The organism is Georgenia ruanii (genome assembly GCF_009193175.1).
GTDB classification, from domain to species: Bacteria; Actinomycetota; Actinomycetes; order Actinomycetales; family Actinomycetaceae; genus Georgenia; species Georgenia ruanii.
Genome location: NZ_VUKE01000009.1, coordinates 1 through 112,810, shown reverse-complemented (window position 1 = coordinate 112,810; position 112,810 = coordinate 1). Strand labels below are relative to the sequence as shown.

Here is a 112,810-nt window from a genome sequence, read left to right as displayed (position 1 = left end):
GGACCGTGAGACCACGCAGCGCCGTGAAGCTGGCCCGCGCCGGCAGCCTGCCCGAGCGGCTGCGCAGCCTGCGCGACGGGCAGGCCGCGATCCGCGTCGCCACCGTCGGCGCCGCCCTGGAGTCCGGGGTGCTCGATGCCCTCATCGAGCCGCGCACGACGGCGTCGCTGGCCGACACCCTCGCGGTCACCGACGTCCGGCTGCTCGAGGCGTTCCTCGAGGTCCTCGAGGCGGCCCGGCTCGTGCGCACCGGGCCCCGCGGGCACCGGCTGACCCGCCGGGGCCGGGCGGTGCTCGCCGACGACGTCGTCCGGGCCGCCTACGAGGGGTTCAGCGGCTACCACACCGGCCTCTACCACGACCTCCCGGTCCAGCTGCGCGGCGGCCCGGCCCGCTCGGACATCGCCCGGCACGGGGACGTCATCGCCCGCCTCTCGCGGGCCTTCGAGCCCCTCGTCCACGACGCGCTCGCGGCCGAGGTCGAGCGCCTGCGACCGGCCCGGGTGCTCGACGTCGGCTGCGGGGACGGCACCAACCTCGAGCACATGCTGCGCGCGGCCCCGGAGGCCGAGGGCACCGGCGTCGAGATCGACGCCGTGGCCGCCCGGCTGGCCCAGGAGCGCCTCGCCCGCGCCGACCTCGCCGACCGGGGGCGGGTGCTCGCCATGGACGTGCGCGGCCTGCTGGCCGACCCCGCCCGGCTCGGCGGGCCGGTGGACCTCGCCCTGCTCGCCAACGTCATCTACTACCTGCCGGCGGCCGAGCGGGCCGACTTCCTCCACGACGTCGCGGCCCTGGTGCGCCCGGGCGGGACGGTCATGGTGGTCTCCACCGTCGCCGACCCGAGCGCGTTCAGCCGCCACTTCGACCTGCTGCTGCGCGCCCAGGAGGGCGAGATGTCCCTGCCCACCACCGGGGACCTGGCCGGCTACCTCACCGCGGCGGGGCTGGAGGTGACCGGCGCCCGCCGGCTGACCCCCGGCGACCCGCTGCACGCGGTGACCGCGCGCCGCCGGGGGTGAGCCGGATGTCCGCGTGGCGGCGCTGGGGCCGGCGTCAGCCCAGCCGCCGGACGAGCGTCCAGACGTTCACGCCGTCGACCCGCTCGTAGCGCAGCTCGTCGAGCTGTTGCATGGGACGCACCTTGCCCGAAGCGACGCCCGTGCCGCAAGAGATCCCGACGCCCGTGGTCCGTCTCAAGGACGGGCCATAACCCCGGGGTGCGCCCGCAGAAATCGCGGCAGGCAGGTGTCCGCCCTACGGGACGAGAGCGCATTGTTCAGCCCCCGTTCCGACATTGTTCACGCGCGCGGCGCTGCGCCCCGATTGCTCGCCGGCGCTGCCCCATTCGCGCACCGATCCGGCGTAAGGCTGCGGCGACGTTTCTCCAGGAATGGACAAAACCCCCGTCTCCCAGCGGGAGACGGGGGCTTTTCACTGTCCTCTATGGACACAAGCGAGGGAATCATATCCCAATTCCCTCCCCCGTAATCGCGCGCACCAGTTCGGCCCGGTCGACGGTGATCGACAGGAACTTCTTGGGCGACCGGATCGTCAGGGTCACCTCGTCGTCACGCACGGTCACCCGCACGTCTCTGTCGGCTCGGTGGACATCGGTGATGTCCGTGAAGGCTGGGTCCACCTAGCCAATATTAGGGGCAAATCGTCTCACTATTTGACCCTCAAAACCGTCCGATAAGGTCTGGCCTGCGAGTTCGGCCCCTTTGAGCGGATCCTCCGGGTGCCGAGCGAGCTGGCCGGCGTCGGAGGTGGTGCCGCGCCGCGCCGGCGCCGGGACGCGGCGGTGGAGCGTTCGCGCGCGGGTGCGGGAGCGCTCGTGCACCGGTGCGGTACCCGGCCGGGCCGACGGCGAGGGGCGGGGACCGCAGGCCCCGCCCCTCGCCGTCGTGCCGGCTACTCGGTGATCTCGAAGGTGATCGTCTCGGTGAAGGTGCGGCCGTGGACGTCGGTCGCGGTCACCTCGGCGGTGTGCTCACCGGCCGCGAGGTCGGCGGGCAGCTCGAGGCGCCACAGGTGCATGGAGCGGTCGGCGATGCTGCCGCCGTGGACCAGCTGCTCCTGGACCGCGGCCGGGTCGGACCACTCGGCCCCGACCAGCTGGCCCTCGCCCTGCATCTGCTGGGTGCGAACGGCCTCGACGGCCTGCCCGCCGTCGAGCGCGACCTTCACGGTGGAGCCGGTCGACCCCAGCCAGAAGTTGGTCGTCAGCCAGGTGCCGCCGGCGAGGTCCTCCCGGGAGACCGCGAGCGGGTTCTCGAAGGCCGGCGCGGACCCGCGGTTGGCCAGGTTCGCGGCGTACCACTCGCGGTAGCGCGGGGTGTTCAGGCCGAGGGCCATCTGGTGGGCGTCGTCCTCGCCGCGCACGGTGAAGCGCTCCTGGAACGTGGCGTTCTTGACGTCGAGCGTCAGGACGCCGGGCACGCCGCCGTCGCGCTGGAGGGCGGTGGGGTAGCCGCCGTCGAGCTGGCGGCCGGAGAACCAGTCGCCGGAGATGGCGCCGGAGGTGATGTGGGTGAAGGGCAGGCCCTCCACGCCGAACAGCTGCGACCACCCCGCGAGGCTGTCGCCCTCGCGCAGGTTCTCGAGGCTGTGGGTGTGCCCGCCGACGGCGACGGCCTCGCGGCCCTGGAGGATGTCGTAGATCTCCCGCACCTGCGCGACCTGGTGGCGGCCCTCACCCTGGTCGGCGTAGTCGAGCAGCGGGATGTGGGCCGCCAGGACGATCAGCCGGTCCTCCGGCACCTGGGCGATGTCGTTGCGCAGCCACTCCAGCTGCTGGTCGTCCAGCGCCCCGGTGTAGGCGGTGCCGGCGCGGTACTCCACCGTGTTCAGGGCGACGACGTGGACCTTGCCGGCGTCGTAGGAGTAGTACTCCGGGCCCAGGTTGGCGCGGAAGGTGTCGAAGGTGTGCTCGCTGGTGGTGGCGTCGAGGTCGAGGTCGTGGTTGCCCGGCAGGAAGCGGGCCGGCCCGTTGAGCATCCCGGCCAGCTCGCGGGTCTGCGGGTACAGCGAGAGGTCGTCGCCGACGACGTCGCCGATGAAGGTCACGCCGCAGCCGGCGTAGTCGGTGCGCGCGGCGAGGTCGGCGAAGGCGCCGGCGCGGGCGTACTCGACCTCGTCGAGGTTGTACGTCTGGATGTCGCCGCCGATGACGCAGTGCTGCTCGGGGGACTGGGTGAGCTGGCTCTTGGCGAGCGGGAAGTTCACCTCGTCCGGCAGCGCCCCGGTCGGCGCGATCCCGCCGTAGCGCAGCTCGGGGGAGCCCTCGGGGAGGTGGTGGTAGAAGAACTGGGCGACGTTGTCCTCGTCGACCGGCACCTGGTAGCCCCGGGGCTGGGTGACGAAGACGGTCATGTTGTCGAAGGCGGGCAGCTCGTAGCGGCCGTGGCTGTCGGTGGTGGTGACGTCGCGCCCGTTGGAGACGGTCACCCCGGCGAGGCCCTGCTCGTTGCGGTCCTGGACGGAGTTCTGGTTCTTGTCGGCGAAGACGGTGCCGTCGAGGACGTCCTGGTTCTCGCCGGTGCCCTCGACGACGTGGACGCCGCCGCGGTAGGCCGTCTCGGCCCACGGCGCCGCCTTCGGGCCGCCCGGGGCGGCCGTGGCGGCCGCCGGCACCAGCGCCGCGCCGGAGACGGCGATCGCGACGGCGGTCGCGGCCAGGCCGGTGCGGCGGTGCAGCAGGGATCTGGATGGGTTCGTGTTCACGGTCACATGACTCCTGTCGAATGTCGGCCGGCCCCTCCCGACCGATCGGAGCCGACGCTTCCAGCCGCCGGTGAACCCGATCCGGCCGCGGGGCGACCCCGGCATGGAGCCCCTGCGACGGCTCGCCGACGGCTCGGCAAACCGCACCCAAACCGTCCGTATATAGCTCGAGGTCAGGGTTGCCGGACCGCCCGGGGCGCTCCCCTGCGTCGAGCTGCCGGACGATCCGGGGCCGCTGTCACGGCTCGACGGCGCCGTCGCTCCGGGGCTCCTTCCCCGAGAGCTCCAGGACGACCACGCCGACGACGACCGCGAGCAGGCCGAGGACCTTCGTGGGCGTGAGGGTCTCGCCGAGGAAGAGCACGCCCATGCTGGCGACGACGGCGGTGCCGATGCCGGACCACAGCGCGTAGGCCACGCTCAGCGACACCGTGCGCAGCGCCCGGGTCAGCAGGGAGAAGGCCAGCGCGTACCCGGCCAGCGCGAGCATGCCGACGACCGGCCGGCCGAATCCCTCGCTGCGGTCCAGCAGGGTGGTCGCGACGATCTCCGCCGCGATCGCGCCGGCGAGGGACCACCAGCCGGCCATCAGCGGCCCCCGCCGGAGAGGTTCAGCAGGACCGCGCCGGCGATGACCAGCGCCAGGCCGGTGAGCTTGCCGGCCGACCGGCGCTCGCCGAGAACGAGCATCCCGATGACCGCGACCGCCGCGGTGCCCAGGCCGGCCCACAGCGCGTAGGCGACGCCGACCTCGAGCTCGAGGAGCACCCGGGACAGCAGCACGAAGGCCGCCGCGTACAGCGCCAGCACGACGGCGGTGGGGCGAAGGGCGCGGAACTCCTGGGTCCGGGGCAGGAGGCTGGTGGCCACCACCTCGGCGGCGATCGCCCCGACGAGCAGGACCCAGATCATCCGACCTCCGCTTCTCGCAACCCGTGACGGGTGTCCCGGCCCGGTGGTGTCCGGAACGCCCGCCGCCAACCTAACCGGCCCCGCGCCGGCGCGGCGGACACGTGCCTGCCTGCCGGTTGGCGCGGGGTCGCGGGTGTGCCGCCGCCCGGTGCTCCCGGTTCACCGGATGCGCCTCCGTCCGGTGGTGCGGTTCGCCGGGTGTGCTCCCAGCCGGTGCGGGAGGATGCGCCCATGTCCCAGGTGTTCGTCTTCCGCGACTACGGCGGCCCCGAGACCCAGGCCTTCCTCGACCGCCCCGTGCCCGAGCCCGGCCCTGGCGAGGTGCGCGTCGCCGTCCGGGCGGCGGGGGTCAACCCCGCGGACTGGAAGCGGCGCTCGGGCCAGTTCGGCACGCGGATCGCGCTGCCGGCGCCCATGGGCCTGGAGTTCGCGGGCGTCGTCGACGCCGTCGGGGCCGACGTCGACGGCCTGGCGGTGGGCGACGCCGTCCTCGGCGTGCCGGCCCGCGGCTGGGGTGCCCTGGCCGAGCACACGATCGCCCGGGTGGGCGACGTCGTGCCCAAGCCCTCGCAGGTCTCCTTCGTCGACGCCGCCGCACTGCCGGTGGCCGGGGCGACCGCCTACGACGCCGTCCACCAGGTCCCCCTCGAGCCCGGCCGGACCCTGCTCGTCAACGGCGCGGGGGGCGGCGTGGGGGTCATCGCCGTCCAGCTCGGGGCCGCGGTCATGGGGCTGCGGGTCGTCGGCACGGCCAGCGAGGGCAAGCGGACCCTCGTCGAGGAGCTCGGCGCGGTGTTCGTCCCCGCCGGCGCCAGCGTCACCGGGCGGGTGCGGGCCGTGGCGCCCGACGGCGTCGACGCCGTCGTCGACCTGGTCGGCGGTCAGCCGCTGCGCGACGTCGCGCCGCTGGCGACGGATCCCGCCACGATCGTCTCGACGGCGGACCCCGCCACCGCCCGGGAGGTCGGCGGCTCCGGGGTCGAGCGCCACCCGACCCGGGAGTCGCTCGGCGCCCTGCTCGGGCACGTCGCGGCCGGGCTGGTGCGCCCGCGCGTGAGCGAGGTGCTCCCGCTGGACCGGGCCGCCGAGGCCATGGCGGCGGTCGAGTCCGGGCACGCGACCGGGAAGGTCGTGGTCCAGGTCCGCTGACGGCGCCCGGGGCCGGGCGGGCTCGGGTGCTGGGGGCCGGGCGTGGCCGACCCTGGTCGGCCGGTGCGTCGTCCCGGCCGGTGGGACGGCGCGGCGAACCACCCCGACCGGCCCAGGCCGCTGCCATGCTCGACGGTGGAGGGCGCCGCGGGGGCGGTGTTCCGGACGGGCTTGGAGGCGTGATCTGCGTCGTGGCGCGACCTAGCCTGCTGTGTGTGAGCGTCGCGACGCACCCGACGGTCTCCTTCGAGCTCTTCCCGCCGCGGCGCCCCGAGCTCGACGAGACGGTCTGGCAGCGCGTGCTGCGCATGGCGGAGGCCGGCCCGGACTTCTTCTCCGTCACCTACAGCGTCTCCGAGGCGGCCCGGGCCGCCTCCGCCGAGCTCCTGCGCCGTCTCCTGGTCCAGACCCGCATCCCGCCCATCGCCCACCTCACCTGCGTCGCGGCCACCCGCGAGCAGATCGCCGCCCGGGTGCGCCGCCTGCTCGACGCCGGGGTGCGCGACTTCCTCGCCCTGCGCGGCGACCCGCCGCCGGGCGAGACGACGTGGCACCCCCCGCCCGACGGGCTGAGCCGGTCCAGCGAGCTGGTCGCGCTCATCCGCGAGGTCGAGGCCGAGCGCCGCGAGGACGGCTGCCTGCGCGCCGCCGCGCCCAGCGTCGTCGCGCTCGACCTCGGCGTCGCGCCGGCCGACGTCGTGTCCGTCGCCGTCGCCGCCTACCCCTCCGGGCAGAGCCACACCCGGACCGCCGAGCTGGCCGCCCTGCGCGAGAAGCAGGACGCCGGCGCCGACTTCGCCATCACCCAGGTCTTCTACGACGCCGAGGCCTACGCCTCGCTGTGCGCCGACGCGGGCACCGCCGGGGTGCACATCCCGATCCTGCCCGGCATCCTGCCCCTGACCGACCGGCGGCGGCTGCACCGCCTCGACGAGCTCAGCGGGGTGCCCGTGCCCGTCACCCTCGACGCGCTGCTGGACACCCCTGACGACACCGAGCGGCTGCGGCGGGGCATCGATGCCACCCTGGCGCTCATCGACCGGGTGCTCGCCGTCGGCGCGCCGGGGCTGCACCTGTACACGTTCAACCAGGACCGTCCCGCGCTGGACGTCCTCGAGCACCTGCGGGCCCGGGGCGTCCGCAACCCCGCCCTCGAGACCCGCCCGGCCGTCCCGCCCGCCCGCACCTGAGGAGCCGTCATGACCACCACCGCCAGGCCCGGGGGCGACGGCGACGCCGGCCGGGACCGCACCGTCCCGTGGTTCCCGGACGCCACCGTGCTGGGCTACCCGCGCATCGGCGCCAACCGGGAGCTGAAGAAGGCGGTGGAGGCCTTCTGGGCCGGACGCAGCGAGCTCGACGACCTGCTCGCCGCCCTGGAGAGCCTGCGCCGCGAGACCCGGGGACGCCTCGCCCGGCTGGGCCTGCCGCCCGGCGACGGGTCCATCCCGGGGGACTTCTCCGCCTACGACCACGTCCTCGACGCCGCCACCACCCTCGGGGCGGTGCCCGAGCGGTTCGCGGACCTCGTCGCGGAGGACGGCACGGTGGACCTGCCGGGGTACTTCACCCTCGCCCGCGGCGACGGGGAGCGCGCCCCCCTGGAGCTGACCAAGTGGTTCGACTCCAACTACCACTACCTCGTGCCCGAGATCGGCCCGGACACCCCGCTGCGCTACGGCGACGACCGGCTGATATTCAAGTTCCTCGAGGCCGCCGCCGACGGCGTGACCACCCGCCCGGTCATCGTCGGCCCGGTGACCTTCCTCCTGCTGAGCAAGCCCGCCGCCGGCGCGCCGGCCGGCTTCCACCCCCTCGACCGCCTCGACGACGCCGTCGCCGCCTACGCCGACCAGCTCCGCGCGCTGGGCGTCGCGGGCGCGCCCTGGCTCCAGCTGGACGAGCCGGCCCTCGTCTCCGACGCCTGGGACGTCCCGCGCGCCCGGGTGCTCGCGGCGGCCGAGCGTGCCTACGGCGCCCTGGCGGGCGAGCTGGGCCGGCCCGAGCGCCCGGCGCTGTTCGTGTCCGCCGGGTACGGCCCGCTCGGCGACGCCCTGCCGGTGCTCGCCCGCTCCGCGGTCGAGGCCGTGGGCCTGGACCTGGTGCGCGGGCCGCTGCCGCCCGCCGCCGAGCTGGCCACCCTGGCCCGCAAGGTCGTCGTGGCCGGCGTCGTCGACGGGCGCAACGTCTGGCGCACCGACCTCGACGCCGCCCTCGGGGTGCTGGAGCGGCTGCGCGCGGGCATCGGGGAGGGCGCCCGGGTCGCCGTCGCGACCTCCACCTCGCTGCTGCACGTGCCGCACGACGCCGCCCGGGAGAAGCACCTGAGCCGGGAGCTGCGCGGCTGGCTGGCCTTCGCCGACCAGAAGGTCGAGGAGGTCCTGCTCCTCGCCGACGCGGTGGCCGGCGGGCGCGAGGCGGTCGCCACCCGGCTCGCCGAGGCCGCCGCGGCGCGCCGCGCCCGGCGGGCCCACCCGGGCGTGCGCCGGGCGGGCGTGCGCGAGCGGCTGGCCGCGCTGACCGACGCCGCCTTCGCGCGGGCGCCCTACCCCGAACGCCGCGCCGCCCAGGAGGCCCGGCTAGGGCTGCCGGCGCTGCCGACGACGACCATCGGCTCGTTCCCGCAGACGGCGGAGATCCGCCGGGCCCGCGCGGCGCTGCGCCGGGGGACGATGAGCGAGGCCGAGTACCGCCAGGCGATGCGCGCCGAGATCGAGCAGGTGGTGCGCCTGCAGGAGCGCCTCGGCCTGGACGTGCTCGTGCACGGCGAGGCGGAGCGCAACGACATGGTGCAGTACTTCGCCGAGCTGCTCGACGGGTTCGCCGCCACCGAGCACGGGTGGGTGCAGTCCTACGGCTCGCGGTGCACCCGCCCGGCCATCCTGTGGGGCGACGTGGCCCGGCGGGGCCCGATGACGGTGGAGTGGACCGGCCACGCGGCCTCGCTGACCGACCGGCCGGTCAAGGGCATGCTCACCGGCCCGGTGACCATCCTCGCGTGGAGCTTCGTGCGTGACGACCAGCCGCCGGGGGAGACGGCGCTGCAGGTGGCGCTGGCGCTGCGCGACGAGATCGCGGACCTGGAGGCGGCCGGGATCGGCATCGTCCAGGTCGACGAGCCCGCCCTGCGCGAGCTGCTGCCGCTGCGCGCCGCGGAGCGGCAGGATTACCTCGACTGGTCGGTGCGCGCCTTCCGGCTGGCCACCTCGGGCGCGCCGGCGCACACCCAGATCCACACGCACCTGTGCTACTCCGAGTTCGGCGCGATCCTCGGGGCGATCGACCGGCTCGACGCGGATGTGACGAGCATCGAGGCGGCGCGCTCGCGGATGGAGGTGCTCGCGGACATCCGGCGCGCCGGGTTCGGCCGGCAGATCGGGCCGGGGGTGTACGACATCCACTCCCCGCGGGTGCCGTCGGTGGACGAGCTGAAGGAGCTGCTCGCCACGGCCGTCGCCGCCGTGCCGCCGGGGCAGCTGTGGGTCAACCCCGACTGCGGCCTGAAGACCCGCGGCTACGAGGAGGTCACCGCCGCGCTGGAACATCTCGTGGCCGCCGCCCACGCCGTGCGCGCCACCCTGCCCGCCCCCGAGCGCGGCGAGATATCGACCCTGTCGTGAGCCGTCACCTTGGCACACTGGCGGCGTGACGCTCCCCTGCGACCTCGCCGACGGCGTCGTCCTGCGCCGTGCGCGCGCGGCGGACCTGCCGGCCCTCGTCCGCCTGCTCGCCGACGACCAGCTCGGCGTCGAACGCGACGGCGGTGATCTCGCGCCCTACCGGCGCGCCTTCGCGGCGATCGACGCCGACCCGTCCCAGCTGCTCGTCGTCGCCGAGGCCGACGGCGTCGTCGTCGGCACCTTGCAGCTGACCACCATTCCCGGGCTGGCCCGGCGCGGGGCGCTGCGCGCCCAGGTCGAGGCGGTGCGCGTGGCCGCGGCCAGGCGGGGGCGGGGTCTCGGCCGGGCCATGATGGGCTGGGCGATCGAGGAGGCGCGCCGGCGCGGCTGCGCCCTGGTCCAGCTCACCACCGACAAGCGCCGCGCCGACGCGCACCGGTTCTACGCGCGCCTCGGGTTCGTCGCCTCCCACGAGGGCATGAAGCTCTCCGTCCGCGGCTGACCCGGCAGCGGCCTCGCCGGGTCGACCGGGGGCCGGGTGCGGCGGGACGGCGCGCGCCGGGCGGGTCTCCCCGGTCCCGGGGACTGCCTGCACCGGGCCGGGTCTCCCCGGTCCCGGGGACTGCCTGGCCGGGCCGGGTCTTCACGCCCGTGGGCGTGGCTGGCACGGGGCGAACGTCTGTGGGGGCGCGACCGATCGAGGGTGCGAGGGTGTGACGCACGGCTCATGGAATCGATTTCATCGGTCGGGCCGAGCGGAGTTACGGTGCCGGTGTAATCGATTCCAAACGGTCCGGCACCAACCCTCCAGCAGGCCGGGCGAAGGGGGACAACGATGTCAAAGAAGATCATCCTCGACTGCGACCCGGGGCACGACGACGCGATCGCCATGCTCCTCGCGCACGGCAATCCGGAGATCGATCTCCTGGCCGTCACGACCGTCGGCGGCAACCAGACCCTCTCCAAGGTCACCCGTAACGCGCTCGCCGTGGCCACGGTCGCCGGCATGGTCGACGTGCCGATCGCGGCGGGGTGCGATCGCCCACTCGTCCGGGCCCAGGAGGTCGCCCCCGACGTCCACGGCGAGTCCGGCCTGGACGGCGTCGAGCTGCCCGAGCCCACCGTCTCCCTCGACCCCCGCCACGCGGTCGACCTCATCATCGACATCGTCATGCGTGAGGAGCCGGGCACGGTCACCCTCGTGCCCATCGGCCCGCTGACCAACATCGCGATGGCGGTGCGCAAGGAGCCGCGGATCGTCGAGCGGGTCAAGGAGGTCGTGCTCATGGGCGGCGGCTACCACGTCGGGAACTGGTCCGCCGTCGCCGAGTTCAACATCCTCGTCGACCCGGAGGCCGCCCACATCGTCTTCTCGGCGGGCTGGGAGCTCACGATGGTCGGCCTCGACCTCACCCACCAGGCGCTGGCGACGGACGAGGTCGCGGCGCGGATCCAGGCGCTCGACACCCCCGTGTCCGACTTCGTGCTCGGGCTCTTCACGTTCTTCCGCGCGGCGTACAAGGACGCGCAGGGCTTCGACTTCCCGCCGGTGCACGACCCGTGCGCCGTCGCCTACTGCATCGATCCCAGCGTGATGACCACCCGCCGGGCGCCGCTCGCCGTCGAGCTCACCGGCACGCACACCCTGGGCATGACGGTGGCGGACTTCCGCGCCCCCGCGCCCGACGACTGCCCCACCCAGGTGGCCGTCGACCTCGACTTCGAGAAGTTCTGGGGCATGGTCATCGACGCGATCGACGCCGTCTCCACCTCGCCGGTCGAAGCATGAGCGCGCCCGCCGCCACGCCCACCGTGGGCACGCGGCGGTCGGTGGCCGGCGTGATGACGGCCCTGCTCGCCGCGTGCTTCGCCTTCCAGCTCAACGCCTCCATGTTGTCGCCGGCACTGGCGCTCATGGAGAAGCAGCTCGATGCGACCACCGCGGAGATCGGCCTGACCCAGACCGCCTTCTTCACCGCGGCGGCGCTGTTCAGCCTCTTCCTGCCGCGCCTGGGGGACATGATCGGGCGCCGCCGGCTCCTGGCCTGGATGATGGCGCTGACCGCGCTCGGGTGCGTGGTCTCCGCGCTGGCGCCGAACGTGACCGTGCTGTTCCTGGGCCGGATCGTCCAGGGTGTTGCGGGACCGACCGTCCCGCTCGCGCTGATCATGCTGCGCGTCGCCGTGCCGGACCCCAAGCGGTACGCGGTGCTCCTCGGCGTCGTGACGGCCATCAACGGCGGCATCGCCGGCGTCGACGCCCTCGCCGGCGGATTCCTCGCCGAGCACTACGGGTTCCGGTCGATCTTCTGGGTCATGGCCGTCATCGGCGTCCTGGCCGTGCTCGCCGTCCGGTACCTCACGGACGAGTCTCGTGTCGCCGTGCCGCAGCCGATGGACTGGCGCGGCGTCGCCCTCCTCGTCGTCGCGGTCGGCTGCGTGCTGACGGCGTTCAACGAGGCGGGCAAGGTGGCCGCCGCGCCCTGGGCGCTCGTTGTCGTGCTCCTTGCGGTCGGGATCGTGGCGTTCGTGGCGTTCTGGAAGTCGGAGGCGGCCTCCGCCCACCCCCTCGTGCCCCCGGCCTACCTGCGCTCGCGCGCGACGTGGGCGCTGCTCGGCACCAGCGTGCTGACCATGACCGGCGTGTTCGCCGTGATGAACGGCATCATTCCGGCCATCGCCCAGGACGAGACGGTCGGGGCCGGCATCGCCGCCGACGTCGCGCCCCTGGTCACGCTGACGCCGTACGCCCTGGCCGGCCTGGTCATGGGGCCGATCGCCGGAAAGCTCGCCGGGACGTTCGGCTACCGCGCCATCCTCCGCGTGGGCCTCGTCGGCACGGTCGTGGGCCTGATCGCCTGCCTCGCGACGGTCAGCAACCCGGCCGGCTGGCTGCTCCTCGGCGTGTCGGTGTTCGTCGGCATCACCTACGCGGGCATCGCGAACATCATGCTCAACGGTCTCGGGATCGTGCTCTCACCGGCCGACAACCCCGGCTACCTGCCGGGCCTGAACGCCGGCGCGTTGAACCTCGGCGCGGGCCTGTCGTTCGCGGTCCTCTTCGCGGTGAAGACCGCGCTCGACGCCGGCGGCCCTGCCGCCGGGTACAGCGGTGCGATCATCGTGGGCGCAGTGTTCCTCGGACTGGCCTTCCTCATGAGCCTGCTCATCCCGAAGCCGGCCGGAGACACGGCGTAGACCATCGCCCGAGCGGGAGGTACGGCCGCCAAGGTCACGGCTGCCGTACCTTCCGCTCGCCGAGACTCCGGGAAGTCCATGACCACCATCAGAGAAGTTGCCGAGCACGCTGGGGTCTCGGTGGCGACGGTGTCGCGTGCCCTGTCGGGGCACGAGGCCGTCTCCCCGGACACGCGGGTACGCGTGCAGGCGGTTGCCGATCGGCTCGGCTACCGGCCGAGCCTGGTTGCCGCGGCCATGCGGACCGGGCGCACCGGGACCATCGGACTGGTGATCGGCGACATCACCAACCCGTTCATGACCGCGTTGGCGTTCCACGTGGAGCAAGAGGTGCGCCGGCGCGGCTGGGTGCTGGCGATCGCCAACGGCATGGAGGATCCCGCGCAGCAAGAGGCGGTGACCGACATGCTGCTGCGGCAGCAGGTGGACGGGCTGCTCCTGGTCCCGGCGGGCCCGCCCACCCCGCGGATGCTGGGCCTCCTCGGCGGCGCCACCCCGGTGGTGTACCTGGATCGCCGACCCGCCGGGGAGGTGCCCTACTCGGTCTTCGTCGATCCGGCACCTGCGCTCCTCGACGTCGCCCGCCACCTGGTGCGTGAGGGCTACCAGCGTCCCGCCGTCATCGCGGGGCCCCGAAAGGCATCCACCGGCAGGGGGCGGGCCAAGGCCACGGTCGATGCGCTGGGACGCGCCGGATATGACGCGACCGACGTGCGGGTCGTGGAGGGCGCCTTCTCTCAGCACTCGGGCCAGGTGGCCATGCGGGAGCTCCTCGAGGGGCCACGTCGGCCCGATGCCGTGATCGCCCTGTCCAACCTGTTGGCCCTGGGGGCCATGGAGGTCCTGGAGGACCACGATCTCGCGATCGGCGCAGAGATCGGGCTCGTGAGCTTCGATGACGACAACTGGTTCCGTGTCACGCGTCCGAGCATCTCGGCGGTGCGCCAGCCCGTAGCCGAGCTCGCCGCCGCCGGAGTGGGGGCGCTGGCATCGATCCTCGAGGGGCGGCCGCCGAAGGGCCGCAAGCTCGTCCTCACCGGGGCCGAATTCATCGCACGTGGTTCCACGTCGCGCCATCTCCCGACCCACGACGCGGTGCCGGGGCACGAAACAGAAGGACCATCATGAACTCTCTCCAGAACGCACTTGCGGCTCTCGACGGCCCCGTCTGCGTGGTCGGCTCCCTGAACGCCGATCTGGTCGTTCGCACCGAACGGCTCCCTCGGCCCGGCGAGACCGTCGAAGGGGGCCCGCTGCGCGTCACGTCGGGAGGGAAGTCGGCCAACCAGGCCGCGGCGGCGGCCCTCATGGGGGCGGCCGTCCGGCTCGTCGGCGCGGTCGGCGACGACGCCAACGGCGCCATCGTGCTCGACCAGCTGGCCGCGGCGGGCGTCCGGCTCGATGCCGTGGCCCGGCGGAGCGGGGTGCCGACCGGGACCGCCGTCGTCTGCGTCGACGCCTCGGCCGAGAACCTCATCATCGTCTCGCCCGGTGCGAACGGGACGACGACGACCGAGGACGTCGCCCGCGCCCGCGACGCCATCGCCGGCTCGCGCGCGCTCGGCCTCGCCTTCGAGGTCGCGGACGCGGTGGTGCTGGCTGCCGCCCGGGTCGCGCGGGAGGAGTCCGTGACGACGGTGCTCAACCCGTCGCCCTACCGGCGGCCCTCGGCGGAGCTGCTCGGCCTCGTCGACGTGCTGGTCGTCAACGAGCACGAGCTGGCGGACATGCTAGGCCGCTCGCCGCGGGAGACCTCGTGGGCCGAGTGTGGACGCGAGGTCGTCGACCGGTTCGGCGTCGCCGACGTGGTGGTGACGCTCGGGGCCGAGGGGGCGGTGGTGCTGCGCACCGGGTCGCCTCACGCCGCCGTGGAGGAGATCGCGGCGACACCGGTCGAGGCGGTGGACACGACCGGCTGCGGTGACGCCTTCACGGGCGCGCTGCTCGCCGGGCTGGCATCGGGCCTCGACCTCGTCCGCGCCGCCCGGATCGCGTCGCTCGTGGGCGCGTACGCGGCCACGGGCGAGGGGGCCCAGGCCTCCTACCCCCGGCCGGCCGACCTCGTGTCGTTCTCGGCCGTGCACAGCCAGGTGTGACGGGGCCCGGCGGCCGGGCGTGCCGCTCCCGCCGTGCCTCGCTCTCGCCGGGCGCGCCGGTCCCGTCGGGGCGCCGCTTCCGGTGGGCGCGATGCGGCTCGGTGTGCCCCGGCCCGTCCTGCCAGTCCCGAGCCGGCGGCCGGGTTATCTCTCTCACAGCGATGACCGGGAGTGGCGGAATCCTGCGGGTTGCGGCGCCCGCCGGCCGCTGGGGCGGGGCCGGGCAGGGCCCGGGTGGCCTATGATTTTCAGGCACCCCCGGAGCCCGCTCCGGAGGCGTGCGGATGTGGCTCAGTTGGTAGAGCATCACCTTGCCAAGGTGAGGGTCGCGGGTTCGAGTCCCGTCATCCGCTCCGACGCCCGTCTGCCATGGCAGGCGGGCGTTTTCCATCTCGGTGCGGTCCGCGCGCCGCCTTCCCCGCCCTCGCCGCCCGCGCGCCTCGCTGAGGCCGCGATCTTGGGTGGCAGCCAGCGGGCTTGCGCCGAGCCAGCCGGGAAGAACCGCCTGGCTCGGCGCATCGCTGGCGGGTTGCGCCCGTTTTCGGCGGGGTGGCGCCCCGCTTCTGCTGGGTGCTCCGCAGGGACGCCGTGGCCGTCAGATCAGCGCCGCCGCCCGGGTGAGCACGTCGCGCAGGATCTGCTCCATCTCGTCGAACTCCGCCTGGCCGACGATCAGCGGCGGGGCGAGCTGGACGACCGGGTCGCCGCGGTCGTCGGCCCGGCAGTACAGCCCGGCGCGGAACAGCTCGGCCGAGACGAAGTCGCGCAGCAGCCGCTCGCTCTCGGCGGCGTCGAACGTGGCCCGGGTGGCCTTGTCCTTGACGAGCTCGATCCCGTAGAAGAACCCCGCCCCGCGCACGTCCCCGACGATCGGCAGGTCCAGCAGCCGCTCGAGGGTCGCCCGGAAGGCGTCCTCGTGGGTGCGCACGTGAGTGTTGAGCCCCTCGCGCTCGAAGATGTCGAGGTTGGCCAGGGCGACGGCGGCGGCGACCGGGTGCCCGCCGAAGGTGTACCCGTGCGCGAAGGACGCCTCACCGGAGGCGAACGGCTCGAACAGCCGGTCGCTGGCGATCATCGCCCCGAGCGGGGCGTACCCGGACGTCAGCCCCTTCGCGCACGTGATGATGTCCGGCGTGTAGCCGTACCGGGTGCCCGCGAACATCTCGCCCAGCCGGCCGAACGCGCAGATCGTCTCGTCGGAGACCATGAGCACGTCGTAGGCGTCGCAGATCTCGCGCACCCGCTGCAGGTACCCCGGCGGCGGCGGGAAGCAGCCGCCGGCGTTCTGCACCGGCTCGACGAACACGGCCGCCACCGTCTCCGCGCCCTCGAACTCGATGGCCTCGGCGATCCGGTCCGCGGCCCAGCGCCCGAAGGCCTCGAGGTCGTCGGCGTGCTCGGTCGCCCGGTAGAAGTTCGTGTTCGGCACCTTCACGGCGCTCGGCACCAGCGGCTCGAACATCGCCTTGGCCTCCGGGATGCCGGTCAGCGACAGGGCCCCGTGCGTGGTGCCGTGGTAGGCGACGGCGCGGCTGATCACCTTGTGCTTGAGCGGCCGGCCGGTGAGCTTGAAGTATTGCTTGGCCAGCTTCCACGCGCTCTCGACGGCCTCGCCGCCACCGGAGGTGAAGAAGACCCGGTTGAGGTCCCCCGGTGCGTACCCCGCCAGCCGCTCGGCCAGCTCGATGGCGCGCGGGTGCGCGTAGGACCACAGCGGGAAGTACGCCAGCTCGGCGGCCTGCCGGGCGGCGGCCTCGGCGAGCTCGGTGCGCCCGTGCCCGGCCTGGACGGTGAACAGCCCGGCGAGCCCGTCGAGGTAGCGCCGGCCGGCGTCGTCGTAGACGTAGGCGCCCTCGCCGCGCACGATCACGGGCACCGGCTCCCCGGGGGCGTGGCGGGCGAAGTGCATCCACAGGTGCCGCTGCGCAGCCTCCTGGGTCCCGGGCACGGCGACGGCGCGGTCGGTGAGCGTCATGGGTTCCTCCGGTCGGCGATTGGGGTGACCCTAGCGCCCCGGGGACCGCCAGCGCCACGGATTCCATCGTGTAACGGCAGTTTGACGACGAAATCCCTTGTTCAGTTTCGGGTTCTCTGCCAAGATCGGCGACAACCGGCGGGGTCTGCCCGCGCAGCAGAGAGGTGGACGTGGCAGCGGACAGCGAACTCCGACCCGGAGGGACCGGCGCCCGGCGCGCGCGTCGCCGGACCGTCTACGAGCGGGCCGAGGCCGAGGTCCCAAGCGCCGAGATCCGCGCCGCCCTGGCGGGCGCGCGGCGCCGGCCCTTCTGGCTCGACGACCCGCGCCGTCCGGACGCCGCCCCGGCCCTGGCCGGCGAGGTCGACACCGACCTCGCCGTCGTCGGCGGCGGCTTCGCCGGGCTGTGGACCGCCCTGCGCGCCAAGGAGCGCGACCCCGCCCGGCGGGTGGTGCTGCTCGAGGCGCGCCGCATCGGCTGGGCCGCGTCGGGGCGCAACGGCGGCTTCTGCGAGGCGAGCCTGACGCACGGCGACGCCAACGGCGTCCGCCACCTGCCCGGTGAGCTCGACCGGCTGCGCGAGCTGGGGCGGGAGAACCTCGCCGAGCTGGTGGCGACGATCGAGCGCTACGACATCGACTGCGACCTCGAGCGGACCGGCACGCTCAACGTCGCCACCGAGGCGCACGAGGTGGCCTGGCTGGCGGAGGAGGCGGACGAGGCCGGCGCCGAGCCGGCCCCGGACGCCGGCGCCGCGACCGTCTTCTTCGACGCCGCCGCCGTGCGCGCCGAGGTGGCCTCCCCGCTGTACCGCGCCGGCCTGTGGGACACCGCCGGCACCGTCCTGCTCAACCCCGCCAAGCTGGCGTGGGGCCTGGCGCGGGTGTGCCGCGAGCTGGGCGTGGAGGTCTACGAGCACACGCCGGTGCGCGCGCTCGCCGCCACCGCGGACGCCGTCACGCTCGACACCGACGGCGGCACGGTCACCGCCCGGCGCGTCGCCCTGGCCACCAACGCCTTCCCGTCGCTGCTGCGCCGCACCCGGCTGCACACCGTCCCGGTCTACGACTACGCGCTCATGACCGAGCCGCTCACCGCGGACCAGCTCGACGCCATCGGCTGGCGCCGCCGGCAGGGCCTGGCGGACCTGAGCAACCGCTTCCACTACTACCGGCTCACCGCCGACAACCGGATCCTCTTCGGCGGCTACGACGCCGTCTACCACTACGGGGGCCGGGTGCGGCCCGAGCACGAGACCAACGAGGCGACCTTCGAGCGCCTCGCCGCCCACCTGCTCGCCACCTTCCCCCAGCTGCGCGGCATCCGGTTCACCCACGCCTGGGGCGGCGCCATCGACACCTGCAGCCGGTTCTTCGCCTTCTTCACCACCGCGCACGGCGGCCGGGTCGCCTCCGCGGCCGGCTTCACCGGCCTGGGCGTGGGCGCCACCCGCTTCGCCGGGGACGTCATGCTCGACCTGCTCGACGGCGTGCGCACCGAGCGCACCGCCCTGGCCATGGTGCGCCGTCGCCCCCGCCCCTTCCCGCCCGAGCCGCTGGCCTGGCTCGGCATCACGCTCACCGTCGCGGCGCTGGCCCGGGCCGATCGCCGCGAGGGGCGGCGCGGGCCGTGGCTGCGGCTCCTCGACGCGCTCAAGCTCGGCTTCGACTCCTGACCCGCCCGGCGCCGCGCGCCCGACCCACCCCTCGGAGGCACCCATGCACCAGTACATCGCCGGTGAGTACCGCGACGGCCGCGGACCGAGCGGCACCCGGATCGACCCGGCCACCGGCGAGGCCGCCGAGACGCTGCGGTACGCGAGCCCCGCCGACGTCGACGACGCCGTCGCCGCCGCCACCGCCGCGCTGCCCGCCTGGTCGGGCCTGACGCCGGGGGAGCGGGCCGACGCGCTGCTGCGCCTGGCCGCCGAGCTCGACCGGCGCGCGGACGAGCTGGCCGCCGTCGAGACCGCTCAGACCGGCAAGACCATCCGCATGTCCACCGAGTTCGACGTGCCCGGCACCATCGACAACGCCGCCTTCTTCGCCGGCGCCGCCCGCCAGCTCCAGGGCCTGGCCGCCGGGGAGTACGCCGGCCGGGCCACCTCGCTGGTGCGCCGCGAGCCGGTCGGCGTCGTCGGGTCCATCGCGCCGTGGAACTACCCGCTGCAGATGGCCGGGTGGAAGATCCTGCCCGCGGTCGCCGCCGGGAACACGATCGTGCTCAAGCCCTCCGAGCTCACCCCCGGCACCACCTTGCTGCTCGCCGAGGCGGCCGCCGCCGCCGGCCTGCCGGACGGGGTGATCAACGTCGTCACCGGCCCCGGGCCGAGCGTGGGCGAGCACCTCGTGCGCCACCCCGGCGTGGCGATGACCTCCTTCACCGGGTCGACGGCGGTGGGCCGGCGGATCATGGCGCTGGCCGCCGAGACGGCCAAGCGCGTGCACCTCGAGCTCGGTGGCAAGGCCCCCTTCGTCGTCTTCGACGACGCCGACCTCGAGGCCGCCGCCCGAGGCGCCGTCGCCGGGGCGATCATCAACGGCGGGCAAGACTGCACCGCCGCGACCCGCGCCTACGTCCAGCGCCCGCTCTTCGCCGCGTTCACCGCGCGGGTGGCCGAGCTCATGGACCAGGTGGTCGTCGGCGACCCCACCGACCCCGAGACCGACCTCGGCGCGCTCATCACCCACGCCCACCGCGACAAGGTGGCCGGCTTCGTCGACCGCGCCCGCGCCGCCGGGGCGCGCGTGCTCGCCGGCGGGGCGGCGCCCGACGGCGCCCTCGCGGCCGGGGCGTTCTACCGGCCCACCCTGGTCGTCGACGCCGCCCAGGACAGCGAGATCGTCCAGCGGGAGGTCTTCGGCCCGGTGCTCGTCGCGCTGCCGTTCGACACCGACGACGAGGCGATCGCCCTGGCCAACGACACCCCCTACGGGCTCGCGGCGTCGGCGTGGACCACGAGCCTGGCGCGCTCGCTGCGCGCGAGCGAGGAGATCCAGGCCGGGTGCGTGTGGCTCAACGACCACATCACCATCACCTCGGAGATGCCGCACGGCGGGTACAAGGCCTCCGGGTTCGGCAAGGACATGTCGGCGTACTCGCTCGAGGAGTACACGAACGTCAAGCACGTCCTGGCCAGCCGCGAGAGCGGCCCGGAGCGTCCCTGGCACGACACCGTGTTCCGGGTGCGCCGGTGACCCCCACCCCTCGCGGCGAGATGTCGTCTGCTCGTCCAGGCGTCATGCCGGCCGCCACGGGCGCGCCGGGCACGTTCATGCCGGCGGAGTGGGAGCCGCACACCCGCACGTGGATGGCCTTCCCGACGGCGAACGCCACCTTCGGCCCCGACGGCTCGGCCACGCTGGCCGCGGCCCGCCGCGCCTGGGCGGCGGTGGCCACGGCCGTGGTGGGGCACGAACCGGTGACCATGGTGGTGGCCCCGGGCGACGGCCAGGCCGCGGCCGCGGTCCTGCCGCCTGGCGTGGAGACGGTCGAGCTGGCGCTGGACGATGCGTGGATGCGCGACAGCGGCCCGACGTTCGTGCGCGACGCCGCCGGCGCCGTCGTCGCCGTCGACTGGGTGTTCAACGGCTGGGGCGCCCAGGAGTGGGCCGCCTGGGGGCAGGACCGGCACCTGGCCCGGCGGGTGGCGGCGCTGGCGGGCGCGGAGGTGGCGCCGTCGTGGCTGGTCAACGAGGGTGGCGGGATCCACGTCGACGGCGAGGGCACCGTGCTGCTCACCGAGACCGTCCAGCTCGACCCGCACCGCAACCCCGGCGCCACCCGCGCGGCGGTGGAGGCCGAGGTTCACGCCCGGCTGGGCACGACCACGGCGATCTGGCTGCCGCGCGGGCTGACCCGGGACTACGACGAGTTCGGCACCCGCGGGCACGTGGACATCGTCGCCGCGTTCGTGCGGCCCGGCGTCGTCGTCGTCCACGACCAGCAGGACCCCGCCCACCCCGACCACGCGGTGAGCGCCCAGGTCCGCGAGGTGCTCGCCGGCGCCGTCGACGCCCGCGGCCGGCGGCTGGAGATCCTGGACCTGCCCGCCCCCACCGTTCCGGCCGCCGACGGCGGGATCAGCGACTACTCCTACGTCAACCACTACGTGGCCAACGGCGCCGTGGTCGTCGGCACGTTCGCAGACCCCGCGGACGCCGGCGCCGTCGACGTGCTCGCCGCGGCCTACCCCGGCCGGACGATCGTCACCGTGGACGGGCGGGACGTCTTCGCCTTCGGCGGCGGGGTCCACTGCATCACCCAGCAGCAGCCGGCGCCCGCGCCGGCGAAGGAGGCACGATGAAGGTCCTGACGGCCCAGGCGCCGCCGTCCCCCGCCCGCGTCCACCCGCCCGCGTCCGAGCCGGTGCGCGTCGGGGCGGTGCAGACCCGCTGGCACCCCGACCCGGCCGAGCACCGGGCCGCGCTGCGCGAGGGCATCTTCGCCGCGGCGACCGCCGGCGCGCAGGTCGTCTTCCTCCAAGAGCTCACGCTCACCCGCTACCTCGCCGACACCCGACCCACCGGGCCCGCCGACGCCACCGCGGAACAGCTGCTCGGCGGCCCCACGTACGCCTTCGCCGCCGAGGCGGCCGCCGCGGCCGGCGTCCCGGTCCACGCCTCGCTGTTCGAGCGCGCGCCTGGGCCGGACGGGCGCGGGTACAACACCGCCATCCTCGTCGCCCCCGACGGCGCCCTGCTGGCCGCCACCCGCAAGCTGCACATCCCCGTCACCGCCGGCTACCACGAGGACGCCTACTTCCGGCCCGGCCCCGCCGACGGCGACCCCTACCCGGTCGTCGCCCTGAACACGCCCGTTGGCCGGGTCGCCCTCGGCCTGCCGACCTGCTGGGACCAGTGGTTCCCCGAGGTGGCCCGTGCCTACGCGCTGGCCGGCGCGGACCTTGTCGCCTACCCGACGGCGATCGGCTCCGAGCCGGACCACCCCGGGTTCGACACCCAGCCGCTGTGGCAGCACACGATCGTCGCCCACGGCATCGCCAACGGGACGTTCATGGTGGCCGTCAACCGGTGGGGCGACGAGGGCCTGAACACCTTCTACGGCTCCTCGTTCATCTCCGACCCCTACGGGCGGGTGCTGGTGCAGGCCCCGCGCGACGCCGACGCCGTCCTGGTCGCCGAGCTCGACCTCGCCCAGCGCCGCGACTGGCTCGACCTGTTCCCTCTGATCGCCACCCGGCGACCCGACACCTATGCCCGGCTGGCCGGCGCGCCCGGGACGCAGGGCTCGCCCGGGGCGCACGGGCAAGCGGCGGGGGTGGGCGGCGCGCGGGGTGGCGGCTGACGGCCCGCTCCCGCGCGCGGTGCGCGCCCATGCTCCGGCCGCCGCCGACCGCTACAGGACTCGTCGGCCGCCACCGTTGCGGCTGCAGCGCCCGCCGATAATGCGCCCTCCCACCAGGGTTGGTGGGCTGGCGCGTCGCTGCGGGGGGCCGGAAGGGGTCAGTGGGTGCCCCAGGAGTACGTCTGCTTCTCGAGCTTGAGGTACACGAACGTCTCGGTGGTGCGCACCCCGGGCAGCCCGCGGATGCGCGAGGAGAGGATCTCGAGCAGGTGCGCGTCGTCCTCGGCGACCACCTCCACCAGGATGTCGAAGGACCCGGCGGTGATGACGACGTAGTCCACCTCGGACATCTGGGCCAGCTGGGTGGCCACCGGCTGGATCTCGCCCTCGACCTGGATGCCGATCATCGCCTGGCGGCCCACGCCCACCTGTACCGGGTCGGTGACCGCGACGATCTGCATGACGCCGCTGTCGAGGAGTCGCTGGACGCGCTGGCGCACGGCCGCCTCGGAGAGCCCGACGGCCCGGCCGATGGTGGCGTAGGAGCGGCGTCCGTCCTGCTGCAGCTGGGCGACGATGGTCTTGGAGACGTCGTCGAGGCCGTTGGTCCGGTGCCTGGTCACGGTCTTCATGATGTCAGCGGTGACCGAGTTGTAACCACTGAATCCGAAGCGAAACGAGAAATTCACAACGGATATCTATGTGATCGGGGCCACCTCGTGCCAGTATCGGCGTCAACTCACTGCGGAGCACGACAAGGAGGTGGTCGGACCTATGACGTTCTGCACCGCCGTGGCGGCGCCACCTGTGCGCGCCGCCCGTTGCCGTGCCCTCGCCGCTGCACCGCCCCGACTCTCCGAAGGACGCTGATGGCTCCCCTTGCTCGCCCCTCGCTCCCGGCCCGGCGCACCCTCGCCGTGCCCTCCGCCGTCTCCCGCCGGGCGTTCCTGCGCACCGCCGGCGCCGGCGGCCTCGCCCTCGGCGCGGCGGCCCTGCTCGCCGCCTGCGGCACCCCGGCCCAGAAGGGCACCCCGGGCGCGGCGGCGGAGGACCTGTCCGACAAGGAGAAGACCGTGAACTTCTCCAACTGGCCGCTGTACATCGACTACTCCGAGGACGAGAAGTCGCGGCCGAGCCTCGAGGCGTTCGAGGAGAAGACCGGCATCACGGTGAACTACACCGAGGAGGTCAACGACAATGCCGAGTTCTTCGGCAAGGTCCAGGGCCAGCTCTCGCAGGGTCAGCCCACGGGGCGCGACCTGTTCGTGCTCACCGACTACATGGCCGCCCGCATGATCAACCACGGCTGGCTGCAGAAGCTCGACCACGCCAACCTGCCCAACGTCGAGGCGAACCTCCTGCCGAACCTCGCCTCGCCGTCGTGGGACGCCGACCGGAGCTATGCGGTGCCGTGGCAGTCCGGCCTGACCGGCATCGCCTACAACGCCGCCAAGACGGGCGAGGTGCGCAGCTTCCAGGAGCTCCTCACCAAGCCCGAGCTCAAGGGCCGCATCACCTTCCTCTCGGAGATGCAGGACACCATGGCGTTCATGCTGTCCCTGGTCGGCAAGGACCCCTCGAAGTTCACCGACGCGGACTTCGACCTGGCGCTCGAGCGTCTCCAGGGCGCCGTCGACGTCGGCCAGATCCGCGCGTTCACCGGCAACGACTACGCCCAGGACCTCGTGCAGGGCAACATCGTCGCGGCCATGGCGTGGTCCGGGGACGTCGTCCAGCTGCAGTTCGACAACCCGGACATCAAGTTCGTCGCCCCGGAGGAGGGTCTCAACCTCTGGAGCGACAACATGCTCGTGCCCAACGGCGCCACCCACAAGAAGAACGCCGAGCTCCTCATGGACCACTACTACGACCCGGCGGTGGCGGCCCAGGTGGCCGCCTGGGTGAACTACATCTGCCCCGTCGCCGGCGCGCAGGAGGAGATGACGAAGATCGACCCGGAGCTCGCCGAGAACCCGCTGATCTTCCCCACCGACGACTTCCTCGCCAATTCCTACACCTTCATGGGAATGACCGAGGAGCAGGACCGCGCCTACACCGAGAAGTTCCAGAAGGTCGTGGGGGCCTGACATGGCACGCATGGCCCGCACCGCCCGCAGCAAGGACCGCGCCGGCGCCATCGAGGGCGACCTCGAGCTGCTGGACGTCTCCAAGCAGTTCGGCGAGCACACCGCCGTCGACCACCTCACCGTGACGATCCCGCAGGGGTCCTTCTTCGCCCTGCTGGGTGCCTCCGGGTGCGGCAAGACCACGACCCTGCGCATGGTCGCCGGGCTCGAGGAGCCCACCGCCGGGCAGATCAGGCTGGGCGGGCAGGACGTCACCCGGCTCAAGCCCTACCGTCGGCCGATCAACACGGTCTTCCAGAACTACGCCCTCTTCCCGCACCTGGACATCTTCGAGAACGTGGCCTTCGGGCTGCGCCGCCGCGGCGTCAAGGACGTCAAGGCGCAGGTGGAGCGCATGCTCGAGCTCGTCGAGCTCGGCGGGTACGGCGCCCGCCGGCCCGCCGAGCTCTCCGGCGGCCAGCAGCAGCGGGTCGCGCTGGCCCGGGCGCTGATCAACCAGCCCAAGGTGCTCCTCCTCGACGAGCCGCTCGGCGCGCTGGACCTCAAGCTGCGCCGGCAGATGCAGATCGAGATCAAGCGCATCCAGACCGAGGTCGGCCTGACCTTCCTCCACGTCACCCACGACCAGGAGGAGGCCATGACCATGGCCGACACCATCGCGGTGATGAACGCCGGGCGCATCGAGCAGATGGGCAGCCCCGCCGAGCTCTACGACCGCCCCGCGACGACCTTCGTGGCCAACTTCCTCGGCCAGTGCAACCTCGTGCGGGCGACGGCGGACGCCGCCGGCGACGACGTGGCCCTGTCCGTCGAGGGGCGCCGCTGGGCCGTCCCGGCCGGGCGGAGCTCGGCCACCGGGACGGACGTGTGGGTGGGCGTGCGCCCGGAGAAGCTGCGTCTCACCCCGGCCGGTACGCCGGTGCCCGAGGGTGTCAACGCCGTCGACGGCGTCATCACCGACACCAGCTACGTCGGGGTGAGCACCCAGTACCTCGTGCGGGTGCCCTGGGGCCAGGAGCTCGGCGTCTTCGAGCAGAACGTGGGCCTGGAGGGGCCGCTGCAGCCGGGGGCGGAGGTCAGCGTGCACTTCCGGCCGGCGCACGGGTTCGTCCTCGACGCCGACGGTGCGGCCACGGCCGGCGTCGTCGTCGAGGACCAGGTCGGAGCGGTGGCATGACGGCCCTCGCCGGGCTGGCCCCCACCCAGGTCGCCGGCGCCCCCGCGCCGGCGCGCCGCGGCCGGCGCCGCACCGCCTACCTCCTGCTGCTGCCTGGCGGGCTGTGGCTGCTCGTCTTCTTCGCCCTGCCGCTGGTCCAGCTCTTCGCCACCAGCCTGTACGACCCCTCCGGCTCGCTGACCACCGGCTACCAGCAGGCCTTCGCCTGGCAGAACTACGTCGACGCCGTCACCGCGTACGCCCCGCAGTTCCTGCGCGCCTTCCTCTACGCCGGGATCGCGACGGTGCTGGGCTTCCTCCTGGGCTACCCGCTGGCCTACACCATGGCCTTCAAGGCGGGCCGGTGGAAGAACGTCATGCTCGTGCTCGTCGTCGCGCCGTTCTTCACGAGCTTCCTCGTGCGCACGCTGGCGTGGAAGTCGATCCTCGCCGACAACGGCCCGGTCCTCGACATCCTGCGGGCGGTGGGGATCGTGGCCCCGGACGGGCGGCTGCTGGCCACCTCCGTCGCCGTCGTCACCGGCCTGACGTACAACTTCCTGCCGTTCATGGTGCTGCCGATCTACGCGGCGCTGGAGAAGCTCGACCCCCGCCTCGTCGAGGCGGCCGGGGACCTGTACGCCAGCCCGGTCACGGCGTTCCGCAAGGTGACGCTGCCGCTGTCGGCGTCCGGGGTGGTGGCCGGGACGCTCATGACGTTCATCCCCGCGGCCGGGGACTACGTCAACGCCCAGCTGCTCGGCACGCCGAACCAGTACATGATCGGCAACGTCATCAACAGCTCGTTCCTCGTGACGTTGAACTACCCGCAGGCCGCCGCGCTGTCGTTCCTGCTCATGGCGATCATCCTGCTGCTCGTCGTGCTCTACGTCCGGCGCATCGGGACGAAGGAGCTGGTCTGATGGACATCCTCTACCGCACCCGCCGGTGGGTGGGGCGCAACCTCGTCGTCGTCGTCGCCCTCGGCGTGCTGGCGTACATGCTGCTGCCCAACGCCGTCGTCGCGCTGCTGTCGTTCAACAAGCCCGCCAGCCGGCTGAGCTATGACTTTCAGGAATTCACGCTGGACAACTGGCTCCACCCCTGCGCGGCCGGCGACATGTGCGCCGCGCTGGGCACCAGCTTCCGCATCGGCTTCGTCGTCACGCTCGTGGCCACGCTGCTCGGCACGCTGATGTCCTTCGCCATGGTGCGCCACCGCTACCGCGGCCAGGCGGCGACCAACGTCCTCATCTACCTTCCGATGGCCACCCCCGAGGTGGTCATGGGGTCTTCGCTGCTCACGCTGTTCGTGGCCGCCGGGTTGCCGCTGGGCACGGTCACCGTGGTGATTGCGCACATCATGTTCTGCCTGTCCTTCGTGGTCGTGACGGTCAAGGCCCGCCTGGCCGGGCTCGACCCCCGGCTGGAGCAGGCGGCGATGGACCTGTACGCCAACGAGTGGGAGACCTTCCGGCGGGTGACCCTGCCGCTGGTCGCCCCCGGCATCGCCGCGGCCGCGATGCTCAGCTTCGCGCTGTCCTTCGACGACTTCGTCATCACGAACTTCAACTCCGGCACCACGGTGACCTTCCCGATGTACGTCTGGGGCAGCGCCCAGCGCGGCGTGCCCATGCAGGTCAACGTGATCGGCACGGCGATGTTCGCCGTCGCCCTGCTGGTGCTGACCGTCGGGGAGGCCCGGCGGCGGCGCGCCGGCCGCCGCTGACCGCGCCCGGACCCCGACCGGCCCGGCGCCCGAACCGCCACGCCCGCCCGGGCCCGACCGGCCCGGCGCCCGAACCGCCACGCTCGCCCGGGCCCACCGGGCACAGTCCCCCACCCGAACGGAGCTCTCGTGCGCATCCTCCTCGCTGGCGCCGGTGGCGTCGGGTCCGCCCTCGTGCGGATCGCCGCCCGCCGCGACTTCTTCGACCGTCTCGTGGTGACCGACTACGACCTCGCCCGTGCCGAGGCCGCCGTCGCCGCCGTGGCCGGCGACGCCCGGTTCGCCGCGGACTGCCTCGACGCGTCAGACGAGGCCGCCGTCGCCGCCGCCCTGGCCCGCCACGGGTGCGACGTGCTCGTCAACGCCGTCGACCCCCGGTTCGTCATGCCGCTGTTCCGTGGCGCGCTCGCGGCCGGGGCCGACTACCTCGACATGGCGATGAGCCTGTCGCGCCCGCACCCGGAGCGCCCGCACGAGGAGCCCGGCGTCAAGCTCGGCGACGAGCAGTTCGCCCTCGCCGGGGAGTGGGAGGCCGCCGGCCGGCTGGCACTGGTCGGCATGGGGGTGGAGCCCGGCCTGTCCGACGTCTTCGCCCGCTACGCCGCCGACCACCTGTTCTCGCGGATCGACGAGATCGGCGTGCGCGACGGAGCCAACCTCGCCGTCGCCGGGCACGACTTCGCGCCGTCCTTCAGCATCTGGACCACGATCGAGGAGTGCCTCAACCCGCCGGTGGTGTTCGAGCGGGACCGCGGCTGGTACACCACGGCGCCGTTCAGCGAGCCGGAGGTGTTCGACTTCCCCGAGGGCATCGGCCCGGTCGAGTGCGTCAACGTCGAGCACGAGGAGGTCCTCCTCATGCCGCGCTGGCTCGACGCGACGCGGGTGACCTTCAAGTACGGCCTGGGCCAGGAGTTCATCGACGTGCTCCAGACCCTGCACAAGCTGGGCCTGGACCGCACGGACAAGGTCCGCGTGGGCGGCGCCACGGTCAGCCCGCGCGACGTCGTGGCCGCATGCCTGCCCGACCCGGCGACCCTCGGCGAGGCGATGAGCGGCAAGACGTGCGCCGGCACGTGGGTGCGGGGCCTGGGCCGCGACGGCGAGCCCCGCCAGGTCTACCTCTACCACGTGGTCGACAACGCGTGGTCGATGCGCGAGTACGGCTCCCAGGCGGTGGTGTGGCAGACGGCGATCAACCCCGTCGCGGCCCTCGAGCTGGTCGCGACCGGCGCCTGGGCCGGCGCCGGCGTGCTCGGGCCGGAGGCCTTCGACGCCGCCCCCTTCCTGGAGCTGCTCACCGCGTACGGATCGCCGTGGGGGCTGCGCGAGGAGGAGCCCGGCGTCCCGGCGGCCGTGGCCACGCAGGGCCGATCCGCCGGGTAGCGGGCCGCCACGCCTGGACAGGCGGTCGACGTCGTTCCGCCGCGCCCCCGGCCGCGAGTGCGCGGCGCGGTGCCCGGCGTCCTCGCTGCTACGTTGCGAGCCGTGACGAACTGGGAAGCGGTGTACGCCGCCGGCTGCGCCGTGCCGGCGGGGCGGCCCGCGGCTCCCGGTGCCGCACGCACCGGCGGTCCGGACCCGGCTGGCCGAGGTGCTCGAGCCGGTGTTCCAGTACAGCTGAGCCGGGCGCAGCGGTCTGCGGTGGCCAGGCACGTGAGGCGCTTCGAGGTCGCCGGTCAGACCCCGCTGCGGGGGCCGGTTCGGGTCGCCGTGACGCCCTTGCGCCGCAGGTGGACAATCGGGCGATGGGGACCACCACGCGCACCGTGGCGCGATCGTCCCGGGAGCAGGCGGCGGCAGACCTGCCGCTGATCCGGCGGGACGTCGTCGCGCTCGTCGAGGCCGAGACGTGCAGCTACGACGTCGCGGCGCTGCGCGCCGGGTCGCTGCACGTGGCGGCGCTGGCGACGCGGCTGTGCGGGGCGCCGGCGGAGGAGCGGCGCCACCCCGGCGGCGCCCACGGCGACACCCTCACGATGACCTGGCCGGGCACCGGCGCCGGCCGGGTGCTCGTGCTCGCCCACTACGACACCGTCTGGCCCACCGGCACCCTTGCCTCCTGGCCCGTGACGGCCGGCAGCGACGCCTCCGGCCGGGAGACGCTCACCGGGCCGGGCATCTTCGACATGAAGGCCGGGCTGGTGCAGAGCCTGTGGGCGCTCCGCCTGCTCCAGGGCTCCGGCGCGCCCACCCCCACGGTGACGTTCCTGTTCAACGGGGACGAGGAGATCGGCTCGCCGGTGTCTCGCCCGCTCATCGAGGCGGCCGCGCTCGACGTCGATGCGGTCCTGGTCGCCGAGCCGTCCGCTGGCGGCGCGGTGAAGACCGGCCGCAAGGGCGTGGGGTTCTTCCAGGTCGACGTCGTGGGCATCGAGGCCCACGCCGGGCTCGACCCCGAGGCGGGGGCGAGCGCCATCCACGCGATCGCGGAGATCATCACCCAGCTCACCCACATCGCCGACCTCTCCCGGGGCACCTCCATCAACGTCGGCCTCATCGACGGCGGCTCGGGCACCAACGTCGCGGCCGGCCACGCCCGCGCCATGGTGGACATCCGGGTCCAGGACCCCGCCGAGCAGGAGCGCGTCGACCGCGCGTTCGACGCCGTGACGGTCAGCGACCCGCGCGTGCGGGTGACGGTCGGCCACCACTGGAACCGCCCGCCGATGTTCCCCAACGAGGCGTCGGCCCCGCTCGTCGCCGTGCTGCGGGACTCCGCCCGCGAGCTCGGGTACGAGCTGCGCGAGGCCTTCGTCGGCGGGGCGAGCGACGCCAACTTCGTGGCCGGGCTGGGGCGCCCGGTGGTGTGCGGGCTCGGCGCGGTCGGGTCGGCGCCCCACGCCCGCACCGAGTTCATCTACCCCGACACCATCCCCACCCAGGTGGCGCTCACCGCCGGCGCCCTCGCCCGCCTGGCGCACGGGCTGCCGACGGCGTGAGCCGCCCGTCGCGGTCGGGCGGGCCGGCCCACGGGCTGCCGACGGCGTGGGCCTCGCGTGCCGCTCAGGGACTGATCGGGGTGCGCTCCGGGCGGTATCGGGGGAGGCCCCGATACCGCGAGCGGCGCCTCCACTGAAACGGTGATCCTCGACGGGCTTCCCGCCGCCTCACGTCCGATTCGCCCTTCCGAGAGGTCACCCATGCCCAGCCGCACCCCCACGCCCAGACCGAGCCCCGCACCGATGACGGACGGGCTGACCCTTCGGTCGCTCTGGGCCTTCTTCGTCGCCACCTTCGCCCTGTCCTGGGGTGCCGGCGTGCTGTACATGCTGTTCCAGGAGCGGCTCGACGCCGTCTTCGGGCCGATGGGGTACACCAACCCGCTGTTCATCTTCATGGTCTACGCGCCGGGGATCGTCGGGGTGCTCATGGTGTGGCGACGCTTCGGGCTCGCGGGCCTGGGCGCCTTCCTCCGGCGCTTCGCCCTGGCGCGGATGTCCCTGGCGTGGTGGCTCGTGCTCCTGATCGGCATGCCCGCGGTCTTCTACGGCGGAGCGGCGATCCTGGGCGACCTCTCGCAACCGTTCCCCTTCACGCCCTGGTACACCGTGCTGCCGGCCCTGCTGCCGATGCTGCTCATCGGTCCCGTCGAAGAGCTCGGCTGGCGCGGCGTGGCGCTCCCGCTGCTCCAGCGGCATCTCTCCCCGCTGTGGTCGGCCCTGCTGCTCGGCCTGGTCGTGGCGGTCTGGCACACGCCGTCGTTCCTGGTCAGCGGGACGAAGCAGTCCGCCTGGGACTTCTGGCCGTTCTTCGTCGGCATCGTGGCGATCAGCGTCATCCTCACGCCGATGTTCAACGCCGCGCGGGGCAGCCTGCTGGTGGCGTTCCTGTTCCACGCGCAGATGAACAACCCCGTCTGGCCCGATGCCCAACCGTGGGACATGTGGCTGTTCGCCGCGACGGCGGTCGTGGTGGCGCTGGTGAACCGCAAGGCCCTGCTCGACCGCGGTGCGGCGGCGACCGCCGTCATGGCCACCAGCGACACGCGCGACCGCACGGCATCGGCGCGCCGGCCCGCCTGACGTCACTACCCTGTGGGCCAGTCACCGCCGCCGGAGCCGGCGGCGGTGACTGGCCCCGGCGCGGACGTCGCCGCCGGGCCGGCCCGGCGGTGCGTCCGCCCGGCACGAGTCGCGCAGCGTCGCGCGGAAAGGGACAGGGCGATGGCAGCTGACTGGGTCTTCACCTCGGGGCGGATCTTCGACGGCCGACGGGTGCACCCGACGGCCACGGCGGTGGCCGTCACGGGGGACCGGATCGTCGCCGTCGGCACCGACGCCGAGGTCCGCGCGGTAGCCGGCCCCGCGGCCGAGCACGTCGATCTCGCCGGCCGGCTCCTGACCCCGGGGTTCACCGACGCCCACATCCACGCCGGCCAGGGCGGCATCGAACGCCTGGGATGCGACCTCACCGCCGTGACGGGGGCCGACGCGACGGTCGCGCACGTGCGCGACTACGCCCGGCGCAGCGACGAGGAGTGGATCACCGGCGGCGGGTGGTCCATGGCCGACTTCCCGGGCGGCACGCCCACCACGGACCTGCTCGACGCCGTCGTCCCGGACCGGCCGGTGTTCCTGGTCAACCGGGACCATCACGGCGCCTGGGTGAACACGGCGGCGCTGCGCCGCGCCGGGATCACGGCGGCCACGGCGGACCCGGCGGACGGCCGGATCGAGCGCGACGCCCACGGCGGGCCCAGCGGCACCCTCCACGAGGGCGCCATGGACCTGGTCGCCGCCCTGCTGCCGGCCGAGACACCCGAGCAGCAGCGCGCCGGGCTGCTCGAGGCGCAGCGCTACCTCCACGCCCATGGCATCACCGGCTGGCAGGAGGCGATCGTCGGGGACTACGCGGGCCACCGCGACATCAGCCCCGCCTACCGCGCCCTGGCGCGGGAGGGCCTGCTCACCGCCCGGGCGACCGGGGCGCTGTGGGTACCGCGCACCACCACCCTCGAGACGCTCGACGACGTCGTCGCCGACCTGGCCGCGCGGCGCCGCGTCAACGGGGCCGGCGGGTTCCCGTCGGTGAGCGCGAAGGTCATGATCGACGGCGTCGCGGAGAACCGCACCGCCGCCATGCTCGAGCCGTACCGGTGCGCCTGCGCCTCGGACCACGCCGACGGCGGGCGCGGGCTGACCTACCTCGGCCGGGACGTGCTGCTGCGGGTGGCCGCCGCGCTCGACCGCGCCGGGTTCGACCTGCACATGCACGCCATCGGCGACCGCGCGGTGCGCTACGGGCTCGACGCCGTCGAGCGGCTGCGCGCCGAGGGCGGCGGGTCCACCGGCCGCCACCACCTCGCCCACGTCCAGGTGGTCGCCCCCGACGACGTCGCCCGCTTCGCCGCCCTCGGCGTCGCCGTCAACGCCCAGGCGCTGTGGGCCTGCTACGACGACCAGATGGCCGAGCTCACCGTGCCGCTGCTGGGCGAGGAGCGCACGGGGCACCAGTACCCGTTCGCGTCCCTGCTCGCCGGCGGGGCGCGGCTGGCGATGGGCTCGGACTGGCCGGTCTCCAGCCCCGACCCGTGGCAGGCCATCCACGTGGCGGTCACCCGCCGCCCGCCGGGCGAGCCGGACGCCGAGCCGCTGCTGGCGGACCAGGCGCTGTCGCTGCAGAGGGCCCTGGCCGCCTACACGGCCGGGTCCGCCTGGCTCAACCGCCTCGCCGAGGGCGGCGCCGTCGAGCCCGGCAGGCTCGCCGACCTCGTGGTCCTGAGCACCGACCCGTTCGCGCTCGACCCGGCCGACCTGCATACCGTGGGCACCGACCTCACCCTCGTGGGCGGCCGCGCCGTGCACGTCACCGACCGGCAGGGCGCGGTCGCCTGAGCCTGGGCGGTGGGGTGCGCGGCGTCCACGCCGCCGTCCACGTGCCCGGCGTCAGCGCCGGGTGACCTCGACGCGCCCGGCGTCAGAGCCGGGTGACCTCCACGTGCCCGGCGAAGGCCTCGATCTGATCGCGCCGCCCGGTGCCCAGCCCGCGCCGGGTGACGTTGAGGGCGCCCGCGGCGGCGCCGAGCCGCACGGCGTCGACGAGCGGCTCGCCGCGGCCCGTCCCCACCGCGATGCCCGCGGTCATCGAGTCGCCGGCGCCCTTGTGCTGGGTGGTCGTCACCGGCGGCGCGGCCACCAGGCAGGCGTCCTCCCCGGTGACCACCAGCGTGGGATCCTCCGCCCGGGAGACGACGACGGCCTCGAGCCCGCCGTCGACGAGCGCGCGCCCGGCGTCGCGCAGCGTCTCCACGGCGTCGTCGCCCGCGAAGCCGCCCTCGAGCATCTCCTCGTGGCTGATCTTGAGGATCACTCCGCCGGCCTCGGCGACGGCGCGGGCCTGGTCGCCGGAGAGGTCGGCGACGATGCGCCGGCCGGAGGCGCGCAGGTCGGCGGCCAGGCGGCCGAAGAAGTCCGGCGGGACGCCGAGGTCGGGGTCGGCGCCGGTCAGCACGCAGACGTCGGCCTCCAGGGCGTGGACGAGCATGGTGCCGAAGAGGTCGTCCTGGGCGTGGCGGTCCAGCGCCGGGCTGCGCATGATGACCACCTCCTCCCGCGTGCCCCGCCGGTAGTCGACGATGTGCGCGCTGTTGCCCGTGGTCTGCGTGGTGCGCAGGTCGAGCCCCTCGGCGCGGGCCAGTGCCGCCGCCGCGATGCCGGTCTCGCCGCCGAACGGCGCGCACACGACGGCGCGCCCGCCCAGTGCGACGACCATCCGGGCCACCCACAGCCCCTGGCCGCCGGCGTGGACGTGCACCTGCGGGCTGGTGGGGTCGTTGAACAAGGCCTCGACGCTCACCTCCAGGGCCGGCCCGACGGCGAGCACGCAGGCGAGCGGGCCGCCCTCGCCCGGTGGGGCGTCCAGGCCGGCGTCCTCCGGCTGCGGCCCCGGGCGGGGGAGGTCCTCAGATGGTGGCGGCATGGCGCCATCCTCTTCACCGCGCCGGGTGGCCGCACCCGGGGCTGGGCGGCACGGTTTCGTGCGAGCACGGGATGAGCGCGGGGCGTGCCCTCCGGAGGGGGCTGGGCCACGTCCGTCAGGCGTCGATCGCGTGGCACAGCCGTGTCATGAGCGCGGGGGCGTCGGCACCGCGCCGACCCTCCCACGGCCGTGCACCGGGAGGCGACGGTCCGCGCGTGCGCCGCGAGGGTGCCGACGCCTGTCGCTCGTGAAGGGACGCCCGACGGGCCGTTTGCGTCCGACCGGGCGAAGATGGCCTCATGACTCCGGGGACGCTGCAGGACCGCTACGTGCTGCGGCGACCCATCGGACGCGGCGCCACGGCGGAGGTCTGGGAGGCCGAGGACGCGCTGCTGGGTCGGACGGTGGCCGTCAAGGTCGTCAACCTCGCCGCGACCACCGACCCGACGCTGGCCGACCGGTTGCGCCGGGAGGCACAGGCGATGGCGGCGCTGGACCACCCGGACGTCGCCACCGTGTACGACGTCGGAGTCGAGGGCGGGACGGCCTACCTCGTCATGGAGCTCGTGCCCGGCCGGGACCTCGCGGCGGTGCTGCGCGACGGGCCGCTGCCCCTGGCCGAGGCGCTGCGCATCGGCGAGCGGGTGGCCGGCGCCCTCGAGGTGGTCCACCGCGCCGGGATCGTCCACCGCGACGTCAAGCCGGCGAACGTGCTCGTCGACGGCGAGCAGGTGGTCCTCGTCGACTTCGGCATCGCCGCGGTGGGTCACGCGACGGCGGCGCTGACCACTCCGGGCACCACCGTGGGCACGGCCGAGTACATGTCGCCCGAGCAGGCCGCCGGCCGGGCCGCCACCCCGGCCACCGACACGTACGCGCTGGGGTGCCTGCTGACCACGCTCATCGCCGGCCGGGCGCCCTTCACCGGCGAGAACCCGCTCGCCATCCTCCACCAGCACGTCGAGGCCGTGCCGCCGCGGCTGGCCGACCTGGCGCCCGGCGTCTCGGCGCGCCTGGACCGGTTGGTCGCCGCGCTGCTCGCGAAGGAGCCAGAGCGCCGTCCTTCCGCCGCACAGGTCCGGGCGACCCTGCGTCGCCTGCGCACCGGCCCAGCCGTCGCGCTTGCGTGGGCCACGGCAGCGACGGCCGCGGCCCGCCCGAGCACGCGGCCGGCGCGCCCGAGCGCCGGCCCCGCGCGCCCGAGCGCCGGCCCCGCGCGCCCGAGCGCCGGGCCGACGCGCCCGGGCACCCGGTCGGCCCACGCGCGCCGCCGCCGGTGGATCGGCGCCGGCGCCCTCGCCGCCGCCGTCGCGGGCGCCGTCGTCGTCGGCGGCATGACGGCCGGCGCGCCCACGGACGGCGCCGTGCCGAAGAACCCCATCGCCGTGCAGCAGCCGCAGACCGTGACGGTGCCCGCCGACGCCACCGGGTCCGCCGGGTTTACCGGGGAGCGGGCGCCGGAGGTGGAGGTCGTCCCTCCCCAGGCGCCGGAGGTGCAGCGCGACACGGCTCGGCAGGCCGACGGCGAGAAGGCCGGCCGGGCGGCCAAGGGCGAGGGCAAGAAGGACAAGGACGAGCCCAAGAAGGACAAGGACAAGAAGGACGGGGACAAGAAGGGCAAGGACAAGAAGGGCAAGGACAAGGGCAACTAGCTCGCCCGACCCGCGCCACCTCGACTCAGCGCCGGGAGAGATCCCGGCCCTGAGCCGCGCACACCAGAAGTCCTCAGAGGTTTTCCGGCGCCGACCACTCGACGACGAGCTCGGCGCGCTGGCCGAACCTCTCGAGGTGCCCGCCGATGACGCGCTCCACGATGGCGAGGGCGTCGAGATCGGGCGCGGCGGCCACGAGGAGCAGGTGGTCATCACGCACCAGGACGTCGCCGTACCCGACCGTCAACCGGATGCGGTGGCCGTCCGGGAGCTCCTCGACCGTCGCCTTGCGCCCCAGGTGCGAGGCGAGCTGCTTGGCGTACCGGGCGGGGGCGTCGGTGCGCACCTGGGCGCGGGCGCCGATCATGGCGGCGCCCCGCTCGTCGGTGTTGCCGCTCATCGGGCCTCACCTCCGGCGGCGTCCGACGCCTCGCCGGGCACCGACTCGCCCGCCAGCACCAGGTAGACCTTCCGGCGCGCCTCGGCGAGCAGTGCCGCGGCCGCCCTCCGCTGGGCGTCGGTGCCGGTCCGGGCGACGACCCGCACCGCCTCGTGCAGCTGCCCGATCTCGCCGCGCAGGTCGACGTCGTCCGCGCCGTCGGTCCGGCCCGCGAACGGGTCGGACCACGAGCCGGCCTCACGTTCGACCAGCGCACGGCCGTCTTCGGTCAGTGCCGCCTGGCGCCGGCCACCGCCGGCGGCCGTCATCGTGATCAGGCCCTCGTCCTCGAGCTGGCTCAAGGTGGGGTAGATCGCCCCGGGGCTGGGGTGCCACCGGCCCCCGCTGCGCTCGACGATCGTCTCCATCAGCTGGTAGCCGTGCATCGGCTCCTCGGCCAGCAGCAGCAGGACGGCGGTGCGCACGTCGCCGCGGGACCTCCGCCCGCCGCGCCGCCTGGGGCCGCCGGGCGGGCGCTCGCCCGGTCCGCCGCCGTGTCCGCGGTGGCCTCCGCCGCGCGGGCCGCGGCCTCCCCAGGCGCCATGGCCCGGCTCTGACCTCATGTACTCATCTCTCATGCACATCACGATATATCGTGATGTGGTGTGTGTCGAGAGGGGTGTCCTCACCCTGAGGCGGAGGCCGACCTCACCGCGGGTTCCGTTGCCGCCGCCCGGGCCGTGTGAGAACGTCGAGGCACGCCCCATCGAGGGGGCGCCGGACGAGGGAGCTGTACCCGGCGAGCGACAAGACGGCCGCGAAGGAGACCGTCATGTCCTGGCTCGTGCTCGTCCTGTCCGGCGTCCTCGAGGCGGTGTGGGCGACCGCCCTGGGCAGGTCCGAGGGCTTCACCCGCCTCGTCCCGACCATCACGTTCTTCGCCGCGCTGGGCCTGAGCATGGCCGGCCTGGCCTACGCCATGCGCTCCCTGCCGGTGGGCACCGCCTACGCCGTGTGGGTGGGCATCGGGGCCGTCCTCACCGTCACGTACGCGATGGTGACCGGGGACGAGGCCGTCTCGGCGATCAAGGTCCTGCTCCTCGCCGGCATCGTCGGCTGCGTCATCGGGCTCAAGGTGCTCCACTGACGCACCGGCTCCGCCGGTCGGGGCCGCCGCTCCGGACGGCCCCTCAGGCGACCCGTTCCGCGAGCCGCTCGGCCCGTTCCCGCAGGCGCGGCGCGCCGAGCTCGGCGGCCACGGCCGCCGCCTCGGCCGTGGGCCCGGCCCAGCGCCACTCGTCCACCGTGCCCACCGGCGCGTCCGTCCGGGCCGTGGCGACGTCGCGGAAGAGCAGCGCGAGGTCCCACTGCTCGCGCAGCACGGCGTTGAGCTTGGCCGCGGAGCGCACCCCGGCGTCCCAGCCGAGCGGGTCGGCCGGGATGTCCTCCAGGTGCCCGAAGCGGTCGAGCACCGCGGCCGCCGACTTCGCGCCCCAGCCGGGCAGGCCGGGGAAGCCGTCGGCGCTGTCGCCGACCAGGGCGAGCAGGTCGGGCACCGACGCCGGCGCCACGCCCAGGCGGGCGTGCACGCCGTCGGCGTCGAACCACTTGTCCTGCCGCCGGTCCCACTGCCAGACCTTCCCGCCCACGCACTGGGCGAGGTCCTTGTCGGGGGTGCAGATCGCGACCCGTTCGACCCGCGGGTCGGCGGCGGCGACGCGCGCGGCCGCCGCGAGGGCGTCGTCGGCCTCCTGCTCGACCATGGGCCAGACCGGGAAGCCGAACGCCGTCAGCGCCGCCTCGACCACCGAGAACTGCGCCGTCAGGTGCGGGTCCACGCCGGCGCCGTCCTTGTAGGTCGGCCACATGGCGTTGCGGAAGGACTCGATGACGTGGTCGGTGGCGACGGCCACGTGCGTGCCGCCCTGCTCGAGCAGGCTCAGGCAGGAGGCGACGACGCCGCGGGTGGCGCCCCGGTCGGCGTCCTTGTTCGCGGGGGAGAAGTGCTGCCGGAACAGCTCGTAGGTGCCGTCGACCAGGTGGATCCGCATGGGGTCGAGCCTGGCACAGCCGCCTCACTTGTGGGACGGGTCCTCCACGAGCGACGACGCCCAGTCCGGCACGTACTTGGACACCTCGATCGGCGGGCGCTGGTAGCCCGTGCCGGGCAGGCGCTCGGGCAGCGTCACCTTCTGGGGCTTGACGTCGCGGTAGGGCAGGGACTCCAGGAGGTGGTGGATCATGTTCAGCCGCGCCTGCTTCTTGGAGTCCGAGGCCACGTGGTGCCAGGGGGCGACCTGGGTGTCGGTGTGCACCATCATCTCGTCCTTGGCGCGAGAGAAGTCCTCCCACCGGGTGATCGACTCCAGGTCGATGGGGGAGAGCTTCCACTGGCGCAGCGGGTCGTGCAGGCGCTTCTTGAACCGGGCGAGCTGGACGTCGTCGGAGACGGAGAACCAGTACTTGCGCAGGAAGATCCCGTCCTCGACGAGCATCTGCTCGAAGATCGGGCACTGGCGCAGGAAGCGCTTGTGCTCCTCGGGGGTGCAGAACCCCAGGACCTTCTCGACCCCGGCGCGGTTGTACCAGGACCGGTCGAAGAGCACCACCTCGCCCGCCGCCGGCAGGTGCTCGACGTAGCGCTGGAAGTACCACTGGCCCTTCTCGCGCTCGGTGGGCGCGGGCAGCGCGGCGATGCGCACCACGCGCGGGGAGAGGTACTCGGTGATGCGCTTGATCGTGCCGCCCTTGCCCGCCGCGTCCCGGCCCTCGAAGACGACGACGACGCGGGCGCCGGTGGCCCGGACCCACGACTGCAACTTCCCGAGCTCACCCTGCAGCCGGTAGAGCTCGGCGTCGTAGACCTTGCTGGGGATCTTGGTGACCCGGAAGCCGGAGACCTCCGAGGGCACCTCCCCCTCGGCGACCCCGTCCGGGTAACCGGCGCCGTCGGGCAGCTCCAGGCCCGGCGGCGGCACCTTGGGGACGCGTCCCGCGCTGTCGGCACGCTTCTTCGCGGCTGCCATGGCGGCAGGCTAGTCCGCGAGCACGCGCGGCACATGCGGAAGGGCAATAGGCTCGTGAGCCAGACCCACTTGCACGCACCGGAGGTTCTCATGGGCAAGTTCTCGTTCGTCGTCGGCGCCGGCCTGGGCTACGTCCTCGGGACCCGGGCGGGCCGGGCGCAGTACGAGCGGATCAAGAAGGCGACCTCCGTGGTCTGGTCCAGCCCTCGGGTGCAGGAGCGGGTGCAGAAGGTGGAGACCAAGGTCGGCGACATCGCCCGGACCCAGAGCGCGGCGATGACGGACAAGATCGTCGCCCAGGTGAAGGACCGGATCCTCGGCGGCCCGTCCACTCCCGCGGGCCCCACCGGCACTCGGACCGCCGGCGCCTCCGGCAACGGCGCCACCACCGGCGCGCAGACCCCGCCCGCGGAGCCCATCCCTCCCGTCTCCTGACCTGCGGGGCGCCCCTGTCGCCCCATCCCGCTTCACCGCGAGAGCTCCAGTGACGCGGCGCCGAGCACTCGCGCGGCCGGTGCCCTCCGCGCCGCGGGTGTCGAGACGGGACGGACCCCGTCCAACCGCTCTCGGTTCACCGAGTGTTCACCGGGTCTCCCGCACCACCCGGAACTGTGCCGCCTACCCTCGGAAGGACGCTTCGCCGTTCCCGCGCGCGAACCCGGAGGGATCCATGTCTCGTTCTCGTTCGAGCCTGCGGCGCCTGGTCGCCGCCGGTGGTGCTGCCGCCCTCGCCCTGACGCTCGCCGGTTGCGGCGGCGGTGGTGGCGGCGGCGGGGGAGGCTCCGCCGGCGGCCTGAGCGGGACCCTGCCCGGTGCCGGCGCGTCGTCGCAGGAGAAGGCGATGAACGGCTGGCTGGCCGGGTTCCAGGAGCAGCACGCGGGCGTGAAGGCCTCCTACGACCCGGTCGGCTCCGGAACCGGGCGCGAGCAGTTCCTCAACGGCGCGGTGCTCTTCGCCGGCTCGGACAAGGCGATGTCCACGGACGAGGTGGCCAGGGCGAAGCAGCGCTGCTCCGGCAGCGAGGCGCTCGAGCTGCCGGTGTACATCTCGCCCATCGCGATCGCCTACAACCTGCCCGGCCTGTCGGCGCAGCACCTCAACCTCACGCCCCCGACGCTCGCCAAGATCTTCAACGGCGACATCAAGACGTGGAACGACCCGGCCATCGCCGCCGACAACGCCGGCGTGCAGCTGCCGTCGACGGCGATCGTGCCGGTCAACCGCTCGGACAACTCGGGCACGACGGAGAACTTCACCGAGTACCTCGCCAAGGCGGCGGGCGGCGCCTGGCCGCACGAACCGAGCGAGAAGTGGCCCCTCCAGGGCACCCAGTCCGGCGCCCAGACGTCCGGCGTGGTGCAGACCCTGCAGGGCTCGGAGGGCACGATCGCCTACCTCGACGCCTCCCAGGTGCCGAAGGGCATGGGGACGGTGGCCGTCGAGGTGGGCGGCGAGTTCGTGCCCTACTCGCCCCAGGCCGCGGCCGCCGTCGTCGACGCCTCGCCTGCCGCGCCCGACGCGACCGACCTGCGCCTGACCATCGACATCGCCCGCGACACCACCCAGGCCGGCGCCTACCCGGTGGTGCTCGTCTCCTACGAGATCGCCTGCTCCACCTACGACAAGGCGCAGGACGCGGACAACGTCAAGGCGCTCCTGACGTACATCGCCTCGCCGGAGGGGCAGGACCGCGCGGCCGACCCGAGCGTGGCCGGTTCCGCGCCGATCACCGACTCCCTGCGGCAGAAGGTCGACGCCGCCATCAACCAGATCAGCGGCAAGGCCTGACCCCGGAAATCTCTCTCCCCGGCTCCCGGAAGTCTCCGTCCCGGGGCCGCCGCGAACATCGTTTTCCCGCGTCCTGACGCCGATTCTTCGGGTCGGCGAACAGTGGGGGATTCCACCCCGGCGGCCCTGGAGGCGGCGCCGCGCCGCTGCCACCATGAGCCATATGTCCACTTCCCCGTCGCCCGCGCGCCCGCAGCCGACCACCGCCCAGGTGCGCCGGTGGCGCCGGTACCTGGCCGACGAGCGGGCCGAGGGCGCCGTCTACCGGCACCTCGCCGCCCGGCGCGAGGGGGAGGAGCGGGAGATCCTGCTCGGCCTGGCCGACGCCGAGCGGCGCCACGAGCAGCACTGGCGCGACCTGCTCGGCGAGCACGCCGGCCGGACGGGCAAGGGAGCGCTGCGCACCCGCGTCCTCGGCTGGCTCGCCCGCACCTTCGGCGGCGTGTTCGTCCTCGCGCTGGCGCAGAACGCCGAGCAGCGTTCCGGCTACGCCACGAACGAGGACGCCACCACCGCGATGGCCGCCGACGAGCGGGTGCACGGCGAGGTGGTCCGTGCGCTGGCCACCCGCGGCCGGGCCCGCATGTCGGGCAGCTTCCGCGCCGCCGTCTTCGGCGCCAACGACGGCCTGGTGTCCAACCTCGCCCTCGTGCTGGGCATCGGCGCGACGGGGGTCTCGGCCGGCACCGTGCTGTTCACCGGCATCTCCGGCCTGCTCGCCGGGGCCCTGTCCATGGGGGCCGGGGAGTACGTCTCCGTGCGTTCGCAGCGCGAGCTGCTCGAGTCCTCCCACCCGGACCCCGACGCGCACCGGGTCATCCCCGACCTGGACCTCGAGACCAACGAGCTCGCCCTGGTCTACCGCGCCCGCGGCATGTCGGTGGGGGAGGCCGAGGAGCACGCGGCCGGCGTGATCGCCCGCGTCACGGCCGGGCACGGGATGCCCGAGCAGGAGCGCCGCGACTACGAGGAGGTCGGCAGCGGCTGGAACGCCGCGGTCTCGAGCTTCTTGTTCTTCGCCTCCGGGGCGTTCATCCCGATCCTGCCGTACATCGTCGGGATGGCCGGCACCCCCGCCGTCCTGCTCGCCGCCGGGCTCGTGGGCGTGGCGCTGCTGGGCACCGGCGCCGTCGTCGGCGTGCTGTCCGGCGCGCCGCCGCTGCGCCGGGCGCTGCGCCAGCTCGCCATCGGCTTCGGCGCGGCCGCCGTCACCTACCTCCTGGGCCTGCTCTTCGGCTCCTCGGTGGTCTGACGCTCCCCGAGCACCCGGGCGGCGATCATCCGCCCGATCGGCAGCGCCGACGTCGCCGCCGGTGAGGGGGCGTTGGCCACGTGGAGCTGGCGCGGGGTCTCGCGCAGGAGGAAGTCCTCCGCCGGGGTGCCGTCCCGCATGATCGCCTGGGCGCGGATGCCCGCCACGTGCGGGCGCAGGTCCGCCGCCGTCAGGCTCGGGCAGTACCTGCGGGCCTGGGCGAGGTAGCCGGTCTTGACCACCGAGCGGACCGCCTCGGCCAGGCCGGTGCGCAGGTTGGCGCGGGCGAAGCGCCACATGCCGGGAAAGCGCGCGAAGTCGGCGACGTCACGCAGGGAGACGGCCGTCTTGGGGTAGCCCTCGCGGGCCAGGCCGAGGACGGCGTTGGGCCCCACCGTGATCCGTCCGTCGATCGTGGGGCTGAGGTGGACGCCCAGGAAGGGCAGCGCCGGGTCGGGCACCGGGTAGATGAGGTGGCTGACCAGGCCCGCCCGCTCCGGCGGCAGCTCGTAGTACTCGCCCCGGAAGGGCACGATGCGGAAGTCCGGCTCGACGCCGCCCAGGCGCAGCACCCGGTCGGCCTGCAGGCCCGCGCAGGCGACCAGGCGGCGGGCGCGGAAGCCCCGCCCGGGGGTGTCGACGTCGACGGCGTCGGCGCGCTCCCGGACGGCGACGACCTCCGCCGCGGTCAGCACCTCCCCGCCGGCGGCGCGCACCTCCGCGGCCATCGCCCGCGCCACCGTCCGGTAGTCCACGATGCCGGTCGCGCGCACGAGCAGCGCCGCCAGCCCGGTGACGTGCGGCTCGAGGTCGCGCAGCCGGCCGCGGTCGACCGCCTCGACGGCGATGCCGTTGACCCCGGCGCGCTCGCCGAGCCGGTGCAGCCGGGTGATCTCCGCGCCCGTGGTGGCCACGACGAGCTTGCCGATCGTGCGGTAGGGGATGTCGTGCGCGTCGCAGAACGCCTTGGTCGCCGCCTCCCCGGCGCGGCAGAGCGTGGCCTTGAGCGAGCCCGGCGCGTAGTAGATCCCGGCGTGGATCACGCCGGAGTTGTGGCCGGTCTGGTGCGCGGCGAGGGTGCGTTCCTTCTCCAGCACCGCCACCCGGCTGCCGGGGCGCTCGCGCAGCAGGTGCAGCGCGGTGGAGAGGCCGACGATGCCGCCGCCGATCACCAGGTAGTCGTAGGTCATCACGGTCCTCGGATGGCTCGACGCCCCGGCGGCCGCGCCGGGCGGGTCGAGGCCAGTGTGGCGCAGCGGGCCTGCGGTGGTCAGCCGTTCGCGCCGCGCCGGCCGGCGGGTGGCCGGTGTCCGACTTAGGCCGCCCGTGCGGCGCGCCGCCCGATCCACGCGACGCCCAGCGCCGCGGCCAGGAACATCGCCCCGAGGCCGGCCCAGCCCGGCACGCCGTGCCGCAGCGCCGTCGCGGTGACCACCACCGGCGCCAGCATGGCGCCGACGTTGTACCCCATCGCGAACAGCCCCTGGTAGGCGCCGGCCCGCGCCGGGTTCGCCAGCTCGAAGCTCAGCCCCCAGGTGGCCGCCGAGGAGAGCACCTCCGCGAAGGAGTGCGCCGCCATCGCGAGCAGGACGACGGCGACGGCGAGCGCCGCCCCGACGCCGCCCGAGGCGGCATAGCCCAGGCACGCGGCGACCATGAGCAGCCCGGCCAGAACCATCATGCGGCCGGCGTGCGCGGGGTCCTCGGTGCCCCGCGAGAGCGGGATCTGGAACACGATGACGATCACCGTGTTGAGCACCAGCGCGGCGGAGACGACGACCGTCGGGGCGGCGGTGTGCTCGCTGACCCACAGGGGCAAGCCCACCTCGGCCAGCGCGAACTGCATGCCGAACAGGCCCGACAAGGCGGTCAGCAGCAGGTAGCGCGGGTCGCGGAAGGGCGAGCGGCCCGTCGGGGCGGCCACCTCCGCCGTCCGGTCGCGGCGTGGCGCGTCCACCCGGGCCGGCAACCGGCGGAAGAGGAACGCGCCGGCGAGGTACGTCGCCCCGGCCAGGGCCATCGTCACCCGGTAGGCCGGTGCGGTGTCGAGCACGAGCGCCGCGCCGGCCAGGGCGGAGCCGAGCGCGATGCCGATGTTGGTCACCGTGCGCAGCACCGCCCGCGCCCCCACCCGCGCCCCGGCGTCGAACGCCCGGGCGATGATCGCCGACCGGGCCGAATGCTCCGCCGAGCTCGCGCCGGCGGCCACGCACGCCAGCACCAGGGCGACGGCGAAGGTGGTGGCCGCGGTGTAGGCGACGACGGCGACGCCCTGGGTGAGCGTGAGGACCAGGCACAGGGAGCGCGCGCTGACCCTGTCGGCCAGGTGCCCACCCAGGAGCGAGGTCACCACCCCCACGCCGCTGGAGGCGGCCAGGATCAGCGCGACCTGCGCCGCCGAGAGCCCCACGATCGAGGTGAAGTACAGGACGGTGAGGGTGAAGAACACGCCGCGGCCGAGCGTGCTGACGGCGGTGGCGGCCATGAGCACGCGGAGCACCGGGTCGCCCAGGCCGCGGGCCAGCGCGGCGCGGAGCCCGCGGCCGCCCGGGGCGCCCTGTCCGGCGCCGGTCGCCGCACCCTGTCCCAGCTCGGCCGCGGCGGCCACCGCGGCGTCGGTGCTGGGATCCGCGGCGGCGGGGGAGATCGGCGTGCTGCTCACGTCGGGAAGCATGGAGGGAAACGGACGGCTGTGGAATCGATGTAGCGTACTGCTTCATGTTGCGGTACGAGCTGACCGAGGCGGACCTCGCCGGCATCCGCTTCGGCCTCTCCCCGCTGGGCGAGACCGGGCTGTCCCTGCGCGCGATGCGGGACCCCTCCCGCTACCCGCTGCAGCTGCCCTGGCTGGCCCGCACCGAGGCCGCGCGGGAACGTGTGGACCGCGAGCTGCTCATTTCCCTGGTCGACGAGCGGCTGTGGACACCGGACTTCCTCAACCCGCGCCCGCTGTCCCCGCTGACCCGGTTCGAGGACGAGCTCGACGCGCTCGCCCGCATTGGCCCGCGGGAGTTCCGCGACCAGCTCACCGCCGTGCACGGCGCGGTGCCACCCGTGCTCGCCGGCCCGCACGCGCGGGCCGTGGGCCGCCTCGTCGCCGCGCTGCGCGAGTACTGGGAGCTGTGCATCGCCCCGTACTGGGCCCGGATGCGCGCCGTGCTCGAGGCGGACATCGTCCACCGCGGCCGGGTCATCGCCAACAGCGGCCTGGCCGCCATGCTCGACGGGCTCGCGCCCGGGGTCACCTTCGACGGCCGGGTGATCTCCGTGAGCCTGCGCAGCCCGGTGGAACGCACCGGCGGCGGCCGCGGGCTCACGCTCGTGCCGACGATGTTCACCCGCCGGGTCTCCGCGCCGGTCGGCGCGGACGAGACCCCCGTGCTCATGTACCCCGCCCGCGGCCAGGGCGTGCTGTGGGAGCGCGAGCGGATCCCCGACGAGGCCTCGGTGGCGGCGCTGCTGGGCCGGGTGCGCGCCCGGCTGCTCGTCGCGCTCGCCGAGCCTGCCTCCTCCACCGAGCTCGGTGTCCGGTTCGGGGTGACCACCTCTGCCGTCAACCAGCACCTGCGCGTGCTGCGCGACGGCGGACTGGTCACCTCCACCCGGTACGGGCGCAGCGTGCTGTACCTGCGCAGCGAGCTCGGCGACGCACTGCTGGGAGTGCGGCGGTAGCGCCTTCGCCGTCAGCGCGTCGCAGGGAGGCGCCGCGGTACGCGCCACCGGAGCGCCGGCGGGGCGAGCTGGGCGCCGACCACCGCGCCCATCGCGAGGGCGAAGCCGACGAGCTGCAACGGCGTGAACGCCTGGCCGAGCGCCAGCCAGCCCAGCACGGCGGCCACGGTGGGCGAGACGAGGCCGAGGAAGGACACCGAGGTGACCTGGAGGCGGCCGATGCCGTGGAACCACACGGCGTACGCCGCCAGGGTGCCGACGACGCCGAGCCACGCGTAGCCCGCCAGCGCCGCCCCGGTCGGGGTCGGCGGCGGTCCTTCGACGACGACCGCCAGCGGCAGCAGGACCGCGCCGCCGGCCACGAGCTGCCAGGCGGTGAACGTCAGCGCGCCGACCGGGCGGCCCCACCGCTTGGTCAGCACGATGCCGGTCGCCATGGCGGCGGTGCCCGTCAGGCCGGCGAGCACGCCCACGGCGTCGAGTGCCGCGTCCGCCCGCAGCACCAGCAGCGCGACCCCGACCAGGCCGGCCACCGCCCAGCCCAGCTGCCCCCGCCGCGGCACGGTGCCCAGGAGGGCGAGGGCCAGCCCGGCCACGAGCAGCGGCTGCGCGCCACCGAGCGTCGCGGCCACCCCGCCCGGCAGGCGGTAGGCGGCGAGGAACAGCAGCGCGAAGAACGCCCCGAAGTTCAGCGTGCCCAGCACCGCCGCCCGCCACCACCAGACGCCGCGGGGCAGGCGCCGGACGACCGCCAGCGCCACCAGCCCGGCCGGCAGCGCGCGGAGGACGCCCAGCCACAGCGGGTGCCCCGGCGGCAGCAGCTCGGTGGTCACGAGGTACGTGGTGCCCCACACCGCCGGCGCGGTTGCGGTCAGCACCGTCAGCCACGGCCCGCCGGCCGCCGTCGTGCGCTCGCCCATGACTTCTCCTCAACGTCGAATAGTTCAACGTTGAGGAAACTAGCGCAGGGTATGCTCAGCGTCAAACAGTTCAACGTTGAGGAGTTCTCGTGGTCGCGACCGACAGGGTGGACGCCTACCTGGAGCAGTGGCGCACCGAGCGCCCGGACCTCGACCCGGCCCCGATGGGGGTGCTCGGGCGCCTGAGCCGGGCGTCGCAGCTGGTCGACCGGGAGCTCCGGACGTTCTTCGCCGAGCACGGGCTCCAGCCGGGGGAGTTCGACATCCTGGCCACCCTGCGCCGGGCCGGGACCCCGCACCGGCTCAGTGCCGGCGCCCTGGCGGACAGCAGCATGGTCACGTCCGGGGCGATCACCAACCGCATCGACCGCCTCGTCGCCAAGGGGTACGTGACCCGGGAGACCGACCCGCACAACCGGCGCTCGGTGCTCATCACCCTCACCGACGCCGGGCGCGAGCTCGTCGACGTCGTCGCCGGCGCGCACCTCGAGAACGAACGGCGCCTGCTCGAACCGCTCACGGCGGCGCAGCAGGAGCAGCTCGCGGGGCTCCTGCGCCGCCTCCTCGCCGGGCTCGGCGACATCTGACAGGGTTGGGCGCCGGCAGAAGGGCATGCCGGGGCGGCAGGGTGACGGGCATGCCGGGGCGCACGTGAGCGTGTGCGCCGGCCGGGCGCGGGCGCCGTCCGGCTCAGCTGCCGGACGAGCCCAGCTTGGCGGTCAGCTCGTCGATCTTCGCCGACAGGCTGTCCAGCGCGTCCTTGGTGGCCCCCTGGGCGGAGGTCTTCGCCTCGCTCACCTTCGCGCGGGCGTCGTCGAGGGCGGCCTGCGCCTTGGCCTTCGCCTGCGCGCCGTCGCTGCTCTCGAGGGCCCGGCGGGCGTCGTCGATCGCCGTCGACGAGGACTGCACCGCGTCCTCGACCTTGGTGCGCACCTCCTCGGAGGTGATGCCGTTGAGCTGGCCCTTGAGGTTGTCGACGGCGCCGCGGGCGTCGTCCACCAGCCCCTGCGCCCCGGCGACGGCGGAGGAGACCGACGCCGAGACGGTCCCAGCTGTGCCGCCCCCGTTCGAGCAGGCCCCGAGCAGGGCGGCCGCGGCGAGGACGGTGACGGCGGCCTTGCGGACGGTGCCCATGGCGCTCCCCTTCCGGTCCGGTGCGTTCCACCATACGTGAGGCGGCCGGGACGGCACCGGGCGAGCGGGGGAACTTGGGGCGGTTCTCGTGCGTCGGACCTACAGTGGTGGGCAGGTGCCCCTGCCGACCTGGGAGACCGCCATGACTGGAGTGCCCGCGGACGTGAGTGCAGCCCATGACCTTGTGGACGTGCTGACCACCCTGGCGGTGATCGCCGGCGTCGGTGCGCTGGTCCTGCTGACCACCGTGGGCCTGACCGGCTGGTGGGTGGTGCGCCGGATCCGCCGCTCCCGGGCGCTGCGCCGCGGCGCGCTGAGCGTGCGGACGATCGCCGCCGACCCGGCCGGGCGGCGGATCGCCCGCCAACGGCTGGCGGTCCAGCGGGCCACCGACGCGACCGACCGTGCTCTGGTCGACGCCCGCGCCCACGGCCGGCCCCTCGGAGAGCTGCCCGCCGTCGCGGCGCGCCTCGCCGGCGCGGCGGCCGAGATCGAGGACCGGCTGCGGCTGGCCGCCGGCGAGCCCGACCCGGCCCTGCGCCGCGCCCTGGCCGATGACGTCGACGACGCCGTGCGCGAGCACGGCCGGCTCTCCACCGAGCTGCGCGCGTGCCTGCTGCGCACCGGCGCGGCCGTGGGGGACGCCCGGCTGCAGCGCGCCGGGACCTCGCTCGCTCTCGAGGTCGACGCGCTGGCCGCGTGGGGCCCGGCCTACGGCGCCCCCGGCCGCGTCGCCTGAGCGGGGACGACGACGATGGTTCGCCGCCGTCTCAGCCGGATCGTCCGGGCCCGCCGCGAGGCGCGCGCTCCCGCGCCCGACCCGCTGGTGGTGCTCGAGCGGGCCCAGCTGGAGCAGGAGGAACGCCTGGACCAGGCCCGCCGCGCCGTCGCCGACCTCGTCGTCCAGCGCCGCCGGGTCGAGCTGCTCGCCGTGCGGGCGAGCGACGAGATGGCCCGGCTCAACCGCGGCGCCGAGGAGGCCGTCGCCCGCGGCGACGACGCCGCGGCGCGCGAGCTGCTGCGCCGGTCCATCATGGCGGGGGAGCGCCGCGAGCAGCTGCACGCCCAGCGGGCCCGGCTCGACGCCCAGGTGGGCCGGCTCGAGCACGGCCTGGGGCAGGTCGAGCGGCGCCTGGAGGAGTCCCAGTCCCGCTACCTCGCGCTGCGCGCCGACCACGACGCCGCCCGCGCCGCCACCGAGGTGCGTGCCGCGCTGGGCGCGGCCGGGCAGCAGGCGGCCGAGACCCGTCGGGCGGCGCAGGAGGCCGAGCAGGCGGTCCGCGAGCTGCGGGCGCGCGCGGCCGCCTACGACGAGCTGGCCTGGACAGATCCGGACGGGGAGGCGGTGCGCGAGGCGTTCGAGGAGCTCGAGCACGGGCGCGCCGCCGACGCCGAGCTCGCGCGGCTCAAGCAGCGCCGCGCCCTCGAGCCGTAGCGCGCCGCCGCGAGGGCGAGCAGGCCGCCCGCGCGCGGGCTACTTCGCCTGCTCGTCCGGCTGGTGGATCCCGAAGATGTTGCCGTCGGTGTCGAGGTAGTAGCCCTGCCAGGCCATCCCGGGCAGGGCGTACTTCGGCAGGGCGACGGCGCCGCCGGCCCCCAGGATCGCAGCCTCGGCGGCGTCGTAGTCCTCGACGCCGACCGTCAGCACCGCGCCCGCCACCGGCTGGCCCGGCGCCGGCGCCTCGCCCCGGCGCTGCATGATCGCGCCGTCGATGCCGGGCTGGCCCTCGCCGGTGGTCACGCCGAGATAGGGCATGCCGGCGTACTCGCTCCAGTCCTGGAAGGACCAGCCGAAGACGGTGCCGTAGAACTCCTGCGCGCGGGCGACGTCGCTCGCGTGGATCTCGAAGTGGACGGGGCGGGGCATGGTCGCTCCTCGGGGCCGGCGGGTGGCTCGGACGATGTGGCACGAGCAACGTAGCGGGTCCCGGTGCCCGTCCGGGCCGCCCCGCCGTGTGGCCTACCCTCGGGCCATGACCTCCGCCGCGGTGAACCGCCCTCGCACGGGCTCCCCGGTGGAGGCCGTCGACCGGGCCCTCCTCGTCCTCCAGGCCCTGGCCGCCGACGGCCCGGGAGGATCCACCCTCGCCGAGCTCGCCGGCCGGCTCGAGGTCAACAAGACCACCCTGCACCGGGTGCTCGCGGCCCTGAAGTTCCGCGACTTCGTCGTGCAGGACCCCGCCTCCGGCCGCTACGCCCTGGGCCCGTCGGTGGCCGCGCTCGCCGACCAGTACTTCGGCGAGGACAACCTGCCCGCGCTCCTGCACCCCGCCCTGCTCGCGCTGGTCGGCGAGGTCGACGAGCTCGTCCACCTCGGCGCGCTCACCGGCGCGCACGTGCTCTACCTCGACAAGGTCGAGCCCGACCGGCCCATCCGGGTCTGGTCCGCGGTCGGGCGCCGGATGCCGGCGGTGACGACGGCGCTCGGCCGGGCGCTGCTGGCGTACCGGGGCACCGACCGTGCCATGCTCGACAGCTACCTGCCCGCGGCGGTCGACCGCGGCGCCGTCGACGCCGACCACGTGTGGGCGACCCTCGAGCTGGCCCGCGCCCGCGGGTACGCGATGGAGGACCAGGAGAACGAGCCCGGCATCACCTGTGTCGCGGTGCCGCTGCTGCGCGCCGGCACCGCGGTGGCCGCGGTCAGCGTCACCGCGCCCGCCGAGCGGATGGGCGCCGAACGGGTGCGCGGCATCTACGCGGGCATGCGCGCGGTGCTGCCGGCGCTGCTGCCGCCGGGACTGCGGCTGCCCGACGCCGAGTAGCGGCTCGCGCGCCGGGGCTGCGGGTGCCGGGCGGCAGCCGCTCCCGAGGCCGCGGCGGTGGGTGCGGGGGAGCGGCGGCTCCCGCCGCCGCGCCGCGGGCTGGTTGGCGCGGCGAGGGGAGCGGGACGGCAACCGGCGGCAACACGGTTTGCCCCGGATCACACCACCGTGCCATTCTCGTTGCGCTCAACGACATGAGCGTTCCGACCAGCGAAACAGGATCACTGTGGACCCCCTTTCCGCCCTCGCCGCCGCCCGGCTCGTGCCGGTGGTCGTGCTCGACGACGCCGCGCACGCCGCGCCGCTCGCCGCCGCCCTGGTCGCCGGCGGCCTGCCGGTCGCCGAGGTCACCTTCCGCACGGCCGCGGCCGCCGACGCCATCGCTGCGATGGCCGCGCGCGGCGACATCCTCGTCGGCGCCGGCACCGTGGTCACCCCCGCCCAGGTGGACCAGGCGGCCGACGCCGGCGCCACCTACGTCGTCTCCCCGGGCCTGAGCCGCGCCGTCGTCGAGCGCTGCCGGGAGCGCGGCGTACTCGCGCTGCCCGGCGCTGTCACGGCGAGCGAGGTCCAGGCCGCCCTCGAGCTGGGCCTGGACACGGTGAAGTTCTTCCCCGCCGGCACCTCCGGCGGCGCGGCGGCCATCAAGGCCCTCGCCGCGCCCTTCGGTCAGGTGCGCTTCGTGCCCACCGGCGGCATCGGGCCCGCCAACCTGCACGAGTACCTCGCGGTGCCCGCCGTCGCGGCGGTCGGCGGGTCCTGGATGGTGCCCCGCGACCTCGTGGCGGCCGGCGACTTCGCCGCGATCACCGAGCTCACCGCCGACGCCGTCGCGCTGGCCCGGGCCTGAGGACGCCGCCATGACCGCCCTGACCCTGCGCCCCGCCGCGGAGTGCCGCTACGACGTCGTCGCCCTCGGCGAGGTCATGCTCCGCCTCGATCCCGGCGAGGACCGCATCCGCACCGCCCGCTCCTTCCGCGCCTGGGAGGGCGGCGGGGAGTACAACGTCGCCCGCGCGCTGCGCCGCACCTTCGGGCTGCGCGGCGCGATCGTCACCGCGCTCGCGGACAACGAGGTCGGCCACCTCGTCGAGGACCTCATCCTCACCGGCGGCCTCGACACCGACCTCATCCGGTGGGCCCCCTTCGACGGCATCGGCCGCCGGGTCCGCAACGGGCTGAACTTCACCGAGCGGGGCTTCGGCGTGCGTGGCGCCGTCGGCGTCTCCGACCGCGGCCACACCGCCGCCTCCCAGCTGCGTCCCGACGACGTCGACTGGGACCACCTCTTCGGCGAGCTCGGCGTGCGCTCGCTGCACACCGGCGGCATCTTCGCCGGGCTGAGCGAGTCCGCCGCCGCCACCGTGCTCGCCGCCACCGCGGCGGCGCGGCGCCACGGCACCGTCGTCTCCTACGACCTCAACTACCGGCCCAGCCTGTGGGCCGAGAACGGCGGGCGCGCCCGGGCCCTCGAGGTCCACCGGGCCGTGGCCGACCAGGTCGACGTGCTCTTCGACTTCACCGCCACCGCCGAGCTCGGCGACGGGCGGCCGCCGCTGGCCGAGCTCGACGACGCCGCCGTGTGCGAGATCGTCGGGGCCGTCGTCGCCGCGCACCCGAACCTGCGGGTGCTCGCAAGCACCGTGCGCACCGTGCGCTCGGCCAGCGTCAACGACTTCGGGGCCCTCGCCTGGTCCCGGGAGACCGGGCTGGTGCGGGCCACCCACCGACCCGGCCTGGAGGTCCTCGACCGCGTCGGCGGCGGGGACGGCCTGGCCTCGGGCCTGATCTTCGGGCTGCTGGACGGCCAGGACCTGCAGACCGCCGTGGAGTACGGCGCCGCCCACGGCGCGCTGGCCATGACCACCCCCGGCGACACCTCCATGGCCACCAAGGCCGAGGTGCTCGCGCTCGCCGCCGGCGGCACCGCGCACGCCGTGCGCTGACCGCCTCACCCGCCCGGGTCCGCCCGGGCGCCACCGACCCGCCCGGGCACCGCCCGGGCCGCCCATCCACCGGGCCGCAAGGACGCCCGCCCCCACTCAGGAGGATGCATGACCCGCCCGATCCCGCCGACGACGTCGGACGACCCACCCGTCGACCAGGCCAACGTCCGCCGCGCTGCCTTCGCCGGCCTGGTCGGCACCGCCCTGGAGCAGTACGACTTCGTCATCTACGGCACCGCCGCCGCGATCATCTTCAACACCCTGTTCTTCCCCGAGGTCTCCCCGGCGGTGGGCGTCATCGCCTCGCTCGGTGCCTACGCCGTCGGCTTCGCCGCCCGGCCCCTCGGCGGGCTGTTCTTCGCCCGCTTCGGCGACCGGCTGGGCCGCAAGTGGGTGCTGGTCGCCACCTTGTTCCTCATGGGCATCGCGACCTTCGCGATCGGCCTGCTGCCCAGCTACCACCAGGTGGGCATCCTCGCCCCGATCCTGCTCGTCGCGTGCCGCTTCCTGCAGGGCTTCGGCGCCGGCGCGGAGCAGGCGGGCGGCGTGACCCTCCTGGCCGAGACCGCGGCCCGCGCCAAGCGTGGCCTGTACTCCTCGCTGGTCTTCGTCGGCGCGGCCGTGGGCTCCGTGCTGGCCGCGCTCGCGTGGATCCTCGCCCAGCGGCTGCCCGAGGACGCGCTGATGTCCTACGGCTGGCGGCTCGTCTTCTTCTCCTCGGCGTTCGTGACGATCGCGGCCTACATCCTGCGCCGCAAGCTCCGCGAGTCCCCGGTCTTCCAGGAGACCCAGAAGGCGCGCATCGGCGTGCAGGACACCCCGGTCGGGGACGTGCTCAAGAACGGGCGCCCCAGCCTCGTCCGCGTGTTCTTCATCAACATGGGCTCCAACGGGCAGAGCTACATCTACCAGGTGTTCATGGGCAGCTACCTGGTCACCTGGCTGGGCGTCGAGGCGACCTTCATCCCGAAGATCCTGCTCTTCGGCGGCATCGGCGCCTGCCTCGCCGCGGTCGTCGCCGGCCGGGCCTCGGACCTCCTGGGCCGCAAGCCCGTGATCCTCACCGTGCTGATCTTCCTGTTCCTGTTCCCGATCCCGGCGTTCATGATGATCGACACCAAGGAGCCGTTCCTCATCGGCCTCGTGGTCGTCATCGGGTTCATGATGGCCGGCTACGCCACGGTGGGCAGCCAGGGCGCGTTCTACGCCGAGATGTTCGGCTCGCGCTACCGCTACGCGGGCATCTCCATCGCCCGGGAGTTCTCCTCGGTCTTCGGCGGCGGCATCGCCCCGCTGGTCTCCTCCGCGCTCATCACCTGGGCGTCGGGCAGCTGGTGGCCGGTGGCGATCTACATGATGGCGATGATCGGCCTGTCCATCGTGGGCGCGCTGCTCTCCCCGGAGACCCGCGGGCGTGACCTGCGGCTGGAGGAGGACGCGCTCACCGAGAAGCGCGCCGCGCTCGTCGCCTCGCGCGACTGAGCCCCGCCGGCGTGGCGCCGCGCCGGCCGCCATGCCACCCACGCCGGCGCGGGCCCTGCACGGGCCCGCGCCGGTGTCCGTATCCTGGCCGCACGCCGTGAGAGAAGGACCCATGAAGCTGCTCCTGCCCGACTCCCTCCCGCTCGCGCCCGACCTGCCCGACGGCGTCGACGCCGTCGTCTACGACGCCGCCGCCCCGGTGCCCGCCGAGCACCGGGACGCCGAGGCCCTCGTGGTGTGGGGCAGCTCCGGCGCCGACCTCGCCGCGGCGTCCGACCAGATGCCGAACCTGCGCTGGGTGCAGACCCTCGCCGCGGGGCCGGACAGCGTCCTGCGGGCCGGCTTCCCCGGCGACGTCGTCATCACCTCCGGCTCGGGCCTGCACGACGCCACGGTGACCGAGCACGCCCTGGCCCTCACCCTGGCCCTGCTGCGGCGCCTGCCCGACGCCGCCGCCGCCCAGGCCGAGCACCGCTGGGCCCCCGAGCTCGGCGGCATCCAGCCGCTGCGCCCGCACGGGCGGGTGACCACCCTGATCGGCTCCCGCGTCCTGATCTGGGGCTTCGGCAACATCGGCCAGACCCTCGCCCCGCTGCTGCGCCAGCTGGGCGCGCACGTGCGCGGGGTGGCCCGCAGCGCCGGGCAGCGCGCCGGCTTCGACGTCGTGGCCGAGGAGGACCTGGCCGCCGAGCTCGAGCGGACCGACGTCCTCGTCATGATCCTGCCGGCCACCGACGCCACCGCCCGGGCGCTGGGCGCCGAGCGGCTCGCCGCGCTGCCCGCCCACGCCTACGTCATCAACGTCGGGCGCGGGACCACCGTGGACGAGGACGCCCTCGCCGCCGCCCTGACCGCCGGGGAGATCGCCGGCGCGGCGCTGGACGTCACCGCCGTCGAGCCGCTGCCGGCCGACTCCCCGCTGTGGGACACCCCGAACCTGCTCATCACCCCGCACGCCGCGGGCGGGCGCCCGGTCGGCGCCGACGAGCTCATCGCGCACAATGTGCGCGCGCTGCTCGAGGGCGCCCCGCTGCGCAACGTCGTCGCGCGCTGAGGGCCGGGGCGTTCGCTGACGGCCGGCGCCGCGGGGGCACGACGGCGACGGGGAGTCGACGACGCGGCGGCGGCCGTCCCGCGGGGCGCGTGAGGCGCCCGCGCGGGAGAGACTGGCCCCCTCCGCCGGAGGGAGGCTTGCCGTGCGCGTCGTCCTCGCCACCGTGGGCAGCGCGGGCGACGTCGCCCCGATCGTCGCGATCGGCACGGTGCTGGCCGGGCGCGGCCACCGGGTCAGCGTCCTGACCAACCCGCACTTCCGGGCGATGGTGGAGGACGCCGGGCTCGAGCTGGCCCCGATCGGTACCGCGGCGGCGTACGACCGCGCCCTGGCCGACCCCGACCTGTGGCACCCCACCCGCGGGCTGCGGACGATCGCCCGTGCGGCGATCCTGCCGGCCGTGCGGCCGATGTACGACTACCTCGCCGGGCTGGACGCGGCGCGCACCGTGCTGGCCGCGACCGCGCTGGCGTTCGGGCCGCGGCTCGCCCAGGAGCGCCTGGGGTTCCGGCTGGTGACCCTCCACCTCCAGCCGGCGCCGCTGCTCAGCGCCTACGACAACCCCGAGATGGCGGGGGTGCGGCTGCCGGGCTGGCTGCCGGTGCGCGCCCAGGCGTGGCGGCTGGAGCTGGGCGAGCGGCGCGTCGTCGACCCGCTGCTGACCCCGGGGCTGGGCGCCGTCCGCGCCGAGCTGGGCCTGGCGCCGGTCAGCCGGGTGCTCGGCCGGTGGATCCACTCCCCGGACCGGGCGGTGGGGCTCTTCCCCGACTGGTTCGCCCCGCCACGGCCCGACTGGCCGGCCAACCTCGTCCTCACCGGCTTCCCCGGCGGGGCGGACGGGCCGCTCGACCCCGGCCTGGCCGCCTTCCTCGCCGCCGGCGAGCCACCCGTCGTCATCACCGTCGGCTCGGCGATGGCGCACGCCCCGGGCGTGCTCGGGGAGGCGGTGGCCGCCGTCCGCCGGGCCGGCCGCCGGGCGGTCGTGCTCACCCAGTTCCGCGACCAGCTGCCCCCGCGGCTGCCGCCGGAGGTGCGCCACGTCGCCTGGGCCCCGCTGGGCCGGCTGCTGCCGCACGCCGCGGCGCTGATCCACCACGCCGGCGTCGGCACCGCCGCCCAGGCCCTCGCGGCGGGCGTCCCGCAGCTCGTGGTCCCCTTCGCCCACGACCAGCCAGACAACGCCAACCGGCTGTGCCGCCTCGGGGTCGCCGAGCGGGTCTCGCCGCGGCGTTTTCGGGCCCCGCGGGCGGCCGCCGCCCTGCGCCGGCTGCTGGACCCCGCCGTGGCCGCCCGCTGCGCCGGCTACGCCGACCGGGTGGACTTCCGCCTCGCCGCCGCCCGGGCGGGCGACGTCATCGAGGCCACCGCCCCGAGCCAGGGGTGAGGGCGCGCGGGGTGCACCGGGGGCGGGCGAGGGGCCGGCCCGCCACGGCCCACCGGCGCCCACGGGGGCCGCGAGGGGGCCGCGGATCTGGCCCGCCGGTGGGGCCGCGACCTATCGTGGACCTCATCGCTGCGCGGCAGGCAGAGGTGGGGCCATGGGCGTTGACGCCGTCGTCCGAACCCTCCGCCGGGCCGCGCGCCGGCTGCGCGGCCCCCGGTTCGAGCCCCCCGTCGATCCCCTCGGGCGCCTGCGGGCCGAGGTGCGCCGCTCCCTCGAGGCCGCGGTGCGCGCCGTGGGTGCGGCGGAGGCGGGAGGTGCCCTCGTCGGCGGCCTGGCCTCGGAGGCCGCCTACCTCGCCCGCGTGGGCGCCGAGCTCGACGACGACCTCGCCCTCGCGCAGCAGGAGCCGGACCCGCGCGCGCGGGACCTGTGGGCCGACTGGCTCGCCGACCGCGCGGTCGAGCACCGCCGGCTGTGCGCGGACCTGCGCCGCCAGGCGCACCGCGCCTCCGCCCGGAGCGGCGCCGGGCGGTTGTCCCTCGCGTCGGACCAGCTGGCCTTCCTCGAGGCCGGGCTGCGCCTCCCGCCCCACCGTCCGCAGGGGTGACACGGTCCCCGACGGCGGCCCACGACCCGACGGCCCGAGCCCTCGCGACGCCGCTGGTCACGGGCCCGGCCGGCGCCGGCGGGCGGCCCGCGGCGGCCGACTACGATCGCGGCGTGAGGGGACGGGCGGCGCCTGCGGAATGGATGCGGCTGGTGCGCCTCGCCGTCGTCACCGCCCTCATCGGCGTCGGGGGCGGCGTGAGCGGGATGGTCGTCAGCCTGGGCCTGCACGCCGTCGAGCACCTGGCGTACGGCTACTCGGCGGGGACGTTCCTCTCCGGCGTCGTCGGGTCGGCGCCGTGGCGGCGGGTGCTGGCGCTGGCGATCGCCGGCGTCGTCGGCGCGCTGGGGTGGTGGGCGCTGCGCCGGTGGGCCAAGCCGGTGGTCTCGGTGCAGGACAGCGTGCAGGGGGCGCGCATGCCGTGGCTCGCCACGGTGGCCAACGCCGCGCTCCAGGTCGTGGTCGTGGGCCTCGGCGCCTCCATCGGCCGGGAGGTCGCCCCCCGCGAGCTCGGCGCGCTCTTCGCCGGCTGGCTCAGCGAGAAGGTGGGCCTGACCGCGGTCGAGCGCCGCACCCTCGTCGCGTGCGGCGCCGGGGCGGGCCTGGCCGCCGTCTACGACGTGCCGGTCAGCGGCGCCCTGTTCACCCTCGAGGTCCTGCTCGCCCAGGTCACGTTCGCCACCGCCGTCCCGGCGCTGGCGACCGCGGCGATCGCGACGCTCGTCGCCCGCCTGGCCCTGCCGGCCGGTCCGCTGTACACGCTGCCGCAGGTGGAGGTGACGCCGTCGCTCGTCGCCTGGGCGGTGGTGGCCGGGCCGCTGCTCGGCCTGGCCGGTCACGGCTTCGTGGTGCTCGCCCAGCTGGCCGCGCGCCACCGGCCGCGGGGCTCGGCGATCCTGCTGGTCATGCCGGCCGTCTTCCTGGTCGTCGGTCTGCTCGCCGTCCCGTTCCCGTTCCTCCTCGGCAACGGGCGCGCGCTCGGCGAGGTGGCCTTCGCCGCCACCACCTCCGTCGGTCTGCTCGCCGCGCTGGCGGTCCTCAAGACCGCGGCGACGACCGCGACGATCGGTGCGGGGGCGGCCGGCGGCACGCTGACGCCCTCCCTGGCGATCGGGGCGGCGCTCGGCGGTGCGTTCGGCGGCCTGTGGGTGCTGGTGTGGCCGGGGACCCCCGTCGCGGCCTTCGCCTTCGTCGCGGCCGGGGCGTTCCTGGCCACCTCCATGCGCGCGCCGTTCACGGCCCTGCTGCTCGTCGTGGAGTTCACCGACCGGGGCCCGGCGCTGCTGCTGCCCGCGATGATCGCCATCGCCGGCTCGGTGGCGGTGAGCCAGCTGATGTCGCGGCGCTGGCTCACCGGCGTGGCTTAGCCCCTCCCCGGGGAAGCGGCGCCGTCAGAGCGGGTCGAGGCGGGTCCTGAGCAGGCAGAACTCGTTGCCCTCGGGGTCGGCCAGGACGTGCCAGGACTCCTCGCCGGTCTGGCCGATGTCGGCCGGCCGCGCCCCGAGCTCGAGGAGGCGCTCGAGCTCGGCGTCCTGGTCGCGGTCGGTGGCGTTGACGTCGATGTGCAGCCCGGGCTTGCCCGGCTCCGGCTCGTCCCTGCGGCTGAGGATGATCGTCGGCTGCGGGCCGCCGAACCCTTCACGCGGCCCGATCTCGAGGCTGCCGTCCTCTTCGCGATCGAGCACGACGAAGTCCAGGACCTCGCACCAGAATCGCGCCAGCGCCTCGGGGTCCCGGCAACCGAGCACGAGCTCGCTGATACGACATGCCATGGACGAAGCCTTCTCTCAGCGTGGGGTCGGCCGCCCGCGAGCCTCCAGGCTCTCCCGGCGGTGGGCAACGCCCGAGACCGTACCGGGCGGGGTGCGTAGGTGCGAAGGGTTTTCGGTCCGCGCCGGCACCGAGCCCGGGTCGACGCGCCGGCACCGAGCCCGCGGGTTCTCGCCCACCGACCCGTCCTCCCCGCCCGACGCGCCCACGTGGCAGGCTCCCCCGGGGAACACGGACGCGGCGAGGAGGGCGCATGTCGGAGGACAACGTCGGGCTCATCGGGCTGGGCGCCATGGGGCGGCCCATGGCGGCGCGCCTGCTCCGGGCGGCGCGCGAGCGCGGTGCGGAGCTGTGGGTGCACAGCCGCCGGCGGGCCAGCGCGGAGGAGCTGGTCGCGGCCGGGGCCCGCTGGGCGGCCACGCCCGCCGAACTGGCCGGCCGCTGCGGCGTCGTCGTCAGCATGGTCCAGGACCTGCCCCAGGTGGCCGAGGTCCTTCACGGCGACGGCGGGCTCCTCGCCGGGCTGTCCGCCCCGGCGGTCCTGGTCCTCTCCTCGACCAGCTCGCCCGACGGCGTGCGGACGCTCGCCGAGGACGTCGCCCGCCGCTCCGGCGGGCGGCTCGCCGTCGTCGACGCCCCGGTCTCGGGCGGCGTGGAGGGCGCGGCCGAGGGCACGTTGTCGATCATGGTGGGCGGCGCGCCGGCGGACGTCGCACGCGCCCTGCCGTGGCTGGGCGCGCTGGGCACCGCCGTCCACCTCGGCCCCATCGGCGCCGGGCAGGTGGCCAAGGCATGCAACCAGCTGATCGTCGCGGCCACCACCGTCGCCCTGGGCGAGGCCAGCGTCATCGCCGAGCGCTCCGGCCTCGACCTGGCCCGGCTCCTCGACCTCCTCGGCGGGGGCTACGCCGGCTCCCGCCTCCTCGAGGTCAAGAAGTCCCGGCTGGTCGGCCACGACTACACGCCCGCCGGGCCGGCGAAGTTCATGGTCAAGGACCTTGCCTTCGCCGCCGAGGAGGCACGGCGCACCGGCGTCGCCGTGCGCCAGCTGCCCGTGCTGCAGGAGGTCTTCGGCGACATCACCGCCCGCGGCCTGGGCGACCTGGACACCGCCGTCGTCCAGCGCGATCTCGAGGACCGCTCCGCCTGACGCCCGCCTCCGGGGATCGCCACCGGGACCCCGCGGCTGCGGCTTCACACCATCCCCACCGGAAGCCGCCGCGTGGCGGGCCCGCCCGGCGCACGATGGGGCCATGCCTCGACGGCTGATCCTGTGGCTGGCGCTGGCCCTCGTGGTCGTCGCCGGTGCCCTCGCCGTGCTCGCGCCCGGGTTCCTCGGCTCGGTCCTGAACACCGGCGGGACCGGCGGTGGGCAGCCGGGTGCACCGGCTGCCACGGCGTCCGCACCGGCGGCGTCGTCCGCGCCGTCACCGGGGGCGCCGGGCAGCAGCGCGGAGGGCCGGCCCCTCGTGCGGCTCGCCGTCGCCGGGGACACCGGCACCGGCAGCGACAAGGAGCGGGCCGTCGCCGCGGAGATGGCCCGGCACGGCGGGGCCGACCCCTACGCCGCCCTCGTCCTGCTGGGCGACCTGGTCTACGACGTCGGCGACCCGGCGCTCGTCGACCGCGTCGTCACCCGGCCCTTCGCCCCGGTCCTCGACACCGGCGCCGAGCTCGTGCCGGTGCTGGGCAACCACGACGAGGTCAGCGGCGAGCAGCAGCAGATCCTGCGCGCCCTGGGCCGCGACCACCCCTGGTACGTCCAGCAGGTCGGCCCCGTCCGGATCGTCGTCCTGGACTCCAACCGGGTCGACGACCGCGGGCAGACCCGCTGGCTCGAGCGGACGCTGGCCGCCGCCGTCGCGCCGGGCACGTGGACCGTCGTCGCGATGCACCACCCCGCCTACTCCGCCGGGGTGCACGGGTCGACCGCGCAGGTGCGGGAGGCGTGGGCCCCGCTGTTCGCCAGGTCCCACGTCCCGCTCGTGCTGGCCGGGCACGACCACGACTACGAGCGCACCGCCCCGCAGGACGGCGTCACCTACGTCGTCTCCGGTGGCGGGGCGGGCACCCGCCCGGTGGGCCGCGAGCCGTTCACCGTGGTGAGCGCGGCCCGGCTGCACTACCTCGACCTGGCGGTCTACGCCGACCGCCTCGTCGGCACGGCGATCACGCCGGACGGGCAGGTGCTGGACACCTTCACCCTGACCCGCTGACAGGTCGGCCTCGGCTGCCCTCTTTGGGGGAATCGTCCCTCTCGGCAGGCGCGGCGGGCCATGTGGGCGCACCCTGGTGGCGGCCCCTGGCGACCGCTCGCCAGGCCGACATCTGAGCGATGGAGCCGTCATGACATCGACAGTCCTGGCCGCGACCTTCACACCGAAGACCGACCCGGTGGCGGGGAGCCTGCTCGCCTCCGCCCTCGTGGCGCTGATCCCGCTGGTGGTGTTCTTCGTCCTCCTGGGCGTGCTGCGGCTGAAGGCGTACGTCTCCGCGCTGGGCGCGCTCGCCGCGGCCCTGCTCGTCGCCGTCATCGCCTTCAACATGCCCGTCCCGCTGGCCCTGCTCTCGGCGACCCAGGGTGCCGCCTTCGGACTGTTCCCCATCCTCTGGATCGTCCTGACCGCGCTCTGGCTCTACGAGCTGACCGTGATCAGCGGCCGGATGGACGACGTGCGCGCCACCTTCAGCGCCGTCGGCAGCGGCGACATGCGGGTGCAGGCCATGCTCATCGCGTTCTGCTTCGGCGCGCTCCTGGAGGCGCTCGCCGGCTTCGGCGCCCCGGTGGCCATCACCGGCGCGATGCTCGTCGCGCTCGGCCTGCCCCCGGTCCGCGCGGCCGTCACGGCGCTGGTCGCCAACACCGCGCCCGTCGCCTTCGGCGCCATGGCCATCCCGATCACGACGGCGGGCGGCGTGACGGGCATCCCGCCGGCCGAGATCGCCGCCGTCGTCGGCCACCAGACCCCGCTGCTGGCCTTCATCGTTCCGACGCTGCTGCTCTTCCTCGTGGACGGCTGGCGCGGCGTCCGGGAGGCCTGGCCGGTCGCGGCGGTCACCGGGGTCGTCTTCGCCATCCTGCAGTGGTGGGCGTCGAACTACTTCACCTACGAGCTCACCGACGTCGTGGCGTCCCTCGGCTCCTTCGCCGCCGCGGTGGTCATGCTGCGCTGGTGGCGGCCGACCACGCCGGACGACCAGCGCTCTCACGTGGTCGAGACTGCCCGTGGGCTCACGCCCCGGCGGGTGATCCTGGGCCTGCTGCCCTACTGGCTCGTCATCATCATCTTCGGCGTCGGCAAGCTGTGGCGCGTGGGCGTGGACCTCCCCGCGGCCCTCGCCTCGACGGACGTGCCCATCAAGTGGCCGGGCCTGTACGGCCACCTGATCGCCGCCGATGGCAAGCCCGCGACCTCGGCCATCTACAGCTTCCAGTGGCTGTCCAGCCCGGGCACGATGCTGCTCATCACCGGACTCATCGTCACGATCGTCTACGCCACCGTCGGGGACCGGGACCGGGCGCCGATCACCGTCGGCCAAGGCATCGGGGCGTTCTTCCGCACGATCCGCGACATGCGCTTCGCCATCCTGACCATCGCCACCGTGCTGGCGCTGGCGTACGTGATGAACCAGTCCGGGCAGACGGTCACGATCGGCACCTGGATGGCGGCCACCGGCGGCATCTTCGCCTTCTTCTCCCCGATCCTGGGCTGGCTGGGCACCGCGGTGACCGGCTCGGACACCTCCTCCAACGCCCTGTTCGCCAAGCTGCAGCAGACCGCCGGCATCCATGCCGGCATCAACCCGCACCTGCTGGTCGCGGCGAACAGCTCGGGCGGCGTCGTCGGCAAGATGATCAGCCCGCAGAACCTCACCATCGCGGCCGCCGCCATCGCTCGGCCCCACAGCGAGCCGGAGCTCCTGCGCCGCGGGATCGGCTACAGCATCGCGCTGCTGCTCCTGTTGTGCGTGCTGGTGTACCTGCAGTCCACGCCGGTGCTGGCCGGGATGCTGCCCTACTGAGCCGCGGGTCGTCCGCGCCGCGGACGTTCGACGTGCGACGGCGCCGCCGGGAAGGTCCGGCGGCGCCGTCGTCGATCGGTGCGCCCGCGCCGGCCGCGAAGACCGGTGCGCACGCCCCAGGTGCTACTTCTTCTGCTTGACCACCGAGTAGTCGTAGCCGGCGTCGAGCACGGCCAGGTCCCCGGTGGGCAGGTTCGACACCGAGACCACGAAGTCGGAGCCGGGTCCGTTGGCGCACTTCGTCTCGAAGGTGTCGGTGGTGATCTGGTTGCCGGTGTACCGGTAGACGAAGTTGCCCGCGCCGTCGGCGATCTCGCCCCGCGTGGTCTTGCCCGGGGTGAGGTCGCAGCGGGAGATGACCTGCAGGGTCCAGTTGTTGTTCTGGGCGCCGGTGGTCTCGATCCAGCCCTCGCCGTCGGGCGCGACGGTGGCCGCCTGGCCGCCCACGGCGACGTCGTCGATGAACCAGCCGGTGTCGAGGTAGGCCGCGTCGGTGGAGTAGCGCCAGCGCAGGTCGGTCGCGCCGGCCGGCACGGTCACGGCGTACTGCAGGTACTGCGGCTCGTCGACGAAGTACGCCCCGCCGGAGGTGCCGGTCAGGCCGTTGCCCTCGGTGTTGTTCCCGTGCGGGTCGGCGTCGCTGGAGACGACCTTGCCGCTGGCGACGTCGGTGACCGGCACGGTCACCCACTCGCCGTTCACCAGCGCCTCGACGAAGGCGTAGTCCCAGCCCTCCTCGATGAAGTGCCAGTTCCAGAAGGTCACCGTCTCCCCGCCGGTGACGGGGGTGTCCAGGCCGAGGACGTGGTCCGACTGGCTGGCGTACCCGCCCCACCAGTGGGTCGGGCCGCTGTGCGGGGCGACGACGGTGGTCTTGTCGCCGTCGAACTTCAGAGAGACCCGCGGGCCGGGGTTGCGGAACTTCTCGTAGGAGACGCCGAAGGGCAGCGCGGTGCCGTCGGGCCGGTTGGGCAGCTTGCCCCACTTGGCGCCGGGCTGGGCGCCCTGGTAGGTGCCGCGGCCGTCCCAGAAGACGTCGTTGGCGATGTCCACGGTCCAGCCGCCCGAGGCAGGGCCGAGGTCGAAGTTCTTCAGGTCGAACCGCGCCGAGTCCTCGTCGTCGAGGTACATCGTCACGGCCCAGTCCTGGAACAGCTCGTCCGCCGAGCGCAGGTGGGCGCCGGTCTGGGCGTTGAACGCGTCGATGGCGTTCTGCACGCCGGCCATGCCGTCGGCCTGCTCGGCGAAGATGAGCTTGATGAGCAGGTCGCCCGCGGTGCCGTCGTACGCGAGGTCCGGCGTCAGGTCACCGCCGCCGTTGCCGCCCGCCTGCTCCCACAGGTAGGCAAAGAAGGAGAAGGAGGCGCCGTAGTTCTCCAGCCCGCCGCCCCACCGGGTCAGCGACGTCTCCCGGTGGAAGACCTGCTGGTAGGTGAGGTGGCTGCCGGTCATGTCGTAGCCGTTGAGGAAGGCCGCGACGTCCGCGAGACCCTCGTCCACCCAGGACAGCTCGCCCGGGTCGGAGTAGTTCATGAGCAGGTGCTCGAGCTCGTGGGCGATGACGCCCTCGTACAGCTCGGGGCGGTCGTTGCTCGGGTCCCCGTCGGTCCACGGCACGGCGGTGGGGTCGCCGATCCGGTTCTTCCAGTCCAGGGCGTCGAGGACGATGACGTTCATGCCGAGGGACTGCATGAAGTGCGGCGCGAAGTACCCGGCGGTGTAGGTCGTCACCGAGCAGTCGTAGTAGGACTCGTCCTGGATGTTGTAGACCAGGGTGACCAGCGACTTGCTTTCCGGGTCGCTCGGGTCGGCCGGACCCATCTCGCCGAAGTGCGCCTCGTCGACGGCGACGATCTGGTTCTTGAGCTCGTCGCCCAGGTAGTCGATCTGCGCCTGGGTGAGCCGGTAGTCCTCGGCGCTCTTGTCCGCGCACGGGACGAACTCGTCGTTCGGGTTGTGGTCGAAGGCCGGGTCGAGGCTGTCCACGCCGGCCGGGCCCGCCAGCGCGCCCAGCGGGACGTAGACGTACACCGGGGTGCCCTCGGGCGTCTCGCCGGCGTAGGCGCGCTCGAAGACCTGGTCGTACGTGCCGCCCGCCTCGGAGTCGTTGATCGGCACGGTGATCGTCGGGTCGCCCGCGCGCCCGCGATCCACCGGATCGGCCGCCAGGGCCGGGGCGGTCAGCCCGCCCACCGCCAGCGCGCTGGTCGCCGTCGTCGCCACCAGGGCACGACGCCATGGCTGTCTCATGTGCTCCCCCTCTCGACCCCCACAGGAGGCCGTGGTCGTCTCAGGTCCGGGCCGGCTGGGCGTCGATGCCGTGGCCGGCCCGCACGAGGCCCTTTGCCGAACGTTGGGCTTCGCCGGGCACAACGTAGTACCGGACAGGGGGCGGTGGTGGGAGATTCCGGACGAGCCTTCGGCGCGACGAGCGGCCCTCAGCGCAGGATCTCGACCATGAGCACCCAGGCGTCCAGCATCGACGCGACGACGACCAGCAGGATGCCCGCCGCGATCCAGCCGACGCCGGTGAAGCCGGCGAGGAGCAGCGCGGCGCCCACGACCAGCGGCACCAGCTGCAGCACGGTGAGGACAATGCTTGCCGTGCGGGCCGCGGGGGTGACCTGCGGCAGCCCGGCGGACCGGCGCAGGTAGACGAGGCGCGGCACGGCGGTGAGGCCCGCGCCCACCAGCACCTCGGCGCCCAGCAGCGCCGCGGGCTGACCGGGGACGAGGGCGAGACCGCACACGACGACGGCGAGCACCAGCGACGCGACGGCCGCACCAGCCCTGGGCGGCAGCCACGGCAGCGCCAGGATCGCCTTGATGTTGACCGACAGGGCGACCATGACGAGCCCGGCGAGGGCCGCCGAGCCGCCCGCCATGGCGACGAAGAAGTCCTGCCAGCCGTCCGGCACCGCGGCCATGCACCGACGTTAGCCAGGGTGGGAGGAGGACGCGGCCGGGCCGGAACGGGCGGTGGCGACCGCCGTCCTTGCGGGGTCCGCCGGAGGGTGGGACGCTCACGATGTCGGTCGGCCACACGGGCGTGCGCCGGCCGGGCGGGCCACGAGGAAGGGCCGGGCGGGCCAGCGGAAGGGGTGGCGCCATGTCGCAGGACGTCGAGGCGGTCCCGCCGGGGGCAGTCGTCGTCGGGGTGGACGGCACGGACAAGGATCAGCGCTCGGTGCGGTGGGCGGCCGACGAGGCGGAGCGCCGAAAGGCCGGCCTGCACCTTCTCTATGCCGTCGCCTGGACGGAGTACTCCCGGGTCTACGGCGCCGTCACGTCCGCGGACCTCGACCGCATCCACGGCGCCGCGAAGCGGATCGTCGACGACGCCGCCCGCCAGGCGCGGGAGGCGCACCCCGACCTGGTGGTGACCAGCGCGGTGGTCATGGAGGACGCGGCGACCGCGCTGGTCCACGCGTCCCGGCACGCCGGCGTCATCATCCTCGGCGCGCGGGGGCTCGGGCGGATCGCGGGGCGGCTGCTGGGCTCGGTCTCCCAGAAGGTGAGCGCCCACGCGCACGGGCCCGTCGTCGTGGTGCGGGACACCGTGCCCGTCCCCGGGGCGCCGGTGGTGGTCGGCGTGGACCCGCGGGACCAGCCCCCCGAGGTGATCCAGTTCGCCTTCGAGGAGGCACGCCGGCGCGGGCTCGGGGTCCGCATGGTGCACGCCGCCCCGCGCGAGCGGCCCCTGCCGGAGTTCCGCGACGCCGAGGTGGAGCACATGCGCGAGACGGCCGCCACGGAGGAGGCCAAGGCCGTCGAGCGGCTGGCGGCGGAGTGGTCCCGGCGCTACCCGGACGTGCCGGTGGAGGTGCACGAGGCGCGGCGGCACCCGGTCGAGGCCCTGGTGGAGGAGGCGGCGAACGCGAGCGTCGTCGTCGTCGGCAGCCGGGCCCGCCACGGGCTGGCCGAGCTGCGCCTGGGCTCCGTCGCCCGCGGCGTGCTGTACGAGGCGCCGGTGGTGGCGGTGGTGCGGGTGGAGGCCGCCCGGCCGACGGCGGCCTGAGCGCCCCGCCCGCCCGGAGCCGGCGGGCGGAGCGCGGGCGCGTCAGCGGCGCGGGTCGGCCGGCAGCAGCCGGTGGTCGACCCTCAGCGGCTCGCCGAGCTCGATGGTGAGGAACTCGTTGACGTCCACGACGTCGTCGCCGCGCCCACCGGTGGCGGGGTAGTTGTTGTCGTTGAGGACGGCGATGGTGCGCTCGTCGAGGATCTCGACGTCCTCGATGGTGAAGTACGGGAAGGTGAACGTCTCGCCCATGCCGCCGACGTCGGCCGGGTCCGGGACGGCCATGAGGTCGACGAGCAGCTCCTTCTCGACGTACCCGTCGCGGTCGGTGTCGCGCATGTCGACGAGGTAGATCCGCTTGAACGCGGCCTCGGCGCCGTCGAGGCTGTCGCGCTCGATGACGAGGAACTCGTGGGCGTTGACGGCGATGAAGTCCCCGAGCGCGTGGTCCGGCGACTCCATCCGGTAGCGCAGGTACTCCCCGGTGAACTGGGCGCCGCGGGTGGGGTGGAGCCGGACGTCGTAGATGCGCAGGTCGCTGCCCAGCCCGGCGGCCTTGTCCTCCGCGGTGGCGCCCTCGAGCATCGGGTAGAGCCGCTGCCCGTTGGGCGCGATCGCCATCCCCTCGAACCCCTTGGAGCTGGGCAGGTTCGCGACGGCGTCGCCGAGCTGGGGGCTCGACGGCGACTGCACCCCTGGCGTCGGCAGCGGCGCGTCGAGCAGGCGGCCCCGGGCGTCGGTGTGCAGCAGGTACGGGCCGAACTCCTCGCCGAACCAGAAGGTGCCGTCCTTGGCGATCTGCATCGACTCGATGTCGAAGTCCCAGCCGGTGAGCCGGCGGTCCGCCGGGCAGGTGTAGCCGGCGGGCAGCTCGCCCGCCGCCGTGCAACCGCCGTCGCGCCAGATCTCCCACGGCACGAGGCGGTCGGGGTCGGAGAGGGTGAACCCGCCGGGCAGCACCTCGACCTCGCCGGTCTCCAGGTCCGGGCGGATGTGGTGGACGGCCAGCAGGAAGTCGGCGCTGTTGGCCTTGTTGCCGAAGCCGTTGTCGCTCATGACGAGGTAGGTGCCGTCGCCGAGGGCGTGCACGGCCGAGAAGCCCTGGACGGGCTGGCCGGGGAACGGGGCGGCGGGGTTGCCGGTGAAGAACCCCGACGGCTCGCTGCCGGGCACGAAGGTGTCCGCGGGCAGCACCGCCCGGCCGGTGAGCCGGACGCCGTCGGGCCCGGCGGGCTGGGCGGCGACGCCCGCGGTGGCGGTGGTCAGGGTCAGGGCGAGGGCGGCGGCCCCGGCCAGGGTGCTTCTGCGCATGGTTCCCCCTGCGGTGATGCGGACGGTGTCCGGGGGAGTGCAGCAGAGGGCGGTGGCCCGCCGGTGTCCGGTCCGCGGCGGCGCGGTGAACGGGGGACGACGGCGCACCGGCGCGGCGCCGACCGGCCCGGGGCGGCTACGGCTCGTGGTGCGCCGGGCGCGTCTCCCGGGCCGGCAGCCAGGCCGCCGCGGCCAGCAGCGAGAGGATCCCGGAGAGGGCGAAGGCGGCGCCGTAGCCGGCGTGGTCGACGAGCAGGCCGGCCACGACCGGGCCGAGGATCTGCCCGGCGTCGGTGCACATCTGGAAGGTCGCCAGCACCGGGCCACCGGAGCGGCGCTGGCCGACGACGTCGGCCACCGTGGCCTGCTGGGCGGGGTTGAGCAGCCCGGCGCCGGCGCCGGCGAGCACCGACAGCGCCAGGAGCCAGCCGGTGTCGGGCGCGAGGCCCAGCGCGATGGTCAGCAGGCCGCTCACGACCAGCCCGAGCAGGACGAGCGGCTTGCGGCCGCGGGAGTCGGCCAGCCGACCGGCGATCGTCAGGGCGGCGGCGTTGCCGGCGGCGAACGCGGCCAGCGCCGCGCCGGCCGCCCACGAGCCGGCGCCCAGGGCCACGGTCGCGAACAGCGGCACGATCGCCGTCCGCACCCCGAAGTTCGACCACCCGTTGGCGAAGGCGGAGGCCAGCGCGGAGCGGTAGGCCGGCACGGCGACCGCCTCACGCAGCGTCATCGGCGGCTTGGGCGCCTGGCCGGCCTGGTCGCCCAGCGCCGCGGGGCGCAGGAACACGGCGACCACGGTGGCGGCGAGCAGGAGCGCCGCGGCGTAGACGAGGAACGGCACCGCCAGCCCGGCGCCCGCCAGCAGGCCGCCGAGGAGCGGGCCGCCGATGTTGCCCAGGAGGAACGCGGTGCCGTAGGCAGCCGAGGCGCGGCCGCGGGCGGCCGGCGGCGCGAGGCGGACGATGAGCCCCATCGCCGAGACGGTGAACATCGTCGAGCCGATGCCGCCCAGCCCGCGGAAGACCAGCAGCTGGACGTAGCTCTGCGCGAACGCCGTCGCCCCGGTCGACACGGCCACGATGAGCAGCCCGGCGAGGTAGACCGGCCGCTCCCCGAAGCGGCCGACCAGCCGCCCGCCGGCGGGGGCGAACACCAGCCGGAAGAACGCGAAGGCGCTGACGACGACGGACGCGGCCGTCACCCCGACGTCGAAGCTGCGCGCGAACTGCGGCAGGACCGGGGCCACCAGGCCGTAGCCCATGGCGATGACGACGGCGGCGGAGACGAGGACCCAGATCTCGCGGGGGAGGGCGGGGGCGGGGGGCGCGGACGTCCGCGGGGTGATGGCCATGGCGCCGTCGATTATGCGCCGTCTTGGCACGCAATCGTCGTCGGGCCGTCGGGCCCCGCCCGGAGGCCAGGGTGGCCACCGCCCGGGCGGCCCGGATCAGGACGCGGCGACCGGCTGGGCCACCTCCTGCTCGACGACGTCCACGAGGGCGACGGCGAGCTGCTCGGCGCGTGCCGAGTCGCCGTCGGCGAGCGCGTCGGCCAGGCGGACGTGGTTGTCGAGGTTCTCCTCGGCGGGGTGCGCCGGCGTCAGGCCGAGCTCGTTGCGCCCGGTGAGGATCGCGGTGATCGTCCCGGCCAGGGTCGCGAGCATCTCGTTCCCGCTCGCCCCCAGCAGGGCCGAGTGGAAGGCGATGTCGGCGGCGAGGAACTCCGGGGAGGCGCCGCGGCCGGCGGCGCCGAGGCGCTTCATCTCAGCGGCGCAGCGGCGCATCTCCTGCAGCTGCTGCCACGTCACCCGTTGGGCGGCGTAGCGGGCTGCGGTGGGCTCGATGCCGCGACGCAGCTCGGTGAGGGTCTTGAGCTGGAAGGCCTTCTCCGCGCTGTCCAGCCGCCAGCGGATGACCTCCGGCGCGAGCAGGTTCCACTCGTTCGACGGCGTGACGGTCAGCCCCACCTTGGTGCTCGAGCGCAGCAGCCCGAGGGCCTCCAGCACGCGCACCACCTCGCGGGCGACGGACCGGGAGATCCCGTACCGCTCCTCGAGCTGCGCCACGGTGGTGCGATGGCCGGGCGGGACCGCGCCGGTGACGATCGCGCGGCCGAGCTCCGCGAGGACCTGCTGATGAAGGTTCTTGCCTGCCATGACGTCTTCCTCGCCGCCTCTGATGCACCTGTGCCCTATGACACTATCCCATCCCGCGAAAAGTACGCTTAATGGGTGGAGGCGGGCGCGCCAGAACGTCGACGTGGGCGCGCCAGAACGTCGGGACGGCGGGCACCGGCGGCGGGCCGGCCGACGCGGAGACGACGACGTCGACCGGCCGGGCAGCGTCAGTGCACCAGCCGCCAGGTCAGCGGGTAGCGGTAGCGCTCGCCCCGGTTGGCGGCGACGGCCGCGAGGATCATGAAGACGATGGCGGCGATGTAGTAGAGGAACAGGATGCTGCCGATGCCGAAGGTGACGACCGCGACGATCGAGAAGATGACGCCAAGGATCGTCAGCGTGATGTGGAAGTTCAGGGCTTCCTTGGTCTGGTCCTCGACGAACTGGCCGCGGTCCTTGAGCACGAGGTAGCCGATGAGCGGTCCCAGCAGCGGGAAGATCAGCCCGCTGAGGTGGATGAGCGTGGCCCACAGGCGCTGGTCGGGCGGCGACATCGGCGGGGCCTGGTAGCCGTACGTCTGGCCGTAGCCCTGCTGCGCGTACCCCTGCTGGCCATAGCCCGCCTGGGTGTAGCCCGTCTGCCCGTAGCCCGGGGCGCCGTACCCCGGCTGGCCGTACTGCTGCTCGGCGGAGGCCTGCTGGCCCCAGCCCTGCTGGCCGTACTGCTGCTCGCCGGACGGCTGGGAGCCGTAGGCGGCCTGGCCGTAGCCCTGCGTCCCATACCCCTGCTGGCCGTAGCCCTGCTCCCCCTCGCCGGGCTCGGCCGGCGCGCCGTAGCCGGCCTGCGCCCCCGCCTGGGTCTGGTCGTACCCGGCCTGCCCGTAGCCCTGCGCGCCGTAGTCGGGCTGCGGCGCCGCATCCTCCTGGCCGACCGCGCGTTCCTCACCCGCCGTGGCCTCGCTCGCGGTGGCCTCGCTCGCGGTGGCCTCGCCCGGGGCGGGCTCGGCCGCGTGGTAGGGCTCGGACGCGCGATACGAGGTGCGCTCCTCCGGGGACGTGGGGGGCTGCTGGCCCTCCTCCGCGGATCCCGGCTCGCGGTCGTTCGGGTTGGTCGTCATGATGGTTCACCACTTCACTGACGTCGGGACCGGACAGGGCCGGCGCCTCCAGGATCCCAGCCCGATCGGTCACCGTACAGCCAATTGTGCTGGTGGGACGCCACCGCCGACCCGCGGAGCAGGGCCCTGGCCTCCCCGGACCGTCCGAGGGCCGAGCCGGGCCTGGCGGCCCGGGCAAGGGATGTCGGTCCCGACCTCTACCCTGAACGGCGTGGCTCACGAGGTCCCGGCATCCACACCACCGGCGCGATGGCCGGCCTTCCCCGACGAGGACGACATCCTCGACGCCGTCGGCGGGGCCACCTTCGCGCGCGGCTACGCCTATGCCGAGCAGGACCGGGTGCTGTGGAACCACACCGACGCGCGCAGCCGCACCCTCTACGCCGCCGTCGAGGGCTCGAGCCTGCGACCGTACTCCGTCCTGGTCCAGGTCGGCGGCACGCCCCAGCGCCCGCGCTCCACCGGGCACTGCACCTGCCCGGTCGGCACCGACTGCAAGCACGTGGCCGCCGTCCTCCTCGCGGCCCGGTGGGGCCTGGGCCTCGGCGGCGCCGCCCCGACCGCCACCCCCGAGTGGGAGCAGGTGCTGGCCGACATCGTCCGCCAGGACGCGCCGGTCGCGCACGGCGTGCCCCTCGGCCTCCAGCTCGAGGCGGTCCGCGCGGTGGCCGGCGAGGGCGCCCGGGTGCGCCTGCGCCCGGTCGTGCCCGGCCGCCGGGACAACTGGGTGCGCACCGGCATCTCGTGGGCCGACCTGCGCTACGCCTACACCGACCGCCTCGTGCGCGCCCACCGCGAGGCCCTCCAGGAGCTCTTCCTCGCCCACCGCACCGGCGCCGGCTACACCTACGGCGACGTGCCGGTCTTCCTTGACGAGTTCGGCCCGGCGCTGTGGCCCCTGCTGCGCCGCGTCGTCGACGCCGGGGTCGCGTTCGTCCCCGCGCGCGGCACCGGCCCGGTCCAGCTGGCCGCCGAGCCGGCCCGCGCCGTCGTCGACCTCGCCCGCACCGGGGAGGGGGACCTGGAGGTCACCGCGGCGCTGCGCCTGCCCGCCGGGCACGACGGCGGCCGGCTGCTCGGGCTCCTCGGCCGGCCCGGTCACGGCGTGGCCGTGGAGGTTCCCGCGCCCGGAAGCGGCCCCGCCGGGCTGCTCCTGGCGCCGCTGGCCGAGCCGCTGACCAAGCGGGCAGGCGCGCTGGTCGACGCCGGGCGCGTCCTCGTCCCGGCCGCCGACGCCGAGCGGTTCCTGCGCGAGTACTACCCGGGACTGCGCCGGGTGCTGCCGGTGGAGTCCACCGACGGCACCGTCGAGCTGCCCGAGGTGGCCCCGCCGCGCCTGGCGTTGCGCCTGGTGTACGGCCCGGGCCACCGGCTCGACCTCGCCTGGTCCTTCCGCTACGACCTGGGCGGCGCCGCCCAGGTCGTGCCGCTGGACGACGCGGCCGCCACCGCCGCCCGGGACACCGCCGCCGAGGCGGAGCTGCTGCGCGCCCTGACCCTGCCCGCCGACGCGCCCGCCGCGCTGTGGGCCCCCGGCCCCGCGCCCGCGCTGGCCGCCACCGCCGTGCTGCGCGGCCTGGAGGCCGCCGTCTTCACCGAGGAGGTCCTCCCGACGCTGCGCGACCAGGGCGTGGTCGTCGAGATCGAGGGGGAGGCCCGGGAGTACCGGCGCTCCGACGCCGCGCCGGTCATCCGCGTCTCGGCCCAGGACTCGACCGAGACCGACTGGTTCGACCTCGGCGTCACCGTCGAGCTCGACGGCGAGGAGATCCCCTTCGAGCCGCTGTTCGTCGCCCTCGCCCGCGGCGAGAGCCACCTCGTGCTCGACTCCGGCACGTACTTCGCCCTGGCCCGGCCCGAGCTGGAGCAGCTGCGCCGGCTCATCGCCGAGGCCGCCGCGCTGGAGGACCGCCCGCCGCACCAGCTGCGGCTCAGCGCCTACCAGGCCGGGCTGTGGGAGGAGCTGCGCGAGCTCGGCGTGGTCGAGACGCAGAGCGCCCGGTGGGCCGGCGCCGTCGCCCATCTGCTCGACGGCGAGACCGCCGCGCCCCCGCCGGTCCCCGCGGGGCTCGCCGCGCACCTGCGCCCCTACCAGCGCGACGGCTACCGGTGGCTGAGCTACCTGTGGGAGGCCGGGCTCGGCGGGATCCTCGCCGACGACATGGGCCTGGGCAAGACCCTGCAGACCCTCGCCGCCGTCTGCCGCGCGCAGGAGACCGGCCGGCTCGCGGCCCCCGTCCTCGTCGTCGCCCCCACCAGCGTGGTGGGCAACTGGGCGGCGGAGGCCGCCCGGTTCGCGCCGGGCCTGACCGTGCGCGCCGTCACCGAGACCGTGCGGCGGGCCAAGCGGCCGCTGGCCGACGACGTCGCCGGCGCCCACGTCGTCGTCACCTCCTACGCGCTGTTCCGCATCGACTTCGCCGCCTACGCGGCGCTGCCGTGGAGTGCCCTGGTGCTCGACGAGGCCCAGTTCGTCAAGAACCACCAGGCCCAGACGTACCAGTGCGCCCGCAGGCTCGCCGCGCCGTTCAAGCTGGCCATCACCGGCACCCCGCTGGAGAACAGCCTCATGGACCTGTGGGCGCTGCTCTCCATCGTCGCGCCCGGGCTGTTCCCCGACCCGGCGAGGTTCACCGAGACCTACCGCAAGCCCATCGAGCGCGGGGAGGACCCCGCCCTGCTCGCCACCCTGCGCCGGCGCATCACCCCCTTCATCCGCCGCCGCACCAAGGAGCAGGTGGCCACCGAGCTGCCGGCCAAGCAGGAGCAGGTCCTGCGCGTCCAGCTCAACCCCCGCCACCGCAAGGTCTACCAGCGCCACCTGCAGCGCGAGCGGCGCAAGGTGCTCAGCCTCGTCGACGACCTGGAGAAGAACCGCTTCACGATCCTGCGGTCGCTGACCCTGCTGCGCCAGCTCAGCCTCGACCCGGCCCTGGTGGACGAGGAGTACGCCGGGATCTCGTCGAGCAAGGCCGACGTCTTCCTCGAACAGCTCCAGGAGGTGGTCGACGGCGGCCACCGCGCCCTGGTGTTCAGCCAGTTCACCGGGTTCCTCGGCACCATCCGGGCGCGGCTGGAGGCGGCCGGGATCGCCTACGCCTACCTCGACGGGCGCACCCGCGACCGCGCCCGGCGCATCGAGCAGTTCAAGACCGGCGACGCCCCGGTGTTCCTCATCAGCCTCAAGGCCGGCGGGTTCGGGCTGAACCTCACCGAGGCGGACTACTGCTTCATCCTCGACCCCTGGTGGAACCCGGCGGCCGAGGCCCAGGCCGTCGACCGCGCCCACCGCATCGGCCAGGACAAGCGGGTCATGGTCTACCGCATGGTCGCCGACGAGACGATCGAGGAGAAGGTCCTGGCCCTGCAGGAACGCAAGCGGGACCTGTTCGACCGGGTGGTCGACGACGGCGACGCCCTCGCCGCGCCGCTGAGCGCCGAGGACATCCGGGCGCTGCTGGTCTCCTGAGGTCGCGCCTGCGCGGGGGGCTTGGCATCCGCGCGGCCGACCGGGCCCCGTCGCCGGGCCCGGCGTGCCATCGTGGGTTGCATGCGCACGCTCGCCGGACGGGGCGCCCTGGCGGTGCTGGTCGCGGCCGCGGTCGCCGGGTGCGGCGGCAAGCCGCCGCTGCCGACGGACGTCGCGTACTACCAGCCGTACGAGCGCGGTGGCATGGAGGCGGTGCTGACCGGGACCCTGGTGCGCCAGCACGGGTGCACCTACGTCGAGGACCACACCGGGCAGCGGTGGGTGCCGATGTTCCCCGACGTCGGGCTCGCCTGGCACGACGAGGACCTGCACGCCGGGGGCCAGACCTACCGGCTGGGCACCGAGGTCGCCCTGCCGGGCGGGCAGACCCAGCCCTACCCCCGGAGCCTGCCCCGGGGGTGCGACGCCGCCGCGCGGACGTGGCTTGTCGCGTGGGACGGCACGACCGCGTCGCCGCACGTCATCGAGCAGCCGCGCTAGCCGGCGCGGGAGCGCGCGGACCTCCGCGCGGCAGCGCCGGCGCCGCGCCGCATCCGCACCGACGACCGCAGCAGGACGAGGGTCATCGCACCCACCCACGCGAGCAGCAGGGGCAGTGACGCGAAGAGAAGACTTGTGAGCGCCGGAACGTCGACGAGGAACGCCGCACCCGAGACGGGCAGCAGGACCGCGGCGCCGGCGCCGAACCAGCCGAGCCAGGCGGGCCGCTGTCCGCGGCCCTGGACCGACGCCAGTGCCACCAGCACCCCGAGCGCGAGCAGCTTGAAGGTGTCCAACCGATTGATGAGGTCGAAGGCGTCGTCCGTGGCGCTCACCCGACCCGCCTCGGCCTGGACCACCAGGACCGCCATGGTCGCCGCCTGCACGAGCGAGAGCAGCGCCGCCGCCAGGCCCGCCGCGGCCACCGAGCGTCGAGCCCGCCGCGACCGGGCGGCGACGGCGAGGACCCAGCCGGCCAGCGCCAGGCCCGCCACCCCGTGGACGAGGGCGGACTGGACGAGCGCCGCGCCGCCGTGCGCGGCGAAGAAGGCGTGGACCTCCGCCGCGGTCGCGAAGGCCCCCGGCGAGGCGGGAGCGACGACCAGGCCCACCACCCATGCCAGGAGGTAGGTGCCGGCGGCCGTGGCGAGGACGCCGCCCCCGCCTGGCATCGACGTGGGGCCGGGATCGGCACCGAGGGCGGCCGAGGTCGTCGGGCGCCGGTGGGTGCTGCCGAGTGGGGGCATCGACGGGCCTTCCTGGGAAGCCGTCGCGACGCGGCCGGGGCGGCGACGAGGGGGCGGACGGCGGTCTCCGCGCGTCACGGTAGGCCCGCCGGTGCCGGCGAGCCCTCCTTCGCGAGGCGGATGGCCCCCGCGATCGCTACGCCGCAAGGCGGAGCCTGACGGGCATCGGCCCCGGGGTGTCGTCGGCGCCCGTCACACACCCGCGCCGGTTCAGGTGGGCCGCAGGTCGCAGGGGCGGAACAGGGCCGACCCGCCGTCGTCGGTGGTCGCCCGCAGCACGACGACGGGAGCCGACGGCGACCAGTGCTTGACCTTGTTGACGACCACGACCCGGCCCGGCAGGGACGCCGGGGAGGTGTGGCCGAAGGAGTTGCCGACGACGACGGCGACGGTGCCGACCGGGAGGTGGCGCTCGGCGGTGGTGATGTCGGTGTGAACCTCGTCGGGCCAGCCGGCGTCGACGGGAGGTGAGGGGTGGTTGAGGTGAGTCACGAGGTGACCTTCGATCGGTGGTGCTGTGCCGACGGCGCGGCACCAGGTGGTGCCGCGCCGTCGGCGGGTGCGGGCCGGGTCGGCCCGATGGGCTGGGTCAGGCGTTGGCCGCGACGGGGGAGAACTGGCCCGCGCGGACGGCCTCCATCGCCTTGGTCCAGGTCACCAGCTGGTCGAGCATCGGCTCGACGGAGGCGGTGGCCGGCTCGGTCGGGGTGAAGATCGAGAAGTTCTCGAAGTCCGTGAACAGGGACATGAGGACGGCGTTGCGCACGTGGGCGACCTGCATCTCCGAGAGGATGCCGCGCAGGTGCTCGACGGCGCGGGCGCCGCCGGCGGAGCCGTAGGAGACGAACCCGGCGGCCTTGTCGTTGACCTCCGAGGCGAGGTAGTCCAGGGCGTTCTTCAGCGCGCCGGTGATGGAGTGGTTGTACTCGGAGACGACGAACACGAAGCCGTCGAACTCGGCCATCTTCGCGGACCAGGCCTGGCCCTCGGCGGACTGGGCCGGGCCCCACGACGGCGGGGTGGGCTCGGCCCACACGGGCAGGTTGAAGTCGGCGATGTCGACGACCTCGAACTCCGCGTCCGAGCGCTGCTCGGCGATGGACTTCACCCAGCTGGCGACGTTGAGGCTCTGGCGGCCCGGGCGGACGCTGCCGGTGACGATGGCGATCTTCGTCATGACTCTCCCAAGTTGTGCGTCGAGCGGGCTCGTGCCCGTCACCCCATGCCAATGCATGAAAGTTCAATCAGATTCCCCTGGGCGGTGTGCGGTCGGTCACCATGCGTCGTTCTGTCGACCGAACGGGCGCCGGCGCGCCGGTTGCAGCCGTGGCGCTCGCCGTGAACTGGCGGGGTCGCCGGGGCCGCGGCTGCCGGTGCCGCGCACGCGGGGCGAGGTGGCCCCCGTGGCCCGTCAGGTGTTGACATGTGACCAAACGGTCACATAATGGAGGGGTGGACGCGGTGTTCAAGGCGCTCGCCGACCCCACGCGTCGGCAGCTCCTCGACGAGCTCTTCCGCCAGGACGGGCAGTCCATGAGCGCGCTCGAGCGGCGCTTCGCGATGAGTCGCTTCGGGGTGGCCAAGCACCTCAAGCAGCTGGAGGAGGCCGGCCTCGTCGTCGTCCGACGGCGGGGCCGGGAGAAGCTCCACTTCCTCAACCCGATTCCCATCCGCCTCATCCACGACCGGTGGGTGAGCAAGTACGCCGAGCCCTGGGCGGCGGCGCTCAGCGAGCTCAAGAGCACCCTGGAGACTCCGATGGAGAAGGTCTTCGAGATCTACATCCGCACCACGCCCGAGCGCCTGTGGGAGGCGATCACCGACCCCGAGACCCGCGCGAAGTACAACTTCGGCGCCCGGGCGGAGTCCGACTGGCAGGTCGGTTCGCCCCTGAGGATGGTCAGCCCGAGGGCCGACGGGCTGCTCGGCGACGGCGAGGTCCTCGAGGTGGACCGGCCCCGCCGGCTGGTCCACACCATGCGCGCGCTGTGGGGCGAGGACGTCACGCAGGAAGGCTTCTCCCGGGTCACGTGGGAGATCGAGCAGGTCGAGGACTCCTGCCGGCTCACGGTCACGCACGACCAGCTCCGCGAGGGCGCCAACGAGCAGCTGTACGGCGGCTGGCCGATGATCCTCTCCGGCCTGAAGACCTGGCTGGAGACCGGTCAGGTGCTGACCACCCCGGGGTCGCTGATGTACGCCTGAGCCCCCGGCGCCCGGGGCGAGGAGGTCCGGCCCGGAGCGCCGATCGACACGCACGCGCACGGCGGCCCGGACGGTGTCACCGATCCCTGGCTCACCGCGGACCTGGGCCCGCTGCACGCCACGCACACCCTCGAGCAGGTCCTCCCGGACATGGCCGGCCTCTGCTCGACCTCGCCGTCGGGCTTCCGGTGGCGGAGCCGCGTCAGCCCCTGTGGAACCGGCTCTCGAGCGACGGCGCGGACCACGAGCGGTTGATGCTGCCCTCGGTCGACCGGCGTGGGCGGCCCCTTGCGGGTGAAGGTCGCCGTCTCGCGGCTCGCCTGACGACGTCGAGGAGCCGAGGGGCCGCGACCGTCGTCATGGACCCGGCCGACCGGGGGGCGCTGCCGGGCGCGTCACCGCCGCGGACGGCGCGCCGCTCAGAGGTCGTCGTGGTCCCGGGCGCCGCAGTGCTCGCAGAAGCCGCCGACGACGATCGCCGGCCCCCGCGAGAACTCGCACCACACCCGGTTCGGGTCCGCGGAGGGGTCGATGGCGTCCTCGGCCACGGCCCCTGCGAGGTCGGCCAGCCCCCAGGCCTGCTCCATCTCGAGGTCGACCTCGAGCGCGATGGCGGTCATGCGCTTCCCCCTTCGTCCGCGACGTTCGGTCGGTTTCCACGATGAACCCGACCACTGACATCGGCGGGGACCGACGCGCCGAGGAGGGCCACGTCGGGTGGTGACCCGCGCGACGGCTCAGCGGCGCAGGGTGGCCGCCGCCGCCCTGACGGCCGCGGTGATGCGGTCGAGGTGGGCCGAGCGCAGCCGCCAGCACTGCCAGTACAGCGGCACGTCGACCCGGTCCCGGGCATCGAGGCGGACCAGGCGTCCGGTCCGCAGATCGTCGCCGAGCTGCGCCTCGGGCACCACACCCCAGCCCAGCCCCGCCCGCACGGCGGCGAGGAAGCCCTCCGAGGAGGGGACCACGTGGGTGCGGCCGGACCCCGTCACGCCGTGGGCGGCGAGCAGCCGGTCCTGCAGCTCGTCCTTGGCGTTGAAGCGGACGACGGGCATCGCCGCCCAGTCCGGGCCGCGGCCGCTGGTGTGGCGCCGGGCGAGGGCCGGGGTGGCCACCGGCAGGTAGCGCATGACGCCCAGCCGCTCGACGGCGCAGCCCTGCACCGCGACGGGGTCGGAGGTCACCGCCCCGAGGACGGCGCCGGTTCGCAGCAGGGCCGCGGAGTGGTCCTGGTCCTCCACCTCCAGCCGCAGGACGACGTCGTCCCACGCCGCGCACTCGGCGAGCACGCCGACGAACCAGGTGGCCAGGGAGTCGGCGTTGACCGCGACGGGCAGGTCCAGGGTCGGGCCGTCGCCGGCGGCGAGCTCGGCGACGGCCTCGCGCTCGAGCAGCTGCTGCTGGCGGGCCAGGCGCAGCACCACGGCGCCGGCGGGCGTGGTGCGCACGGGCGTCGTGCGGACGAGGACGACCTGCCCGAGCTGGGACTCCAGGGCCCGGATGCGCTGGCTGATCGCCGACGGCGTCACCGACAGGCGCCGGGCGGCGGCGTCGAAGGTGCCGTGGTCGACGATGGCGACCAGCGCGGCCAGCTGCTCCGTGCGGAAGGACATGAAGCGATGCTAACGATCGTGAAGAAACTGTCGCTTCCCTTCACGCGAGAGGCTCCCTAGGGTCGATCGGGTGTCCTCGGTTCTCTCCGGCCTGCTCACCGGGCTCTCGCTGATCGTCGCCATCGGCGCCCAGAACGCCTTCGTGCTGCGCCAGGGGCTGACCCGCAACCACATCGCCGTCGTGGTCGCCATCTGCGCCGCCTCGGACGCGGTGCTCATCGTTCTCGGCGTGAGCGGCGTCGGCGCCGTGGTGCGCGAGCACCCGACGGCGCTGGCCGTGCTGCGCTGGGTCGGCGCGGCCTACCTGCTGGTGTACGGGCTGCGCTCGCTGTGGAGCGCGCGCCGGCCGCAGGGCCTGGACCCCCTGGCGGGCCGGGCGGCCGGGCGCCGCCGGGTGGTGGCGACCACGCTGGCGCTGACCTACCTCAACCCCCACGTCTACCTGGACACGGTGCTCATGCTCGGCTCCGTCGCCAACCAGTACGGCGCCGACCGCTGGTGGTTCGCGACCGGGGCGGTGGCCGGCAGCGTGCTGTGGTTCACCGCCCTGGGGTTCGGCGCCCGCGCCGCCGCGCCGGTGCTGCGCCGGCCCGCCACCTGGCGGGTGCTCGACGTCGTCATCGGCGCCGTCATGATCGCCCTCGCGGTCCGGCTGGCGAGCGGCTGACGGCTCGTGATCGGCGGACGTCGGCGGCGGGCGGACGCTCGGGGCTACCGGCCGCTCGTGGGCCCGGTCTCCTCGCCCTCGGCGGTGTCCGTGGCGGCCTCCGCGCGCTCGCTCCGCGCCTCGTGCGCGTGCTCGCGCTCGTCGATATAGGGATCGTTCTCCATCCCGATGGCCTCGTCCGGGCTGGGCGTGCTCATGTGGACCCCCTCCCTCGCTGGTGTGCCGTCGAGTCTCCGCGCGCCGGGGCCCGCCCGCAAGGCCCTCAGGCCCGCCCGACGCGCCGGTCCCGCCGCCCCCGTCAGACGTCCCGGAGGAAGTCCAGCGCGCGCTCGGTGAGCAGGACCGCCGCCGTCTGGTCGTAGGCCGGGAGCGGCTCCCGGGCGGGCCACGGTGGGGCGAGCGCCGGGATGTCAGCGGGCCGAAATAGGGTTGGGGCGCGAGAGACCAGAGGGAGGCGAGGCCGCGTGCTGCACCTGCACCGCTCCGAACGCGCCGACGCGCTCGTCGGCCCGCTGGCCGCGCTGCTCGCCGAGCCGCCGGAGGACCCCTTCGCGCCCGACGTCGTCGCCGTCCCCACCCGCGGGGTGGAGCGCTGGCTCGCCCAGCGCCTGTCCCACCACCTCGGCGCCGCCCCGGGCGAGGCGGGGGTGTGCGCCAACGTCACGTTCGGCTCGCCGGCCCGCCTGGTCGGCGAGGTGCTCGCCACGACCCTCGGCCTCGACCGCGACGCCGACCCCTGGCGGGCCGAGCACCTCAGCTGGCCGCTGCTCGAGGTCGTCGACGAGGTCGCCGGCGAGCCGTGGTGCGCCGCCCTGGGCCGCCATCTCGGCGTCGGCACCGACGACGACGTCCGCCGCGGGCGCCGACTGGGGGTCGCCCGCCACCTCGCGCGGCTCTTCACCTCCTACGCGGCCCAGCGCCCCGCCATGGTCCGCGCCTGGGCCGTCGGCCGCGACGACGACGGCTCGGGCGGGGCCGTGCCCGCCGACCTGGCCTGGCAGCCGCGGCTGTGGCGCCTGCTGCGCGAGCGGCTGGGCACGCCCAGCCCCGCCGAGCGGCTCGACGACGCCCTGCGCCTGCTGACCGACCGGCCCGAGAGCGCCGACCTGCCGGCCCGGCTGTCGGTGTTCGGGCCCACCCGGGTGCCCGAGGACCAGCTGCGGGTCCTGCACGCCCTCGGCGCGCACCGCGACGTCCACCTGTGGCTGCCCCATCCCTCCCCGGCGCTGTGGGAGAAGGTCGCCGCCGCCCCGGCCCCCGCCTCCCCACGCCGCCGCGCGCAGCAGACGCTCGCCGGGCACCCGCTGCTCGCCTCGATGGCCCGCGACGCCACCGAGCTCCAGCAGCGCCTCGCCGCCCTCGGCGACGCGGCCGACGTCCACCACCCGGCGCCCGAGCCCCCGCCGACCCTGCTCGGCGCGCTGCAACGGCGGGTGCGCGCCGACGCGCCCGCCGACGCCCCCCACGTCCTCGCCGAGGAGGACCGCAGCGTCGAGGTGCACGCCTGCTTCGGGCCCACCCGGCAGGTCCAGGTGCTGCGCGAGGTGCTCGCCGGGCTGTTCGCCGCGGACCCCACCCTCGAGCCGCGCGACGTCATCGTCATGTGCCCCGACGTCGAGGCGGTCGCCCCGCTCGTCGCCGCCACCTTCGGCCTCGCGGCCGAGGGCGGCGAACCCGGCCACGCCGTCCACCCCGGCCAGACCCTGCGGGTGCGCCTGGCCGACCGCTCGGCCCGGCACGTCAACCCCCTCCTCGGCCTGCTCGCCGCCCTGCTCGACCTCGCCGACGGGCGCGTCACCGCCTCGGAGGTGCTCGACCTGGCCGCGACCGAGCCGGTGCGCCGCAAGTTCCGGCTCGACGACGACGACCTCGCCCGCGTCCGCGACTGGTCGGTCCAGACCGGCGTGCACTGGGGCGAGAACCTCGCCCGCCGCGAGCGGTTCGGACTGCCCGCCCTCGGCCAGGGCACCTGGGACCTCGCCCTCGACCGGCTCCTGCTCGGCGCCGCCATGGCCGAGGAGGACTACCGCTACCTCGGCCCGGCGCTGCCGCTCGACGACGTCGACAGCACCGACATCGACCTCGCCGGGCGACTGGCCGAGCTGCTCGACCGCCTCGCCGCCGTCCTCGCCACCCTCGACGGCGCCCACCCGCTGGGCACCTGGCTCGACCGCCTGGACCGCGCCCTCACCCTGCTCGCCGAGCCCGCCCCCGGCGAGGACTGGCAGGCCGTCCAGGCCCGCTGGGTGCTCGCCGACGTCCGGGCCGCCGCCGCGGGCCGCGAGGACGCCGAGCTGCGCCTGCCGGACGTGCGGGCCCTGCTCGCCGACCGCCTGCAGGGCCGGCCCACCCGCGCGGGCTTCCGCACCGGGGCGCTGACCGTGTGCTCGCTGGAGCCCATGCGGGCCGTCCCGCACCGGGTGGTGTGCCTGCTCGGCCTCGACGACGGCGCCTTCCCCCGCGGGGGCGGCAGCGACGGCGACGACGTGCTGCTGCGCGAGCCGTGCCTGGGCGAGCGGGACCGGCGCAGCGAGGACCGCCAGCTCTTCCTCGACGCCGTGGCCGCCGCGGGGGAGCGGCTCGTGCTGCTCTACAGCGGCGCCGACGAGCGCACCGGCACCGCCCGCCCGCCGGCGGTGCCGGTCGGTGAGCTGCTCGACGCCCTCGACGCCGCCGCCACCACCCCCGACGGCCGGCCGGTGCGCGAGCACCTCCTCGTGCGCCACCCGCTGCAGGTGGTCGACGAGCGCAACTACACCCCCGGGGCGCTGGGCCGGCCCGGCCCGTTCAGCTTCGACGCCACCGCCCACCGCGCCGCCCTGGCCGGGCGCGGCCCCCGCGCCGCCGCCGCCCCGTTCCTGCCGGCCCCGCTGCCGGAGGAGCCGGCGCCGGCGGTGCTCGACCTCGACGACCTCGTCGCCGCGCTCGAGCACCCGGTCAAGTGGTTCCTGCGCCAGCGCCTGCAGGTCTCCCTGGCCGGGGAGACCGAGGACGTCGAGGACCGCCTCCCGCTGGACCTCGACCCCCTGGAGTCCTGGCAGGTCGGCGACCGGCTGCTCACCGCCCGCCTCGCCGGGGCCGACCCCCGCCAGGCGGTCAACGCCGAGTGGCGCCGCGGCGAGGTCCCGCCCAAGGAGCTCGGCCGCGCCACCCTGGTCGACCTCGCCGACCGCGTCGCCCCCATCGCCGAGGCCGCCCGCCGCCTCGCCGGCACCGAGGCCCGCGTCGCCGACGTCCGCACCACGCTGCCGTCCGGGACGGTTCTCGCCGGCACGGTGCCCGGCGTCCGCGACGGCACGGTGCTGCGCGCGACCTACTCCCGGCTGGCGCCCAAGCACCGGCTGCGCGCCTGGGTGCAGCTGCTCGCCCTGACCGCCGCCGACCCGGCCCGCCCCTGGCGCGCCGTCACCGTCGGCCGCGCCCCGGGCAAGCGGCCCGGCGCCCTGGTCGCGACCCTGCGCGCGCCGGACCCGACCCGGGCGGCGGCGTGGCTCGACGAGCTCGTGGCGCTGGGCACCAGCGCCCGCCGCGAGCCCCTGCCGCTCCCGGTCGCCGCCGCCTGCGCGTACGCGACCAGCCGGGCCGCCCACAACACCGAGGCCCAAGCTCTCGAGGACGCCGACCGCGACTGGCGCGGCGGGTTCGAGCGCACCGACGAGCACCACCTGCTGGTGTGGGGCGAGGCCGACCTGGCCGACCTTGCCGGCACCCCCGGCCCGGACGAGCAGGCCGGGTGGCCCGAGGACCGCACGCGGCTGGGCGTGCTGGCCCGCCGGGTGTGGGACCCGCTGCTCGCGCACGAGGAGACGGAGCACCCATGACTCAGCCGCTGACCCTCGACACCCCGGCCGTGTTCGACATCTGCGGCGACCTGCCCACCGGAACCACCGTCCTCGAGGCCAGCGCCGGCACCGGCAAGACGTTCACCATCGCGGCCCTGGCCACCCGCTACGTCGCCGAGGGCGTCGCCGAGCTGGCCGACCTCATGCTCGTCACCTTCGGCCGCGCCGCCACCTCCGAGCTGCGCGACCGGGTGCGCGAGCGCCTCGTCTCCGCCGAACGGGAGCTGCGCGCGCCGCAGGCCCGCGACAGCGACGACGCCGTCGTGCGCCACCTGGCCGCCGTCGACGACGCCGAGCTCGACCGGCGGCGCCGGCGCCTCACCCGCGCCCTGGCCCAGTTCGACGCCGCCACCATCACCACCACCCACGGCTTCTGCCAGCAGATGCTCGCCTCCCTGGGCGTGGCCGGCGACGTCGACGCCGACGCCACCTTCGTCCCGGACATCGCCGACCTCGTCGAGGAGGCCGTCGACGACCTCTACATCCGGCGCTACGCCGGGGCGGCGCAGCCGGCGCTCACCCCCGCCGACGCCCGCGAGGTGGCCAGGGCCGCCGTCAGCGACCACCAGGCCCGCCTCGAGCCCGCCGCCGCCCCGGCCGACTCCCTCGCCGGGCACCGCTACGCCTTCGCCCGGGACGTCGCCGGGGAGGTGCGCCGCCGCAAGCGGGAGCGCCGCCTGCTCGACTACGACGACCTGCTCGTGCTGCTGCGCGACGCCCTCACCGACCCCGCGCACGGCCCGGCCGCCGCCGAGCGGGTCCGCGCCCGCTACCGGGTGGTGCTCGTCGACGAGTTCCAGGACACGGACCCGGTGCAGTGGGAGATCCTGCGCACCGCCTTCCACGGCAACCGCACCCTCGTGCTCATCGGCGACCCCAAGCAGGCCATCTACGCCTTCCGCGGCGGCGACGTCGTCACCTACCTCGCCGCCCGCCGCGACGCCACCGCCACCGCCACCCTGGGCCGCAACTGGCGCAGCGACGAGCCGCTGCTGCGCGGCCTCGACGCCCTCCTCGGCGGCGCCGCGCTGGGCGACGCCGCCATCGTGGTGCGCCCGGTCGACGCCGAGCACACCGGCCGGCGCCTCGACGGCGGCGCCCCGGTGCGGCTGCGGCACGTCACCCGCGCGCCCTTCGGCAAGCGGGGCACGAGCAACCCCCGGGTCGGGGAGGTCCGCGACCTCCTCGCCGCCGACGTCGCGGCGGACGTCGTCCGCCAGCTCGGCGCCACCCGCCTGCGCCAGGGCGGCGCCTGGCGCCCGCTCCAGCCGCGCGACGTCGCCGTGCTGGCCCGCCGCAACGCCGACGCCCTGGCCGTGCGCGACGCCCTCGCCGCCGCCGGGGTCCCCGCCGTGGTCTCCGGCCTGTCCAGCGTCTTCGGCACCCCCGCCGCCGGGTACTGGCTCACCCTGCTCACCGCCCTGGAGCAGCCCGGCCACACCGGGCGCACCGCCGCGCTGGCCCTGACCCCCTTCGTCGGCTGGGACGCCGCCCGGCTCGCCGGTGCGGACGACGCCGCCCGCGACGAGCTCTCCGACCGGGTGCGCGCCTGGGCCCGGGCCCTCGCCGACCGGGGCGTGGCCGCCCTGCTCGAGGCGGTCAGCGAGGACGGCGTCGCCGAGCGGCTCATGCGCACCAGCACCGGCGAGCGCACGCTGACCGACCTGCGCCACGTGGGCCAGACGCTGCACCTGGCCGCGGTCCAGGACCACCTCGGCACGGCCGCCCTGACCGACTGGCTGCGCCGCCGCATCGCCGAGGCCGCCGAGGACTACGCCGAGGAGCGCAGCCGCCGGCTCGAGACCGACGCCGCCGCCGTCCAGGTGGTCACCGTCCACGCCAGCAAGGGCCTGGAGTTCCCGGTCGTCTACGTGCCCTTCGGCTGGGACCGCTACGAGAGCAGGACCCCGCCGATCCTGCACTTCCACGACGATGCCGGCACCCGGCTCCTGCACGTCGGCGGCGAGCAGGACGCCGGCTATGACGCCGCCCGGGAGCGTCACCTGGCCGAGGAACGCGGGGAGGACCTGCGCCTGCTCTACGTGGCGCTGACCCGCGCCGCCGCCCAGGTGGTCGTGCACTGGGCGCCCTCGTCGAACTCCGCCGCCGGGCCGCTCAGCCGCCTCCTCTTCGGCGGCCACGCCCCCGGCCAGCAGCCGCCGGACCGGGTCGCGGCCGGCACCGACGAGAAGATCACAGCGGCCCTTGCGGCCCTGGCCGCGCGCGCCGGCGGCGCGATGGCCGTGGAACCGGTGACCGAGCGACCGGCACCGGCCCGCTGGGACCCGCCGCCCGCCGCGCGGCCCGCGCTGGGCGTCGCGGCCTTCGGCCGGCGCCTCGACCTCACCTGGCGGCGCACCTCCTACACCGGGCTGACCGCCGCCGCCCACGAGCAGGCCGGCGTCGCCAGCGAGCCGGAGACCACCGGGGTCCTGGACGAGGCCGAGCTGCCTCTCGCAGCCGGCGCCCCCGGCGGGCCGGACGCCGGCGCCGGCCCGGCCGACCCCGCCCGCGCGGTGGCGTCGCCGCTGGCCGACATGCCCGCCGGCGCCGCCTTCGGCACCCTCGTGCACACCGTCTTCGAGCACCTCGACACCGGCGCCGCCGACCTCGACGCCGAGCTGCTGCGCGCGTGCCGCGAGGCCGGGACCGCCCGGGTGCCCGGCGTCGACCCGACGGACCTCGCCGCCGGGCTCGCCCCGGTCCTCGCCACGCCGCTGGGCCCGCTCGCCGACGGCGTCACGCTGGCCCACGTCGCCCCGGCCGACCGGCTGGCCGAGCTGGAGTTCGAGCTGCCCCTCGGCGGCGGGGACGCCCCGGCCGGGGTGGCCGCCACCCTGGCCGACCTCGCCGCGCTGCTGCGCCGCCACCTGCCCGCCGACGACGTCTTCGCCCCCTACGCCGACCTGCTCGGGGAGCTTGGCGCGGCCCAGCTGCGCGGCTACCTCACCGGCAGCCTCGACGCCGTCCTCCGCCTGCGCGACGCCGCCGGGCAGCCCCGCTACGTCGTCGCGGACTACAAGACCAACCGCCTCGGCCCGGCCGAGGAGCCCCTCACCGCCTGGCACTACCGCCCGGTGGTCATGGCCGAGGCGATGATGCAGGCGCACTACCCGCTCCAGCTGCTGCTCTACCTCGCCGCGCTGCACCGCTTCCTGCGCTGGCGCCAGCGCGGCTACGACCCCGAGCGCCACCTCGGCGGCGGGCTGTACCTGTTCGTACGCGGCATGTGCGGGCCGGGCACCCCGGTCACCGACGGCACCCCGCACGGGGTGATGGCGTGGCGCCCGCCGGCCGCGCTGGTCGTGGAGCTGTCCACGCTGCTCGAGGGGAGGCGCGCATGAGCCGGCCGGCCGCGACCGGCGTGTCCGCGGAAACGCGCGGCCGCGACGCCTCCGCGGCTACGCTCTCGGGCCCTTCCGCGGACCCGCGCCTCGCCCTCGGCGCCGGACCGCTGCTGGCCCCGTTCAACGCCGCCGGCGTCCTCGCCGCGGCGGACGTGCACGTCGCCCGGCGCCTGGGCCGGCTGGCCCGCGAGGACGACGAGCGGGTCCTGCTCGCGGTCGCGCTGGCCGTGCGCGCGGTGCGCTCGGGCTCGGTGTGCGTCTTCCTCGACGACCTCGCCGCCCTCGCGGTGCCGGAGGGGGAGGAGGCCGTCGAGGTCGGCGAGCTGCCCTGGCCCGAGGCGGGGGCGTGGCGCGCCGCGATCGAGGCCAGCCCGCTCGTCGCCGTCGGCGTCCACGGCCCCGCCGACCGGCCGGTGCGCTGGCTGGACGGCCGCCTCTACCTCGACCGCTACTGGCGCCACGAGATGGCCGTGCGCCGCGCGGTCGACGCGCGCCTGAGCGCGGCTGCCCCAGGCGCCCCCGCCGTGCAGGCCCCGGGCGCGGCTGCCCCGAATGCGGCGCCGGCCCAGGCCGTGGCCGCGGCCGCACGCCGCCTGTTCCCCAGCCCGGAGGACGACCGCCAGCGCCTCGCCGCGGCGACGGCGGTGCTCAGTCGGCTCACCGTGCTCACCGGCGGCCCCGGCACGGGCAAGACCACCACGGTCGCCCGGGTGCTCGCCGTCCTGCAGGAGGTGGCCGGGCCCGGGCTGCGGGTCGCGCTCGCCGCCCCCACCGGCAAGGCCGCCGCCCGGCTGCAGGAGGCCGTGCGTGCGGAGGTCGCGCGCCTGGGCGCGCCGGACCGCGCCGCGGTGGGGGAGCCGGAGGCCACCACCGTGCACCGGCTGCTGGGCTGGCGGCCGGGCAGCTCCACCCGGTTCCGCCACGACGCCGACCACCACCTGCCCCACGACGTGGTCGTCGTCGACGAGACCTCGATGGTCTCCCTGCCGCTCATGGCGCGCCTGCTCGAGGCGCTGCGCCCCGAGGCCCGGCTGCTGCTCGTCGGCGACCCCGACCAGCTCGCCTCCGTCGAGGCCGGTGCCGTGCTCGGCGACCTCGTGGCCCGCCCGCCCGTCGTCGACACCCTGCCCGCCGCGCTCGCGGCGATCCTGCCCCGGGATGTGCCCACCGACGCCGCCGCGCGGGACGCCCTGCGCAACGGGGTGGTCCGGCTCGAGCGGGTCCACCGGTTCAGCGGCGCCATCGCCGACCTGGCCGCGGCGATCCGCGCCGGCGACGCCGACCGCGTCCTCGCCGTGCTGCGCTCGGGCGCGCGGGAGGTCCAGTTCGTCGAGACGGCCGGCGAGCGCCTCACCGACGCCGAGGCCGCCGGCGTCCGCCACGACGCCACGGCGGCCGGCGCGGCGCTGGTCGCCGCCGCCCGCGCCGGCGACGCCGCCGGCGCCCTGCGCGCCCTGGAGTCCCACCGGCTGCTGCTCGCGCACCGCCGCGGCCGGGCGGGGGTGGCCCACTGGGCGGCGCTGGTCGAGGGCTGGGTGCGCGCGGCGGCCGGCCCCGACGCCACGGACTCCCCGTGGTACCCCGGCCGCCCGCTGCTGGTCACCAGCAACGACCGGGACACCGGCCTGTACAACGGCGACACCGGCGTCGTCGTCGGCGACGGCGCCGGGGGCGTCGTCGCCGTCTTCGGCGACCCGGACCAGCCCCTGCGCGTGCGCCCGCACCGCCTGCCGCCGGTGGAGAGCGTCCACGCCATGACCGTGCACCGCGGGCAGGGCAGCCAGTTCGCCCACGTCTCCCTCGTGCTGCCGCCTGCCACCTCGCCGCTCCTCACCCGCGAGCTGCTGTACACCGCCGTCACCCGGGCGCGAGAGCTGGTGCGGATCGTCGGCGGCGCCGAGGCGGTGCGGGCGGCGGTGGAGCGCCCGGTGCGACGGGCGAGCGGGCTGCGCGAGCCGCTGCCGTAGGCGGCTGGCCGGCGCGCGAGCCCGTCACAGCGACGCGGCGGCCTCGACGAAGATCCCGCGCAGCCAGCTCTTGAACTCGTCGTCGGCCAGCCACGGGTTCCACACCATGTCCGTGCCGAGCCGCTGGATCGGGAACGGGAACTCCTCGATGCGCAGGTCGAGGTAGGCGCTCATGGCCGTGGTCACCCGGTACCGATGCACGGCCACGCCCCCGGCGCCGGCGATCAGCTGCGGGATCAGCAGGCTGTCGGAGACGTACTGGCGCACCGTGTACGCCAGCCCCTCGGCGTCCAGCACCTCGTAGGGCCGGTACCGCTGCGGCGAGGAGTCGAACGTGACGTGCGGCAGCGTCGCCAGCAGCTCGGCGGGGCCCGCGGCCTTGGGTGCGCGCGAGTTGGTGATGACCACCCAGCGGTCGTCGTACAGACGCTCCCGGGGGTGCGGCAACGTGAACGCCTCGGACATGAGCATCACGTCCACGCCGTCCTCGGTGAACATCGTGCTCGACGGCATCGGCGCGATGCGCATCCGCAGCACCGCGTGCGGCGCGCGCTCCGCCAGCAACCGGGCCAGGGTGCTGCCGATGACCAGGGCCGTGCTGCTCGTCATCGCCACGGTGATCACGCGACGGTCGACGGCGGGATCGAACGGGGCGGAACCGACCACGCGGGCCGTCTGGTGCAGCGCGCGTCGCAGCGGCACGATGAGCTCCACGCCGCGGGGGGTCAGCGACATCCCGCTGCCCTGGCGCACCACGAGTTCGTCGCCCAGCAGGCGGCGCATGCGCCGCAGCGCGTGGCTCATCGCCGGCTGCGACAGGCCCACCTTGGCCGCCGCCCGCGTCACCGACCGCTCCTCGAGCAGCGCCAGGAGCGGCACCAGCAGGTTGAGGTCGACCGAGGCCAGCCGGGCCAGCTCGGTGTCCGCCGACGGCCCCAGATCGTCAGCCATCGCCGCCGAGGATCGCGAGATCGCGGGCCGGGATGGAGACGCGGAGCGTGCTCAGCGGTTCACCGACGCCGTACTGGCCCCCGAGGAGGAGGCGTCCGTGGCCGGTCAGCGACGCGGCCAGCTCCAGCGTCGACATGCCGACGCCCGCCGGCTTCCCGTCCCCTGCCGCGGCGGGCCCGCCGGGCACGAGATCGGCGAGCGGCAGGCGGGCGTCCGCGTCACGACCGCCGCGCTCGCGGATCAGCAACGTGCCGTGCCCGCCGCCGAACTCCACCCGTGGATCCCGGAGCTCGACGTCCAGGGCGCCCCAGTGCCCGCTGAGCCGGACCGTGCCGAGGAACTGCCACGCGGATCTGGGGTGGCCGGCCGCCGGGCCCGGATCCTCCGCGGACAGCGGAAACCAGAAGCCGTCCGCGGTGCGCGACGCCGGAGCGAGGGTGTCGACCATCCCGTCCGCGAGCCCCTCGACGTACGTCACCAGGCTCTCCTTGACCGCCCAGGTCAGTCCGGCCGTCGTGGTCACCGCTCACCTCATCGTCCTCCGGGGTCACCGCCGCCGTCACCTGCGCGCGCCCATGCGTGGCAGTCACTGTGCCGCGGGGTCAGGGGTGCGTCAAGCGAATCTCATTGGCGTCTCGACATTCTGCGCGTGCATAGCCTCGGTGAATGCCCGCCACGCGGTTGCCGCTAAAAACGCCCGTCCTGCCGCGGCTTTGATTCCCGAACGGATATTCGCCGCCTGCATGTCGGAATGCACGGAAGTTATTTGCTTGACACTGTGTCAGCCCACACACTGCTGCGTAAAGCGAGTCGAGCAACGTCGCGGCTCGCCAGTGTTCCGGGAGGCAACCCATGAAGATCATCCTCGACCGACCGCGCTGCGAGGGGCACGGCCTCTGCGAGGAGGCCGCGCCGCACCTCATGCACCTCGACGACGACGGCGAGCTCGTCATCGACGTCGAGACCGTCGAGGGCGCTGACGCCGACGCCGCGAAGGCCGCGGCCCGGGTGTGCCCGGTCGCCGCGCTGAAGCTGGCCTGATGACGCGCCACCTGCGACGCGTCGTCGTCGTCGGCAACGGCATCGCCGCGCTCACCGCGAGCGACGCCCTGCGGGCCGCCGGGTTCGACGGCGAGCTGACGGTCGTCGGCGCCGAGCGCCACGCCCCGTACAGCCGGCCCGCGCTGTCGAAGGCCGCGCTCCTCGACGCCGAGGACATGACCTCCCACCAGCTGCCCGCCCCCACCCACGAGGCGACCGAGCTCCTCGGCGTGGCCGCGTCGGGGCTCGACGCCGACCGCAAGGTCGTGGCGCTCGACGACGGCACCGAGGTCCCGTACGACGGCCTGGTCATCGCCAGCGGCGCCCGGGCGCGGCGCCTGGGGCCGGCCGGCCTGGCCGGCGAGCTGACCCTGCGCGGCCTCGACGACGCGCTGGCGCTGCGCGGTCACCTGGCGAGCCGGCCGACCGTCGCCGTCGTCGGCGGCGGACCGCTCGGGATGGAGATCGCCTCCGGCTGCCTCGCCGTCGGCTGCGACGTCACCCTCGTCTCCTACGGCCGTCCCCTCGCCCAGCAGCTCGGTCCGTACCTGTCCGACCTCGTCGTCGGCGCCGCCGAACGGCAGGGGCTGCGCCTCGCGCCCACCCACGCCACCGGCCTGCGCGACGCCGGCGGCCACCCGCAGGTGGTGCTCGCCGACGGGTCGGCGCTCGACGCCGAGCTCGCGGTCAGCGCCGTGGGCGACGACCCCAACCTCGAGTGGCTGGCCGCCAGCGGGTTGCTGACCGAGGGCCGGCTCGCCGTCGACACCCGCGGGCGCGTGCGGCCCGACGTCGTCGCCGCAGGGGACGTGGCGACGATCCTGACCCGGCGCGGCGTCGGCCGTGTGCCGCTGTGGACCAGCGCCATCGAGCAGAGCAAGATCGCGGCGCTGGGCCTGCTCGCCGGGGACGACGCCGCCGAGCTCGACCTCCAGCCGTACTTCTGGACCGAGCAGTTCGGCCTCACCCTCAAGGCCAGCGGCTTCCTGCCGCTGACCGGCGCGCCGGAGGTCGTCGACGGCGACCCCGCCGGCGCGGCGCTGCTGCGCTGGGCCCACGACGACGGCTCGGGCACCGCCGTCGCCCTCAACTACCGCATCCCGGTGCCCCGGCTGCGCCGCCTGAGCGCCGCCGCCCCCGCGGCCACCTCCGCCGCCTGACCCTGTCCGATCCCGACACCCTGCCCACCCCGGCGACCCGCGACGACGCGGGCGCCCTCCGACCCCCGAGGTGCCTTATGACTGTGGAAACGCTGGCTACGTCCGACCTCGACCTCTTCGCCGACGAGGTCCTGCTCGACCCCTACCCCTACTTCGCCCAGCTGCGCAAGCAGGCCGCCGTGGTCCAGCTCACCACGAACGGCGTCTGGGCGCTGACGCGCTACGAGCACATCCGTGAGGCGCTGGCCAACTGGGCCACCTTCTCCTCGACCGCCGTCGCCTTCAACGACGACATGAATCACGCGCTCACCGGGACCAGCCTCGCCACCGACCCGCCGGACCACACGGCGCTGCGGGCCGCGCTCACCGAGAACCTCTCCCCGCGGGCGCTGCGCAAGCTCAAGGGCGACATCGACGCCAAGGCCGACGCCCTCGTGGCGCGCCTCGTCGAGCGCGGGTCCTTCGACGCGATCGAGGACCTCGCCCGCGCGCTGCCCCTGGAGGTGGTCTCCGACCTCATCGGCGTCCAGGGCGAGGCCCGGGCCAACATGTTCCGCTGGGCCGACGCCGCCTTCAACGTGCTCGGTCCGATGAACCAGCGGACCATCGAGAACTTCCCGATCGCCGGCGAGCTCTTCCAGTGGTCGCTGCAGGTGCAGGCCGAGGACCTCACCCCGGGCTCCATGGGACGCGCCATCTTCGACGCCGGCGAGCGCGGGGACATCCCGCGCGACAGCTGCGGGCACATCGTCCACCAGTACGTCGGGGCGGGGACGGACACCACGATCGCGTCGATCGGCAACGCGATCGCCCTGCTCGGCGCGCACCCGGACCAGTACGAGCTCCTCCGGCAGGACCCGTCGCTCATCCCCTCGGCCTTCAACGAGGTCCTGCGCCTCGAGGCGCCCGTCCACGCGTTCGGCCGGCGCGTCCAGGAGGACGTCGAGGTCGACGGCACGCTCATCCCCGCCGGCGTGCAGGCCGCGATCCTCTTCGGCTCCGGCAACCGCGACCCGCGCCACTACGAGAACCCGGACGCCTTCGACGTCCGTCGGAACCCGATCGACCACCTGTCCTTCGGGTACGGCGTGCACGGCTGCGCGGGGCAGGGCCTCGCCAAGCTCCAGGCGCACGCGGTCCTCGAGGCGCTGACCCGGCGGGTGCGCCGGTTCGTCGTCGGCGAACCGGTGCGCCACCTGAGCAACATGACCCGGAGCCTCGAGAAGCTGCCCGTGCTCGAGGTCGAGCCCGCCTGATCCGCGCGTAGCCGACGACGCCCCCGCCGCGGCGGGGGCGTCGTTCGTTCTTCGTCGAGCCGGGGCCAGGTTGCCGGCGCCGCCCGCCGGGCTGCCTCGCCCGCCCCGCCCGGCCCGCCGCGCCGGGACCGTGGTCCTCTCGGTTCTCGCCGCCGGCCTGCCAGACTGCGGCCAAGCCCTGTTCCCCGCCGCGGGTCGCCACGTGCGCGATCCGCGCCCCGCCATGCCCGAAGGAGCGCCCCATGACTGACACCAGCCGCCTTGGACGCGTCGGAGTGATGCTGCCCCGCGACCTGCCCGTCGGCCAGCTGCTGGACTTCGCCGTCCGGGCCGAGAAGCTCGGCTTCGACGAGCTGTGGGTCGTGGAGGACCTCGGCTACCGGGGCGGCATCGCGCAGACCGCCGCCGTGCTGGGCGTGACCTCGCGCATCCACGTGGGCATCGGCATCCTGCCCGCAGCCGTGCGCAACGTCGCCTTCGCCGCCATGGAGGTCGCGACCCTCGAACAGCTCCATCCCGGCCGGATCACCGTCGGGCTCGGGCACGGCATGCCCGGCTGGATGAAGCAGGTCGACGTGTGGCCGGCCAGCCCGCTCACCCTGTTGCGGGAGTACACCGAGGCGCTGCGCGACCTGCTCCGCGGGCGCACCGCCGCCGCAGGCACCTACGTGCGCACCGCCGACCTCACGCTCGAGGAGATCCCCGACGAGGTCCCGCCGCTGCTGCTCGGTGTGCGCGGGCCGCGCTCCCTCGAGCTGACCGGGGCCGTCGCCGACGGCGTCATCCTGGCCGAGCCCGCCCACCCCACCTATATCGCCGACGCCCTGCGCCACCTCGCCGCCGGCGCCCCCGCGGGCGGGCCGGCCCCGCAGGTGGTGACCTACGACGTCGCCGCCGTCGCCGAGACCGACCAGGCCGCCTGGGCGACGGTGCGCCCCGCGCTCGCCCCGATCGGCGAGCCGGACTGGCGCCCCCACGTGGCCGGGCTGCCCTTCGCCGACGACCTCGCCGCCCTGCGCGCCGCGTCCGGCAGCGCGCAGGAGTTCGCCGCCCGCCTCCCCGACGAGTGGGTCGCCGAGCTGTCCCTGGCCGGCACGAGCGAGCGCGTGCGCGCCGGTATCGCCGCGCGCCACCGCGCCGGCGCCACCAGCGTCGTGCTTACCCCCACCGGGCCCGACCGGGTCGCCGCGCTGGACGCTCTCGCGACGGCCCTCGAGGCCCCGGTGGGGGCCTAGGCCTGCGGCGCCGGCCGGGGCGCGACCGCCGAGCCCCGGACCACCAGCTGGAGCGGCAGCACCTGCCGGGTGGTCTCGCCCGGGCTGTCGATCGCCCCGCCCAGGGCCTCCAGCGCCGCGTGCGCCAGCGGCCGCACGGGCTGGGCCAGGGTGGTCAGCCGTGGCCGGAGCCACTGGCCGAGCTGGATCCCGTCGCAGCCGACCACGGACAGGTCCTCCGGGATCCGCAGCCCCTGGAGCTCGGCCCCGCTGAGTAGGCCGACCGCGACGATGTCGCTGCCGACGAACACCGCCGTCGGGGCACCGGCCCGGGTGAGGTAGGGGACGACGCTCGCGCCGTACTCCTCGGTGTAGGGCCCGCGGAGCACCAGGTGCTCGTCCGCGTCCAGCCCGTGTGCGGCCAGCGCGTCGCGATAGCCGCGGAGCCGGTCCTCGGAGGTGAGCAGCCCCGGGGGGCCGCCGACGTGCGCGATGCGCCGGTGCCCCAGCGTGGCCAGATAGCTCGTGGCCTGGTACGCGCCGCCGTAGTTGTCCACGGTGACCGTGGAGACGGCCGTGCTCGGGGCGAGGTCGACCTCCTCGTCGATGACGACGACCGGCAGGCCGCCGGCGATGGCGCGCTCAAGCTCGGCGTTGGTGCGGTGCATCCCGGCGAAGATGAGCCCGACGATGCTGTCCGTCCCCGACAGCTGCGCGCTGAGGGCGTTCTCCCGCGCGTGCTGCCGCCCCGAGGCGGCGATGAGGAGCGAGTAGCCCGCCTCGGCCGCCAGCGTGGAGCACTCCTCGGCCAGTGAGGTGTAGAACGGGTTGGTCAGCTCCGGCACCACCATGGCGATGAAGCCGTCTCGCCGGGTGCCTCGATCCACCCGATAGCCCGTCGCCCGCACGGCGTTGTCAATGCGTTGCGCCGTCTTGTCCTGAACCTTCAGCTGGCCCCGCAGGTACCGGGACACCGTCGACACGGACACCCCGGCCTCGTGCGCCACCTGTGTCAGCGTCATCGCCACTCCCATCGGTGCGCCCAACGTTTCGTGCGGCGAGCGTGCCCGGAACCTCCGGTTTTGACGACGAACGACCGCGTCTCATAGTGTCGCACACAACACGTTGCGCAATGAATGCGCAAAAACGCAACGGTGCAAGGAGTGGTGATGAGGGTTCTTCTCGCGGGCGAGTCCTGGGTCAATGCGGCGACGGACTACAAGGGCTACGACGCCTTCCCGCACGCACAGGTGGAGATCGGGTGCGCCGTCCTGCTGGCGGCGCTGCGCGGCGCCGGGCACGACGTGACCCATCTGAAGTCGCACGACGTCGCGGAGGACTTCCCGTCCACGCTCCAGGCGCTCGGCGCATACGACGTCGTCCTGCTCTCGGACATCGGGTCCAACTCCCTCCTGCTGCCGCCGGTGGTCTTCGCCCAGGGGCGCCCGGCGCCCAACCGCCTCAAGCTCCTCGCCGAGTGGGTGCGCGGCGGCGGCGCGCTGGCGATGGCCGGCGGCTACCTCAGCTTCCAGGGCTTCCAGGGCCGGGCGAACTACCACCGCACCGCGGTCGAGGACGTCCTGCCCGTGCGGATCTCCCCCTACGACGACCGTGTCGAGACGCCCGAGGGCATCGGTGGCCGGCTGACCGGCGTCGCCCACCCGATCACCGACGGGCTCGACGCGGAGTGGCCCATCCTGCTCGGCTACCAGCGGCTCGAGGCCCGCGAGGACGCCACGGTGCTCGCCACCATCGAGGACTCTCCGCTGCTCGCGGTGCGCCAGGTCGGCGCGGGGCGCACGCTCGCCTTCGCCTCGGACATCTCCCCGCACTGGGCGCCGCAGGAGTTCATGGACTGGGAGGGCTACGCGGTCCTGTTCGACCGGGCGGTCCGCTGGCTCGCCGGTGACCTGTCGGCCGAGGACGAGAGCGCGGCCTGACACGAGCGGGCAGGCCCTCGACGTCGTGGTCGTCGGCAGCATCGACATCGACCTGCGGCTCGAGGTCGCGGCGATCCCGCGCAGCGCGGAGACGATCCTGGCCCGGCGCACGCAGCGGTCGGCCGGCGCCGTCACCACCACCCGTCACGAGGCGCGGGACTCGCCGCCCCGCCGTGACGACATTCCGGAAACCGCAGGCACCAGGTAGCGCTTCCGTCTCATCACTAGGGAAAAGGTAGAAAGCAATGACGCATACCCGTACGCCGTCGTCCCACGTTCCCGATGGCGGGAACGTCGCCGCCGCGGTCGCCGACGCCCCGGCCCCGCGGAGCACGCCGAAGCGGAAGACCACCGCCACGGCCCTCCTCGTCCTGGCCACGGTCCTGGCGGGCACGCTCGGCCCGATGCAGTCCGCCGTGAACGGGCGGCTGGGCACCTGGCTCAGCGACGGCCACGCCGCCGCGCTCATCTCCTTCGGCACCGGCCTGGTGCTGATGTTCGTCATCGTCTTCTCCCGGAAGTCGACCCGGGAGCAGGCCCTGGCCATCCCGCGGATCATTAGGGAGCGGCGCATCCCCTGGCCGAACTTCCTCGCCGGCCTGTGCGGCGCCGTCATCGTCCTGTCCGAGGGGGTCTCGGTCGGCGGGCTGGGCGTGGCAACGTTCCAGATCTCGCTGATCTCCGGCATGGTCATCTCCGGCGTCGTGTGCGACCGGCTGGGCGTCGGCGTGGCGGTCAGGCAGCCGCTGTCCTCGCCCCGCATCCTCGGCGCGCTCCTCGCGGTCGTATCGACGGTCCTGGTCATCTCCCCGAACTTCCAGGCACCCCACGTCATCGCCCTGGCCATCCTGCCCTTCGTCGGCGGCCTGCTCGCCGGGTGGCAGCCGGCCGGCAACTCCAACGTCGCCAAGGCCACCGGCTCGATGTTCGTCGCCATCGGGTGGAACTTCCTCGTCGGCTTCACCGCGCTGCTCGTCGCCTACCTCATCCGCGCCCTGACCTCCGGCGTCGACTTCGCCCTGCCGGAGACGTGGTGGATGTACCTCGGCGGCCCGCTCGGCCTGATGTCCATCGCGCTGATGGCCCTGCTCGTCCGCGGCCTCGGGCTGCTGCTGCTCGGCCTGGCCTCCACCGCCGGCCAGCTGGTCGGCTCGGTCCTCATCGACACCCTGATCCCGGCGCCCGGGCACGTCGTGCACGCCGTCACCCTGCTCGGCACGCTCGTCGCCCTGGTGGCCGCCGGGATCGCGATGATCCCGTCCCGGCGCGCCGAGGCCGCCGTGGAGGCGAAGTGATCGCATGAGCACCGGATACGTCCAGACGGTCACCGGCCCGGTGGCCCGCGAGGACCTCGGCGTCGTGCTCCCGCACGAGCACCTGTTCAACGACCTCTCCGGGGTGGTGGACGAGCCGTCCTACGACTTCTCCGCCGTCCTCGTCGGCCGGCCGGTCAGCGCCGCCCACCAGTGGGCGCTGCGGCAGGACCCCTACTGCTGCGCCGACAACATGGCGGACAAGCCGGTCGACGCCGTCGTCGCGGAGATCGAGGCGTTCGCCCGGGTGAGCGGGCGCACGGTGGTCGACGCGACCGGCACGCCGGCCATCGGGCGCAACCCCGAGCGGCTGCGGGCGGTCGCCGAACGCACCGGGCTCAACGTCGTGATGTCGACCGGGGCCTACCTCGAGAAGTTCGAGGGGGAGGCCATCACCGCCCGCAGCGTCGACCAGCAGGCGCAGGCGATCTCCGACGAGCTCACCCACGGCGTGGGGGAGACCGGCATCCGGCCCGGGATGATCGGGGAGATCGGCATCTCGCCGTCCTTCACGGACGGCGAGAGGGCCTCGCTGCGGGCGGCGGCCACGGCGCAGCTGGACCACCCCTCCGTCGCGCTGAACATCCACCTGCCCGGCTGGGAGCGCTACGCCCACGAGATCCTCGACATCGTGCTCCACGAGGTCGGGGTCGACCCGGCCAAGGTCTCCCTGGCGCACTCCGACCCCTCGGGCGACGACCCGGACTACCAGCGCGCCCTGCTCGACCGGGGGGTGTCGCTCGAGTTCGACATGATCGGCCTGGACATCACCTTCCCCCAGGAAGGCGTCTCCCCGACGGCGCCGCAGACCGCCGACGCCGTCGCCGCTCTCGTCGAGGCCGGCTACGCCGGGCAGCTGCTGCTGAGCCACGACCTGTTCCTCAAGCAGATGTGGACCCAGCACGGCGGCAACGGGTTCGCGTTCGTGCCGACCGTGTTCCTCGCGATGCTGCGCCAGCGCGGCGTCCCCGAGGAGACCCTGCATCGCCTGGTGCGGGACAACCCGGCGGCGCTGCTCACCTGAGCCCGTGGCGCAGGCAACGGCCCCGTCAACCCCCGCTCCGTCGACGGGCCGGTGCCGTCGCGGCCGGGGACGGCGGGCACGGCGACGCGGGCGCGCCACCGGGACCAGCCGCCGCGCTAGGCGGCGACGGCGGGCCCGGCGGCCGGGAGCCGCCCGGCTGCGACGGCATCACCGAAGGCGGCAAAGTCCCGCGCGTTGAGGTCGGTGTAGGCGGTGGCGAAGTCGGTCACCGCCGCGGCGAACTCGTCGCCGTCGCCCAGGTAGGCGGCGATGGCGATGCGGTCGCCGGAGCGGGCGTGGGCCCGGGCCAGCGTCCAGGCGCACAGCCGCCCGTACAGCCGCATGCCCTCGGGCACCATCTTCTCGACCTCCAGCGACCCCTTCCAGTCGTTGAGCTGCCGGACGTAGAAGTCGCGCGTCCTGCCGTCGAGCCCGACGGTGCGGTCGAAGCCCAGGAACACGTCGCCGGCGGCCTGCATGATCCGCTGGCCGGCGACCACGCGGCGGCCCTCGTGGCGCTCGGTGATGGGGTCGAGGTGGGCCGCGAGCACCGACTGCTGGGCCTCCTTGATCTGGAGGAAGAGCGGGTCGTTGCCGTCGCGGCCCTGCAGGAGCACGATCCAGCAGCGGGTGCCCACGCTGCCGACGCCGACGACCTTCCGGGCCATGTCCACGAACGTGTACGAGTCCATCAGCTCGCGGTAGCCCGGCTCCAGCGACTGGGCGTAGCTCCGGACCAGGCTCTGCACCTGGGCGGCGATCTCGTCCGCCTGCACCTCGGGCTCGAGGCTCGAGAGCCGGACCACCAGGGGCGGGGCGTCGACGATCCGGCGCCCACCGTCGACCACCTCCGTGAGCTTGGCGAGCACGTGCCGGTGGTCGCGCCCGCGGGCGCGCGCGATGGCCTTGTCCACCCGCTTGCCGGCGCGCTTGCCGAGCCCGTCGGCCACCTGTTCGCGCTGCTGGGCGACGTCCACCCGGGCGTACCAGACCTCGAGGTTGCCGAGCTCGGCGAACTCGGCCATCGCATCCCGGTAGCCGCGCACGGTCGCCATCGCGGCCCGGCGGACCTCCTTGGCCGAGAAGCCGTTCTCCCGCCCGGCGACGACGATGCTGGCCGTGAGCCGCTTGACGTCCCACTCCCAGGGGCCGGGGAAGGTCTCGTCGAAGTCGTTGATGTCGAACAGCAGCCGGCGCTCGGGCGAGGCGAACATGCCGAAGTTGACCAGGTGCGCGTCGCCGCACAGCTGGGCGGTGAAGCCGGAGGCCGGCGTCCGCACCAGGTCGGCGGCCATGACCGCGGCGCCGCCCCGGTAGAACGCGAACGGGGAGGCGAGCATGCGGGCGTGCCGGATGGGCACGAGGTCCGGCAGCCGGGAGGGCATCTGGGCGGCGAGCACCCCCACGGGGTCCCGGTCCTCGGTGGGGAGCTCGGCGTGGGAGGCCGGCGGGACCCGGGTGCGGGCCAGCTCGCCCGCGCGTGATCGTTCCTCGGGGGTGGCGCGACGCTGCGCGGTCGCCGAAGCGTCCATGCCTCCATGGTGCGCGCCGACCCCGGCCTCCGGCCATCCCCCAGGCGAGGCGAGCGGCCGCGTTCTCCAGGCGCCGGGCGGAGCCGGCCGCGTGACGGTGGTGAGCCCGGACGCCGCCGCGTCCTCACCGGTTAGCCTGGCCGGGCGACGGCGCACTCGGGCGCCCGGGGAACGTGAGGGGGCAGGGTGGCGGGAGGTGCGCGCACGCCCGGGCAGAGCGTGACCTCCAAGGTCCTCGCCATCCTCGCGGCGTTCGAGACCGGCCCGAACGCCCTGTCCCTCAGCGACATCGCCGCGCGCAGCGACCTGCCGCTGAGCACGGTGCACCGGCTGGTGGGGGAGCTGGAGGAGTGGGGCGCCCTCAACCGCGACCCGGGTGGCGACTACCGGGTCGGCATGCGGCTGTGGGAGCTGGGGCAGCACGCCGGCCGGCAGATGCGCGAGCGGGCGCGGCCGATCCTCCAGGACCTGTTCGGCGTCACCCAGGAGACCACGCACCTGGCGATCCGCTCCGGACCCGACGTCCTCTACGTCGACCGGATCTACAGCTCCAAGCGGGTGCCCCGGGCGGCCCGGGTCGGCGGCCGGCTGCCGCTGCACGTCTCCGCCGTCGGGAAGGTGCTGCTCGCCTACGAGGAGCCGTGGTTCCGCGACACCTATCTGCTGCGCGATCTGGAGTCCCTCACGCCCGCGACCCGGGTGAACCCCGCGCGGCTGCGCGCCGAGCTCGAGCAGATCGCCCGGCAGGGCTACGCCGTCACCGAGCAGGAGGCGCGGGTCGGGTCCTGCTCGATCGCCGTGCCGGTGTTCCACCGCGAGGGCCGCGTGGGCGCCGGGCTGGGCCTGGTCGTCGCCGCCGCGCAGGCGCCGTCGATGACCCGCTACCTGCCCGCCCTGCGCGGCGCGGCCGCGGAGATCGAGCGGGTCACCGCCCCGTTCGCGCTCTCGACGATCCTGTCGACCTTCCGGCCGGCCGCCGGGACCGCGGGCAGGCGGGCGGCCGGCGCCGCGGCCGAGCCACCACCCGGCGCCCCGGCCCAGACTCACCCGGCTTCCACTGAGTAGAAGCGTCGCCTTGGCTCCCGCGCGACGGGCGGCTTGTATGGACCCCACGTTCGAGATCAGCGATGGAGCGGACATGGCAACGACGCAGGACGTGACGGCGCAGCCCTCCGGCTGTCCCGTCGACCACCACGGGTACGTCCCGTTCGACCAGCACGACCCCTTCCCGGCCTACGCCCGGCTGCGCGCCGAGGAGCCGGTGATGTTCGACGAGCGGATCGGCTACTGGGTGGTCACCCGCTACGACGACATCAAGGCGGTCTTCGCCGACTGGGAGACCTTCAGCAGCGAGAACGCCCAGGCCCCGGTGCGCGAGCGCGGCCCGCAGGCGAAGCAGATCATGGCCGAGGGCGGTTTCACCGCCTACTCGGGCCTGTCCGCCCGCATCCCCCCGGAGCACACCCGCATCCGGGAGATCGTCCAGCGCGAGTTCACCCCGCGCCGGTACAAGGTGCTCGAGCCGTTCATCCGCCAGAACGTCGACGACCTGCTCGACCGGATGCTCGACCGGCCCGAGCGCCGCGCCGACCTGGTGCGCGACCTCGCCTACGACATCCCCACCATCACGATCCTCACGCTGCTCGGCGCCGACGTCTCCCAGATCGACACCTACAAGCGGTGGTCGGACTCCCGTGCCGCGATGACCTGGGGCGACCTCAGCGACGAGGAGCAGGTCCCGCACGCGCACAACCTCGTCGAGTACTGGCAGGAGTGCCTGGCCCTGGTGGCCCGCGCCCACGAGCAGGGCGGGGACAACCTCATCGCCGACCTCGTCCGCGACCAGCAGTCCGGCGCCGAGATCACCGACCACGAGATCGCCTCGATCGCCTACAGCCTGCTCTTCGCCGGCCACGAGACGACGACGACGCTCATCGCCAACTCCCTGCGGGTGCTGCTGGCGCACAAGGACCAGTGGCAGGCACTCGTCGACGAGCCCAAGAAGATCAAGGCGGCGGTGGAGGAGGTGCTGCGCTACAGCCCGTCGATCGTCGGCTGGCGGCGCAAGGCCCTCAAGGACGCACGCATCGGCGGCGTCGACATCCCGGCCGGGGCGAACGTCCTGCTGCTCATGGGTTCGGCCAACCGCGACGAGGCACGCTTCGCCGACGCGGAGACCTTCGACGTCGACCGCCCCAACGCCCGCGAGCACCTGTCCTTCGGCTTCGGCATCCACTACTGCCTGGGCAACATGCTCGCCAAGCTCCAGGCGCGGATCGTCCTCGAGGAGGTGGCCGCCAAGGCCCCGCACCTGACCCTCGCCGACCCCGACGGCATCGACTTCCGGGAGAACCTCTCCTTCCGGGTCCCCGTCGCCGTCCCTGTCACCTGGGAGGCCTGACATGACCACCTGCATCCAGTTCTTCGACGCCGGCCTGGCCCCCGAGCACGACCTGCTCGGCGGCAAGTGCGCCTCGCTGGTGTCGATGACGGCGGCCGGCATGCCCGTCCCGCCCGGCTTCGCCGTCACCACCGCCCTGTACGACGCCTTCCTCGCCGCGGCCGGCATCGCCGAGGACATCCGCGACCTGCTCGCCGGCCTGGACGCCGACGACGTCGCCCACGTCGACGCCGTCTCCGCCCGCATCCGCGAGGAGATCTGCTCGCGGCCTATCCCCGAGCCGCTGCGGCAGGAGGCCCGCGCCGCCTATGACGAGCTCATGGCCCGCTGCGGCGGCGAGGTGCCCGTCGCGGTGCGCTCCTCGGCCACCGCCGAGGACCTGCCCGAGGCCAGCTTCGCCGGCCAGCAGGACACCTACCTGTGGCTGACCGGGTGGCGGGAGGTCGCCGACCACATCCGCCAGTGCTGGGCGTCGCTGTACACGAGCCGGGCGATCACCTACCGGCTGCGCAACGGTGTGCCCGACGAGGGCCTGTCCATCGCCGTCGCCGTGCAGAAGATGGTCAACGCCCGCGCCTCCGGCGTGGCCATGACCGTGGACCCCGCCAACGGCGACCGGTCGAAGATCGTCATCGACGCCTCCTACGGCCTCGGCGAGATGGTGGTGTCGGGGCAGGTCACCCCGGACAACATCCGCGTCGACAAGGTCATGCTCACGGTCGTCGCCGAGACCCGCGGCGACAAGCATGCCGAGCTCGTGCCGGACCCGGCCACCCGCTCGCTCGTGGAGCGCGAGGTCGACGCCGAGCGCCGGGCACGCCGCAGCCTCACCGACGCCGAGGTGCGGGCGGTGGCCGCCATGGCCAAGCGGGCCGAGAAGCACTACGGGTGCCCCCAGGACATCGAGTGGGCCCTGGACGCCGACCTGCCCGACGGCGAGAACCTCCTCCTCCTGCAGTCCCGCCCCGAGACGGTGTGGTCGGCCCGCAGGAGCGAGGAGAAGCCCAGGGCGGCCGCCGCGACCGCGCTGGGCATCGCCGGCATCACCAGCAGCCTGCTCGCCGCAGCCGGCAAGTAGGCCAACCGCACCACCGGCTTGTCCCGACGCAGCACCGCACCACCCGTCCCTCCCAACGCAGCACCGCGCCACCCGTCCCTCCCAACGCAGCACCGCAGCACCCATCACCCGCCCCCCGCGACGACGTCGCCGCCCCCCATTGCTGCACCGACGCAGCTCGAAAGGTGAGTCATGGCCAGAAAGTCGTTCCCCAGCCCCTTCGCCCTCCCCACGCCCCCGGGCGCCGAGGGCTGGGAACAGATCTACCCCTACTACCTCGTCTTCCAGGACGCCCTGAAGAAGGACGAGGACGAGAAGTTCTGGTTCTGCGACAGCCAGCACTGGCCGACGGTGTTCAAGCCGTTCGAGACCATCGGCGGGGAGTTCGCCGTGAAGTGCCTGGGCCAGTACAACGCCCGCCACCTCATGATCCCCAACGCCAACGGCATCGAGTTCCGCGTGCACCTGGGCTACCTCTACATGTCGCCGATCCCGGTGCCGGAGGACCAGATCGCCGCACGCGTGCCCCTTTTCGAGGAGCGCGTGGGCTACTACTTCCAGAACTGGGAACGACTGCTCGAGCAGTGGAAGCAGAAGGTGCGGGCGACCATCGACGAGATGGAGACCCTCCAGTTCACGAGCCTGCCCGACGTCGTCCCACTGGAGGACATCACCTCCGGCAAGGCGAAGGACGGCAGCGAGAAGCTCCTCGAGAGCTATGACCGGCTCATCCAGCTGTGCTACCAGAACTGGCAGTACCACTTCGAGTTCCTCAACCTCGGCTACATCGCGTACCTGGACTTCTTCAACTTCTGCAAGGAGGCGTTCCCGGGTATCCCCGACCAGGCGATCGCCACCATGGTCCAGGGCGTGGACATGGAGCTCTTCCGCCCCGACGACGAGCTCAAGGAGCTCGCCACTCTCGCCGTCGAGCTCGGCCTGCAGGACGGGTTCGCCAACACCGACGACGTCGCCGCCACCCTGGCTGCCGTCGCGGCCGCGCCCGGCGGGAAGAAGTGGATCGCCAGGTACGAGCAGGCCCAGGACCCCTGGTTCAACTTCACCGTCGGCAACGGCTTCTACGGACACGACAAGTACTGGAACGAGCACCAGGAGATCCCGCTCGGCTACATCGCCGACTACATCCGCCGCCTCGACGAGGGCCAGCAGATCCTGCGGCCCAAGGACGAGCTGGTCGCGGAGAAGGAGCGCATCGTCGCGGAGTACCGCGACCTGCTCGACGGCGAGACGCAGGCGGCCTTCGACGCCAAGCGCCAGCTCGCGGCCACCGCGTACCCCTACGTGGAGAACCACAACTTCTACATCGAGCACTGGACGATGGGAGTCTTCTGGCGCAAGGTCCGCGAGCTGAGCCGCATGCTCCACGCCGAGGGCTTCTGGACCGAGCCGGACGACCTGCTCTACCTCGGCCGCAACGAGGTCCGGGACGTCCTCTTCGACCTCGTCACCGGGTGGGGCGTCGGCGCCCCGCGCGGCCCCATCGGCCCGGTCTACTGGCCGGCGGAGATCGAGCGGCGCCGCGCGATCGTCGAGGCCCTCAAGACCGCCCGGCCGGCCCCGGCGCTCAACACCCCGCCGGCCTCCATCACCGAGCCGTTCACCCGCATGCTCTGGGGCATCACCACCGAGCAGGTCCAGCAGTGGCTCGGCGCCGGCGAGGACGACGACTTCTCCGGCCTGCGGGGCATGGCCGCCTCCCCCGGGGTGGTCGAGGGCGTCGCCCGGGTCGTCCACGACGCCGACCAGCTCGCCGAGGTCCAGGAGGGTGAGATCCTCGTCGCGACGGTGACGGCACCGAGCTGGGGTCCGATCTTCGGGAAGATCCGCGCCACCGTCACCGACATCGGCGGCATGATGAGCCACGCCGCCATCGTGTGCCGCGAGTACGGCCTGCCGGCCGTCACCGGCACTGGCTCCGCATCGACGACCATCCGCACCGGCCAGCGGCTCCGGGTGGACGGCAACGCCGGCACGGTGACCATCCTCGACGCGGCGGGGCAGGAGGCGCCGGCGCCGGCGCTGGGCGGGGCGGTGCAGTGACCCGGACGGTGCTCATCACCGGCGGGGCCGGCGGGCTCGGGCGCGCATTCGCGCTCGGGTTCGCCGACCCCGGCGCCCGCGTGGCGGTGGCGGACGTCAACGCCGCCGGCGCCGAGGAGACCGCCGCCCTCGTGCGCGAGCGCGGCGCCCAGGCCCTCGCCGTCGCGGTCGACGTCACCTCCCTCGAGTCCACCGAGGCCATGGCCACGCAGGTGGCCGCCTTCGGCGGCGGCGGGATCGACGTCCTGGTCAACAACGCCGCCATCTACGCCGGCATCACCCGCAGCCCCTTCGAGGAGATCGACCCGGCCGAGTGGGACCGGGTCATGGCGGTCAACCTCAAGGGCCCATGGCTGTGCGCCCGGGCGTGCAGCCCCCACCTGCGCGAGGGTGGCGCGATCGTCAACATCTCCTCGGCGACCGTCCTGAGCGGCTCGGAGCAGTGGATGCACTACGTCGCCTCCAAGGGCGGGGTCATCGCGCTGACCCGGGTCATGGCCAAGGAGCTGGGCCGCCGCGGTATCCGCGTCAACGCCATCGCCCCGGGCTTCACCCTGACCGAGGCCAGCTACGCGCTGATGGAGGACGCCGCCAGCTACGGCGTCGACCGCGCCGCCCTCAAGCGGCCCTCCCAGCCGGAGGACATCGTCGGCGCCGCCCGCTTCCTCGCCGGGCCGGACAGCTCGTACATCAGCGGTCAGACCCTCGTGGTCGACGGCGGCCGCCAGTTCATCTAGGAGGAACCCATGCCGCAGATCACCTACACCGAGCACGACGGCGCCACCCGCGTCGTCGAGGGCAACGTCGGCGACTCCGTCATGGAGACCGCCGTGCGCAACGGCGTCCCGGGCATCGTCGCCGAGTGCGGCGGGTCGCTCTCGTGCGCCACCTGTCACGTGTTCGTGGACGAGGACGACCTCGACCGGCTCGACCCCATGAGCGAGATGGAGGACGAGATGCTCTACGGCACCGCCGTGGACCGGGAGGACAACTCCCGCCTGTCCTGCCAGCTGCGCCTCAAGGACGGCTGCGACCTGCGCGTGACCACGCCCGAGACGCAGGTGTGAGATGACCGGACTGCTCATCGTCGGCGCCAGCCAGGCCGGGGTCCAGCTCGTCGCGTCCCTCCGCGCCCTCGGCTTCGACGAGCCCATCACCCTCCTGGGCGAGGAGAACCACCGGCCCTACCAGCGCCCGGCGCTGTCCAAGGAGTTCCTGCAGGACAAGGTCGGCAAGGAGTCGCTGATCTTCCGCAGCCAGGAGTACTGGGACGAGCATCGCGTCGACCTGGTCAAGGGCCAGCGGATCGAGCGGGTCGAGCGCCGCGCGGACGGCTCGGGCACCGCCCACGCCGCCTCCGGCCGGGCGTTCGCCTTCGACCGGCTCGCGCTCGCCGTCGGCGCCCGGGCCCGGCGCCTGGAGGTCGACGGCGCCGGCCTCGCCGGGGTGCTCTACCTGCGCAACGCCGACGACGCCCTGGCCCTCAAGGCCGCGATGCCCGAGGCGAGCGACGTCGTCGTCATCGGCGGCGGGTTCATCGGGCTCGAGGCGGCCCGCAGCGCCCACGCGCTGGGCAAGCGGGTCACCGTGCTCGAGGCCGGCCCGCGGCTGGTGGGCCGGGCGGTGGGGAAGGAGACCTCCGCGTACTTCCTGCGCGCCCACCGCGCCGCCGGGCTGGACATCCGCCTCGGCGCCCACGTCACCCGGTTCGTCGGCGACGGCGCGGCCGGCGACGGCGGACGCCTCACCGGCGTCGAGCTCGCTGATGGGGAGGTCGTCCCCGCGCAGATCGCGCTCGTGGGCATCGGCGTCGTGCCGAACACCGAGCTCGCCGAGCAGATGGGCCTGGCCGTCGATAACGGGATCGTCGTCGACCGCTACGCCCGCGCCTCCGACGGCGCCACCGTGGCGGTGGGCGACTGCGCCAACCTGCCCAACCCGGTGCCCGGCGCCCCGGCCGGGGAGCGGCTGCGGCTCGAGAGCGTCAACAACGCCGTCGAGCAGGCCAAGGTCGCCGCCTACTCCCTGGTGGGCCGGCGCGAGGAGTACGCCGGCATCCCGTGGTTCTGGTCCAACCAGGGCGACCTCAAGCTCCAGATCGCCGGGCTGTCCCTCGGCCACGACGCCACCGTGGTGCGCCGCGACGACGCCCGCGGGAAGTTCTCCGTGCTGTACTACCGCGCCGGCCGGCTCATCGCCGCCGACTGCGTGAACCACCCCCTGGATTTCATGGCCGTCAAGAACGCCCTCGCGCAGGGCACGACGATCCCCGCCGACCTCGCCGCCGACGCCGCCGTCCCGCTCAAGGGCCTGGCCCGGCCGCTCTGACCGCCGCGCCGCCCGGCCCGCCCGACACCGAGGAAGAGCCCATGCCTGCACCGTCCGTCACCCGCCTGACCACCGACCTGCCCGTGGACACCTCGCCCATCGTCTGCACGCCCGCGGCCGGGACCGACCTCGACGACATCTGGCGCGCGGTCATCCCCGAGACCCGGGCCCGCAGCAACGACGTGCACCTGCCGATCTCGCTGGCCTACGCCGAGCGGCTGTGCGCCGTCCACCCCGAGGCCGACGCGCTCGTGGTGCGCGTGGCGATCCTGCTGCACGACACCGGCTGGGGCCGGGTGGACGAGGCCCGCATCTTCGCCGAGGGGTTCTCCGGGGACTGGCGCAAGGCGCAGATCCGGTTCGAGCACGAGCGCCAGGGCTGCCTCATCGCCCGGGAGGTGCTGCCCCCGCTGGGCTACGACGACGAGTTCGTCGAGCGGGTGGTGGCCATCATCGACGGGCACGACACCCGGCCCGACTCCCGGTCGCTCGAGGACTCCCTGGTGCGCGACGCCGACCGGCTGTGGCGCTTCGACCACGCCGGCATCGCGGTGGCAGCCGGCTGGTTCGGGCTCGACCCGGCCGCCTACGCCGACCGGCTCGAGGTGGAGATCCTGCCCGAGCTGCTCACCGAGGCGGCCCACACCATGGCGGTCGCCGACCTGGCCCGGTCCCGGGCGCTGCTCAAGACGGGGGTGCTGCGATGAGCGCGACGCAGCCGGCACCGGGCGCGGCCGCCGCACCGCCCGCCGGCTCGGGCCTCGACCGGGCCACCCTCGACCTGCCCTACACCTACCAGGACGACCACTTCGTCGACGGCGCCTGGGCGCCCTCGACCGGCACCGGCCGCATCGCCGTCGTCGACCCCGCCACCGAGGAGGCATGGGGTGCCGTCCCCGACGCCACCGGCGAGGACGTCGAGCGCGCCGTCGCCGCGGCCCGCCGCGCCCTGCCCGGCTGGGCCGCCACCGCGCCGTCGGAGCGGGCGGCCTACCTGCGGCGCATCGCCGAGGAGGTCGAGCGCCGGGCGCAGCCGCTCGCCTGGACGAACACCCGGGAGAACGGCTCGCCGCTGGCCGAGACGTCCGGCGCGGCGGCCAACGCCGCCGGCATCCTGCGCTACTTCGCCACCCTCGCCGAGCACCTGGAGACCCCGGACGTGCGCCCGTTCCCCAACGGGGCCGGGGAGACCGTGGTCGGCTGGGACCCGGTCGGGGTCTGCGCGCTCATCGCGCCGTGGAACTTCCCCATCAACCTCGTGGTCATCAAGCTCGCGCCCGCGCTGCTCGCCGGGTGCACGGTGGTCATCAAGCCCGCCTCGCCCACCCCGCTGTCGATCCGGCTGGTCCTCGACGCCGTCGCCGCCGCCGGGGTGCCGGCCGGGGTGGTCAACCTCGTCACCGGCGGCGGCGCCGTGGGCGACGCGCTCGTGCGCCACCCGCACGTGGCGAAGGTGGCCTTCACCGGTTCCACCCCGGTCGGGCGGCGCATCGCCGCCGCCTGCGGGGAGCTGCTGCGCCCGGTGACCCTCGAGCTCGGCGGGAAGTCGGCCGGCATCGTGCTGCCCGACGTCGACCTCGAGGAGATGTCGCGGGCGCTCATCCGCTCGTGCCTGCGCAACACCGGTCAGACCTGCTACATCTCCACCCGGCTGCTGGTGCCCGCCGCCCGGTACGGCGAGGTCGTCGACGCGATCACCGCCACCGTGGCCGCCGCGCCGCTGGGCGACCCGCTCGACGTGCGCACCGTCTTCGGGCCCGTGGCCACCCGCGCCCAGTACGACACGGTGCTCGAGTACCTCGCCGCCGGCCACGCCGAGGGTGCCCGCGCCACCACCGGCGGGGCTGCCGCCGAGGCCGACCGCGGGTACTACGTCCAGCCCACCGTCTTCGCCGACGTCACCCCCGGCATGCGCATCGCCCGCGAGGAGATCTTCGGGCCCGTGCTCGCCGTGCTGCGCTACGAGAGCGAGGACGAGGCCGTGGCGCTGGCCAACGACACCGCCTTCGGCCTCGGCGGCATCGTCTTCTCCGCCGACGCCGAGCACGCCTACCGGGTGGCCCGGCGGGTCGACACCGGCTCCATCGGGCTGAACTTCTTCGCCTCCAACCACAGCGCCCCCTTCGGCGGGCGCGGCGACTCCGGCCTCGGCGTCGAGTACGGCCTGGAGGGGCTGCACGCCTACCTCTCCCCGCAGTCCGTGCACCGGCGGGTGGCCCGATGAGCCGGTTGCACAGCGAAGCGGCGCCGCGCACCTCGCTGCTGGGCCGCGACGTCGCCCACCTCGTCCCGCCGCGCTCCGCAGTGCCGGGCCTGGTCGAGCTGACCGGCCGGGACCGGGCGGTGTGGGAGCGCGCCGCCGCCTACCTGCACGTGCGCGACAACGACGTGCACACCCTGTACTCCTACGGCCTGGCGACGGCGCTGCTCGCGCGGACGCCGGAGGCCCGCGCCGAGGTGGTGCTGCCGGCGATCCTGCTGCACGACACCGGCTGGTCCACCGTGCCCGAGGACGACGTGCTCGAGGCCATCGCCCCGCAGGCGCGGCGGCCGGAGCTGGTGCGCGCCCACGAGGTCGCCGGCGCGCGCATCGCCCGGGAGATCCTCACCGAGCTGGGCCACGACGCCGACGACGTCGAGGAGATCGCCGCGATCATCGACGGCCACGACAGCCGCCGCGAGGCGATCTCCGTCAACGACGCCTGCGTCAAGGACGCCGACAAGCTCTGGCGGATCACCCCGCACGGGCTGACCACCGTGCAGCGCTGGTTCGGCCTCGACGCCGAGGAGGCGCTGCGCCTCGTCAGCGCCCGGACCCACGAGCACCTGCACACCGAGGCGGGACGGGCGATGGCGGCCGCCCTGGGCGCCGTCGCCGCGATCGGCCGGAGTCCCGAACGGCGCGCGCTGGCTCTCGCACCGATGGAGAGGAACGAGGAATGAGCGAACGGATCGTCCCCACCCAGGTCGGGATCGTCGGCGCCGGGCCGGCCGGGCTGTGGCTGGCGCACCTGCTGGCCGTCGCCGGAATCGACTCGGTGGTGCTGGAGCGGCGCTCGCGGGTGGAGATCGCCGCCACGCACCGGGCGGGGATCCTCGAGCAGGGCACGGTGGACCTCATGGCGGCGCTGGGCCTGGACGCCCGGATGCGGGCCGAGGGGTACGCCCACCACGGCATCGAGCTGCGGGTGGCCGGGGAGGCGCGGCGCGTCGACTTCGCCGACCTGGTCGGGCGGGCGGTGCAGCTCTACCCCCAGCAGGAGGTCTTCACCGACCTGGTCGACGGCGCCGCCGCGAGGGGCCTGGACGTGCGGTTCGAGGTCGCCGACGTGGCCCTGCACGACCTGACGAGCCAGGCGCCGTCGATCACCTTCACCGACGCCGACGGCGCCCCCGTCCGGGTGGTGTGCGACTTCGTCGCGGGCTGTGACGGCTCGCGCGGGATCGCCAAGTGGGCCATCCCGGAGGCGGTGCGCACCGACCACTTCCGCGAGTACCCCTTCGACTGGTTCGGGATCCTCGTCGAGGCGCCGCCGAGCGCGCCGGAGCTGATCTACGCCGCCTCCGACCACGGCTTCGCGCTGATCTCCCAGCGCACCGCGACCACCCAGCGGATGTACTTCCAGTGCGACCCCACCGACAGCCCGGACAACTGGTCCGACGCGCGCATCTGGGACCAGCTCGAGGCGTGCACCGCCGCCCCCGGGTTCGCGCTCACCCGCGGGCCGATCGTCGACAAGACCGTCATCCCCATGCGCTCTTACGTGTGCGAGCCGCTGCAGCATGGGCGGCTCTTCCTCGCCGGCGACGCCGGCCACACCGTCCCCCCGACCGGGGCCAAGGGGATGAACCTGGCCGCCGGGGACGTCGCGGTGCTGGC

General features: G+C 74.7%; 102 protein-coding genes, 1 tRNA gene and 1 riboswitch. Of the genes, 69 read left to right on the top strand and 34 right to left on the bottom strand.

The features are described 5' to 3' along the window. Positions 1-5 precede the first annotated feature (5 nt). A complete protein-coding gene (locus tag GD880_RS10500) occupies positions 6-1,022 on the top strand; it encodes an SAM-dependent methyltransferase (protein ID WP_152231578.1) in 1,017 nt (338 codons plus the stop codon). Positions 1,023-1,056: 34 nt separating this feature from the next. Here GD880_RS10500 and GD880_RS20340 read toward each other — a convergent pair whose 3' ends face one another. From GD880_RS20340 to GD880_RS10485, 5 genes are all read right to left on the bottom strand, one after another. Then, entirely contained in the window at positions 1,057-1,200 is a 144-nt protein-coding gene (locus GD880_RS20340; protein ID WP_193314449.1) for a hypothetical protein, read from the bottom strand. 265 nt (positions 1,201-1,465) lie between these two features. Next, positions 1,466-1,642 (bottom strand): hypothetical protein, encoded by a 177-nt coding sequence (locus tag GD880_RS20335; RefSeq protein WP_193314448.1) that lies wholly within the window; start codon positions 1,640-1,642, stop codon positions 1,466-1,468. Between the two features lie 272 nt (positions 1,643-1,914). Then, positions 1,915-3,732: a calcineurin-like phosphoesterase C-terminal domain-containing protein gene (locus GD880_RS10495; RefSeq protein WP_452176739.1), complete on the bottom strand. Its 1,818-nt coding sequence runs from the start codon at positions 3,730-3,732 to the stop codon at positions 1,915-1,917. Between the two features lie 232 nt (positions 3,733-3,964). Continuing rightward, positions 3,965-4,315, bottom strand: coding sequence for a DMT family transporter (locus GD880_RS10490; protein ID WP_152231576.1), 351 nt, complete (start codon positions 4,313-4,315; stop codon positions 3,965-3,967). Continuing rightward, entirely contained in the window at positions 4,315-4,638 is a 324-nt protein-coding gene (locus GD880_RS10485) for a DMT family transporter (protein ID WP_152231575.1), read from the bottom strand. Before GD880_RS10485 ends, GD880_RS10490 begins: the two co-directional genes overlap by 1 nt. A gap of 231 nt (positions 4,639-4,869) precedes the next feature. Here GD880_RS10485 and GD880_RS10480 point away from each other — a divergent pair, with 231 nt between their 5' ends. The 9 genes from GD880_RS10480 to GD880_RS10440 all read left to right on the top strand — a co-directional run bounded on the left by GD880_RS10480 (position 4,870) and on the right by GD880_RS10440 (position 15,054). Further along, a complete protein-coding gene (locus GD880_RS10480) occupies positions 4,870-5,787 on the top strand; it encodes an NADP-dependent oxidoreductase (RefSeq protein WP_152231574.1) in 918 nt (305 codons plus the stop codon). Between the two features lie 215 nt (positions 5,788-6,002). Continuing rightward, entirely contained in the window at positions 6,003-6,977 is a 975-nt protein-coding gene (locus GD880_RS10475; protein WP_193314447.1) for a methylenetetrahydrofolate reductase, read from the top strand. 9 nt (positions 6,978-6,986) lie between these two features. After that, entirely contained in the window at positions 6,987-9,407 is a 2,421-nt protein-coding gene (gene metE, locus GD880_RS10470) for a 5-methyltetrahydropteroyltriglutamate--homocysteine S-methyltransferase (RefSeq protein WP_152231572.1), read from the top strand. Positions 9,408-9,432: 25 nt separating this feature from the next. After that, on the top strand, positions 9,433-9,909 hold the full coding sequence (locus GD880_RS10465) for a GNAT family N-acetyltransferase (protein ID WP_152231571.1): 477 nt from the start codon (positions 9,433-9,435) through the stop codon (positions 9,907-9,909). 333 nt (positions 9,910-10,242) lie between these two features. Continuing rightward, a complete protein-coding gene (gene uriH, locus GD880_RS10460; protein ID WP_152231570.1) occupies positions 10,243-11,196 on the top strand; it encodes a uridine-preferring nucleoside hydrolase UriH in 954 nt (317 codons plus the stop codon). Continuing rightward, positions 11,193-12,605: a uridine transporter UriT gene (gene uriT / locus GD880_RS10455; RefSeq protein WP_152231569.1), complete on the top strand. Its 1,413-nt coding sequence runs from the start codon at positions 11,193-11,195 to the stop codon at positions 12,603-12,605. The genes uriH and uriT overlap by 4 nt, the downstream gene beginning before the upstream one ends. Positions 12,606-12,683: 78 nt before the next feature. Further along, positions 12,684-13,733, top strand: a complete 1,050-nt coding sequence (locus GD880_RS10450; protein ID WP_152231568.1) for a LacI family DNA-binding transcriptional regulator — start codon at positions 12,684-12,686, stop codon at positions 13,731-13,733. Further along, positions 13,730-14,701, top strand: coding sequence for a ribokinase (locus tag GD880_RS10445; RefSeq protein WP_152231567.1), 972 nt, complete (start codon positions 13,730-13,732; stop codon positions 14,699-14,701). Before GD880_RS10450 ends, GD880_RS10445 begins: the two co-directional genes overlap by 4 nt. Before the next feature lie 280 nt (positions 14,702-14,981). Beyond that, positions 14,982-15,054: transfer RNA gene (locus tag GD880_RS10440), tRNA-Gly, on the top strand. Between the two features lie 242 nt (positions 15,055-15,296). Here the strand turns inward: GD880_RS10440 and GD880_RS10435 are convergent. Next, complete coding sequence (locus GD880_RS10435; protein WP_152231566.1) at positions 15,297-16,676, bottom strand: aspartate aminotransferase family protein; 1,380 nt, start codon at positions 16,674-16,676, stop codon at positions 15,297-15,299. Between the two features lie 272 nt (positions 16,677-16,948). On the opposite strand from GD880_RS10435, the gene GD880_RS10430 reads away from it, so the two are divergent. The 4 genes from GD880_RS10430 to GD880_RS10415 are packed head-to-tail and all read left to right on the top strand — an operon-like array spanning position 16,949 to position 21,984. Continuing rightward, on the top strand, positions 16,949-18,352 hold the full coding sequence (locus GD880_RS10430) for an FAD-dependent oxidoreductase (RefSeq protein WP_152231636.1): 1,404 nt from the start codon (positions 16,949-16,951) through the stop codon (positions 18,350-18,352). Between the two features lie 43 nt (positions 18,353-18,395). Further along, entirely contained in the window at positions 18,396-19,874 is a 1,479-nt protein-coding gene (locus GD880_RS10425) for an aminobutyraldehyde dehydrogenase (RefSeq protein WP_152231565.1), read from the top strand. A gap of 20 nt (positions 19,875-19,894) precedes the next feature. Then, complete coding sequence (locus tag GD880_RS10420; protein WP_226909570.1) at positions 19,895-20,983, top strand: agmatine deiminase family protein; 1,089 nt, start codon at positions 19,895-19,897, stop codon at positions 20,981-20,983. After that, complete coding sequence (locus GD880_RS10415; RefSeq protein WP_152231564.1) at positions 20,980-21,984, top strand: nitrilase-related carbon-nitrogen hydrolase; 1,005 nt, start codon at positions 20,980-20,982, stop codon at positions 21,982-21,984. Before GD880_RS10420 ends, GD880_RS10415 begins: the two co-directional genes overlap by 4 nt. A 158-nt stretch (positions 21,985-22,142) precedes the next feature. Here GD880_RS10415 and GD880_RS10410 read toward each other — a convergent pair whose 3' ends face one another. Beyond that, the gene (locus GD880_RS10410; RefSeq protein ID WP_152231563.1) at positions 22,143-22,616 is read right to left on the bottom strand and encodes an Lrp/AsnC family transcriptional regulator; all 474 of its coding nucleotides are present in this window, start codon (positions 22,614-22,616) and stop codon (positions 22,143-22,145) included. 237 nt (positions 22,617-22,853) lie between these two features. Here GD880_RS10410 and GD880_RS10405 point away from each other — a divergent pair, with 237 nt between their 5' ends. From GD880_RS10405 to GD880_RS10370, 8 genes are all read left to right on the top strand, one after another. Next, entirely contained in the window at positions 22,854-24,071 is a 1,218-nt protein-coding gene (locus GD880_RS10405) for a polyamine ABC transporter substrate-binding protein (protein ID WP_152231562.1), read from the top strand. 10 nt (positions 24,072-24,081) lie between these two features. Further along, positions 24,082-25,248 carry an ABC transporter ATP-binding protein gene (locus tag GD880_RS10400; RefSeq protein WP_152231561.1) on the top strand — a complete coding sequence of 389 codons (1,167 nt, stop codon included), beginning with the start codon at positions 24,082-24,084 and terminating at the stop codon, positions 25,246-25,248. Beyond that, positions 25,245-26,150 (top strand): ABC transporter permease, encoded by a 906-nt coding sequence (locus GD880_RS10395; protein WP_152231560.1) that lies wholly within the window; start codon positions 25,245-25,247, stop codon positions 26,148-26,150. Before GD880_RS10400 ends, GD880_RS10395 begins: the two co-directional genes overlap by 4 nt. Continuing rightward, positions 26,150-26,956 (top strand): ABC transporter permease, encoded by an 807-nt coding sequence (locus tag GD880_RS10390; protein ID WP_152231559.1) that lies wholly within the window; start codon positions 26,150-26,152, stop codon positions 26,954-26,956. Before GD880_RS10395 ends, GD880_RS10390 begins: the two co-directional genes overlap by 1 nt. 129 nt (positions 26,957-27,085) lie before the next feature. Then, positions 27,086-28,342 carry a saccharopine dehydrogenase family protein gene (locus tag GD880_RS10385; RefSeq protein ID WP_152231558.1) on the top strand — a complete coding sequence of 419 codons (1,257 nt, stop codon included), beginning with the start codon at positions 27,086-27,088 and terminating at the stop codon, positions 28,340-28,342. Between the two features lie 362 nt (positions 28,343-28,704). After that, entirely contained in the window at positions 28,705-29,898 is a 1,194-nt protein-coding gene (locus GD880_RS10380) for a M20 family metallopeptidase (RefSeq protein ID WP_152231557.1), read from the top strand. A 201-nt stretch (positions 29,899-30,099) separates the two neighbouring features. Further along, positions 30,100-30,981: a CPBP family intramembrane glutamic endopeptidase gene (locus GD880_RS10375; protein ID WP_152231556.1), complete on the top strand. Its 882-nt coding sequence runs from the start codon at positions 30,100-30,102 to the stop codon at positions 30,979-30,981. Between the two features lie 141 nt (positions 30,982-31,122). After that, positions 31,123-32,793 carry an amidohydrolase gene (locus GD880_RS10370; RefSeq protein ID WP_152231555.1) on the top strand — a complete coding sequence of 557 codons (1,671 nt, stop codon included), beginning with the start codon at positions 31,123-31,125 and terminating at the stop codon, positions 32,791-32,793. Positions 32,794-32,875: 82 nt separating this feature from the next. Here GD880_RS10370 and GD880_RS10365 read toward each other — a convergent pair whose 3' ends face one another. After that, a complete protein-coding gene (locus tag GD880_RS10365) occupies positions 32,876-33,877 on the bottom strand; it encodes a 1-phosphofructokinase family hexose kinase (protein WP_152231554.1) in 1,002 nt (333 codons plus the stop codon). Between the two features lie 299 nt (positions 33,878-34,176). On the opposite strand from GD880_RS10365, the gene GD880_RS10360 reads away from it, so the two are divergent. Further along, positions 34,177-35,529, top strand: coding sequence for a serine/threonine-protein kinase (locus tag GD880_RS10360; RefSeq protein WP_152231553.1), 1,353 nt, complete (start codon positions 34,177-34,179; stop codon positions 35,527-35,529). Between the two features lie 73 nt (positions 35,530-35,602). Here the strand turns inward: GD880_RS10360 and GD880_RS10355 are convergent, their stop codons facing one another. After that, the gene (locus GD880_RS10355) at positions 35,603-35,929 is read right to left on the bottom strand and encodes a DUF2218 domain-containing protein (RefSeq protein ID WP_226909556.1); all 327 of its coding nucleotides are present in this window, start codon (positions 35,927-35,929) and stop codon (positions 35,603-35,605) included. Further along, a complete protein-coding gene (locus tag GD880_RS10350) occupies positions 35,926-36,393 on the bottom strand; it encodes a PadR family transcriptional regulator (protein WP_226909555.1) in 468 nt (155 codons plus the stop codon). Before GD880_RS10350 ends, GD880_RS10355 begins: the two co-directional genes overlap by 4 nt. 270 nt (positions 36,394-36,663) lie before the next feature. Beyond that, positions 36,664-36,730, top strand: a riboswitch (guanidine-III (ykkC-III) riboswitch). Between the two features lie 10 nt (positions 36,731-36,740). Between GD880_RS10350 and GD880_RS10345 the strand changes: the two genes are divergently transcribed. After that, a complete protein-coding gene (locus tag GD880_RS10345) occupies positions 36,741-37,055 on the top strand; it encodes a DMT family transporter (RefSeq protein WP_152231551.1) in 315 nt (104 codons plus the stop codon). 43 nt (positions 37,056-37,098) lie between these two features. Here the strand turns inward: GD880_RS10345 and GD880_RS10340 are convergent, their stop codons facing one another. Beyond that, complete coding sequence (locus GD880_RS10340; RefSeq protein ID WP_152231550.1) at positions 37,099-37,959, bottom strand: 5'-3' exonuclease; 861 nt, start codon at positions 37,957-37,959, stop codon at positions 37,099-37,101. A 24-nt stretch (positions 37,960-37,983) separates the two neighbouring features. Further along, complete coding sequence (gene ppk2 / locus GD880_RS10335) at positions 37,984-38,934, bottom strand: polyphosphate kinase 2 (protein ID WP_152231549.1); 951 nt, start codon at positions 38,932-38,934, stop codon at positions 37,984-37,986. 54 nt (positions 38,935-38,988) lie between these two features. Here ppk2 and GD880_RS20330 point away from each other — a divergent pair, with 54 nt between their 5' ends. The 3 genes from GD880_RS20330 (at position 38,989) to GD880_RS10320 (ending at position 41,975) form a co-directional block, all read left to right on the top strand. Further along, positions 38,989-39,369 (top strand): YtxH domain-containing protein, encoded by a 381-nt coding sequence (locus GD880_RS20330; RefSeq protein ID WP_193314445.1) that lies wholly within the window; start codon positions 38,989-38,991, stop codon positions 39,367-39,369. Positions 39,370-39,604: 235 nt separating this feature from the next. Continuing rightward, the gene (pstS, locus tag GD880_RS10325; protein ID WP_152231548.1) at positions 39,605-40,723 is read left to right on the top strand and encodes a phosphate ABC transporter substrate-binding protein PstS; all 1,119 of its coding nucleotides are present in this window, start codon (positions 39,605-39,607) and stop codon (positions 40,721-40,723) included. Positions 40,724-40,886: 163 nt separating this feature from the next. After that, on the top strand, positions 40,887-41,975 hold the full coding sequence (locus GD880_RS10320) for a VIT1/CCC1 transporter family protein (protein ID WP_152231547.1): 1,089 nt from the start codon (positions 40,887-40,889) through the stop codon (positions 41,973-41,975). On the opposite strand, the gene lhgO is transcribed toward GD880_RS10320, so the two are convergent. Further along, on the bottom strand, positions 41,936-43,165 hold the full coding sequence (gene lhgO, locus GD880_RS10315) for an L-2-hydroxyglutarate oxidase (RefSeq protein WP_152231546.1): 1,230 nt from the start codon (positions 43,163-43,165) through the stop codon (positions 41,936-41,938). The genes GD880_RS10320 and lhgO overlap by 40 nt on opposite strands. 125 nt (positions 43,166-43,290) lie before the next feature. Next, entirely contained in the window at positions 43,291-44,637 is a 1,347-nt protein-coding gene (locus GD880_RS10310; protein WP_226909553.1) for an MFS transporter, read from the bottom strand. Between the two features lie 56 nt (positions 44,638-44,693). On the opposite strand from GD880_RS10310, the gene GD880_RS10305 reads away from it, so the two are divergent. Continuing rightward, a complete protein-coding gene (locus tag GD880_RS10305) occupies positions 44,694-45,647 on the top strand; it encodes an ArsR/SmtB family transcription factor (RefSeq protein WP_152231544.1) in 954 nt (317 codons plus the stop codon). 11 nt (positions 45,648-45,658) lie between these two features. Here the strand turns inward: GD880_RS10305 and GD880_RS10300 are convergent, their stop codons facing one another. Then, a complete protein-coding gene (locus GD880_RS10300) occupies positions 45,659-46,567 on the bottom strand; it encodes an EamA family transporter (RefSeq protein WP_152231543.1) in 909 nt (302 codons plus the stop codon). Between the two features lie 89 nt (positions 46,568-46,656). Here GD880_RS10300 and GD880_RS10295 point away from each other — a divergent pair, with 89 nt between their 5' ends. Next, on the top strand, positions 46,657-47,154 hold the full coding sequence (locus tag GD880_RS10295; protein WP_226909552.1) for a MarR family winged helix-turn-helix transcriptional regulator: 498 nt from the start codon (positions 46,657-46,659) through the stop codon (positions 47,152-47,154). 103 nt (positions 47,155-47,257) lie between these two features. Here the strand turns inward: GD880_RS10295 and GD880_RS10290 are convergent, their stop codons facing one another. Then, on the bottom strand, positions 47,258-47,701 hold the full coding sequence (locus tag GD880_RS10290) for a hypothetical protein (RefSeq protein WP_152231542.1): 444 nt from the start codon (positions 47,699-47,701) through the stop codon (positions 47,258-47,260). A 190-nt stretch (positions 47,702-47,891) separates the two neighbouring features. On the opposite strand from GD880_RS10290, the gene GD880_RS10285 reads away from it, so the two are divergent. Both GD880_RS10285 and GD880_RS10280 read left to right on the top strand, forming a co-directional pair. Further along, positions 47,892-48,440, top strand: a complete 549-nt coding sequence (locus GD880_RS10285) for a hypothetical protein (protein ID WP_152231541.1) — start codon at positions 47,892-47,894, stop codon at positions 48,438-48,440. A gap of 15 nt (positions 48,441-48,455) precedes the next feature. Further along, positions 48,456-49,136, top strand: a complete 681-nt coding sequence (locus tag GD880_RS10280) for a PspA/IM30 family protein (RefSeq protein ID WP_152231540.1) — start codon at positions 48,456-48,458, stop codon at positions 49,134-49,136. Between the two features lie 39 nt (positions 49,137-49,175). On the opposite strand, the gene GD880_RS10275 is transcribed toward GD880_RS10280, so the two are convergent. Then, a complete protein-coding gene (locus GD880_RS10275; RefSeq protein ID WP_152231539.1) occupies positions 49,176-49,568 on the bottom strand; it encodes a VOC family protein in 393 nt (130 codons plus the stop codon). A 106-nt stretch (positions 49,569-49,674) separates the two neighbouring features. Between GD880_RS10275 and GD880_RS10270 the strand changes: the two genes are divergently transcribed. The 8 genes from GD880_RS10270 to GD880_RS10235 all read left to right on the top strand — a co-directional run bounded on the left by GD880_RS10270 (position 49,675) and on the right by GD880_RS10235 (position 58,306). Beyond that, a complete protein-coding gene (locus GD880_RS10270; RefSeq protein ID WP_152231538.1) occupies positions 49,675-50,466 on the top strand; it encodes an IclR family transcriptional regulator in 792 nt (263 codons plus the stop codon). A 226-nt stretch (positions 50,467-50,692) separates the two neighbouring features. After that, the gene (gene eda, locus GD880_RS10265) at positions 50,693-51,316 is read left to right on the top strand and encodes a bifunctional 4-hydroxy-2-oxoglutarate aldolase/2-dehydro-3-deoxy-phosphogluconate aldolase (RefSeq protein WP_405002744.1); all 624 of its coding nucleotides are present in this window, start codon (positions 50,693-50,695) and stop codon (positions 51,314-51,316) included. Between the two features lie 10 nt (positions 51,317-51,326). Then, a complete protein-coding gene (locus tag GD880_RS10260; protein WP_152231537.1) occupies positions 51,327-52,412 on the top strand; it encodes a sugar kinase in 1,086 nt (361 codons plus the stop codon). A gap of 108 nt (positions 52,413-52,520) precedes the next feature. After that, positions 52,521-53,894 carry an MFS transporter gene (locus GD880_RS10255; RefSeq protein WP_152231536.1) on the top strand — a complete coding sequence of 458 codons (1,374 nt, stop codon included), beginning with the start codon at positions 52,521-52,523 and terminating at the stop codon, positions 53,892-53,894. Positions 53,895-54,006: 112 nt separating this feature from the next. After that, on the top strand, positions 54,007-54,948 hold the full coding sequence (locus GD880_RS10250) for a phosphoglycerate dehydrogenase (protein ID WP_152231535.1): 942 nt from the start codon (positions 54,007-54,009) through the stop codon (positions 54,946-54,948). A 142-nt stretch (positions 54,949-55,090) separates the two neighbouring features. Beyond that, on the top strand, positions 55,091-56,332 hold the full coding sequence (locus tag GD880_RS10245) for a glycosyltransferase (RefSeq protein WP_152231534.1): 1,242 nt from the start codon (positions 55,091-55,093) through the stop codon (positions 56,330-56,332). A 154-nt stretch (positions 56,333-56,486) separates the two neighbouring features. Then, positions 56,487-56,939 carry a hypothetical protein gene (locus GD880_RS10240; RefSeq protein WP_152231533.1) on the top strand — a complete coding sequence of 151 codons (453 nt, stop codon included), beginning with the start codon at positions 56,487-56,489 and terminating at the stop codon, positions 56,937-56,939. A gap of 113 nt (positions 56,940-57,052) precedes the next feature. After that, a complete protein-coding gene (locus GD880_RS10235; protein ID WP_226909551.1) occupies positions 57,053-58,306 on the top strand; it encodes a chloride channel protein in 1,254 nt (417 codons plus the stop codon). Positions 58,307-58,330: 24 nt separating this feature from the next. On the opposite strand, the gene GD880_RS10230 is transcribed toward GD880_RS10235, so the two are convergent. Continuing rightward, positions 58,331-58,711 (bottom strand): VOC family protein, encoded by a 381-nt coding sequence (locus GD880_RS10230; RefSeq protein ID WP_152231532.1) that lies wholly within the window; start codon positions 58,709-58,711, stop codon positions 58,331-58,333. A 251-nt stretch (positions 58,712-58,962) separates the two neighbouring features. Here GD880_RS10230 and GD880_RS10225 point away from each other — a divergent pair, with 251 nt between their 5' ends. The 3 genes from GD880_RS10225 to GD880_RS10215 all read left to right on the top strand — a co-directional run bounded on the left by GD880_RS10225 (position 58,963) and on the right by GD880_RS10215 (position 62,732). Beyond that, positions 58,963-59,859, top strand: coding sequence for an NAD(P)-dependent oxidoreductase (locus GD880_RS10225; protein WP_152231531.1), 897 nt, complete (start codon positions 58,963-58,965; stop codon positions 59,857-59,859). A 103-nt stretch (positions 59,860-59,962) separates the two neighbouring features. Continuing rightward, positions 59,963-60,925 (top strand): metallophosphoesterase family protein, encoded by a 963-nt coding sequence (locus tag GD880_RS10220; protein ID WP_152231530.1) that lies wholly within the window; start codon positions 59,963-59,965, stop codon positions 60,923-60,925. Between the two features lie 130 nt (positions 60,926-61,055). After that, on the top strand, positions 61,056-62,732 hold the full coding sequence (locus GD880_RS10215; protein WP_152231529.1) for an L-lactate permease: 1,677 nt from the start codon (positions 61,056-61,058) through the stop codon (positions 62,730-62,732). A gap of 123 nt (positions 62,733-62,855) precedes the next feature. Here the strand turns inward: GD880_RS10215 and GD880_RS10210 are convergent, their stop codons facing one another. Together GD880_RS10210 and GD880_RS10205 are read right to left on the bottom strand one after the other, a co-directional pair. Then, positions 62,856-64,982 (bottom strand): M6 family metallopeptidase, encoded by a 2,127-nt coding sequence (locus GD880_RS10210; protein WP_152231528.1) that lies wholly within the window; start codon positions 64,980-64,982, stop codon positions 62,856-62,858. Positions 64,983-65,170: 188 nt separating this feature from the next. Then, on the bottom strand, positions 65,171-65,659 hold the full coding sequence (locus tag GD880_RS10205; RefSeq protein ID WP_152231527.1) for a hypothetical protein: 489 nt from the start codon (positions 65,657-65,659) through the stop codon (positions 65,171-65,173). A gap of 182 nt (positions 65,660-65,841) precedes the next feature. Between GD880_RS10205 and GD880_RS10200 the strand changes: the two genes are divergently transcribed. Continuing rightward, positions 65,842-66,750 carry a universal stress protein gene (locus tag GD880_RS10200; RefSeq protein WP_193314444.1) on the top strand — a complete coding sequence of 303 codons (909 nt, stop codon included), beginning with the start codon at positions 65,842-65,844 and terminating at the stop codon, positions 66,748-66,750. Between the two features lie 42 nt (positions 66,751-66,792). On the opposite strand, the gene GD880_RS10195 is transcribed toward GD880_RS10200, so the two are convergent. The 4 genes from GD880_RS10195 to GD880_RS21025 form a co-directional block, all read right to left on the bottom strand. Next, positions 66,793-68,061 carry an esterase-like activity of phytase family protein gene (locus tag GD880_RS10195; RefSeq protein WP_152231525.1) on the bottom strand — a complete coding sequence of 423 codons (1,269 nt, stop codon included), beginning with the start codon at positions 68,059-68,061 and terminating at the stop codon, positions 66,793-66,795. A gap of 136 nt (positions 68,062-68,197) precedes the next feature. Next, positions 68,198-69,412 (bottom strand): MFS transporter, encoded by a 1,215-nt coding sequence (locus GD880_RS10190; RefSeq protein WP_152231524.1) that lies wholly within the window; start codon positions 69,410-69,412, stop codon positions 68,198-68,200. A gap of 96 nt (positions 69,413-69,508) precedes the next feature. Then, on the bottom strand, positions 69,509-70,216 hold the full coding sequence (locus tag GD880_RS10185) for a FadR/GntR family transcriptional regulator (protein WP_152231523.1): 708 nt from the start codon (positions 70,214-70,216) through the stop codon (positions 69,509-69,511). Between the two features lie 188 nt (positions 70,217-70,404). After that, positions 70,405-71,295, bottom strand: a complete 891-nt coding sequence (locus GD880_RS21025; RefSeq protein ID WP_152231522.1) for a DUF4870 domain-containing protein — start codon at positions 71,293-71,295, stop codon at positions 70,405-70,407. Positions 71,296-71,506: 211 nt separating this feature from the next. Between GD880_RS21025 and GD880_RS10175 the strand changes: the two genes are divergently transcribed. Beyond that, entirely contained in the window at positions 71,507-74,764 is a 3,258-nt protein-coding gene (locus GD880_RS10175; RefSeq protein ID WP_226909550.1) for a DEAD/DEAH box helicase, read from the top strand. Positions 74,765-74,845: 81 nt separating this feature from the next. Next, positions 74,846-75,265: a hypothetical protein gene (locus GD880_RS10170; RefSeq protein WP_152231520.1), complete on the top strand. Its 420-nt coding sequence runs from the start codon at positions 74,846-74,848 to the stop codon at positions 75,263-75,265. Here the strand turns inward: GD880_RS10170 and GD880_RS10165 are convergent. The 3 genes from GD880_RS10165 to GD880_RS10155 all read right to left on the bottom strand — a co-directional run bounded on the left by GD880_RS10165 (position 75,262) and on the right by GD880_RS10155 (position 77,188). After that, positions 75,262-76,011, bottom strand: a complete 750-nt coding sequence (locus GD880_RS10165) for a hypothetical protein (RefSeq protein ID WP_152231519.1) — start codon at positions 76,009-76,011, stop codon at positions 75,262-75,264. The two genes, GD880_RS10170 and GD880_RS10165, sit on opposite strands and share 4 nt — an antisense overlap. A gap of 210 nt (positions 76,012-76,221) precedes the next feature. Further along, positions 76,222-76,503, bottom strand: a complete 282-nt coding sequence (locus tag GD880_RS10160) for a hypothetical protein (protein ID WP_152231518.1) — start codon at positions 76,501-76,503, stop codon at positions 76,222-76,224. Between the two features lie 97 nt (positions 76,504-76,600). Further along, a complete protein-coding gene (locus tag GD880_RS10155; RefSeq protein WP_152231517.1) occupies positions 76,601-77,188 on the bottom strand; it encodes an NADPH-dependent FMN reductase in 588 nt (195 codons plus the stop codon). 275 nt (positions 77,189-77,463) lie between these two features. On the opposite strand from GD880_RS10155, the gene GD880_RS10150 reads away from it, so the two are divergent. After that, positions 77,464-78,216 carry an ArsR/SmtB family transcription factor gene (locus GD880_RS10150; RefSeq protein WP_152231516.1) on the top strand — a complete coding sequence of 251 codons (753 nt, stop codon included), beginning with the start codon at positions 77,464-77,466 and terminating at the stop codon, positions 78,214-78,216. Between the two features lie 419 nt (positions 78,217-78,635). Here the strand turns inward: GD880_RS10150 and GD880_RS10145 are convergent, their stop codons facing one another. Continuing rightward, positions 78,636-78,836 carry a hypothetical protein gene (locus tag GD880_RS10145; protein WP_152231515.1) on the bottom strand — a complete coding sequence of 67 codons (201 nt, stop codon included), beginning with the start codon at positions 78,834-78,836 and terminating at the stop codon, positions 78,636-78,638. Between the two features lie 117 nt (positions 78,837-78,953). Continuing rightward, positions 78,954-79,829 carry a LysR family transcriptional regulator ArgP gene (locus tag GD880_RS10140; protein WP_152231514.1) on the bottom strand — a complete coding sequence of 292 codons (876 nt, stop codon included), beginning with the start codon at positions 79,827-79,829 and terminating at the stop codon, positions 78,954-78,956. Positions 79,830-79,899: 70 nt separating this feature from the next. Here GD880_RS10140 and GD880_RS10135 point away from each other — a divergent pair, with 70 nt between their 5' ends. Then, positions 79,900-80,496, top strand: a complete 597-nt coding sequence (locus GD880_RS10135; RefSeq protein ID WP_226909549.1) for a LysE/ArgO family amino acid transporter — start codon at positions 79,900-79,902, stop codon at positions 80,494-80,496. A gap of 44 nt (positions 80,497-80,540) precedes the next feature. On the opposite strand, the gene GD880_RS20325 is transcribed toward GD880_RS10135, so the two are convergent. Next, positions 80,541-80,693 carry a hypothetical protein gene (locus tag GD880_RS20325; RefSeq protein ID WP_193314443.1) on the bottom strand — a complete coding sequence of 51 codons (153 nt, stop codon included), beginning with the start codon at positions 80,691-80,693 and terminating at the stop codon, positions 80,541-80,543. 267 nt (positions 80,694-80,960) lie between these two features. On the opposite strand from GD880_RS20325, the gene recC reads away from it, so the two are divergent. From recC to recD, 3 genes are read left to right on the top strand one after another with little or no spacing between them, the layout of a single operon-like run. After that, positions 80,961-84,317 carry an exodeoxyribonuclease V subunit gamma gene (gene recC, locus GD880_RS10130; protein WP_152231513.1) on the top strand — a complete coding sequence of 1,119 codons (3,357 nt, stop codon included), beginning with the start codon at positions 80,961-80,963 and terminating at the stop codon, positions 84,315-84,317. Further along, a complete protein-coding gene (locus GD880_RS10125; RefSeq protein ID WP_152231512.1) occupies positions 84,314-87,682 on the top strand; it encodes a UvrD-helicase domain-containing protein in 3,369 nt (1,122 codons plus the stop codon). Before recC ends, GD880_RS10125 begins: the two co-directional genes overlap by 4 nt. After that, positions 87,679-89,652: an exodeoxyribonuclease V subunit alpha gene (gene recD / locus GD880_RS10120; protein ID WP_152231511.1), complete on the top strand. Its 1,974-nt coding sequence runs from the start codon at positions 87,679-87,681 to the stop codon at positions 89,650-89,652. The genes GD880_RS10125 and recD overlap by 4 nt, the downstream gene beginning before the upstream one ends. Before the next feature lie 24 nt (positions 89,653-89,676). On the opposite strand, the gene GD880_RS10115 is transcribed toward recD, so the two are convergent. Together GD880_RS10115 and GD880_RS10110 are read right to left on the bottom strand one after the other, a co-directional pair. Continuing rightward, positions 89,677-90,603: a LysR family transcriptional regulator gene (locus GD880_RS10115; protein WP_152231510.1), complete on the bottom strand. Its 927-nt coding sequence runs from the start codon at positions 90,601-90,603 to the stop codon at positions 89,677-89,679. Then, positions 90,596-91,126, bottom strand: a complete 531-nt coding sequence (locus GD880_RS10110; protein ID WP_152231509.1) for an HtaA domain-containing protein — start codon at positions 91,124-91,126, stop codon at positions 90,596-90,598. Before GD880_RS10110 ends, GD880_RS10115 begins: the two co-directional genes overlap by 8 nt. 329 nt (positions 91,127-91,455) lie before the next feature. Between GD880_RS10110 and GD880_RS10105 the strand changes: the two genes are divergently transcribed. The 4 genes from GD880_RS10105 to GD880_RS10090 all read left to right on the top strand — a co-directional run bounded on the left by GD880_RS10105 (position 91,456) and on the right by GD880_RS10090 (position 95,295). Then, positions 91,456-91,644 carry a ferredoxin gene (locus tag GD880_RS10105; RefSeq protein WP_152202284.1) on the top strand — a complete coding sequence of 63 codons (189 nt, stop codon included), beginning with the start codon at positions 91,456-91,458 and terminating at the stop codon, positions 91,642-91,644. Then, the gene (locus GD880_RS10100; RefSeq protein WP_152231508.1) at positions 91,644-92,804 is read left to right on the top strand and encodes an NAD(P)/FAD-dependent oxidoreductase; all 1,161 of its coding nucleotides are present in this window, start codon (positions 91,644-91,646) and stop codon (positions 92,802-92,804) included. Before GD880_RS10105 ends, GD880_RS10100 begins: the two co-directional genes overlap by 1 nt. Before the next feature lie 77 nt (positions 92,805-92,881). Further along, complete coding sequence (locus GD880_RS10095; protein WP_152231507.1) at positions 92,882-94,060, top strand: cytochrome P450; 1,179 nt, start codon at positions 92,882-92,884, stop codon at positions 94,058-94,060. A 242-nt stretch (positions 94,061-94,302) separates the two neighbouring features. Beyond that, positions 94,303-95,295 (top strand): LLM class flavin-dependent oxidoreductase, encoded by a 993-nt coding sequence (locus GD880_RS10090; protein WP_152231506.1) that lies wholly within the window; start codon positions 94,303-94,305, stop codon positions 95,293-95,295. On the opposite strand, the gene GD880_RS10085 is transcribed toward GD880_RS10090, so the two are convergent. Then, positions 95,292-96,296 (bottom strand): LacI family DNA-binding transcriptional regulator, encoded by a 1,005-nt coding sequence (locus tag GD880_RS10085; RefSeq protein ID WP_193314442.1) that lies wholly within the window; start codon positions 96,294-96,296, stop codon positions 95,292-95,294. The two genes, GD880_RS10090 and GD880_RS10085, sit on opposite strands and share 4 nt — an antisense overlap. Positions 96,297-96,440: 144 nt before the next feature. On the opposite strand from GD880_RS10085, the gene GD880_RS10080 reads away from it, so the two are divergent. From GD880_RS10080 to GD880_RS10065, 4 genes are read left to right on the top strand one after another with little or no spacing between them, the layout of a single operon-like run. Further along, on the top strand, positions 96,441-97,214 hold the full coding sequence (locus GD880_RS10080; protein ID WP_152231504.1) for a glutamine amidotransferase: 774 nt from the start codon (positions 96,441-96,443) through the stop codon (positions 97,212-97,214). Between the two features lie 25 nt (positions 97,215-97,239). Next, a complete protein-coding gene (locus tag GD880_RS10075; protein ID WP_152231503.1) occupies positions 97,240-97,422 on the top strand; it encodes a hypothetical protein in 183 nt (60 codons plus the stop codon). 37 nt (positions 97,423-97,459) lie between these two features. After that, positions 97,460-98,509 (top strand): DMT family transporter, encoded by a 1,050-nt coding sequence (locus GD880_RS10070; RefSeq protein WP_152231502.1) that lies wholly within the window; start codon positions 97,460-97,462, stop codon positions 98,507-98,509. A 4-nt stretch (positions 98,510-98,513) separates the two neighbouring features. Then, entirely contained in the window at positions 98,514-99,551 is a 1,038-nt protein-coding gene (locus tag GD880_RS10065) for a phosphotriesterase family protein (RefSeq protein ID WP_152231501.1), read from the top strand. 116 nt (positions 99,552-99,667) lie between these two features. Here the strand turns inward: GD880_RS10065 and GD880_RS10060 are convergent, their stop codons facing one another. Beyond that, positions 99,668-101,083 (bottom strand): DUF2252 domain-containing protein, encoded by a 1,416-nt coding sequence (locus GD880_RS10060; protein WP_152231500.1) that lies wholly within the window; start codon positions 101,081-101,083, stop codon positions 99,668-99,670. A gap of 219 nt (positions 101,084-101,302) precedes the next feature. On the opposite strand from GD880_RS10060, the gene GD880_RS10055 reads away from it, so the two are divergent. From GD880_RS10055 to GD880_RS10005, 11 genes are all read left to right on the top strand, one after another. Continuing rightward, complete coding sequence (locus GD880_RS10055) at positions 101,303-102,148, top strand: IclR family transcriptional regulator (protein ID WP_226909547.1); 846 nt, start codon at positions 101,303-101,305, stop codon at positions 102,146-102,148. Positions 102,149-102,221: 73 nt separating this feature from the next. Beyond that, complete coding sequence (locus GD880_RS10050) at positions 102,222-103,484, top strand: cytochrome P450 (protein WP_152231498.1); 1,263 nt, start codon at positions 102,222-102,224, stop codon at positions 103,482-103,484. A gap of 1 nt (position 103,485) precedes the next feature. After that, positions 103,486-104,562 carry a PEP/pyruvate-binding domain-containing protein gene (locus GD880_RS10045; protein WP_152231497.1) on the top strand — a complete coding sequence of 359 codons (1,077 nt, stop codon included), beginning with the start codon at positions 103,486-103,488 and terminating at the stop codon, positions 104,560-104,562. 171 nt (positions 104,563-104,733) lie between these two features. After that, entirely contained in the window at positions 104,734-106,602 is a 1,869-nt protein-coding gene (locus tag GD880_RS10040; RefSeq protein ID WP_152231496.1) for a PEP-utilizing enzyme, read from the top strand. Then, positions 106,599-107,339 (top strand): SDR family NAD(P)-dependent oxidoreductase, encoded by a 741-nt coding sequence (locus GD880_RS10035; RefSeq protein ID WP_152231495.1) that lies wholly within the window; start codon positions 106,599-106,601, stop codon positions 107,337-107,339. Before GD880_RS10040 ends, GD880_RS10035 begins: the two co-directional genes overlap by 4 nt. A gap of 9 nt (positions 107,340-107,348) precedes the next feature. Next, on the top strand, positions 107,349-107,669 hold the full coding sequence (locus tag GD880_RS10030; RefSeq protein WP_152231494.1) for a 2Fe-2S iron-sulfur cluster-binding protein: 321 nt from the start codon (positions 107,349-107,351) through the stop codon (positions 107,667-107,669). 1 nt (position 107,670) lies between these two features. Beyond that, positions 107,671-108,930 (top strand): NAD(P)/FAD-dependent oxidoreductase, encoded by a 1,260-nt coding sequence (locus tag GD880_RS10025; RefSeq protein WP_152231493.1) that lies wholly within the window; start codon positions 107,671-107,673, stop codon positions 108,928-108,930. A 41-nt stretch (positions 108,931-108,971) separates the two neighbouring features. Beyond that, a complete protein-coding gene (locus GD880_RS10020) occupies positions 108,972-109,637 on the top strand; it encodes an HD domain-containing protein (RefSeq protein ID WP_152231492.1) in 666 nt (221 codons plus the stop codon). Next, positions 109,634-111,154, top strand: a complete 1,521-nt coding sequence (locus GD880_RS10015; RefSeq protein ID WP_152231491.1) for an aldehyde dehydrogenase family protein — start codon at positions 109,634-109,636, stop codon at positions 111,152-111,154. Before GD880_RS10020 ends, GD880_RS10015 begins: the two co-directional genes overlap by 4 nt. Next, on the top strand, positions 111,151-111,873 hold the full coding sequence (locus tag GD880_RS10010; RefSeq protein WP_152231490.1) for an HD domain-containing protein: 723 nt from the start codon (positions 111,151-111,153) through the stop codon (positions 111,871-111,873). The genes GD880_RS10015 and GD880_RS10010 overlap by 4 nt, the downstream gene beginning before the upstream one ends. Beyond that, the coding region (locus GD880_RS10005) for a 4-hydroxybenzoate 3-monooxygenase (protein WP_152231489.1) at positions 111,870-112,810 on the top strand (941 nt) is incomplete at its 3' end. The genes GD880_RS10010 and GD880_RS10005, both read left to right, overlap by 4 nt.

What these genes read in the sequence shown, in the direction of transcription:
- GD880_RS10490 (WP_152231576.1), bottom strand. Translation starts at nt 4,315, where the DNA reads ATGGCCGGCTGGTGGTCCCTCGCCGGCGCGATCGCGGCGGAGATCGTC.
- GD880_RS10485 (WP_152231575.1), bottom strand. Translation starts at nt 4,638, where the DNA reads ATGATCTGGGTCCTGCTCGTCGGGGCGATCGCCGCCGAGGTGGTGGCC.
- GD880_RS10480 (WP_152231574.1), top strand. Translation starts at nt 4,870, where the DNA reads ATGTCCCAGGTGTTCGTCTTCCGCGACTACGGCGGCCCCGAGACCCAG.
- metE (WP_152231572.1), top strand. Translation starts at nt 6,987, where the DNA reads ATGACCACCACCGCCAGGCCCGGGGGCGACGGCGACGCCGGCCGGGAC.
- uriH (WP_152231570.1), top strand. Translation starts at nt 10,243, where the DNA reads ATGTCAAAGAAGATCATCCTCGACTGCGACCCGGGGCACGACGACGCG.
- uriT (WP_152231569.1), top strand. Translation starts at nt 11,193, where the DNA reads ATGAGCGCGCCCGCCGCCACGCCCACCGTGGGCACGCGGCGGTCGGTG.
- GD880_RS10450 (WP_152231568.1), top strand. Translation starts at nt 12,684, where the DNA reads ATGACCACCATCAGAGAAGTTGCCGAGCACGCTGGGGTCTCGGTGGCG.
- GD880_RS10445 (WP_152231567.1), top strand. Translation starts at nt 13,730, where the DNA reads ATGAACTCTCTCCAGAACGCACTTGCGGCTCTCGACGGCCCCGTCTGC.
- GD880_RS10435 (WP_152231566.1), bottom strand. Translation starts at nt 16,676, where the DNA reads ATGACGCTCACCGACCGCGCCGTCGCCGTGCCCGGGACCCAGGAGGCT.
- GD880_RS10425 (WP_152231565.1), top strand. Translation starts at nt 18,396, where the DNA reads ATGCACCAGTACATCGCCGGTGAGTACCGCGACGGCCGCGGACCGAGC.
- GD880_RS10420 (WP_226909570.1), top strand. Translation starts at nt 19,895, where the DNA reads ATGTCGTCTGCTCGTCCAGGCGTCATGCCGGCCGCCACGGGCGCGCCG.
- GD880_RS10415 (WP_152231564.1), top strand. Translation starts at nt 20,980, where the DNA reads ATGAAGGTCCTGACGGCCCAGGCGCCGCCGTCCCCCGCCCGCGTCCAC.
- GD880_RS10410 (WP_152231563.1), bottom strand. Translation starts at nt 22,616, where the DNA reads ATGAAGACCGTGACCAGGCACCGGACCAACGGCCTCGACGACGTCTCC.
- GD880_RS10405 (WP_152231562.1), top strand. Translation starts at nt 22,854, where the DNA reads ATGGCTCCCCTTGCTCGCCCCTCGCTCCCGGCCCGGCGCACCCTCGCC.
- GD880_RS10400 (WP_152231561.1), top strand. Translation starts at nt 24,082, where the DNA reads ATGGCCCGCACCGCCCGCAGCAAGGACCGCGCCGGCGCCATCGAGGGC.
- GD880_RS10395 (WP_152231560.1), top strand. Translation starts at nt 25,245, where the DNA reads ATGACGGCCCTCGCCGGGCTGGCCCCCACCCAGGTCGCCGGCGCCCCC.
- GD880_RS10390 (WP_152231559.1), top strand. Translation starts at nt 26,150, where the DNA reads ATGGACATCCTCTACCGCACCCGCCGGTGGGTGGGGCGCAACCTCGTC.
- GD880_RS10380 (WP_152231557.1), top strand. Translation starts at nt 28,705, where the DNA reads ATGGGGACCACCACGCGCACCGTGGCGCGATCGTCCCGGGAGCAGGCG.
- GD880_RS10375 (WP_152231556.1), top strand. Translation starts at nt 30,100, where the DNA reads ATGCCCAGCCGCACCCCCACGCCCAGACCGAGCCCCGCACCGATGACG.
- GD880_RS10370 (WP_152231555.1), top strand. Translation starts at nt 31,123, where the DNA reads ATGGCAGCTGACTGGGTCTTCACCTCGGGGCGGATCTTCGACGGCCGA.
- GD880_RS10365 (WP_152231554.1), bottom strand. Translation starts at nt 33,877, where the DNA reads ATGCCGCCACCATCTGAGGACCTCCCCCGCCCGGGGCCGCAGCCGGAG.
- GD880_RS10360 (WP_152231553.1), top strand. Translation starts at nt 34,177, where the DNA reads ATGACTCCGGGGACGCTGCAGGACCGCTACGTGCTGCGGCGACCCATC.
- GD880_RS10355 (WP_226909556.1), bottom strand. Translation starts at nt 35,929, where the DNA reads ATGAGCGGCAACACCGACGAGCGGGGCGCCGCCATGATCGGCGCCCGC.
- GD880_RS10345 (WP_152231551.1), top strand. Translation starts at nt 36,741, where the DNA reads ATGTCCTGGCTCGTGCTCGTCCTGTCCGGCGTCCTCGAGGCGGTGTGG.
- GD880_RS10340 (WP_152231550.1), bottom strand. Translation starts at nt 37,959, where the DNA reads ATGCGGATCCACCTGGTCGACGGCACCTACGAGCTGTTCCGGCAGCAC.
- ppk2 (WP_152231549.1), bottom strand. Translation starts at nt 38,934, where the DNA reads ATGGCAGCCGCGAAGAAGCGTGCCGACAGCGCGGGACGCGTCCCCAAG.
- pstS (WP_152231548.1), top strand. Translation starts at nt 39,605, where the DNA reads ATGTCTCGTTCTCGTTCGAGCCTGCGGCGCCTGGTCGCCGCCGGTGGT.
- GD880_RS10320 (WP_152231547.1), top strand. Translation starts at nt 40,887, where the DNA reads ATGTCCACTTCCCCGTCGCCCGCGCGCCCGCAGCCGACCACCGCCCAG.
- lhgO (WP_152231546.1), bottom strand. Translation starts at nt 43,165, where the DNA reads ATGACCTACGACTACCTGGTGATCGGCGGCGGCATCGTCGGCCTCTCC.
- GD880_RS10305 (WP_152231544.1), top strand. Translation starts at nt 44,694, where the DNA reads ATGTTGCGGTACGAGCTGACCGAGGCGGACCTCGCCGGCATCCGCTTC.
- GD880_RS10300 (WP_152231543.1), bottom strand. Translation starts at nt 46,567, where the DNA reads ATGGGCGAGCGCACGACGGCGGCCGGCGGGCCGTGGCTGACGGTGCTG.
- GD880_RS10290 (WP_152231542.1), bottom strand. Translation starts at nt 47,701, where the DNA reads ATGGGCACCGTCCGCAAGGCCGCCGTCACCGTCCTCGCCGCGGCCGCC.
- GD880_RS10280 (WP_152231540.1), top strand. Translation starts at nt 48,456, where the DNA reads ATGGTTCGCCGCCGTCTCAGCCGGATCGTCCGGGCCCGCCGCGAGGCG.
- GD880_RS10275 (WP_152231539.1), bottom strand. Translation starts at nt 49,568, where the DNA reads ATGCCCCGCCCCGTCCACTTCGAGATCCACGCGAGCGACGTCGCCCGC.
- GD880_RS10270 (WP_152231538.1), top strand. Translation starts at nt 49,675, where the DNA reads ATGACCTCCGCCGCGGTGAACCGCCCTCGCACGGGCTCCCCGGTGGAG.
- GD880_RS10260 (WP_152231537.1), top strand. Translation starts at nt 51,327, where the DNA reads ATGACCGCCCTGACCCTGCGCCCCGCCGCGGAGTGCCGCTACGACGTC.
- GD880_RS10255 (WP_152231536.1), top strand. Translation starts at nt 52,521, where the DNA reads ATGACCCGCCCGATCCCGCCGACGACGTCGGACGACCCACCCGTCGAC.
- GD880_RS10250 (WP_152231535.1), top strand. Translation starts at nt 54,007, where the DNA reads ATGAAGCTGCTCCTGCCCGACTCCCTCCCGCTCGCGCCCGACCTGCCC.
- GD880_RS10240 (WP_152231533.1), top strand. Translation starts at nt 56,487, where the DNA reads ATGGGCGTTGACGCCGTCGTCCGAACCCTCCGCCGGGCCGCGCGCCGG.
- GD880_RS10230 (WP_152231532.1), bottom strand. Translation starts at nt 58,711, where the DNA reads ATGGCATGTCGTATCAGCGAGCTCGTGCTCGGTTGCCGGGACCCCGAG.
- GD880_RS10225 (WP_152231531.1), top strand. Translation starts at nt 58,963, where the DNA reads ATGTCGGAGGACAACGTCGGGCTCATCGGGCTGGGCGCCATGGGGCGG.
- GD880_RS10220 (WP_152231530.1), top strand. Translation starts at nt 59,963, where the DNA reads ATGCCTCGACGGCTGATCCTGTGGCTGGCGCTGGCCCTCGTGGTCGTC.
- GD880_RS10215 (WP_152231529.1), top strand. Translation starts at nt 61,056, where the DNA reads ATGACATCGACAGTCCTGGCCGCGACCTTCACACCGAAGACCGACCCG.
- GD880_RS10210 (WP_152231528.1), bottom strand. Translation starts at nt 64,982, where the DNA reads ATGAGACAGCCATGGCGTCGTGCCCTGGTGGCGACGACGGCGACCAGC.
- GD880_RS10205 (WP_152231527.1), bottom strand. Translation starts at nt 65,659, where the DNA reads ATGGCCGCGGTGCCGGACGGCTGGCAGGACTTCTTCGTCGCCATGGCG.
- GD880_RS10200 (WP_193314444.1), top strand. Translation starts at nt 65,842, where the DNA reads ATGTCGCAGGACGTCGAGGCGGTCCCGCCGGGGGCAGTCGTCGTCGGG.
- GD880_RS10195 (WP_152231525.1), bottom strand. Translation starts at nt 68,061, where the DNA reads ATGCGCAGAAGCACCCTGGCCGGGGCCGCCGCCCTCGCCCTGACCCTG.
- GD880_RS10190 (WP_152231524.1), bottom strand. Translation starts at nt 69,412, where the DNA reads ATGGCCATCACCCCGCGGACGTCCGCGCCCCCCGCCCCCGCCCTCCCC.
- GD880_RS10185 (WP_152231523.1), bottom strand. Translation starts at nt 70,216, where the DNA reads ATGGCAGGCAAGAACCTTCATCAGCAGGTCCTCGCGGAGCTCGGCCGC.
- GD880_RS21025 (WP_152231522.1), bottom strand. Translation starts at nt 71,295, where the DNA reads ATGACGACCAACCCGAACGACCGCGAGCCGGGATCCGCGGAGGAGGGC.
- GD880_RS10170 (WP_152231520.1), top strand. Translation starts at nt 74,846, where the DNA reads ATGCGCACGCTCGCCGGACGGGGCGCCCTGGCGGTGCTGGTCGCGGCC.
- GD880_RS10165 (WP_152231519.1), bottom strand. Translation starts at nt 76,011, where the DNA reads ATGCCCCCACTCGGCAGCACCCACCGGCGCCCGACGACCTCGGCCGCC.
- GD880_RS10155 (WP_152231517.1), bottom strand. Translation starts at nt 77,188, where the DNA reads ATGACGAAGATCGCCATCGTCACCGGCAGCGTCCGCCCGGGCCGCCAG.
- GD880_RS10145 (WP_152231515.1), bottom strand. Translation starts at nt 78,836, where the DNA reads ATGACCGCCATCGCGCTCGAGGTCGACCTCGAGATGGAGCAGGCCTGG.
- GD880_RS10140 (WP_152231514.1), bottom strand. Translation starts at nt 79,829, where the DNA reads ATGTCCTTCCGCACGGAGCAGCTGGCCGCGCTGGTCGCCATCGTCGAC.
- GD880_RS20325 (WP_193314443.1), bottom strand. Translation starts at nt 80,693, where the DNA reads ATGAGCACGCCCAGCCCGGACGAGGCCATCGGGATGGAGAACGATCCC.
- GD880_RS10125 (WP_152231512.1), top strand. Translation starts at nt 84,314, where the DNA reads ATGACTCAGCCGCTGACCCTCGACACCCCGGCCGTGTTCGACATCTGC.
- recD (WP_152231511.1), top strand. Translation starts at nt 87,679, where the DNA reads ATGAGCCGGCCGGCCGCGACCGGCGTGTCCGCGGAAACGCGCGGCCGC.
- GD880_RS10115 (WP_152231510.1), bottom strand. Translation starts at nt 90,603, where the DNA reads ATGGCTGACGATCTGGGGCCGTCGGCGGACACCGAGCTGGCCCGGCTG.
- GD880_RS10105 (WP_152202284.1), top strand. Translation starts at nt 91,456, where the DNA reads ATGAAGATCATCCTCGACCGACCGCGCTGCGAGGGGCACGGCCTCTGC.
- GD880_RS10100 (WP_152231508.1), top strand. Translation starts at nt 91,644, where the DNA reads ATGACGCGCCACCTGCGACGCGTCGTCGTCGTCGGCAACGGCATCGCC.
- GD880_RS10095 (WP_152231507.1), top strand. Translation starts at nt 92,882, where the DNA reads ATGACTGTGGAAACGCTGGCTACGTCCGACCTCGACCTCTTCGCCGAC.
- GD880_RS10090 (WP_152231506.1), top strand. Translation starts at nt 94,303, where the DNA reads ATGACTGACACCAGCCGCCTTGGACGCGTCGGAGTGATGCTGCCCCGC.
- GD880_RS10085 (WP_193314442.1), bottom strand. Translation starts at nt 96,296, where the DNA reads ATGACGCTGACACAGGTGGCGCACGAGGCCGGGGTGTCCGTGTCGACG.
- GD880_RS10070 (WP_152231502.1), top strand. Translation starts at nt 97,460, where the DNA reads ATGACGCATACCCGTACGCCGTCGTCCCACGTTCCCGATGGCGGGAAC.
- GD880_RS10065 (WP_152231501.1), top strand. Translation starts at nt 98,514, where the DNA reads ATGAGCACCGGATACGTCCAGACGGTCACCGGCCCGGTGGCCCGCGAG.
- GD880_RS10060 (WP_152231500.1), bottom strand. Translation starts at nt 101,083, where the DNA reads ATGGACGCTTCGGCGACCGCGCAGCGTCGCGCCACCCCCGAGGAACGA.
- GD880_RS10050 (WP_152231498.1), top strand. Translation starts at nt 102,222, where the DNA reads ATGGCAACGACGCAGGACGTGACGGCGCAGCCCTCCGGCTGTCCCGTC.
- GD880_RS10045 (WP_152231497.1), top strand. Translation starts at nt 103,486, where the DNA reads ATGACCACCTGCATCCAGTTCTTCGACGCCGGCCTGGCCCCCGAGCAC.
- GD880_RS10040 (WP_152231496.1), top strand. Translation starts at nt 104,734, where the DNA reads ATGGCCAGAAAGTCGTTCCCCAGCCCCTTCGCCCTCCCCACGCCCCCG.
- GD880_RS10030 (WP_152231494.1), top strand. Translation starts at nt 107,349, where the DNA reads ATGCCGCAGATCACCTACACCGAGCACGACGGCGCCACCCGCGTCGTC.
- GD880_RS10025 (WP_152231493.1), top strand. Translation starts at nt 107,671, where the DNA reads ATGACCGGACTGCTCATCGTCGGCGCCAGCCAGGCCGGGGTCCAGCTC.
- GD880_RS10020 (WP_152231492.1), top strand. Translation starts at nt 108,972, where the DNA reads ATGCCTGCACCGTCCGTCACCCGCCTGACCACCGACCTGCCCGTGGAC.
- GD880_RS10015 (WP_152231491.1), top strand. Translation starts at nt 109,634, where the DNA reads ATGAGCGCGACGCAGCCGGCACCGGGCGCGGCCGCCGCACCGCCCGCC.
- GD880_RS10010 (WP_152231490.1), top strand. Translation starts at nt 111,151, where the DNA reads ATGAGCCGGTTGCACAGCGAAGCGGCGCCGCGCACCTCGCTGCTGGGC.